The organism is Burkholderia territorii (genome assembly GCF_902833055.1).
Taxonomy (GTDB): domain Bacteria; phylum Pseudomonadota; class Gammaproteobacteria; order Burkholderiales; family Burkholderiaceae; genus Burkholderia; species Burkholderia territorii.
Genome location: NZ_CADFEJ010000015.1, coordinates 1 through 115020 on the forward strand (window position 1 = coordinate 1; position 115020 = coordinate 115020).

Sequence of the window (115020 nt, forward strand, 5' to 3'; positions counted from 1 at the left end):
AGCAGTGCTTGCCGAGATCGACTCCGATCAGCGATACCGTGTCCATGATGGCCCTCCAGAAGGACAAAATCCTCACTCAGCGTAGTCCGCTGAGTGAGGATCGGGCTGACCATCCTATTAAACCCGCCTGAAGGCGGGTTTTTTTGGAACAGGCGCTGGATTAACGCTTGTTGACGGCGTCCTTGAACGCCTTGCCAGCCGTGAACTTGACCGTCTTGGCTGCCGGGATCTTGATGGTTTCGCCCGTCTTCGGGTTGCGGCCCGTACGTGCTGCGCGCTTGCCCGAACCGAAGCTGCCGAAGCCGATCAGCTGAACCGCATCACCCTTCGACACGGCCTTCTTGATGACTTCGAGCAGCGTGTCCAGCGTTTCGCCGGTTTGAGCCTTGCTGGCGCCCGTTTGGGCGGCGACGGCGTCGATCAGTTCCTGTTTGTTCATTAAGGTTCCTTTTTCAGGTTAGGTTTGACACGAACAGCGCGAACGCGCCGATTATACGTGCGCGAACCGTGCCGTCGAGAGTCAGACTCCGACGGCACAGCGCCGAATCCTGGCCCGCGCGACGTGCCGTCCGGCTTGCCGGCGGCCACCCCGCGGTACGGCGTTGCTATGATAGCGCAGCGCAAACCCAATAACGACAAGGGTTTCAAAGATTTTCATCGGTATTTCGCCGAATGAATCGTCGATTGCCCGTTTTTTGACCTGCGCCAACCGGACAGGATACGCAGCCGGGCACGCCGTCGCGCAACGCCGTTGGTTTTTGCCAACGGCCCGCCGGACGCCTCCGCGCAATCCCTTGCCAGGCTTGGCTGCCACGTTTTTTGTTTCGCATGCCCGACCGACTCGTTCCCGCCACGCTCGCCCGCCGCGACGACGGCATTCTCGTCTCGCCCGAGTATGGCGAGCTCCCTCGCGACGCGTCGCGCGCACGCGCACACGCCGGCCGGATGCTCGCCGGCAACGGGCTGCCGGCCCGCTGGCAGGGCCGCCGCACGTTCACGATCATCGAGACGGGTTTCGGCGCAGGCGGCCGGTTTCTCGCGACGTGGGCCGCGTGGCGCGACGACCCCGCACGCTGCGAGCGGCTGCATTTCGTCGCGATCGAACCGCATCCGTTCACACGCGAGGACCTGCGGCGAGCCGTTTCCCATATCGTTGCGGACACAACCATCTCGAAAAATGCCGACGCACTGGTCGATGCGTGGCCGATGCACGTGCCCGGCCTGCACCGTCTCGAATTCGACGAAGGACGCGTGGTGCTCACGCTCGCGTTCGGCGATGCGCTCGGCATGTTGCAACAGCTCGTCGCACGCGCGGATGCGTTCTATCTCGGCAATGGCAATGCAGCGCAGGCCGCGCACGGCGATCTGCTGTCGCCCGACATCACGCGCGCGCTCGCGCGCATCGCAGGCGTTGGCGCGACCTATGCGACGCACGTTCGCGACGACGCGTTGAAACAGGCACTCGAGGAAACGGGCTTCACGAGTCGCGACGTCGACGATTGCGCAGGCGAGCCCGCGTTACGCGTCGGCGAATACGCGCCGCGCTGGCGGATGCGCCGGCACGAACCGCCGCGCGCCTTGCCGGTTGCCGCGCGCGAGGCGATCGTGATCGGCGCCGGTCTGGCCGGCTGCGCGGTCGTCGAACGGCTCGCCGCGCGCGGCTGGAACGTCACGCTGATCGAGCGGCACGCGCGGATCGCCAGCGACGCATCGGGCAATCCGGCCGGCGTATTCCATCCGCTGATGACGCGCGACGACAACGTCGCGAGCCGCCTCACGCGCAGCGGTTTCCTGCATGCGCTCGCACGCTGGCGCGCGCTCGAGCATGCGGGCCACGCGTTCGCGCGCAGCACACGCGGGATGATCCATCTCGCTGAATCGGAGGACGATTTCGTGCGGATGCGCGCTGCGTTCGACGCGCTCGGTGCGCCGTCCGAATACGCGTCGTTGCTCGGCACCGAGGCCGCGCGCGCGCATCTGAATCTGCCGGTCGCGCACGGCGGCCTGCTGTTTCCGCACGGCGGCGCCGTCTGGCCGGCCGGGCTTTGCGCCGCACAAGTCGCGGCCGCCGGTGAGCGCGTGAAGCTGCTGGCCGGCACCGCAGTCGCTCGACTCGAGCGTGATGGCCACACGTGGCGCGCGGTCGATACGGCAGGTGAGACGCTCGCCGAAGCGCCGGTCGCCGTGCTCGCGAACGCGGGCGATGCCGTGCGTCTTGCGGGCCTGCGGCATGTGTCGCTGCAACCGGTGCGCGGCCAGCTCACGCTGCTGCCGCCCGCCAGCACGGCGCCACTGCCGTGCCCGGCGATCGGCGACGGCTACGCGGTGCCGCTCGACGACGGCACGCTGCTGATCGGTGCAACGTTCGAACCCGACGACCTCGATCCGGCGCTGCGCACCGCCGGGCATGTCGAAAACATCGCGCGTGTGCGGCATCTGCTGCCCGGCCTGATCGGCGAGTTGCCGGACGTCGGGACGCTGCGCGGGCGCGTCGCGTTTCGCTGGGTCGTCGCGGACCGCGTGCCGGTGATCGGCCCGCTTGCCGACGAAGCGCAGACCGTCGCGAACGCGCGCGCGCTGAGCGGTGCGAAGGCGCGCGACCTGCCACGCACCGCAGGCCTCTACGGCGCGTTCGGCTACGGTTCGCGCGGCCTCGTATGGGCCGCGCTCGGCGCCGAGCTGATCGCATCGCAACTCGAAGGCGAGCCGCTGCCGCTCGAGCGCGAACTCGCCGATGCCGTCGACCCGGCCCGGTTCCTGATCCGCGCGCTGCGCGGCCGCCAGATCGGCTGATCTCGCTGGCGGAATCCTCACAGTACTTCGATTTTGTCGCGCAAGGTTATCCACTCGATGCTGTGGATAACCGCGCGGAATCCACGCGCAGTTCGTGTGCAATCACAGTGGACGTAAACTGGGCAACTCGGCACAGTCATCGAGCGGCCCGAAAGTTGCTCAACTCAAACCTCTGTGAGCAAACAACCTGTGCAACGGGTTATGGCTGTGCCAACACATTGATCTTGTTGCGTAAACCGAAGTTATCCACAGAACTGTGCGGGTCTTGTTAACTTCTACTACGTATATATACAAGTAAACCATTGAAACCAAAGACCTGTGCCGCCTCACAGGGCCGCGAGTCGATTCGATCGGTTCCGGAGCGAAAAAGCTGTGGCACAATCGGTTTCCTTCGCGTTCGTTCGGCCAGGCGCCGGACATGCTTCAATGGAACGGTCGGCACGATTTCGAATCTGAATCTTCGAGACTGCGCAGTCCGTTCACACACCAGGCCGACAATCCAGATCGGCAGCCTGAACGACAGTTCCGCCGGACGGCGGAAAAAGGCGGATCCCATGTCCCGCCGTCGTCGACCACAACAATCACACTCGGGGCGATACCCAGCCGGCGTGCATCTCATTTCTGACGCTTGACCCCGCGCCGCTGGCGATTGCTTCCAAAGGAGAAGTCACCACGATGAAGTCGGCGTTCTCATTCCTGCCAAACTGGCCGCTCGCGCCGGATGCCGTGTTCTGGGCCGGGCTCGCGTTGTTCGCGGCCGGCCTGTGCGGCGAGCTGTGCTACCGCGCATGGCGGTTGCCGCGCATCACCGGCTATGCGGTGATCGGTCTCATCGCCGGTTCGTTCGGTTTCGGCGTGATCGACGCGAGCACCGACGAAACGTCGCGCCTGCTGATCGACGTCGCGCTCGGCCTGCTGCTGTTCGAACTCGGCAGCCGCCTCGACCTGAAATGGATTCGCCGCAATCCGTGGCTCATTGCGTCGAGCCTCGCCGAGGCGACGCTGACGTTCGTGCTCGTATTGTTCGTGATGCTCGCGCTCGGCGTGTCGGGCATGGTCGCGCTCGTGCTGTCGGCGATCGCGATCGCTACGTCGCCGTCGATGGTCATCCAGCTCAAGACCGAACTGCGCGCGGAAGGGCAGGTGTCGCAGCGCCTCATCACGCTGACCGCGCTGAACAGCGTGTACGCGATCGTGCTCACCAAGCTCGTCACGAGCTGGCTCCACCAGGAGGCATACGGGAACGTTTTCGCGACGATCCTGCAGCCCGTCTACCTGATCGCCGGCTCGTTCATCGTCGCGTATCTGGTCGCGCGTGCCTGCAATTACCTGTTCCGCCACATGACCTCGACGATGCGCGACGAGCATTCGTTCGTCGCGCTGTTCGGGCTCGTGATGCTCGCGATCGCGGTGGCGCAGGCGCTGAAGCTGTCGACGCTGCTCACGCTGCTGCTCGCCGGCATCATCGTGAAGAACCTCGAAGCGCGGCCGCAGTTGTGGCCCGAGCATTTCGGCACGGCCGGCTGGCTGCTGACGGTGGTGCTGTTCGTGCTGACGCTCACGTCGTTCACCTGGGGCGACATCGCACTCGGCGGGCTGCTCGCGATCGTGCTGATCGTCACGCGCCTCGTCGCGAAACTGGCCGGCGTCGTCGCGTTCGCCAAGCCGAGCGGGATCGGGATGAAGCAGGGCATCGCGCTCGGCATCGCGCTCACGCCGATGTCCGCGCTGTCGTATCTGCTCGTCGACGACACCTATCAGCTCTATCCGAATTTCGACCCGCACCTGCGCGCGATCGTGATGTGCACGATCGTGATTTTGCAGCTCGTCAGCCCGTTCGTCGTCTACCGCTGCCTGTCGGCGGTCAGCGAACGCAGCGACGGCAACTGATTTCCGGAACCTGCCATGGCACTCGAGACTTTCGTCAATTCCGAACCGTTCACGTTCGGCGTCGAACTGGAGATCCAGGTCGTCAACACGCACAACTACGACCTGACGAAGGCGGCATCCGACCTGATGCGCCTGATCCAGGGCGAGACCTTCCCCGGCAACATCACGCCCGAAATTACCGAGAGCATGATCGAGCTGTCGACCGGCATCTGCCATTCGCACGAGCAGGCGGTCAGCGAGCTGCATGCGATCCGCGACGTGCTCGTGAAGGCGGCCGACCAGCTCAACGTCGGGCTCGCCGGTGGCGGCACGCACGCGTTCCAGCAATGGAGCGACCGGCAGATCTACGACGCGCCGCGCTTCCAGTACATCTCCGAGCTGTACGGCTATCTCGCGAAGCAGTTCACCGTGTTCGGGCAGCACGTGCACATCGGCTGTCCTGATCCCGACAGCGCGCTGTTCCTGCTGCATTCGATGTCGCGCTTCATTCCGCACTTCATCGCGCTGTCCGCGTCGTCGCCGTTCGTGCAGAACGTCGACACCGGCTTCCATTCGGCGCGCCTGAATTCGGTGTTCGCGTTCCCGCTGTCGGGCCGTGCGCCGTTCGTGCTGACCTGGGACAGCTTCGAGGAGTACTTCACGAAGATGGTCAACACGGGCGTCGTCAATTCGATGAAGGACTTTTACTGGGATATCCGGCCGAAGCCCGGCTACGGGACCATCGAGGTGCGCGTGATGGACACGCCGCTGTCGGTCGACCGCGCGGCCGCGATCGCCTGCTACATCCAGACGCTCGCGCGCTACCTGCTGACCGACCGGCCGCTGAAGCTGTCGGAGGACGACTATCTCGTCTACACGTTCAACCGCTTCGAAGCGTGCCGCTTCGGGCTCGAGGGCACCTGCGTCAATCCTCAGACAGGTGAGCGCCGCACGATCGCGGAAGACATCCTCGACACGCTCGACCGGATCGCGCCGCATGCGGCCGCGCTCGGCTCGCGCGCGGCGCTCGACGAGATCGGCGCGCTCGCGAAGGCGCGCGTGAATGACGCATCATGGTTGAGAACCGTTTTCAAACAGGAAAAATCGCTGAACGAGACGGTTCGCCAGCAGTGCCTGCGCTGGCGTGAATGAAAAAATGTTTTGCAGATTACAGGCTCGACCGCGCGGCGATTCACTGAACGCCATTTGGCGCCGATTCATGCGTCGCGCGTCGCCAGTGGTCCTGAGAATCTGTGGATAACCCGATATTCCGCTGCAAAGTCAACGCTCTGCGGGATGGATAACCCGGTGGATCGGCTCGGTCGGCACTGTGGCCGATTCGAACAGGAAAATGTTTGCGCGTTCCGTCGCGGCGCCGGCGGAGATCGCCGGCACAACGAAAAAAACCGGTTATCCAGTGATTTTCCACAGAATGAAGGGGATAACTTAGCTGTGCGATTTTCCGCTCTCGCTTAGAATGTCGGCTTTGCGGACACCGGAACGACCCGTGTCTCACCGGTCGCCGCGAACGCGACCGCCGCGTGTGCCTCGCGACGGCCGTGTCGACGCTCTTCAACGAGCGTCTGTTTTGAGATAGACATTCGATCTCCACACTACGGCTGCTCGGCGATCCGGGCGGCGGCAAAGCGAAAAGACTATGAGCGAAGGCGTTTACGGGAATCAGGCTTCGGGACGTGTGACCCACAGCTTGCTGCGGTTGAGTACGGCCATGCGAAGCCAGGCATGGGATTGGGCGGAAGGTGCAGGCCTCACGCCGACGCAGGGCGAGATCCTCGTGCTGCTGCTGCAACGCAAGGGCCCGATGCGGCTCGGCGAAATCGCGCGCGAGACGCAGCTCACGGCTGCGACCACCAGCGATGCGGTCAGCACGCTCGAGACGAAGGGGCTCGTCGAGAAGCGTCGCGCACTGGACGACGGCCGTGCGCTCGCCGTGCGCCTGTCGGCCCGCGGCCGTACCGCGGCGAAGAAGGCGCTGCAATGGCCTGAATTCCTGACGAAAGCGGTCGGCAAGCTCGGCGCGGACGAGCAGGGCGTGCTGTACCGCGCGCTGCTGAAGACGCTGCGCGAGCTCCAGGTGGCCGGTGCGACGCCGCAGCAGCGCATGTGCCTCACGTGCACGCATTTCCAGCCGGGCAAGCAGTCGAAGAAGACGGTGCATCACTGCGCGGCGCTCGATCTGTCGATGGCCGACAGCGATCTGCGTCTCGACTGCTCGGTGCATGAAGAAGCCGACGCGGCGACGCAGAAGAAGACCTGGAAGGTGTTCGCCGGCTGACGTCCGTCGATCGACCGGGAGGCCGATGATGAACGCGGAAGTGGTGGCGATCCGCCACGTGCATTTCGAGGACCTCGGCAGCTTCGAGCAGGTGCTCGGCGCGCGTGGGCGTCGGGTGCGTTACGTCGATGTCGGATCGTCGCGCGTCGAGGCGCTCGACGCGCTCAAGCCGGCGCTGCTCGTGATGCTGGGCGGACCGCTCAGCGTGTACGAGGACGCGCAGTATCCGTCGATCGCGCCGCTCGCGGCACTCGTGCGCCAGCGCATCGACGCCGGACTGCCGATCCTCGGCATCTGCCTTGGCGCGCAGTTCATCGCCCGCGCGCTCGGCGCGCGCGTCTACCCGGCTGCGCAGAAGGAACTCGGCTGGGCGCCGCTGACGCTCACCGACGCGGGCCGCGCGTCGCCGCTGCGCCACCTCGACGGCGCGGCGACTTCGATGCTGCACTGGCATGGCGATACGTTCGATCTGCCGGGTGGCGCGATTCATCTCGCATCGACGCCGGCATGCCGCCACCAGGCATTCTCATGGGGGCAGCACGTGCTGGCGCTGCAATGCCATCCTGAAATCCGCACCGACCGCTTCGAACCCTGGCTGATCGGCAACGCCGGTGAAATCGCGTCGACGCCCGGCATCGACGCGCGCCAGTTGCGCGCGGACACCGTTCGGCACGGCCCCGTGCTGGAGGCGGCCGCACGACGCATGTTCGACGAGTGGCTCGACAGCGTCGGGCTTTGATTCCGCGCGAGCGGCATCTCGCGTGACTCGCGAGCGGGCATTGCCGGCCGGTGCACCACCGCGCGCCGCGTGCGCGCTGCCTCGCTGCCGGCTGCACGCCGGCTCTCCCTAACCATCCGCTTACTGCCGAACAGGCTGCCAGCAGGCTTCGAGCCCGCGTGCTACGCTCGTCCGCTCTTTCCCTTTCCTGGCGAGCGGCCTCCATGACAGCGCTGTTTTCTCCGTTCACGCTGCGCGGCGTGACCCTTCCGAACCGGATCGTGATCTCCCCGATGTGCCAGTACTCGGCCGAGCGCGGTGAGGCGACCGACTGGCACATGATTCACCTCGGCCATCTCGCGCTGTCCGGCGCGGGCCTGCTCTGCATCGAGGCCACCGCCGTCGAGCCCGACGGGCGCATCACGGCCGGCGACCTCGGCTTGTGGGACGACGTGACCGAAGCGGCGCTCGAGCCCGTGCTGGCGGCGATCCGCAAGCATTCGCCGATCCGTGTCGCGATGCAGCTCTCGCATGCGGGGCGCAAGGCCTCGAGCGAGGTGCCGTGGAAGGGCGGCCAGCTCGTGTCCGTCGCCGATGGCGGCTGGCTGCCGCATGCGCCGTCGGCGTTGCCGCACAAGGACGGCGAGACGCCGCCGCTCGCGCTCGACGCGGCCGGCCTGAACCGGATCCGCGACGCATTCGCCGCCGCCGCGAAGCGTGCCGCGCGCGTCGGCATCGATGCGATCGAAGTGCACGCGGCGCATGGCTACCTGCTGCATCAGTTCCTGTCGCCGCTTGCGAACCAGCGCACCGACGAATACGGCGGCTCGCGCGAAAACCGGATGCGCTTTCCGCTCGAGATCTTCGAGACGGTGCGCGCGGCGTTTCCGGCGGACCGCCCGGTCGGCGTGCGCGTGTCGGCGACCGACTGGGTCGAGGGCGGCTGGGAACTCGACGATACGATCGCGTTCGCGCACGAATTGAAACAGCGCGGCTGCGACTGGATCGACGTGTCGTCCGGCGGCGTGTCGCCGCTGCAGAAGATTCCGCTGTCGCCCGGTTACCAGGTGCCGTTCGCGCAGGCGGTGAAGCGCGCGGTCGGGATGCCGACGATCGCGGTCGGCCTCATCAACGAGCCCGCGCATGCGAACCGTCTGATCGAGGCGGGCGATGCCGATTTCGTCGCGATGGCGCGCGCGATGCTGTACGACCCGCGCTGGCCGTGGCATGCGGCCGCCGAGCTCGGCGCGCAGGTGTCGGCGCCGCCGCAGTACTGGCGTTCGCAGCCGCGCGAGCACAAGGCGTTGTTCGGCGACATCGCATTCGGCCAGCGTTGAGCGTCATGCGCGCGATATTGCGCGCGATGTTGAACGAAGCAATCTCGAACGTGTAGGATGCGGGTGATTCGCCGCATGCCCCGACGCGGCACCGACCGGTGCCGCGTTTTCGTTTCGCACGGCGCAGGGCCGCGCAACACGCGCATGCGGCCGTCTTCCATTCAAGTCGTCTTCAAAGGATTCGATCGATGAGTTCACGCAGGATCGCGGTACGCCGCTCGGGAATACACGGCAAGGGCGTGTTCGCGGTGGAGCCGATCAAGGCCGGCGAACGCGTAGTGGAATACAAGGGCGAGCGAATTTCGTGGAAGGAAGCGCTGCGCCGTCATCCGCACGACCCGAACGAGCCGAATCATACGTTCTACTTCGCACTGGAAGAGGGCGGCGTGATCGACGGCAAGATCAACGGCAACAGCGCGCGCTGGATCAACCATTCGTGCGCGCCGAACTGCGAGGCCGAGGAGATCAAGGGCCGCGTGTTCATCCACGCGCTGCGCGATATCGAGCCGGAAGAAGAGCTGTTCTACGACTATGGCCTCGTGATCGACGAGAAGCTGACCAAGAAGCTCAAGCGCGAATACGCGTGCCATTGCGGCGCGATCACGTGTCGCGGCACGTTGCTCGCCACGCCGGACGACGACGGCAAGAAGAAAAAGAAGAAGGACAAGAAGGAAGGCAAGTCCGAGTCCGGCGCGAAGGACAAGAAAAAGAAGAAGTGACGACCGGGGCCGCGCATCGCGCGCGGCCGCGTCCCCGGCTCGCTGCGGCGCGCCGGTCCCTCCGTCCCGGCGGGCGCGCGCATGCGATTCAGTGCGTCGGCGTTGCCGCCGGCATCTCGCTTGCCGGCTTCGCGGTGCGCTCGGCGAGCGGCACCCGCACGACGAACCGCGAACCGCCTTCCGGTGCATCCTCGTACGACACCGTACCGCCGTGCATCGCGATGATGTCGTGCACGATCGCCAGCCCGAGCCCGGCACCCGTCTCGACACCGTTGCCGCTTTGCGCATCGCCGCGGAAGAAGCGCTTGAACAGGTCGGCCTGCTGGCTGGCCGGCACGCCCGGCCCGTTGTCCTCGACGACGATCTCGGCGGCCGGCTGGCCGCTCTCGAGCGCGCCGCGCGCGACGTTCACAGTGATGCGCGCGCCCACCGGCCGCGCGAGCGGCACATATTTCAGCGCATTGTCGAGCAGGTTCGCGATCACTTCGCGCAGCAGCACGGGGTTGCCGCGCACGTTCAACGTTTCGTCTTCGCCGGGATCGTCGCTGCGCTGGAAGCCGAGGTCGACATGCGATGCGAGCGCGCGTGGCACCCACTCGGCGCCCGTCTCGAACGCCATCGCGGCCAGGTCGACGTCGACGAAACGCGCGGCCTGTTCGCCCGGCTCCGCGCGCGCGAGCGACAGCAACTGGTTCGACAGCCGCACCGCGCGGTCGGCGGCCGCGCGCAGTTCGCGCACCGCGGCGTAGGTCTGCTGCGGATCGCGCGCGACGGCGGCCTGCTCGGCATGCAGCTTCACGGCCGTGAGCGGCGTGCGCAACTGGTGCGCGGCATCGGCGATGAACTTGCGCTGCGCGTCGAGCGCGGTCTTCAGGCGGCCGAGCAGCGCGTTCATCGCGCTCGTCAGCGGCCGGATCTCGAGCGGCACGTCGGTTTCGTCGACCGGCTCGAGCGACGTGTGGGTCTGCCGGTTCAGCGAATCGGCGAGATGCGTGAGCGGGCCGAGCTGCTGGTTCACGACGCGCCACACGATGCCCCAGCCCGCGAGCAGCAGCAGCAACAGCGGCATCATGATCGCGACGAGGAATTCGGCCGCGATCCGGTAGCGGTGCCGCACCGGCTGCGCGACCTCGACCACCATCGGCTTGCCGCCCTCGACATCGTCGACGCGCACTTGCGCGACGCGCACCGCGCGATTGTCGTACTCGGCCTCGAACACGTACGCATGATGCATGCGGCGCACGTTGATGCCGCGCAGCGGCAGCTTCGGGTCGCCGGCGAGTTCCTGTTCGCCGTCGCTGATCCGGTAGATCAGCGCCTCCGCCGGATCGGAGAACATCGCCTGCGCGAGCGGCGGCACCGTGAACGGCGCGTCGGGGCCGGCGATCTGGATCTGTTTCGAGATGGCGGTGGCGAGATCGGCGAGCGAGCGGTCGATCACGTGTTGCGTGTATTGCCACGCGAGCCAATAGGCAATCAGGCCGCTCATCAGCGCGAGCATCGACAGCGGCGCGGCGAGGCGCCGAAGCAGCGAGCGGCGCAGGCTGGTGGTGACAGCCGGATCAGAAGACATTTCGTCGGGCAAATGGATAAGCGCCGCTCACGGGGAGCGGCGCGGACGTGCGTCGGACGGCGACGCGGGCAGGGCTGCTCGCCGACGGCCCGTGGCCGGCCGGCGGGCGGCGCGCCGCTCAGACGCTCGCGGTCTGGCGGATTTCCTGCAGCAGATAGCCGAAGCCGCGCACCGTGACGATTTCGACGCGGCACTGCTCGAGTTTCTTGCGCACCCGGTGCACGTAGACTTCGATCGCGGTGTCGCCGAGATCGCCGCCGAAGTGCGTGAGGTGATCCTGCAGCTGGGCCTTGCTGACCACGCGGCCGTGGCGCAGCAGCAGCATTTCGAGCACGGCGAATTCGCGCGGCGACAGCTCCAGCGGCTTGTCGTCGTTGAAGATGCGGCGATCGACGCCCGACAGCCGGACGCCGCCGAGCGACACTTCCGGACGCGGCATGTCGCTGTGCGGGCCGCTGCGGCGCATCACCGCGCGGATGCGGGCTTCGAGCTCGGCCGGCTCGAACGGCTTGAGCATGTAATCGTCGGCGCCGGAGTTCAGGCCCTGGATCCGGTCGTTCAGTTCGTCGCGCGCGGTCAGCACGATGACCGGCGTGTGGCGATTGGTCTGGCGGAAACGCGTGAGCAGCGTCATGCCGTCGATGCCCGGCAGGCCGAGGTCGAGGATCACGAGTTCGTGGCGGTTTTGTGCCAGCGCCTGTTCGGCAAAGATGCCGTCATGCACCATGTCGACGGTGAAGCCAGCCTGCTCGAGGCTGCTCTGGATACCGCGTGCGATGGGGCGGTCGTCTTCGATCAGAAGGAGTCGCATGAAGTTCGCTCAAGTACAATGGGTTGGCGGTTCAGGCACGCGGACAGCACGACGCCGTTTCCACAGGGGCGCCGCATCGCCTGACAATCAAGCATGGCGGCCAGCGAACGATTAAATCCAATCATGTCCGATATTTCGATCCACGACCTCGAAGCCGCGATCAATTTCTGGCGCGCCCGCTCGCCGTCGAGCGGCGACGAACTCAAACTCTGCGAAGAGGCCAGCGCGCTTTCCAAGCCGTATGCGCTGCTGATTGTACAGCGCGAAGGCGCGCTGCAACTGGAAGGTTTGGACCCCAAGGCGAGGAAAGCGTACGAGACTTACGTGCGCCTTAAGGATGGCTTGGAAAGCTGAAGGCTTTCGCTGAGTACATCCTAGAAAACGTTCAGCGAAATGAAAAGTTGACGCGCCGCGCGTCGAAAGACGCGCGGCGGTAGAGGATAGGCTCAGGCGGCCGGATCGGTATGTGCGCACACCTGGTCGATGAAGGTCGCGAGCGCGATGTCGCGTTCGGTCAGGCCGTCCGCATCGTGGGTCGACAGCGTCACGTCGACGCGGTTGTACACGTTGAACCATTCCGGATGGTGGTTCATTTCCTGCGCCTTGATCGCGACCCGCGTCATGAAGCCGAATGCCTCGTTGAAATCGGTGAAGCGCAGGCTGCGCTGGATGGCGTCGCGGCCCGGCACGGCCGTCCAGTGCGGCAGGCTTTCGAGCCGGGTCTTGCGTTCTTCTGATGTGAGCTTGTGAATCATGTTGCACCTCGTTCGGTAACGGCGCTGCGCGCGGGCAAAGGCCACGCGACAAAGCCGGTACCGTTCATTGTTTCATAGTTGCGGGACGGGCATCCGGAGGCGGCCGCCCGCTTTCTCATGCGTCGGCGTCGTCCGGCCAGCCTTCGCCCGTGCCGCGATGCAGCACGACATCGCCGTCGACCACCGCGCCAGCGGGGAATTCGGGCAGCGCGGCCAGCCGGTCGGCCAGCGCACGGCCGTCGACGTCGGCCAGCGCGAACAACTGCGCGAAGTCGTCGATCACGAAGTAGGTCTTCTGGAACGTGTCGATCCGGTAGCGCGTGCGCATCACGCGCTCGAGGTCGAAACCGAGCCGGTTCGGCGCCGCGCTTTCCAGGCTGTACAGGCTCTCGCCCTTGCTCGACACGATGCCGGCGCCGTAGATCGACAGCCCGTTCGTGCCGTTCGGGTCGCGGATCAGGCCGAACTCCACCGTATACCAATAGAGACGCGCCAGTCGCGCGAGCGCGGCTTCGTCGTCCGCGACCGCGAGCGCGGTGCGGCCGTAGGCCTGCATGTAGTCGGCGAACACCGGCTCGATCAGCAGCGGCACATGACCGAACAGGTCGTGGAAGCAGTCGGGTTCCTGCAGGTAGTCGAGCTGATCGGGGCGGCGCATCCACCAGGTGACCGGAAACCGCCGGTTCGCGAGGTGCTCGAAGAACACGCGATCGGGCACGAGGCCCGGCACCGCGACGATCTCCCAGCCGGTGGCCGGCTTCAGCTGGCGGTTCACGTCGGCGAACGACGGCACGCGATCGGCCGGCAGCTCGATCTTCCCGAGCCCCGCGACGAACGCGTCGCACGCGCGCCCGCGCAGCAGCGCCGACTGTCGCGCATAGAGCTGCTGCCACACCGCGTGGTCGACCTGGCCGTAGCGTTCCAGCGGCTGGTCGATGGTGAAATCGGCGCGGGTTTCGAGGCCCGCGTCGAACTGCTCCTGCAGTTTCGCGGTGACGACGGTGGACATGGTGCGGCTCTGAATGCAGTGGTTGGGAACCATGCAAGTGTAGAGCGGGCGACGTGCGGAATGGGCGCAAAGATGGCGTTGATTTGCCTTTCGATGCGATAATCGCGCATCCAAACACGAATCAATGCGGAGAATGTTCATGCTGGAACTCGATCACTTCGATCTCGCGCTTCTCGACGTGCTGCAGCGCTTCGGGCGCGCGACGCACCAGCAGCTCGGGGAGGAGGTGCCGTTGTCGCCGTCGCAGATCGGGCGGCGGCTGCAACGGCTCGAGGCGGCCGGCGTGATCGAAGGCTACCGCGTGATGCTGCGGCCCGAAAAGCTCGGGCTCGGCGTCACCGCGTTCACGAGCCTGAAGCTCAAGCACCACGGCGATTCGATCATTGAGCAGTTCCAGCAGCAGATCGACGTGCTGCCCGAGGTGCTCGAATGCCACGCGGTGGTCGGCGACGCCGACTATCTGTTGCGCATCGTCGCGCCGGATCTCAACGCGCTGTCGCAGTTCGTGATGAAGAAGTTGATGCGCGTGCCGGGCGTCGACAGCGTGCGCTCGAACATCGTGCTGACGACCTTCAAGCGCAACGGCGCGCTGCCGCTCGCGCATCTGGCGCCCGGCGCCGCCTGACGCGGGGAGCCGGGCCGGCGGCGGGGCGCCACGCGCAACGCGTCGCCGCGAGCAGCGCGGGATCAGGCGGCTTCGGATTGCGCGTCGGCGTTCAGCAGGTCGACGTATGCGACCGCGACGAGGTCCTCCTGTGCGACGCCGAGCTTCGCGAACACGTCGTGCGCTTCGGCTTCGCCGCCGGCTTCGTCGTCATCGGGGCCGAGCACGACTTCCAGTTCGATGAAGTCGCCGAGGCCGTCGACGCGGTCGAGGTGGATCCGCGTGCGGCCGACGAGGTACACGTGCCGTTCCTTCGTCACGATTCCGCGCGTGGTCAGCGCGGTCGCGAGCAGCGAGTGCATCGCGTCCGGGTTCGTGACCGGGCTGCGCGTGTAGTACGACGCCTTCGGGCCGTCACGGTCGTCGCGCTGGTAGAAGATCAGCTCGGCCGGCGTGCCGTCCTCGAAGCGGCGCAGCTTCAGCCGGCCGCGCGGCACGTCGTAGAAGAAATCCTGCTGGCGGTAGAAGAGCGGCGCTTCGGTGGCCAGTGCGGCCGCCTGTTCGCGCAGCCGCTCGAAGTCGCGGGCGCGGGCTTTGATCTCGATGTTGCGGGCCATGCGGGTCTCCTTCAATCAGGGGTCTCGCGGTGTGCGAACGCACAATCTAGCAAAAAGCCTGCGATGGTGGCGTGACGGCAAGGCGGGACGCGGCGATGCGCCGCGGAGAGGCGATTCGAGCCCGTGCGCGATAACGTGCGTCACCTGCGAGCGCCGATCGGGCAGCTGCCGCGCGCCGCATGCTGAAACTCCAGGCGCGACCGGCCGCGCCGGCATCAGCCGCACTCATATCGCCCATTGGGTCTCGATCAGCCGCAGTGCCGCCGCGATCGCCGGTTCGGCGCGCCGCTCGGCAAGTGTCACGAAAGTCAGCTCGGTCGGCACCGTCACGCGTTCGACGATCGTCAGCGCATGCGCGTGCGCTTCGGCCAGCGCCGTCGAGTCGCGGGCGAGCGTCAGCCCGATTCCCGATTTCACCAGATCGAGCATCGATTGCTCCTGGTCGACTTCGGCGACCTTTACCGGCTGCGCGCCGGCCGCCGCGAACAGCCGCGACAGCAGCCGGTGATGGGCGGACGCCGGTGGCGTCCAGATCCACGGCAGCGCGGCGAGCGTGCGCCAGTCGTGCGCCCGCTGTACGCGCTCCTTCCAGCCGGCCGGCGCGAGCACGCGGTACTCGAAACGCGTGAGCGTGACCGTGTGGAACAGCGCGTCGTCGCGCGGATCGTCCTCGCCGGGCCGGCCGATGTAGTAGCCCACGTCGAGCGCCTGCGCGCGCACCTGTTCGAGCACCCAGCCGGACATGCCGTGCCGCAGCGCGGTTTCGATCTGCGGATGGGTTTCGACCAGCGCGCGCAGGAAGCCGCCGAGCCGCAGGAAGCCGGGATCGAGGATCGTGCCGATCCGCAGCCGGCCGCGCACCTCGTGGCGCAGCGCGGCGGCGGCGCGCTGCACGTCCGCGGCCGCGGCCAGCGCGCGCTCCGCATGCGGCAGCAGCGTCTGGCCGTCGCGCGTGAGCGCCAGCCCGCGCGACGTGCGCGTGAACAGCGTGACGCCGAGCGTTTCCTGCAGATGCTTGATCTGCAGGCTGACGGCCGGCTGCGTCAGGTGCAACTGCACGGCGGCGCGCGTCAGGTTGCCTTCGCGGGCGACCGTCGCGAACGCGCGGAGCAGGGTGAGATCCATCGTCGTGATATGAGCGCGGCTTATAACGCGGTTCAGCATAACTCATTGGATCGGCGGCGGGCGGCCGGAGTACGCTTCATCGACTGCGTCGCGCGCGACGCACTATGCTGAAAACGACGCGCGGCATCGCACGCGCGCGGCACAACAATGGATGGAGACACGCCGTGAGTACTCAACGCACGCTCGAGGGCGAATTCGATTACGTGATCGTCGGCGCGGGCACCGCGGGCTGCGTGCTCGCGAACCGCCTGACCGAGGATCCCGAGATCCGCGTGCTGCTGCTCGAAGCGGGCGGCAAGGACGACTATCACTGGATCCACATCCCGGTCGGCTATCTGTACTGCATCGGCAATCCGCGCACCGACTGGCTGTACAAGACGCAGCCCGAGGCGGCGCTCAACGGCCGCGCGCTGTCGTATCCGCGCGGCCGCGTGCTCGGCGGCTGCTCGTCGATCAACGGGATGATCTACATGCGCGGCCAGCGCGAGGATTACGACGGCTGGGCGCGGGAAACCGGCGACGCCGGCTGGTCGTGGGACAGCGTGCTGCCGATCTTCAAGCGCAGCGAGGACCACCACGCGGGCGCGAGCGATGCGCACGGCGCCGGCGGTTACTGGCGCGTCGAGAAGCAGCGGCTGCGCTGGGAGATCCTCGAATCGTTCGCGCAGGCCGCGCAGCAGACGGGCATCCCGGCGACCGACGATTTCAACCGTGGCGACAACACCGGCGTCGGCTATTTCGAGGTGAACCAGAAGCGCGGCGTGCGCTGGAATACGTCGAAGGCGTTCCTGCGGCCCGCGATGACGCGCCCGAACCTGACCGTGATCACCGGTGCGCATGCGCAGCGCGTGATCTTCGACGGGCGCCGCGCGGTCGGCGTCGAGTATCGCGGCGGCGGCACCGACTACGTCGCGCGCGCGCGTGCCGAAGTGCTGCTGACTTCCGGCGCGGTGAATTCGCCGCAGTTGCTCGAACTGTCGGGCGTCGGCGCGGGCGCGCGGCTGCAGGCGCTCGGCATCGACGTCGTGCAGGACCTGCCGGGCGTCGGCGAGAACCTGCAGGATCACCTGCAGTTGCGGATGGCGTTTCGCGTCGAAGGCGTGCGCACGTTGAACACGCTGTCCGCACGCTGGTGGGGCAAGCTGATGATCGGCGCCGAATATGCGCTGCTGCAGCGCGGGCCGATGTCGATGGCGCCGTCGCAGCTCGGCGCGTTCGCGAAGTCCGATCCGGACGATCCCGCGCTCACGCGCCCCGATCTCGAATATCACGTACAGCCGCTGTCGCTCGAGCGCTTCGGCGAACCGCTGCACCGCTTCAACGCGTTCACGGCGTCGGTCTGCCATCTGCGGCCGAGCTCGCGCGGCAGCGTGCATATCGCGAGCCCCGATGCGGGCGCGGCGCCGTCGATCGCACCGAACTACCTGTCGACCGACCACGATCGTCACGTCGCGGCGAATGCGCTGCGCCTCACACGGCGGATCGCGTCCGCGCCCGCGCTGGCGCGCTACCGTCCCGAGGAGATCCTGCCGGGCACGCGCTACCAGACCGAAGCCGAACTGATCGAAGCGGCGGGCGCGGTCGGCACGACGATCTTCCATCCGGTCGGCACATGCCGGATGGGACGCGCGGACGACGAGCGTGCCGTCGTCGACAGCAGGCTGCGCGTGCGCGGCATCGCCGGGCTGCGGATCGTCGACGCATCGGTGATGCCGTTCATTACGTCGGGAAACACGAATTCGCCGACGCTGATGATCGCCGAGCGCGCGAGCGACATGATCCGCGCCGATCGACGCGCCGCGCGCGACGCGACGCAGCTGCGAACGGAAGCCGCGATGACGGCTGCATGACGCGATACTGTCACGCGCGACAGCGGGCCGTCATCCGCGTGCCCGCTGCTTCGCGATGCGAAACAAGCGGACGCGCACGGGTCGCGATGGATCGATGGCACGCACGGCCGTTGCGTCGCGGGCCGCGCATTGCTCGCACCCTTCCGGTTGCGCGACGACCCGACGCGCAGTGTTACGCGCCCGCATTCGCGCAGGCATGCGTCGTGCGATGGATCGACCGCCGACGATGCGCGCGTCAAAAAAAACGCGTCGAAATACGCGCTCAGCCGCGTCCTATATGGCGGGCAGCCCTATAAGTGCAAATCCCGATGATTGCACTGCACCAACGGCGCGACAATGTTGCGCAGTGTGCATACGCGTCGGCGCGGGAGACCACCCTCGAGGCGTAATACGGTGCCCCGGGGGGCAGCCCGCTGATCCGCGGACCTGTTCGCGTCGCTTGCGCGAATCTTCCCGATGCTTCGCCTGACTTCGTACGGAAGGGAACATGATTCTCGGCGACACGATTCTCGAAACACGCGGATTGACGAAGGAATTCCGGGGCTTCACCGCCGTGAACGGCGTCAACCTGCGTGTGCGCCGCGGTGCGATCCATGCGTTGATCGGACCGAACGGCGCGGGCAAGACCACCTGCTTCAACCTCCTCACCAAGTTCCTGACACCGACGTCCGGCCAGATCGTCTTCAACGGCATCGACATCACCGACGAGCGGCCCGCGCAGGTCGCGCGTCGCGGCATCATCCGTTCGTTCCAGATCTCGGCGGTGTTCCCGCACCTGACCGCGCTGCAGAACGTGCGCATCGGCCTGCAGCGCACGCTCGGCACCGAATTCCACTTCTGGCGCAGCGAGCGCACGTTGCGGCGCCTCGACGATCGCGCGATGGACCTGCTCACGCAGGTCGGCCTCACCGATTTCGCGCACGTGCCGACGGTCGAGCTCGCGTACGGCCGCAAGCGCGCGCTCGAGATCGCTACGACGCTCGCGATGGAACCCGAACTGATGCTGCTCGACGAGCCCACGCAAGGGATGGGCCACGAGGACGTCGACCGCGTGACCGCGCTGATCAAGAAGGTTGCGAGCGGCCGCACGATCCTGATGGTCGAGCACAACATGAACGTGATCGCCGGCATCTCCGACACGATCACCGTTCTGCAGCGCGGCGAGGTGCTGGCCGAAGGGTCGTATGCGGAAGTGTCGAAGAATCCGCTCGTGATCGAGGCTTACATGGGCAGCGCCGATGCGGCACTCGCGGGGGCGCACGCATGAAGCACAGCGAACGGGAGGAACGCGAATTGAGCGGCGTCGAAAGCGGCACGCCCGCGCTGGAGATCACGGGCCTCGAGGCTTGGTACGGGGAATCCCACATATTGCACGGTGTCGACCTGAGCGTTCATCGCGGCGAGGTCGTCACGCTGCTCGGCCGCAACGGCGCGGGCCGCACCACGACGCTGCGCGCGATCATGGGCCTCACCGGCCGGCGCAGCGGCTCGATCAAGGTCGCGGGCAACGAGACGATCGGCCTCGCGACGCATCGCATCGCGCATTTCGGCGTCGGCTATTGCCCGGAGGAGCGCGGGATCTTCTCGAGCCTGTCGTGCGAGGAGAACCTGATGCTGCCGCCGCCGATCGGGCCGCGCGAGCATGCGATGTCGCTCGACGAGATCTACGCGATGTTCCCGAACCTCGCGTCGCGCCGGCAGAGCCAGGGCACGCGGCTGTCCGGCGGCGAGCAGCAGATGCTCGCGGTGGCGCGGATCCTGCGCACCGGCGCCAACCTGCTGCTGCTCGACGAGATTTCCGAAGGCCTCGCGCCGGTGATCGTGCAGGCGCTCGCGCGCATGATCGTCGCGCTGAAGGCGCGCGGCTACACGGTCGTGATGGTCGAACAGAATTTCCGCTTCGCCGCGCCGCTCGCCGATCGCTTCTACGTGATGGAACATGGCCGCATCGTCGAGCATTTCCGCTCATCCGAACTGGAAGGCAAGATGCCGATCCTTCACGACCTGCTCGGGGTGTGACGCCGCCCCGTTTCCCTTGCCGCTAGCCGTGGCGGCCTCGAACAACCACAACGCATCAGAACAACAGGAGACGTCAATGAAAATGAAGACCCTCGCACACGCGTGTCTCGCGGTCGCGACCGCAGCGTTCACCGCGGGCGCCGCACACGCCGCGGACAGCGTGAAGATCGGCTTCATCACCGACATGTCGGGGCTGTACGCGGACATCGACGGGCAGGGCGGCCTCGAGGCGATCCGGATGGCGGTCGCCGACTTCGGCGGCAAGGTGCTCGGCAAGCCGATCGAGGTCGTCTATGCCGACCACCAGAACAAGGCGGACATCGCCGCGTCGAAGGCGCGCGAATGGATGGACCGCGGCGGGCTCGACCTGCTGGTCGGCGGCACGAACTCCGCGACCGCGCTGTCGATGAACCAGGTCGCGGCCGAGAAGAAGAAGGTCTACATCAACATCGGCGCGGGCGCCGACACGCTGACCAACGAGCAGTGCACGCCGTACACCGTGCACTACGCGTACGACACGATGGCGCTCGCGAAGGGCACCGGCTCCGCGGTGGTGAAGCAGGGCGGCAAGAGCTGGTTCTTCCTGACCGCCGACTACGCGTTCGGCAAGGCGCTCGAGAAGAACACGTCCGACGTCGTGAAGGCGAACGGCGGCCAGGTGCTGGGCACGGTGCGGCACCCGTTGTCGGCGTCGGATTTCTCGTCGTTCCTGCTGCAGGCGCAGTCGTCGAAGGCGCAGATCCTGGGCCTCGCGAACGCGGGCGGCGACACGATCAACTCGATCAAGGCCGCGAAGGAGTTCGGCATCACGAAGACGATGAAGATCGCCGCGCTGCTGATGTTCATCGACGACGTGCACAGCCTCGGCCTCGAGACGACGCAGGGCCTCGTGCTGACCGACAGCTGGTACTGGAACCGCGACGCGGCCTCGCGCCAGTGGGCGCAACGCTACTTCGGCAAGATGAAGAAGATGCCGTCGAGCCTGCAGGCGGCCGACTACTCGTCGGTGACGACCTACCTGAAGGCCGTGCAGGCGGCCGGCACGACCGACTCCGACAAGGTGATGGCCGAGCTGAAGAAGATGAAGATCAACGACTTCTACGCGAAGGGCTTCATCCGCCAGGACGGCAGCATGATTCACGACATGTACCTGATGGAAGTAAAGAAGCCGTCGGAATCGAAGGAGCCGTGGGACTACTACAAGGTGCTCGCGACGATTCCGGGCGACCAGGCATTCGGTACCAAGCAGGAGTCGCGCTGCGCGATGTGGAAGTAAGCGCGACATGGCGGCGCGCGGCGGGCCGCGGCGACGTGCCCGCTGCGCCGCCCGTGCGCGCGACGGCTAGAACGTTGCGCGCGCAACGAAACTCATACTGACGGCTAAGTCGATGGAAATCTTTGGCATTCCGTTGCCGGCGATGCTGAGCCAGTTGCTGCTCGGGCTCGTCAACGGCTCGTTCTACGCGATCCTGAGCCTCGGGCTGGCGGTGATCTTCGGGCTGCTCAACGTGATCAACTTCGCGCACGGCGCGCTGTTCATGCTGGGCGCGATGCTCGCGTGGATGGGTCTGTCGTACTTCGCGTTGCCGTACTGGGCGATGCTCGTGCTCGCGCCGCTGATCGTCGGTGCGTTCGGAATCCTGATCGAGCGCTCGATGCTGCGCTGGCTGTACAAGCTCGATCACCTGTACGGGCTGCTGCTCACGTTCGGTCTCACGCTCGTCGTCGAAGGCGTGTTCCGGTCGATCTACGGGTCGTCCGGCCAGCCGTACGACGTGCCGTCGCAGCTCGCGGGCGCGACCAATCTCGGCTTCATGTTCCTGCCGAACTACCGCGCGTGGGTGGTCGTCGCGTCGCTCGCGGTGTGTCTCGCGACGTGGTTCGTGATCGAGAAGACGCGCCTGGGCGCCTATCTGCGCGCCGGCACCGAGAACCCGAAGCTCGTCGAAGCGTTCGGCGTGAACGTGCCGATGATGATCACGCTCACCTACGGCTTCGGCGTCGCGCTCGCCGCGTTCGCGGGCGTGCTCGCGGCGCCGGTAATCCAGGTGTCGCCGCTGATGGGGCAGCCGATGATCATCACCGTGTTCGCGGTGGTCGTGATCGGCGGGATGGGCTCGATCCTCGGCTCGATCATCACCGGGCTGCTGCTCGGCGTGATCGAGGGCTTCACGCGCGTGTTCTATCCGGAAGCATCGGCCACGGTCGTGTTCGTGATCATGGCGATCGTGCTGCTGATCCGCCCGGCGGGCCTGTTCGGCAAGGAAAAATGATGCAGAGAAAAGTGCTCTACGGCGCGCTGCTCGCCGCACTGCTCGTCGCGCCGTTCATCGGCGCGTATCCGGTGTTCGTGATGAAGGTGCTCACGTTCGCGTTGTTCGCGGCCGCGTTCAACCTGCTGATCGGCTATACGGGGCTGCTGTCGTTCGGCCATGCGATGTTCCTCGCGACGGCCGGCTACACGACCGGCTATGCGATCCAGACGCTCGGCTTCACGCCGGAGCTCGGCGTGCTCGCGGGCACGTTCGCCGCGACGCTGCTCGGGCTGGTCGTGGGCCTGTTCGCCATTCGCCGGCAGGGCATCTACTTCGCGATGATCACGCTCGCGTTCGCGCAGATGGTCTACTTCATCTATCTGCAGGCGCCGTTCACGCACGGCGAGGATGGCCTGCAGGGCGTGCCGCGCGGGCACCTGTTCGGGCTCGTCGACTTGTCGAACGACGTCGCGCTCTACTACGTCGTGCTCGCGGTGATCGTCGCGGCTTGCGCATTCATCGTGCGGATCGTGCATTCGCCGTTCGGCCAGGTGCTCGTCGCGATCAAGGAGAACGAGGCGCGCGCGATATCGCTCGGCTACGACACCGACCGCTTCAAGCTGCTCGCGTTCATCCTGTCGGCCGGGCTCGCGGGCCTGGCCGGTTCGTTGAAGGTGCTGGTGCTCGGTTTCGAGACGCTGTCCGACGCGTACTGGACGATGTCGGGCCTCGTTGTGCTGATGACGCTCGTCGGCGGGATGGGCACGCTGTTCGGCCCGTTGCTCGGCGCGGCGCTGATCGTCGCGCTGGAGGACCGGCTCGGCGACATCGGCGAATGGCTCGCATCGGCGACCGGCATCGGCTGGTTCCACTCGCTCGGCGAGTCGGCGACGATCGTCACGGGGCTCATCTTCATCGCATGCGTGCTTGCGTTCCGGCGCGGGATCGTCGGCGAGATGGTCGCGCGGGTCAAGACGCTCAGGCCGTCCTGATCGCATGGCGGCGGCCGTTGCGGCGGGTTGATGCGAAGCACCATCCGCCGCGGCCCGGAATGGCGTTTCCATGGCCTCAGGCCGGTGCCGCGCGGCAACACTGGTGCCCCATTTTCGTGCGGCGATGCACCATAGGGGTAAATGCTAAGTTGTCGCAGGGTGAAAGGTCCTTTAATCTTCGTCTCAGTTCTGATGCACCGCGAAACGAATTTGCAGGTGGAGAACGAGGAGACAATCGAGGCACAAAGTGCCCGGACCCCAAAGCGCTGTTGGACGGAATCCAACAGCGCTTTTTCATTTGGTGCGCGAATTTCCGTTGCTGGTGCAACGAGTGAGTGCCGTCAGCATTCTGCGCCGCCTCAACCGCGCTTATCCCGTCTTCACCGTTTTCATCCTTTCCGCTGGTCGATTGCCGCTGGCGCGCACGCGCGTGCATTGCCGTCCGGGCTTACCCGGTTGGCGTGCGTAAAAAGCGTCCGTTACACTCAGCTTTCGCCGACCGTGCGGTCGGGAAAACGGTCGGCAGTTCTCCTACAAGCAAAATGCAGAAGAGGGAGTGCGGTTGGATGAGAAGCGCGGGACGGTGGATCGCGGTGCGAGAGGCGGCTGGCGCCGCTCGTGCGGAGTCGGGGATGCACGCGTATGCGTCGGCGCTCACGAGCCGTCCTGCGGCCGGCATGCGCGTTCCGGTGCGGTTTGCCGGCACGACGGCGCCCGCGGTCGTTGCGTCGGCATCCGGTCTCTCGTTCGCGTTCGCATGAACGGCCGATTTTTCGATCCCGCATTGCCCGCTTGCGGAGCCGAGCCCGGCCGGGCCGGCCGACCTGCCGGCGATCGTTGCGTCCGCATCGATCGCGTGTCGCGCAACGCCGCATTTCTCCGTTTCATTCATCCTGACGACATTGCCGCCGCGCATCGTGGCGGGCGTACGGCCGTTTCGGCATGCGCCGCGACGCGCACGCGCGGTATCGCCGGGGCTGGATGGCGGCGCGGCGTTTCACGGGAAAACGAGTGTAGGCGCGGTACGGCGAGATAGTTAAATTATTAACTTGTTTGAGGACCGGGAGCCGCCCGAGCGACCCGCGGATTTTTCGAGCAGCGTTTGGAGACAACGTAAATGAAGATGAATCGATGGATGGAGGGTCTGCTTGCCGCGGGCCTCGTGTGCGCGGCGGCGACGGCGTCGGCCCAGGTGAAGATCGGTGTGACGCTGTCGGCCACCGGGCCGGCCGCCTCGCTCGGGATTCCGGAAAAGAACACGATCGCGCTGCTGCCGAAGGAAATCGCGGGCAAGAGCGTCCAGTACATCGTGCTCGACGATGCGTCCGACACGAGCCGCGCGGTGCAGAACGTGCGCAAGCTGATCGACGAGGATCACGTGGACGCGATCATCGGTTCGTCCGTCACGCCGAACTCGCTCGCGATGCTCGACCCGGTGTCGCAGGGCAAGACGCCGACGATCTCGCTCGCGGCGAGCGCGCAGATCATCTCGCCGATGGACGCGAAGCGCGCGTGGATGTTCAAGGTGCCGCAGAACGACCAGCTGATGGCCGATGCGATCGCCGGCTACATGGCCAAGCACGGCGTGAAGACGGTCGGCTTCATCGGCTTTGCCGATGCGTATGGCGACAGCTGGTACAAGACGTTCAGCGCGGCGGCGGAGAAGAACGGGCTGAAGCTCGTGTCGAACGAACGCTATAACCGCACCGACGCGTCGGTGATGGGGCAGGTGCTCAAGCTGATGGGCGCGAATCCCGATGCGGTGCTGATCGCCGGGTCCGGCACGCCGGCCGCGCTGCCTGCCAAGACGCTGAAGGAGCGCGGCTACAAGGGCAAGGTGTATCAGACGCACGGCGTCGCGAACAACGACTTCCTGCGCGTGTGCGGCAAGGATTGCGAAGGCGAGATCCTGCCGGCCGGCCCGGTGCTCGTGACCGACCAGTTGCCAGATTCGAACCCGGTGAAGAAGCCGGCGCTCGGCTACAAGGCCGCGTACGAGAAGGCGTACGGCGCGGGCTCGCTGTCGACCTTCGGCGGCCACGCATGGGATGCGGGGCTGTTGCTGCAGCGTGCGATTCCCGAGGCGCTGAAGAAGGGCCAGCCGGGCACCGAGGCGTTCCGCGAGGCGCTGCGCGCGTCGCTCGAGAGCGTGAAGGACCTGCCCGTGTCGCACGGCGTGATCAACACGACGCCGACCGATCACAACGGCTTCGACACGCGTGCGCGCGTGATGGTGCAGATCGTCGACGGCAAGTGGAAGCTGCAGGCCGAGTAAGCACCACATGAAACCGGCGGGTGCGGCGCGAACGGCGCCGTGCCCGCCGTGGGCAGCGGCGCGGGCCTGCCGGGCCGTTCCGCTGCCGCATCGAATCACCGGGGCCCGCCGCGTCGCGCCCGACGCGCCGATCTTGCCGCGCGTGCGCCGCGGTCATTCCCGTCTTTCGTTTCTCCGCAGCATTCTCGACACACGAAACGTATGGATCTCTCGATTGCGGCGATCCTCGCGCAAGACGGCATCACGACCGGCGCCATTTATGCATTGCTGTCGCTGGCGCTCGTGCTGGTGTTTTCCGTCACGCGGGTGATCTTCATTCCCCAGGGCGAATTCGTCGCCTATGGTGCGCTCACGCTTGCGGCGTTGCAGGCGCAGAAATTCCCCGCCACCTGCTGGCTGCTGTTCGTGATGGGCGTCGCGTGCTTCCTGCTGGAAATCGGCGGGTTGATCCGCCATCGCGAACGCCGTCATCAGCTCGGCCGCACGCTCGCCACGCTCGGCAGCCGCTACGTATTGCTGCCGCTCGCGGTGTTCGCGATCACGCGCAGCGTTGCCGCGCAGCCGATGCCGATGCTCGCACAGATTGCGCTGACGCTCGCGATCGTCGTGCCGATGGGGCCGTTCGTCTACCGGCTCGTCTATCAGCCGATCGCCGAAGGCACGACGCTGCTGCTGCTGATCGTGTCCGTCGCCGTCCATTTCGCGATGGTCGGCCTCGGGCTGGTGATGTTCGGCGCCGAAGGCTCGCGCACCACCGGCTTCGCGGACACGTCGCTGTCGGTCGGCAGCATGACCGTGTCGGTACAGAGCATTCTGGTGGTCGTGACCGCGCTGGTGCTGATCGCTGCGCTGTACGTGTACTTCGGCCGCACGATCGCCGGCAAGGCGCTGCGCGCGACGTCGGTGAACCGGCTCGGCGCGCGGCTCGTCGGCATCGGCACGACCGAAGCGGGGCGCCTGGCGTTCACGCTGGCGGCCGGCCTCGGCGTGCTGTCCGGGATCCTCGTCGGTCCGCTGACGACGATCTATTACGACTCCGGCTTCCTGATCGGCCTGAAGGGTTTCGTCGGCGCGATCATCGGCGGGCTGGTCAGCTATCCGCTCGCGGCCGCCGGCTCGCTGCTGGTGGGCGTGCTCGAATCGTATTCGTCGTTCTGGGCGAGCGCGTACAAGGAAGTGATCGTGTTCACGCTGATCATCCCGGTGCTGCTGTGGCGCAGTTTCGCGACGCCGCACGCGGAAGAGGAAGAGGAGTAAAGCGATGAAGACGATCGTACGCAACAAGACCTTCTGGGTGTTTCTCGTGGTGCTGTTCGCGCTGCCGGTGCTGCCCGGCGCGCTGCAGGTGCCCGAATACTGGATCACGCTGCTGAACTACATCGGCCTCTACGCGATCGTCGCGATCGGGCTCGTGCTGCTGACGGGCGTCGGCGGGATGACGAGCTTCGGACAGGCTGCGTTCGTCGGCATCGGCGCGTATGCGACCGCATTCCTGACGACGCGCTACGGTGTGTCGCCATGGCTCGCGCTGATCGTCGGTGTCGTGCTGACGGCGCTGGTCGCGCTCGTGCTCGGCGCGGTCACGATGCGCCTGTCCGGGCACTTCCTGCCGCTCGGCACGATCGCATGGGGCCTCGCGTTGTTCTACCTGTTCGGCAATCTCGAAGTGCTCGGCAAGTACGACGGGATCAACGGGATTCCGGCACTGAACCTGTTCGGCATCGAGCTCGGAAGCGGCCGCAGCCTGTACTTCCTGATCTGGGCCGTCGTGCTGGCCGCGATCGTGTCGGTGCAGAACCTGCTCAACAGCCGGCCGGGCCGCGCGATCCGCGCATTGCGCGGCGGCGGCGTGATGGCCGAGGCGATGGGCGTCAACACCGCGTGGATGCGAGTCGTGATCTTCGTTTACGCCGCCGTTCTGGCTGCGGTGTCGGGCTTTCTGTACGCGCATCTGCAGCGCGCGGTGAACCCGACCCCGTTCGGCTTGAACCACGGCATCGAATTCCTGTTCATGGCCGTGGTCGGCGGCGTATCGCATGTGTGGGGCGCGGTGCTCGGGGCGGCGATCCTGACCGTGCTGCAAGACTATCTGCAGACGCTGTTGCCGAAGCTGCTCGGCTCGGAGGGCAACTTCGAGATCATCGTGTTCGGCGTGCTGATGGTGTTGCTGCTGCAGTACGCGCGCCAGGGCGTGTGGCCGTTCGTCGCGAAGCTGTTCCCGCGCGGGCCGCGCGCCCATGCGCCCGACCATGCCGACCCGCTGCCGCAGCGCGCGAAGCCGGTGGCGGGCGAGCCGCTGCTCGTCGTCGACAACGCGCGCAAGCAGTTCGGCGGGCTGGTGGCCGTCAACGACGTCAGCTTCGACGTGAAAGCGGGGCAGATCATCGGGCTGATTGGCCCGAACGGTGCCGGCAAGTCGACCACGTTCAACCTCGTGACCGGCGTGCTGCAGCCGACCGGTGGCACGATCACGTTCCGCGGCGAGCGAATTAACGGGCTCACGTCGCGCCAGATCGTCCGGCGCGGAATCGGCCGGACGTTCCAGCACGTGAAGCTGTTGCCGACGATGACGGTGCTCGAGAACGTCGCGATCGGCGCGCACCTGCGCGGCCATACGGGCGTGTGGCGCAGCATCGCGCGGCTCAACGCGCATGAGGAAGCGCAACTGCTGGCCGAGGCGGCACGGCAGATTCGCCGCGTCGGGCTGGAGACGCACATGTACGACGAAGCGGGCAGCCTCGCGCTCGGTCAGCAGCGGATTCTCGAGATCGCGCGCGCGCTGTGCTGCGATCCGACGCTGCTGCTGCTCGATGAACCGGCCGCCGGGCTGCGCTACCAGGAGAAGCAGCAGCTCGCGCAGCTGCTACGGCGTCTGAAAGCGGAAGGTATGAGCGTGTTGCTCGTGGAACATGACATGGATTTCGTGATGAATCTCACCGACCGGCTGGTGGTGATGGAATTCGGCACGCGGATCGCGGAAGGGCTGCCGCAGGACGTGCAGCAGGATCCTGCGGTGCTCGAAGCGTATCTGGGCGGGGTGGAATGATGGCGGAGACGACGATGCCGATTCTCGACGTGCGCGGCCTGGCGGTGCGATACGGGAAGGTAGAGGCGCTGCACGGAGCGGCGATCAAGGTCGGCGCCGGGCAGATCGTCAGCGTGATCGGCCCGAACGGGGCCGGCAAATCGACGCTGCTGAACGCAATCATGGGCGCATTGCCGGTGACCGGGCATGCGTCGGGGGCCGTCGTATACCGCGGCAACGACGTGGGCGCGCTGCCGGTCGAACAGCGTGTCGCGCGCGGGATGTGCCTCGTACCGGAAAAGCGCGAGCTCTTCGGCACGATGACGGTCGAGGATAACCTCGTGCTGGGCGCGTATCGCCGCAAGCTGGCAGGCGAGTCGAATTTCCTCGACCAGCTCGACCACGTGTTTGAGCTGTTTCCGCGGCTCAAGGAGCGCCGCAAGCAGGCGGCCGGGACGCTGTCGGGAGGAGAGCGGCAAATGCTGGCGGTGGGCCGCGCGCTGATGGGCAAACCGGATCTGCTGATGCTCGACGAGCCCAGCCTCGGGCTGGCACCGCTGATCGTGAAGGAGATTTTTCATATCATCAGCGCGTTACGCGGCACAGGCGTCGCGACGCTGTTGATCGAGCAGAACGCTCGCGCGGCGCTGCAGATCTCGGACTACGGCTATGTGTTGGAGACGGGGGAGTTCGCGCTGGAAGGGCCGGCGGCCGAACTGGCACAGAACCCGCGCGTGATCGAAACATACCTGGGGTTGGCGAAGAAAACGGCTTGATGGTTCGGGCGGTCGGCAGGAAGCGGGCGGCGTGTTTCACGTGAAACACGCCGTTTTTGTTTTCCGAAAGAGCGCGATGCGCCCGTGGATCAGGCGTGGGGATAAGTGCCGGGGCAACAAGCGGAAGCCCTGTGACGAGAGCGGCTGGTAGGTGACAGTGCTCGATCGATACGACCCCACCGGCACAGGGGATAAGCGCAGGAAGCTCGATCGAAAATGCTGTGATGGCGCAAGCGATGGCTGCGCTGGCAAACCGCTATCGGCTGCGCGATTGCGCACAGCCTGGCAATGTGCGCCGAGGTCGCGGCGGCGCCACCGAAGCACGTGTCACCGCACAGCTCGGCCGGTCGGCCGAAAAAATTGACCAAATGAACCGGCCCTACCATTCGGACGGTCTTCGGGTGAAAAGCGAACCCGCTATAATTCGGCCCATACATTTCTCAGATAGGTTCGTGCGCAGTCCTGCGCGCGGAATCCACCATGCTTTTTCCCACAGAATTTGACGTCATCGTCGTCGGTGGCGGGCACGCCGGCACGGAAGCCGCGTTGGCATCGGCCCGTATGGGTGCGAAGACGCTGCTGTTGACCCATAACATCGAAACGCTCGGCCAGATGAGCTGCAATCCGTCGATCGGCGGCATTGGCAAGGGCCATCTGGTCAAGGAAGTCGATGCGCTCGGCGGCGCGATGGCCGCCGCGACGGACGAGAGCGGTATTCAGTTCCGGATCCTCAACTCGTCGAAAGGCCCGGCCGTGCGTGCGACGCGTGCGCAGGCCGACCGCATCCTGTACAAGGCCGCGATCCGTCGCCGGCTCGAGAACCAGCCGAACCTGTGGTTGTTTCAGCAGGCCGTCGACGACCTGATGGTCGAAGGCGACCGCGTGGTCGGCGCCGTCACGCAGATCGGCATCCGCTTCCGCGCGCGGGCGGTCGTGCTGACGGCCGGTACGTTCCTCGACGGCAAGATCCATGTCGGCTTGAACAATTACACGGGCGGTCGCGCGGGCGATCCGGCCGCCGTGTCGCTGTCGGCTCGCCTGAAGGAGCTGAAGCTGCCGCAGGGCCGCCTGAAGACCGGTACGCCGCCGCGCATCGATGGCCGCTCGATCGACTTTTCGAAGCTGGACGAGCAGCCGGGTGACCTCGATCCGATCCCCGTGTTCTCGTTCCTGGGCCGTGCGGAGCAGCATCCGCAGCAGCTGCCGTGCTGGGTTACACACACGAACGAGCGCACGCACGACATCATTCGCGGCGGTCTCGACCGTTCGCCGATGTATACAGGCGTGATCGAAGGCGTCGGCCCGCGTTATTGCCCGTCGATCGAGGACAAGATCCACCGGTTCGCATCGAAGGAGTCGCACCAGATCTTCCTCGAGCCGGAAGGGCTGACGACCAACGAGTTCTACCCGAACGGGATTTCGACGAGCCTGCCGTTCGACGTGCAGCTCGAACTCGTGCACTCGATGCGCGGCCTCGAGAACGCGCACATCCTGCGTCCGGGCTACGCGATCGAATACGACTATTTCGACCCGCGCGCGCTGAAGGCGTCGCTCGAAACGAAGGCGATCAACGGGCTGTTCTTTGCGGGCCAGATCAACGGCACGACCGGCTACGAAGAAGCAGCCGCACAAGGGCTGCTGGCTGGTCTGAATGCAGGCCGCTACGTGCAGGAAAAGGATGCGTGGTGCCCGCGCCGCGACCAGGCCTACCTTGGCGTGTTGGTCGACGACCTCGTCACGCGTGGCGTGGCGGAGCCGTACCGGATGTTCACCAGCCGTGCCGAGTACCGTCTGAGCCTGCGTGAAGACAATGCGGATATGCGCCTGACCGAAATCGGGCGCGAACTGGGCCTCGTCGACGACGTGCGGTGGGACGCGTTCAGCCGGAAGCGCGACGCTGTTTCACGTGAAACCGAACGGCTGAAGTCGACATGGGTCACGCCGAAGACGCTGCCGCCCGAAGAGGCGACCGCATTGCTCGGCAAGCCGATCGATCACGAGTACAGCCTCGCCGAGCTGCTGCGCCGCCCGGGGATCAGCTACGACGGTGTGTGCGGGCTGAAGGGCGGCGAATGCGCGCCGGCAGAGGCGCTGGCCGACGATCCGGTGGTGCTCGAACAGATCAAGGAACAGGTCGAGATCGGCATCAAATATCAGGGCTATATCGAGCGTCAGGCCAGCGAAATCGAGCGCAACGATGCGAACGAGAACACGCGCCTGCCGGACGGTATCGACTATCGCGAGGTGCGCGGCCTGTCCTTCGAAGTGAGTCAGAAGCTCAACGAGTTCCGCCCGGAAACGATCGGGCAGGCATCGCGTATCTCGGGCGTCACGCCGGCTGCGATCTCGCTGCTGATGGTGCACCTGAAGCGGCGCGGCCTTGGTCGTCGTAACGGCACCGCAGCAGAGGTGGCGGAACAGGGGGGCGGCACCGTCCCGACGCAACAATGACGGCGCGTCGCGCGCCGGCGGTTAATCGGGACGTACTGGAACAGATGCTCGTCGATGGCGCAGCCGCGCTCGACATCGCATTGACGGATACACAACGCAACCAGCTGCTCGACTATGTCGCGCTGCTCGGCAAGTGGAACGCGGTCTACAACCTGACCGCGATCCGCGACCCGAAGCAGATGCTGATCCAGCACATTCTCGATTCGCTCTCCATCGTTCCGCATCTGCGCGGCCGTGCATCGGCGCGCGTGCTCGACGTGGGTTCGGGCGGCGGGCTGCCCGGGATCGTGCTGGCGATCGTCCAGCCGGACTGGCAGGTCACGCTGAACGACATCGTGCAGAAGAAGTCTGCGTTCCAGACGCAGATGCGCGCTGAGCTGAAGCTCGCGAACCTGTCTGTCGTCACCGGGCGTGTCGAATCGCTGCAGCCGGGTGTCGAAGTGCCGGAAAAGTTCGACATGATCGTATCCCGCGCTTTCGCGGATCTATCCGACTTCGTTAAACTTGCTCGACATCTCGTCGCGCCCGGCGGGTCGATCTGGGCAATGAAGGGTGTCCACCCGGACGACGAAATTGCACGCCTGCCGGAGGGCAGTCGCGTAAAGCAGACGATGCGGCTGGCTGTGCCGATGCTCGATGCCGAACGGCATCTGATCGAGGTCGCCGTCGACGAGGCGAATTGAAGGCGTGCGGTAGCGCGCCGTTTGTTTGAAGGTAAAGGGAACACACCAACGATGGCAAAGATCTTCTGCGTTGCGAACCAGAAGGGGGGCGTCGGCAAGACGACGACATCGGTCAATCTCGCCGCAAGCCTTGCAGCGCAGGAGCAACGTGTCCTGCTGATCGATCTCGACCCGCAGGGCAACGCGACGATGGGCAGCGGGATCGACAAGGCTGCCTGCGAGTCGACCGTGTACGAAGTGCTGGTCGACGGCGTGTCGGTCACGGAGGCGCGCGTGCGTCCGGAAGGCGTCACGTACGACGTGCTGCCGGCCAACCGTGAACTGTCCGGTGCCGAGATCGAGCTGATCAGCATCGATAACCGCGAGCGACGGTTGAAGGCTGCGCTCGAACGCGTGGCCGACGACTACGACTTCGTCTTGATCGATTGCCCGCCGACACTGTCGCTGCTGACGCTGAACGGGCTGTGTGCGGCGCATGGCGTCGTGATCCCGATGCAATGCGAATACTTCGCGCTGGAAGGATTGTCCGATCTCGTCAATACGATCAAGCAGGTTCACGCGAACATGAATCGCGACCTGAAGATCATCGGCTTGCTGCGCGTGATGTTCGATCCGCGCATCACGTTGCAGCAGCAAGTCTCCGATCAACTGAAAGCGCACTTCGGCGACAAGGTGTTCGACGCGGTGATTCCGCGCAACGTGCGCTTGGCGGAAGCGCCGAGTTACGGGTTGCCGGGCGTCGTATTCGACCGTAACTCGCGCGGTGCGCAGGCGTATCTCCAGTTCGGTGCCGAGATGATCGATCGCGTGCGCGCGTTCGAGGTGTCGTGATCCGGACATGAGCGAAGCGAGGAAGAAAGACATGAACGCGGTACCAAAGAAGAAGGGCTTGGGACGTGGCCTCGAGGCGCTGCTCGGCGGCAGTGCTGACATCACCGAAGCGGTGAAGATCGAAGGCGCACCGAACACGCTCGCGCTCGGCAAGCTGCAGGCCGGCAAGTACCAGCCGCGCACGCGGATGGACGAAGGCAGTCTGCAGGAGCTGGCGGCCAGCATTCGCGCACAAGGCGTGATGCAGCCGATCCTGGTACGACCTATTTCGTCTGACAAATACGAAATCATCGCGGGTGAGCGGCGTTTCCGCGCGGCGCGACTGGCCGGCCTCGAAGAAGTGCCGGTGCTTGTGAAGGACGTGTCCGACCAGGCCGCCGCCGCGATGGCGCTGATCGAGAACATTCAGCGCGAGGATCTGAATCCGCTGGAAGAGGCGCACGGTATCCAGCGCCTGCTCGACGAGTTCGGTTTCACGCACGAGCAGGCAGCCGAATCGGTCGGCCGCTCGCGCAGTGCGGTATCGAACCTGCTGCGTTTGCTGAACCTCGCAGCGCCGGTGCAGACGATGCTGCTGGCCGGCGATCTCGACATGGGGCATGCGCGCGCGCTGCTTGCGGTCGATGCCGCGACGCAGATCACGCTCGCGCACCAGGTCGTCAACAAGCGCATGTCGGTGCGCGAGACCGAGAAGCTGGTTGCGCATACGACGAAGGAAGCGCCGGCGGTGAAGGCGCGCGCGAAGGACGACGGCGGCCGCGACACGCGCCGTCTCGAGGAAGAGCTGTCCGACCTGCTCGCATCGAATGTGAAGATCAAGCTCGGCCGCCGTGGGCGAGGGCAGGTGATGATCGACTTCGGCAACCTCGATGCGCTCGAGGGCATTCTTGCGCGCTTGCGCGGCAACGTCGCGACCGAAGAATAACGAGGCGCGACCGATGGAAAACACGGGCGCGCCGGCGCCGCGCCGGTGGCTTGGCTGGCTTTTGCAGGAGCCCGTACTGACGGTGCTGGCGCTTGCGCTGATTGTTCTGCAATGGTTGCGTCCACAACCAATTGCCGCGCTGACGGCTCTCGTCGACTGGCAGACCGTCGCGACGCTCGCCGGACTGCTGATGCTGACCAAGGCACTCGAACTGTCCGGATGCCTGATGTGGCTCGCGCATCGCATCGTGCATCACGTGCATTCCGAGCGCGGGCTTGCGATGCTGCTCGTCGTGTTCGCGGCGGCACTCGCGATGTGGCTCACCAACGATGTCGCGCTGTTCGTCGTCGTGCCGCTGATGGTATCGCTGCGCACGTTGACGCCGTTGCCGTTCCGGCGGCTCGTGATCGTCGTCGCGCTGGCCGTCAATGCGGGCTCCGTCGCGACGCCGCTCGGCAATCCCCAGAACCTGTTCCTGTGGCAATTGAGCGGCGTGTCGTTCGGCCGCTTCGTCGTCACGCTCGGGCCGCTCGCACTGGCGTTGATGGCGCTGCTTCTCGTGCTGACGGCGTGCGCATTTCGCGCGAAGCCGCTGGATCTGTCGGGAGACGTCGAGACCGTTCCCGTACAGCGTCTGCATGCGCTGCTCGCGGCGGTGTTGTTCGGTGCGTTCGTGCTGCTCGCCGACGCACATAATCCCTTGCCGGGCCTGGTGGGCGTGGTGATCGCGCTGCTGGTGGCGAGGCGTGACGCAGTCCTGAAGATCGACTGGCTGCTGCTGCTGATTTTCGTGCTGATGTTCGTCGTGCTGCGCAGCGCGGCCGCGCTGCCGGTCGTCCACGATGCGATCGCGGGAACCCATCTCGATTCACCGCTGCGCGTGTTCGCGGCGGGCGCGATTGTGTCGCAGGGAATCAGCAACGTGCCGGCGGCGATTCTGCTGTCGGAATTCACGCACGACTGGCGGGCGCTCGCGTTCGGCGTATCGGTGGGCGGCTTCGGCTTCGCGATCGGTTCGCTCGCGAACCTGATCGCGGTGCGACTCGCGAAGGAGCCGCGCATGTGGCTGCCGTTTCACCTCGTGTCGATTCCGTTCGCGCTGGTGAGCGCGGCGCTGGGTGCGTGGTTGCTCATTCACGGCTGAGCGATGCGTACCGCAAGCCTCGCGACGAGCGCGCACAGCGTTCCCGGTCGTTGTGAGTTCGAGCCTGTTGATAAGTGTTGCGCCACCACAGTCGCTCGACTGTGGTGGCGCAACAACTGATTGCACGCATCGGCGCGCTCGGTTCGAGCGTATTTCCCGTATCGCGCGAGCCGCGATGGTCACAGCATTTCCCTTGGTCATGCATTGCGGCGCCAGGGCATTTCGCATGATCGCGTCACAGCAGAATTCCTGTCGCGATCGCGCCGCGCCGGTGGCACCCGCACCAGACGTCGCGCTCATGTCGCTGGGTCGGCACCGCACGTTTTCGGGCAGGAAATACCGGTGCAAAAAACCGACCTTACAACTGTCATCGTACGTCGTCGCTGCGCGCGTTTTTCACATGATGAGGCGTCGTTTTACGCAGGTTTTTGTCGCGTCTAAAGCCTTGAATCACCTGCAACTATCGCTTACAATCGCCCGGATTTGTTAGCTAGGCACCCCTGAAAGCTTTCAGAAAGCTTGGGGCCGGGTTCAAGGATTTTGCGGAAGATTGCGATGGCGGGTCAGGCGCCGAACGACAGGCACGATGGTCCCCGAGCGCAACGCACCGCTTCAGCGGCCGGCGAACGGCGCGAGTCCGATGAAGACTGGGATGCCGAGCAGCAAGATAACAACATCGTTCCGCTCACGCGGACGGAAGCCGAGAGGCTGTTCGGTCCGAACGTGAGCAAGCCGTCGCGCGTGACCCCCTACAAGGTGGTGATCGCGCAGGTGGTCTTGTCCCTGGTTGCAACGCTGGCGTGGTGGCTGTTTTCGAAGTCGCCGGGCGCCGCTGCGCAATCCGCGTTTCTGGGCGGGGCGATCGGCTGGGTGCCAAGCGCGTTGTTCGTGGCACGACTGAAGGCAGGTGGTTCGGCCACCGTGATGAGCTGGGTGATGGGCGAAGCCCTGAAGCTCGGCGTGACGATCGGGATGTTCGCCGCGGTGGCGTACGGCTATGCCGGCGTGCACTGGCCGGCACTCCTCGTCACCTACCTCGTCGTGCTGAAGACGTACTGGATCGCGCTGGCCTGGCGGTAAGCAACAAGCAGCGTGCGGTTTCGACAACGAACCGCACCGGCCCGTTCCCGCAATAGCGTATTGCGGAACGGGGCAAAACGATTTTCGACAATTTGGGTGGCATTAACGATATGGCAGCTAGCGAAGGCACGCGCAGTCCGGATCCGTCCGAGTACATTGCGCACCACTTGCAGAATTTCTCCACCTCGCATCAGACGTCGATTTTCGATATCCACGTCTGGAACCTCGACACGCTGTTCTGGTCGATCGTGTGCGGCATCGTGACGATCGTCCTGCTGCGTCTGGCCGCCCGCAAGGCGACGTCGGGCGTGCCGGGCCGTTTCCAGTGCGCGATCGAGATGCTCGTCGAAATGGTCGAAGATCAATCGAAGGCCATCGTCCACGGCAACCGCGCGTTCATCGCTCCGCTCGCCCTCACGGTCTTCGTGTGGGTTGCGCTGATGAACTCCCTCGACTTCCTCCCCGTCGACCTGCCGGGCCGCGTCATCGGCCTGCTCGGTCTGTCGGACGTGATTTCCCACCATCGCATCGTCCCGACGGCCGACCTGAACGGCACGCTCGGCATCGCGCTCGGCGTGTTCGTCCTGATGATCTACTACAGCATCAAGATCAAGGGCGCGGGCGGCTTTGTGCACGAGCTGCTGTCGGCTCCGTTCGGCGCACACCCGCTGCTGTGGATCCCGAACCTCGCGTTGAACATCGTCGAATATCTCGCAAAGACCGTTTCGCTCGGCATGCGGCTGTTCGGCAACATGTACGCGGGTGAGCTGTTGTTCCTGTTGATCGCCCTGCTCGGCAGCATGTGGAGCTTCGGTGGCGACGCAACGTTCCTCGGCTTCGTTGGTCACGTGATCGCGGGTAGCGTCTGGGCAATCTTCCACATCCTGATTGTTCTGTTGCAGGCATTCATTTTCATGATGCTGACGCTGGTGTATCTCGGCCAGGCGCACGACAAGCACTAAGCGCGGCGTGCAAAAAAGAGTTTCCGTTTTAGTTTTTTAAATCTCAGTTCCAAGTCTTTTCACAAAGGAGTGATCATGCAAGCTTACATCGCCAACATCCAGGGTCTGACCGCCATCGGTATCGGCATCATCATCGGCCTGGGTGCAATCGGCGCCTGTATCGGTATCGCGCTGATGGGTGGCAAGTACATCGAAGCCTGCGCACGTCAGCCGGAACTCATCAACCCGCTGCAAACGAAGATGTTCCTGCTGGCCGGCCTGATCGACGCTGCATTCCTGATCGGCGTTGGTGTCGCAATGCTGTTCGCGTTCGCGAACCCGCTCCTGTCGAAGCTCGCAGGCTAAGGTTCCTCGGAAATATGCGCCCGGCGCAAGCCGGCGCAGGGCGGAACGGAGACTTGGGGCGCTGATCGAATGCAACTCGATGAGCGCCTTACCGTTTCATTTTTCCGGAATAGCAGATAAGGAAACACCGTGAATCTCAACGCAACTCTGTTTGCGCAAATGGTCGTGTTCCTGGTCCTCGCGTGGTTCACGATGAAATTCGTGTGGCCGCCGTTGATCAACGCCCTCGACGAACGTTCGAAGAAGATCGCCGACGGCCTCGCCGCCGCGGAGAAGGGCAAGGCGGAACTCGACGCAGCGCACAAGCGCGTGGACCAGGAACTCGCGCAGGCCCGCAACGACGGCCAGCAGCGCATCGCCGACGCCGAAAAGCGTGCACAGGCGGTCGCCGAGGAAATCAAGGCCAACGCCCAGGCTGAAGCCGCCCGCATCGTCGCCCAGGCGAAAGCGGAAGCAGAACAGCAAATCGTGAAGGCGCGCGAAGCGCTGCGTGGCGAAGTCGCCGCGCTGGCCGTGAAGGGCGCCGAGCAGATCCTGAAGCGCGAAGTCGATCAAACGGCCCACGCCCAACTGCTGAATCAACTGAAAGCCGAGCTCTGATCATGGCCGAACTTGCAACCATCGCCCGCCCTTACGCAGAAGCGCTGTTCCGCGTGGCCGAGGGAGGTGACATCGCCGCCTGGTCCACGCTCGTGCAAGAGCTGGCCCAGGTTGCGCGTCTGCCGGAAGTGCTGTCGGTCGCGTCGAGCCCGAAGGTGACGCGCACGCAAGTGGCCGAGCTGCTGCTTGCTGCGGTGAAGTCGCCGCTCGCGGCCGGCGCTGAAGCGAAGAACTTCGTGCAGATGCTGGTCGACAATCATCGCATCGCGCTGCTGCCGGAAATCGCCGAGCAGTTCGAGGCGCTCAAGAACGAACGTGAAGGTGCAGCCGACGCCGAGATCGTGAGCGCGTTCCCGCTGAACGGCGCGGATCTCGAAAGTCTCGTCGCTGGCCTCGAACGCAAGTTCAAGCGCAAGCTGAAGCCGACGGTCGAAGTCGATTCGTCGCTGATCGGCGGCGTGCGCGTGACGGTCGGCGACGAAGTGCTCGACACCTCGGTTCGCGCGCGCCTCGCATCGATGCAGGCTGCCTTGACCGCCTGAGCGCCACGCCGGCACGCAACAGAATTGACTATCAGGAGCGAATAATGCAACTCAATCCCTCTGAGATCAGCGAGCTGATCAAGAGCCGGATCCAGGGCCTTGAAGCGAGCGCAGACGTTCGCAACCAGGGCACCGTGATCTCCGTGACCGACGGTATCGTGCGCATCCACGGCCTGTCGGACGTGATGCAGGGCGAAATGCTCGAGTTTCCGGGCAACACGTTCGGCCTCGCGCTGAACCTCGAGCGCGACTCGGTCGGCGCGGTGATTCTCGGCGAATACGAACACATCTCGGAAGGCGACGTCGTCAAGACGACGGGCCGCATTCTGGAAGTCCCGGTTGGTCCGGAACTCGTCGGCCGCGTGGTCGACGCGCTCGGCAACCCGATCGACGGCAAGGGCCCGGTCAACGCGAAGCTGACCGACGCGATCGAAAAGATCGCCCCGGGCGTGATCTGGCGCAAGTCGGTGTCGCAGCCGGTGCAGACGGGCATCAAGTCGATCGACGCGATGGTGCCGATCGGCCGTGGCCAGCGTGAGCTGATCATCGGCGACCGTCAGTGCGGCAAGACCGCGGTGGCGCTCGACGCGATCATCAACCAGAAGGGCAAGGACCTGATCTGTATCTACGTCGCGATCGGCCAGAAGGCTTCGTCGATCATGAACGTGGTGCGCAAGCTCGAAGAAACGGGCGCGCTCGAATACACGATCGTCGTCGCCGCTTCGGCTTCGGACTCGGCTGCGATGCAGTACCTCGCACCGTACGCCGGCTGCACGATGGGCGAATACTTCCGCGATCGCGGCCAGGACGCGCTGATCATCTATGACGACTTGACCAAGCAAGCCTGGGCATACCGTCAGATCTCGCTGCTGCTGCGCCGTCCGCCGGGCCGTGAAGCATATCCGGGCGACGTGTTCTATCTGCACTCGCGTCTGCTCGAGCGCGCGGCTCGCGTGTCGGAAGAGTACGTCGAGAAGTTCACGAACGGCGAAGTGAAGGGCAAGAGCGGCTCGCTGACGGCACTGCCGGTCATCGAAACGCAGGCTGGCGACGTGACCGCGTTCGTTCCGACGAACGTGATCTCGATTACCGACGGCCAGATCTTCCTGGAAACCGACCTGTTCAACGCAGGCATCCGCCCGGCAATCAACGCCGGCGTGTCGGTGTCGCGAGTCGGTGGCGCCGCTCAGACGAAGGTCGTGAAGAAGCTGTCGGGCGGTATCCGTACCGACCTCGCGCAGTACCGTGAACTGGCGGCATTCGCGCAGTTCGCATCGGACCTCGACGAAGCGACCCGCAAGCAGCTCGAGCGCGGCCGCCGCGTGACGGAACTGCTGAAGCAGCCGCAGTACCAGCCGCTGCAGGTGTGGGAACTGGCCGTGTCGCTGTACGCCGCGAACAACGGCTACCTCGACGACCTCGACGTGAAGCAAGTGCTGTCGTTCGAGAAGGGCCTGCGCGACAACCTGAAGACCAGCCACGCTGACCTCATCAAGCGCATCGAAGACACCAAGGATCTCTCGAAGGACGACGAAGGCGCGCTGCGCGCGGCGATCGAATCCTTCAAGAAGTCGGGTGCCTATTGATCCGCGAGTGACACACTGAGGCCGCGCGGGTGCTGATGCGCCCGCGCCGCTTCGGTCAAGGAGCAAGCTATGGCTGGAATGAAGGAAATTCGCGGCAAGATCAAGAGCGTGCAGAACACGCGCAAGATCACGAAGGCGATGGAGATGGTGGCCGCATCGAAGATGCGCCGCGCGCAGGAACGCATGCGCGCCGCTCGTCCGTACGCGGACAAGGTCCGTGCCATCGCCGCGCACATGAGCCGCGCGAACCCGGAGTACCGCCACCCGTTCATGGTGGCAAACGACGGCGCGAAGACGGCCGGCATCATCCTCGTCACGACGGACAAGGGTCTTTGCGGCGGTCTGAACACCAACGTGCTGCGTGCGACGGTGCAGAAGTTCAAGGAGCTGGAAGAGAAGGGCCAGAAGGTCGAAGCCACCGCGATCGGCGGCAAGGGCCTCGGGTTCCTGAACCGCTTCGGCGCGAAGGTGATGTCGCAGGTCGTGCACCTCGGCGACACCCCGCATCTGGACAAGCTGATCGGCGCCGTGAAGACGCAGCTCGATCTGTACTCGGAAGGCAAGCTGTCGGCGGTCTATATCGCTTACACGCGCTTCGTCAACACGATGAAGCAGGAAGCCGTGATCGAGCAGCTGCTGCCGCTGTCGTCGGACCACTTCGATGCCGATGACGGTACGCCGGCCACGTCGTGGGACTACATCTACGAGCCGGACGCGCAGGCAGTCGTCGACGAACTGCTCGTGCGTTACGTCGAGGCGCTGGTGTACCAGGCCGTCGCGGAGAACATGGCGTCCGAGCAATCGGCGCGGATGGTCGCGATGAAGGCCGCGTCCGACAACGCGAAGACGGTGATCAGCGAACTGCAGCTCGTATACAACAAGAGCCGCCAGGCCGCGATTACGAAAGAACTGTCGGAGATCGTCGGCGGCGCAGCCGCTGTTTAAGCGCGCGCCCGGGACGACAACTGCGCCTTTGCGCGAGTAAAGAATCAGGTATTTAAAGGAAAAGCGATGAGTACTGCTGCTTTGGTAGAAGGCAAGATCGTACAGTGCATCGGCGCCGTTATCGACGTGGAATTCCCGCGCGACAGCATGCCGAAGATCTACGACGCGCTCATTCTCGATGGCTCGGAACTGACGCTCGAAGTTCAGCAGCAGCTGGGCGACGGCGTGGTCCGTACCATTTGTCTGGGTGCATCCGACGGCCTGCGCCGCGGCCTGACCGTGAAGAACACGGCGAAGCCGATTTCGGTGCCGGTCGGCAAGCCGACCCTCGGTCGTATCATGGACGTGCTCGGCCGTCCGATCGACGAAGCCGGTCCGATCGAAAGCGAACATACGCGTTCGATCCACCAGAAGGCTCCGGCGTTCGACGAACTGTCGCCGTCGACCGAACTGCTCGAAACGGGTATCAAGGTCATCGACCTGATCTGCCCGTTCGCGAAGGGCGGCAAGGTCGGCCTGTTCGGCGGTGCTGGCGTGGGCAAGACCGTCAACATGATGGAGCTCATCAACAACATCGCGAAGGAACACGGCGGTTACTCCGTGTTCGCGGGCGTGGGCGAGCGTACCCGTGAAGGGAACGACTTCTACCACGAAATGAAGGACTCGAACGTTCTCGACAAGGTCGCGCTGGTGTACGGCCAGATGAACGAGCCGCCGGGCAACCGTCTGCGCGTCGCGCTGACCGGCCTGACGATGGCCGAGCACTTCCGTGACGAAGGCCTCGACGTGCTGTTCTTCGTCGACAACATCTACCGTTTCACGCTGGCCGGTACCGAAGTGTCGGCACTGCTCGGCCGTATGCCGTCGGCAGTGGGCTATCAGCCGACGCTGGCTGAAGAAATGGGCAAGCTGCAGGAACGCATCACGTCGACCAAGAAGGGCTCGATTACGTCGGTTCAGGCCGTGTACGTCCCTGCGGACGACTTGACCGACCCGTCGCCGGCAACCACCTTCGGCCACCTGGACGCAACCGTCGTTCTGTCGCGTGACATCGCTTCGCTGGGTATCTACCCGGCGGTCGATCCGCTCGACTCGACGTCGCGCCAGATCGACCCGAACGTGATCGGTGAAGAGCACTACACGATCACCCGTCGCGTTCAGCAGACGCTGCAGCGCTACAAGGAACTGCGCGACATCATCGCGATTCTGGGCATGGACGAACTGTCGCCGGAAGACAAGCTGTCGGTCGCACGTGCGCGCAAGATCCAGCGTTTCCTGTCGCAGCCGTTCCACGTCGCTGAAGTGTTCACGGGCTCGCCGGGCAAGTACGTGCCGCTGAAGGAAACGATCCGTGGCTTCAAGATGATCGTCGACGGCGAGTGCGACCACCTGCCGGAACAGGCGTTCTACATGGTCGGCACGATCGACGAAGCCTTCGAAAAGGCCAAGAAGATCCAGTAAGGCTTGAGTGAGTCGCAAGCCGGCGTGCGCCGGCCGGAGCTGCAGTCAGCGATGACTTCATTCCGGCCGCCCGCGCCGGCCGCAATACGCTCAACCCGTGGATGAGATTGGAGTCGATATGGCAACCATCAAAGTAGACGTCGTCAGCGCGGAAGAGCAGATCTTCTCGGGCGAGGCGAAATTCGTCGCGCTGCCGGGCGAAACGGGTGAGCTGGGCATTCTGCCGGGCCACACGCCGCTCATCACCCGGATTCGTCCGGGTGCGGTGCGCATCGAAGTCGAGGGCGGCAACGACGAATTCGTGTTCGTCGCAGGCGGCATTCTCGAAGTGCAGCCGGGCGCCGTGACGGTGCTCGCCGATACCGCGATCCGCGGCAAGGACCTCGACGCGGCGAAAGCCGAGGAAGCGCGCAAGCGTGCCGAGGAAACGCTGCAGAACGCGAAGTCGGACCTCGACCTCGCAAAGGCGCAATCCGAGCTCGCGACCGCGATGGCGCAGCTCGAGGCGATCCAGCGTCTGGCGAAGATTCGCAGCCGGCACTGAGCCGCGCGCGCGTATCCCGCGAAAGAAAGCAGCCTTCGGGCTGCTTTTTTTCGTCCGTCGTATTCGTCTGTTTCTTGCGGCCACGAATCCGTATCGTCCGGTCGTGCAATTTCATCCGCCCGCCGCGATTTGATGTCAGAGTGGCGTCAGCAGCACGCGGCATCATCGGCGAACAGGCAGTCCGCCGCGATCGTGGCGGAGCCGGCGCGCGTCGGCCGCGTGCCAGGCCGATCAGACAAAAACGGACGGAGACATCGATGGCAGCAGACCTTGGCAAGGGGGCGCTGATCGCGCCCGAAAACGGACTGTCGTACGTGCGCGGCGCGACCGACGTGCCGTTATCCGACGCGACGATCAGCCGGTTCCTGCTCGACACGGCGGCCCGCTTTCCCGAGCGTCCGGCTGTCGTGTTCCGCGAGCAGGGCATTCGCTGGGACTGGCGCACGTTCGCGCACGAGATCGACGTGCTCGCCGCGGGCCTCGCCGCGCTCGGGATCGTGAAGGGCGACTGCGTCGGCATCTGGTCGCCGAACCGCAGCGAATGGCTGCTCACGCAGTTCGCGACCGCGCGCATCGGCGCCATCCTCGTCAACATCAACCCGGCCTACCGGCTCGCGGAGCTCGAATACGCGCTGAACAAGGTCGGCTGCAAGGCCGTGATCGCGGCCGAGCGCTTCAAGACGTCCGCGTACGTCGAGATGCTGCAGGCCATCGCGCCGGAGCTCGCGAGCGCGACACCGGGCGACCTGCACGCGGCGCGCGTGCCGAGCCTGCGCACGGTCGTGTCGATGGGCGACGTCGCGCCGGCCGGCATGTTCCGCTTCGCGGACGTGATGGCGCGCGGCCGCGACACGCTCGATGTCGCGCGGCTCGACGCGATCGGCGCGACGCTCGCGGCCAGCGATCCGATCAATATCCAGTTCACCAGCGGCACGACCGGCAGCCCGAAGGGCGCGACGCTCACGCACCGCAACGTCGTCAACAACGCGCGCTCGATCGCGATGGCGATGCGGTTCAGCGAGCAGGATTCGCTTTGCATCCCGGTGCCGCTGTATCACTGCTTCGGGATGGTGCTCGCCGTGCTCGCATGCGTGTCGAAGGGTGCGGCGATGGTCTTCCCCGGCGAGGCGTTCGATCCGGTCGCGACGCTCGCGGCCGTCGCCGAGGAACGCTGCACCGCGTTGCACGGCGTGCCGACGATGTTCATCGCGGAACTCGATCATCCGGACTTCGCGAAATTCGACCTGTCGACGCTGCGCACCGGGATCATGGCAGGCTCGCCGTGCCCGATCGAGACGATGAAGCGCGTCGTGTCGCAGATGCATTTGTCCGAGATCACGATCGCGTACGGGATGACGGAGACGAGCCCCGTGTCGTTCCAGAGCTCGACCGACGACCCGCTCGAGAAGCGCACGACGACGGTCGGCCGCATCCAGCCGCACCTGGAGGTGAAGATCGTCGACCCGAACGGCGAGATCGTGCCGGTCGGCGCGACGGGCGAGCTGTGCACGAAGGGTTATTCGGTGATGCTCGGCTACTGGGACGACGATGCGAAGACGCGCGAGGTGCTGGTCGACGGGTGGATGCATACGGGCGACCTCGCGACGCTCGACGCCGACGGCTACTGCAACATCGTCGGCCGGCTGAAGGACATGGTGATTCGCGGCGGCGAGAACGTGTATCCGCGCGAGATCGAGGAATTCCTGTTCAGGCATCCGAAGATTCAGAGTGCGCAGGTGTTCGGCGTGCCCGATGCGAAATACGGCGAGGAGCTGTGCGCGTGGATCGTGCTGCGCGCGGGCGAGCAGATGACGGAGGACGACGTGCGCGCGTTCTGCAACGGCCAGATCGCGCACTACAAGATTCCGCGCTACATTCGCTTCGTCGACGAGTTGCCGATGACCGTGACCGGCAAGGTGCAGAAGTTCGTGATGCGCGAACGGATGATCGAGGAACTGAAGCTCGCCGTGCAGAAGACCGCGTGAGCGGTGCGGCGGCGGGACAAACGCGGTGGCCTGCGGGCCGCTGCGTTTTCGATGGACGAAAAAAAGCGGGCTTATTAGCCCGCTAAAAACCACACGCTACGGGGTTAGCGCGAGGAGACCAAAGATGAAACCGAGTCCGGCGGGGGCCGGAAACGACTCCAACAGGGATGCCCCTCGGAAGGGCTTCGGTACGTGACCGACTGGCTCGCAGCGCTTCGCGTCCGCTCACACTTGGCACACGAGACCGCATCCGTGTTGAAACCGTTGAGGCCATTGTGGGCGAATTAATCACCCGTCGCGGTAACAAAGTGTTTCAGGTTGTAACGCCCGCCAGATAAGGCTTTCCGGGATTTTTTGCTGTTTTCGGGGTCCTGAAAAAGGTCATATTTACCCATCTGTTCCGCAGAGTTTTCATCGGGTGCGCATAACGCGTTTTTCATGCGTATCGACGCCGATGAATTGCCGATTTGCACGCCGGAATGTGCATCGTTCGGCAGATGGCGCGTATGGCGATTCATTCGTCGGAAAGATTTTGAAACGTGATGGGCACCCGCGATAGTCGGCCATTCGGCCGGTTTTCGCGATTTCACGCCGGCCGGACGCATCGCCAAGGTGTAACGGCGGGGCGCCGGCTCGCGTCGGCAACCGGGGCCATGTCGTTATCGGCCGCCGGTTGCGCGTTCGCTCGTGCTTACTTCAGCCACTTGTCGGAGATCGCCTGGTATTCGCCGGACGATAGCGCCAGGTGCAGCCATTGTTCGACGTATTGCTGGAAAACGACGTCGCCGCGCGGCACCATGTACGCCTTTTCGCCGAACTGGAACGGCTTGTCGGGATGCACCGAGCACAGGCCCGGATTCAGCTTTTGCTGCAGCAGCGTCTCGGATGCATCCGTCACCATCACGTCGGCCTTGCCCGCGAGGATCTGCTTGAAGATCGTCACGTTGTCCGGATAGACGCTCACGTTCGCATGCGTGAAGAACTGCTTCGCGAAGCGCTCGTTGGTGCCGCCGGGGTTGACGATCACGCGCGTCTCGGGCCGGTCGATCTGCGCGACGGTCTGATATTTGTCGGCGTCCGCGCAGCGCACGATCGGCGTCTTGCCGTCGACCACGTACGGCTGCGTGAAGAACACGCGCTTCTGGCGCTCGAGCGTCGTCGACACGCCGCCCACCGCGACATCGCACTTCGCGACGAAGTCGTTGGTGAGGTTCGACCAGCTCGTCTTCACGAACTCGGCCTTCACGCCGAGCGATTTCGCGAGCGATTCGGCCATGTCGATGTCGATGCCCTCGAAGCGGCCGTCCGTCCGGTAGTACGAATACGGCTTGTAGTCGCCCGTCGTGCACAGGCGCAGCGTGCCGCGCGCGACCACGTCGTCGAGCCGCGAGCCGGCCGCCGCGGTCGGGGCAGCCGTCGTGGGCGTACCCTGCGCTTGCGCGGCGGCGCAGCAGAGCATGGCTGCGGTGAGCGTGGCCAGCGTGGCGAATGTCTTCATCGGTCTCCTCCTTCGTTCGGTTCGATATCAGCGTCCGATCATAACGGAGCCATCGCGCGCGTCATATGGCCGCCATCGCATCGGCATACGCAGCCGCGCGGCCGCGCTCCGGTAAAATGCCGCTTTGCCTTCGCATCGTCGCTCCTACCGTGGCCCATACCCTGCTCAACGACACCTTCCTGCGTGCGCTTCTGCGCGAGCCGACCGACTACACGCCGATCTGGCTGATGCGCCAGGCCGGCCGCTATCTGCCCGAGTACAACGCGACGCGCGCGCGCGCCGGCAGCTTCCTCGGTCTCGCGAAGAATCCCGACTACGCGACGGAAGTGACGCTGCAGCCGCTCGAGCGCTTCCCGCTCGATGCCGCGATCCTTTTCTCGGACATCCTGACGATTCCCGACGCGATGGGTCTTGGCCTCGACTTCCAGGTCGGCGAAGGGCCGAAGTTCGCGCATCCGGTGCGCACGGAAGCCGACGTCGCGAAGCTCGCGGTGCCGGACATCGAGGAAACGCTCGGCTACGTGACGGGCGCCGTGCGCGAAATCCGTCGCGCGCTGACCGACGGCCAGGGCCGCCAGCGCGTGCCGCTGATTGGCTTCTCGGGCAGCCCGTGGACGCTCGCGTGCTACATGGTCGAAGGCGGCGGGTCGGACGATTTCCGCACGGTGAAGTCGATGGCGTATTCGCGCCCCGACTTGATGCACCGGATCCTCGACGTGAACGCGCAGGCCGTGGCCGCGTACCTGAACGCGCAGATCGAAGCCGGCGCGCAAGCCGTGATGATCTTCGATACGTGGGGCGGCGCGCTGGCCGACGGCGCGTACCAGCGCTTCTCGCTCGACTACATTCGTCGCGTGGTCGCGCAGCTGAAGCGCGAGCACGACGGCGAGCGCGTGCCGGTGATCACGTTCACGAAGGGCGGCGGCCTGTGGCTCGAGGAAATCGCGGCGACCGGCGTCGACGCGGTCGGCCTCGACTGGACGGTCAATCTCGGCGCCGCGCGCGAACGCGTGGCCGGGCAAGTCGCGCTGCAGGGCAACCTCGATCCGACGATCCTGTTTGCACCGCCGGCCGCGGTGCGCGAACAGGCGCGCGCGGTGCTCGACAGCTACGGCAATCATCCGGGGCACGTATTCAACCTCGGCCACGGCATTTCGCAGTTCACGTCGCCGGACCACGTTGCCGAACTCGTCGACGAAGTGCACACCCACAGCCGCAGGATCCGTAGCGGAGCGGCGGGCTGAGCGCAAGTGCCGTCATGCTGCACTGCGGGGTGGCCGCGTTTCGCTGCCGATACTAAACAGGACGCAACCCCGCACCGGATGCCGATTCAAGGCTTGTCAAGACTTGACTTATACACATTTTCCACGTTGCAGCGCGGTAGAGCCCCGTATCGGTCGAATTGTCTCGCTATGGTTCCGTAATTTGAATAGCAGCCTTATGGAATAAGGCTTCGCGGGGCGCGGCCGACGGCGCCCGAAAACGGCGGAAAGCACGGCCCCGCGCGCTTCGCGGCTGTTGAGCGCCGAGTTCTCAACAAAGTTATCCACAGGCTGGTCAGGGTATACGGCGATTCCTAATGCGAATCCAAAACTTAGCGCCGAATCTGAAGTTTTACTTTAAGTTCGCCACCGTGGCGCGGGCCCGGGTGCAAGCCGCCGGTGCGCCTCGCGCTGTCGCCGGAGCGCGGTGATGGACGGCACCTACCTGCGGGTCGCCCTCGACCATCCGCTCGCCACCCTGTTCGACTATCGCTGCGACGTCCAGCCGGCGCCCGAGCCCGGCACGTTGGTGCAGGTGCCGTTCGGCAAGCGCCAGGTCGTCGGCCTCGTCTGCGAAGTAACGACTCACACCGATGTGCCGCCGTCCCGGTTGCGGGCGGTCGATGCGATCTGCACCGAGCTGCCGCCGCTCGCGCCGGATTGGCTCGCGCTCGTGTCGTTCGCGGCCGACTATTACCAGCGCGGCCGTGGCGAAGTCGCGCTGCCGGCGCTGCCGCAAGCGCTGCGCGATGCGCAGCGCTGGGGCCGGCTGCTGGCGCCCGAGCTGCGCTATCGGCTGACCGAAACCGGCCGCGCGGCGCTGCCCGACGCGTTGCCCGCGCGCGGGGCCGCACTGCGGCGGCTCGCGCAGGCGCTCGCCGACACCGATTCGCTGACGTTGCCCGATGCGCGCGTCTTGCATCCGAAGGCAGCGGCCACGCTCGACGACTGGGCGGCGCGCGGCTGGGTCGCCATCGAGGAAATCGGCTGGACCGACGCGCCTGTGCCCAAAGCTGTGGATAACCTGTCGACAACCAGTGGACGAACTGTGCCGCCGGCGCTCACCGACCAGCAGGCGGAGGCGCTCGACGCGATCCGTGCCGCACGCGGTTTCGCGCCGTTCCTGCTGCATGGCGTGACCGGCAGCGGCAAGACCGAGGTTTATCTGCATGCGCTCGCCGCGCTGCTCGATGCGCGGCCCGATGCGCAGGCGCTGGTGCTCGTCCCCGAAATCAACCTGACGCCGCAGTTCGAAGCTGCATTCCGCGCCCGTTTCGCGGGCACGCTCGCCGACGACGCGATCGTCACGCTGCACAGCGGGCTCGCCGAGGGCGAGCGGGCGCGCAACTGGCTCGCCGCGCACACGGGCCGTGCGCGGATCGTGCTCGGCACGCGGCTCGCGGTGCTCGCGTCGCTGCCGACGCTCGCGCTGATCGTCGTCGACGAGGAGCACGAGCCGGCGTACAAGCAGCAGGAAGGGTTGCGCTATTCGGCGCGCGATCTTGCCGTGTGGCGCGCCAAGCATCTCGGCATTCCGGTCGTGCTCGGCTCGGCGACGCCGTCGCTCGAGAGCTGGTGGCAGGCCGAGCAGGGCCGTTACACGCGGCTCACGCTGTCGCGCCGCGCGGTGGCCGACGCGACGCTGCCGACCGTTCGGCTGATCGATCTCGAAGAGGAGCGGCGCCGCGGGCGCGCGTCGATGGGCGGGCTGTCGGGGCCGCTCGTCGCGGCGTTGAAGGCGCGGCTGGAGCGCGGCGAACAGAGCCTCGTGTTCCTGAACCGGCGCGGCTACGCGCCGCAACTCGCGTGCGACGCGTGCGGCTGGGTCGCCGGTTGCCCGCGCTGCAGCGCCTATGTCGTGCTGCACAAGCCCGAGCATGCACTGCGCTGCCATCACTGCGGCTGGGAAGCGCGCATCCCGCGCTCGTGCCCCGAATGCGGGAACGTCGACATCGCGCCGCTCGGGCGCGGCACGCAACGCATCGAGGAGGCGCTCGCCGAGGCCGTGCCGGGCGCGCGCATCCTGCGGATCGATGCGGACAGCACGCGGCGCAAGGGCAGTGCGCAGGCGCTGTTCTCGGACGTGCATGCCGGCGAGGTCGACATCCTGGTCGGCACGCAGATGATCGCAAAGGGGCACGACTTCCAGCGCGTGTCGCTCGTCGGCGTCCTCAATGCCGACACCGCGCTGTTCTCGCACGACTTCCGCGCGAGCGAGCGGCTGTTCGCGCAGCTGATGCAGGTGAGCGGCCGTGCGGGGCGCGCCGGACTGCCGGGCGAGGTGCTCGTGCAGACGCGCTATCCGCGTCACGCGCTGTATCACGCGCTCGGCCGGCAGGATTACGTCGGTTTCGCGAATTCGACGCTCGGCGAGCGCCGCGACGCGCACCTGCCGCCGTTCGTCTACCAGGCGCTGCTGCGCGCCGAGGGACGCACGCTCGATGCGGCGCTCGCGTTCCTGTTGCAGGCCGCGGCCGCGTTGCCGGGGCTGCCGGGCGCCGATCGCGTGACCGTCTACGACGCGGTGCCGATGACGATCGTGAAGGTGGCCAACGTCCACCGCGCGCAGTTGCTGCTCGAAAGCGCGTCGCGGGCGGCGCTGCAGCATGCGCTGCGCGCATGGCAGCCGGCGCTGCGTGCGCTGAAGGGTGTGCTGCGGTGGAGCGTCGAGGTCGACCCGCTCGATATCTGAGCGCGGCGTGCGCGGCCGCCGTGCCGCACGCCGATGACCCAGAGCCACCCCGGAGCCACCCGGATCCGCCGACCACCTGCGCGATCCTTCCTGTCGATCGGTTCGACACCGCCCGCACGACCTTCCGCTACGCACAGTGCAACCCGCTTTTCCCCTCGGTGGTGCACGCCGAGGGCTACCCACGCGCGTCAACTTGCCCCGCTCAGGGAAAACACCGATCAGCGGACCACGGGCAACCCCTAGGTTGCAACCTCATAAGTAGCTGATTATATTGAATAACTTGAGGGTGCAACCAATCCGTCAATTTGGTTGCACCTTTTTATTGCGTGCCGTAGGATTTCGCGCATCCTCTCACACCACATTGGCCGGGCTCGCACCGGCGCACGAACCCACCATGGCAAGCACGACTCTAGGCGTCAAAGTCGACGACCTCCTCCGCTCGCGCCTGAAAGACGCGGCAGCGCGTCTCGAGCGCACTCCCCACTGGCTGATCAAGCAGGCGATCTTCGCGTATCTCGAGCGGATCGAGCACGGCCAGCTGCCGCCCGAGCTGTCGGGCAACAGCGGCGTGACGGAGCTCGCCGACGGGCAGGCGACGGACGGCGACGACGACAACTCGCCGCATCCGTTCCTCGAGTTCGCGCAGAACGTGCAGCCGCAATCGGTGCTGCGCGCGGCCATCACGGCCGCGTATCGCCGCCCCGAGCCGGAATGCGTGCCGTTCCTGCTGGGCCAGGCGCGCCTGCCGGCGAACCTGCAGGCCGACGTGCAGGCGCTCGCGACGCAGCTCGTCGAGGCGCTGCGCGAGAAGAGCTCGGGCGGCGGCGTCGAAGGGCTCATCCACGAGTTCTCGCTGTCGAGCCAGGAAGGCGTCGCGCTGATGTGTCTGGCCGAAGCGCTGCTGCGCATTCCCGATCGCGCGACGCGCGATGCGCTGATCCGCGACAAGATCAGCAAGGGCGACTGGCGTTCGCACGTCGGCCACGCGCCGTCGCTGTTCGTGAACGCGGCGACCTGGGGGCTGATGATCACCGGCAAGCTCGTGACGACCAACAGCGAAGCGGGCCTGTCGTCGGCGCTCACGCGCCTGATCGGCCGCGGCGGCGAGCCGCTGATCCGCAAGGGCGTCGACATGGCGATGCGCCTGATGGGCGAGCAGTTCGTCACCGGCGAGACGATTTCCGAAGCACTGGCGAACAGCCGCAAGTACGAAGCGCGCGGCTTCCGCTACTCGTACGACATGCTCGGCGAAGCGGCGACGACCGAAGAGGACGCGCAGCGCTACTACGCATCGTACGAACAGGCGATCCACGCGATCGGCAAGGCCGCCGGCGGGCGCGGCATCTACGAAGGCCCGGGCATCTCGATCAAGCTGTCGGCGCTGCACGCGCGCTACTCGCGCTCGCAGCAGGACCGCACGATGAGCGAACTGCTGCCGCGCGTGCGTGCGCTGGCGCTGCTCGCGCGCCGCTACGACATCGGCCTGAACATCGACGCTGAAGAAGCGGACCGTCTCGAACTGTCGCTCGACCTGCTCGAGGCGCTGTGCTTCGATCCGGAACTCGCGGGCTGGAACGGCATCGGCTTCGTCGTGCAGGGCTACCAGAAGCGCTGCCCGTTCGTGATCGACTACCTGATCGACCTCGCGCGCCGCAGCCGTCACCGCCTGATGATCCGCCTCGTCAAGGGCGCGTACTGGGATACCGAAATCAAGCGCGCGCAAGTCGACGGCCTCGAAGGCTATCCGGTGTACACGCGCAAGATCTACACGGACGTCTCGTACCTCGCGTGCGCGAAGAAGCTGCTCGCGGCGCCGGACGCCGTCTATCCGCAGTTCGCGACGCACAACGCGTACACGCTGGCCGCGATCTATCACCTGGCCGGCCAGAACTACTACCCGGGCCAGTACGAATTCCAGTGCCTGCACGGGATGGGCGAGCCGCTGTACGAGGAAGTCACGGGCCGCGACAAGCTGAACCGGCCGTGCCGCGTGTACGCGCCGGTCGGCACGCACGAAACGCTGCTCGCCTACCTGGTGCGCCGCCTGCTGGAAAACGGCGCGAACACGTCGTTCGTGAACCGCATCGCCGACAAGACGGTGTCGGTGAAGGAGCTGGTCGCCGATCCGGTCGACGAAGCGTCGAAGGTCGTGCCGCTCGGCGCGCCGCACGCGAAGATTCCGCTGCCGCGCAACCTGTACGGCGACGAGCGTCCGAATTCGATGGGTCTCGACCTGTCGAACGAACACCGTCTCGCGTCGCTGTCGTCCGCGCTGCTCGCGAGCGCGCACCATCCGTGGCGCGCGGCACCGATGCTCGCCGACGACGCGCTCGCCGACGCTCCGGCGCGCGACGTGCGCAACCCGGCCGACCTGCGCGACCTGGTCGGCACGGTCAGCGAAGCGACGGCCGAACACGTGAGCGCGGCGCTCGCGCACGCGGTGGCTGCCGCGCCGATCTGGCAGGCGACGCCGGTCGATGCGCGCGCCGACTGCCTGGTGCGCGCGGCCGACCTGCTCGAAGCGCAGATGCACACGCTGATGGGCCTGATCGTGCGCGAAGCCGGCAAGTCGCTGCCGAACGCGATCGCCGAAATCCGCGAAGCCGTCGACTTCCTGCGCTACTACGCGGCGCAGATCCGCGGCGAATTCTCGAACGACACGCACCGCCCGCTCGGCCCGGTGGTCTGTATCAGCCCGTGGAACTTCCCGCTCGCGATCTTCATGGGCCAGGTGGCCGCCGCGCTCGCGGCCGGCAACACGGTGCTCGCGAAGCCGGCCGAGCAGACGCCGCTGATCGCCGCGCAGGCCGTGCGCCTGCTGCGCGAGGCCGGCGTGCCGGCCGGCGCGGTGCAACTGCTGCCGGGCACCGGCGAGACCGTCGGCGCGGCGCTGGTTGCCGATCCGCGCACGCGCGCGGTGATGTTCACCGGCTCGACCGAAGTTGCGCGCCTGATCAACAAGACGCTGTCCGCGCGCCTCGATCCGGACGGCAAGCCGATTCCGCTGATCGCGGAGACGGGCGGCCAGAACGCGATGATCGTCGACTCGTCGGCGCTCGCGGAGCAGGTTGTCGCGGACGTGCTGCAGTCGTCGTTCGACTCGGCCGGTCAACGGTGCTCGGCGCTGCGCGTTCTGTGTCTGCAGGACGACGTCGCGGACCGCACGCTGACGATGCTCAAGGGCGCGATGCACGAGCTGTCGCTCGGCAACCCGGACCGGCTGTCGACCGACGTCGGCCCGGTGATCGACGCGGAAGCGAAGCAGACGATCGACGCGCACGTCGCGGCGATGAAGGAGAAGGGCCATGCCGTCACGCAGCTGCCGTCGCCGGAAGCTTGCGCGCACGGCACGTTCGTGCCGCCGACGCTGATCGAGATCGGCAGCATCGACGAGTTGAAGCGCGAAGTGTTCGGCCCGGTGCTGCACGTCGTGCGTTATCGCCGCAACCAGCTCGACAAGCTGCTCGAGCAGATCCGCGCGACGGGCTACGGCCTGACGCTCGGCATCCACACTCGGATCGACGAGACGATCGCGCACGTGATCTCGAACGCGCACGTCGGCAACATCTACGTGAACCGCAACGTGATCGGCGCGGTGGTCGGCGTGCAGCCGTTCGGCGGCGAAGGATTGTCGGGCACGGGCCCGAAGGCTGGTGGCGCGCTGTACCTGCAGCGCCTGCTCGCGACGCGTCCGTCGGGCCTGCCGCGTTCGCTTGCGCAGTCGCTGGTCGCGGACGGCGCGGCCGACGGCGACGCGCGCGGCAACCCGGCGGCGGCGCTCACCGCGCTGCGCGACTGGCTGATCGAGCAACGCGAGCCGGCGCTGGCCGCACGCTGCGACGGCTATCTCGCGCAGGTGCCGGCCGGTGCGACCGCCGTGCTGACCGGCCCGACGGGCGAGCGAAACACGTATACACTCGGCCCGCGCGGCACGGTGCTGTGTGTCGCGGCCACGCCGGGCGGCGCGCGCGCGCAGTTCGCGGCGGTGCTGGCGACGGGCAACCGCGCGCTGTTCGCCGGCACGGCGGGCGAGGCGCTGGTGGCCGCGCTGCCGGCCGCGCTGAAGGCGCATGCGGCCGTGCGCAAGCAGGCCGACGCGCCGTTCGACGCGGTGCTGTTCGAAGGCGACAGCGACGAACTGCAGACGCTCGTGAAGGACGTCGCGCAGCGGCCGGGCCCGATCGTGTCGGTGCAGGGCGTATCGGCGGGCGCGTTCGAGAACGGCGATGCGGAAGACTACGCGCTCGAGCGCCTGCTGACCGAGCGCTCGGTGAGCGTGAACACGGCCGCGGCAGGCGGCAATGCGAATTTGATGACGATCGGCTGACCATCCTTGCCGTTCGGATCAAACAAAGGAAGCGGCCAGGCGATCCCGAAGCCGCTCCATTTACCCTGGTACCAAGGAGATGCTATGCAACACACGATGAAAAAGCTGGCAGGCGCGACGTTCGTCGCCGTCATGTCGCTTGCGGGGACGGCCCATGCTGACGACGTGAAGATCGGTTACGCAGGGCCGATGACGGGCGCCCAGGCGCACTACGGCAAGGATATGCAGAACGGGATCGTGCTCGCGCTGGAAGACTTCAACGCGACGAACCCGAAGATCGGCGGCAAGCCGGTGAAGTTCGTGCTGAGCACGCAGGACGACCAGGCTGACCCGCGCACCGGCACGACGGTTGCGCAGAAGCTCGTCGACGACGGCATCAAGGGCATGCTCGGCCACTTCAACTCGGGCACGACGATTCCGGCCTCGCGCATCTACGCGAACGCCGGCATTCCGGAAATCGCGATGGCGACCGCGCCGGAATACACGCAGCAAGGCTACAAGACGACCTTCCGCATGATGACGTCCGACACGCAGCAGGGCTCGGTGGCGGGCACGTTCGCGTCGAAGGATCTCGGCATGAAGAAGATCGCGATCGTCGACGACCGCACGGCCTACGGCCAGGGTCTCGCCGACCAGTTCGAGAAGGCCGCGAAGGCCGGCGGCGCGACGATCGTCGACCGCGAGTTCACGAACGACAAGGCTGTCGACTTCAAGGCGATCCTGACCAAGCTGAAGTCCGCGAAGCCGGACCTCATCTACTACGGCGGCGCGGATTCGCAGGCCGCGCCGATGGTCAAGCAGATGAAGGCGCTCGGCATCACCGCGCCGCTGATGAGCGGCGAGATGGTGAAGACGCCGACGTTCCTGAAGATCGCGGGCAACGCGGCCGACGGCACGATCGCATCGCTGGCAGGCCTGCCGCTGGAAGAAATGCCGGGCGGCAAGGCTTACGCCGACAAGTACAAGAAGCGCTTCGGCGAAGACGTGCAGACGTACTCGCCGTACGCGTACGACGGCGCGATGGCGATGCTCAACGCGATGAAGAAGGCCGATTCGACCGATCCGGCGAAGTACCTGCCGGTGCTCGCGAAGACCGACATGGCCGGTGTCACGTCGACGCACGTCGCGTATGACGCGAAGGGCGACCTGAAGAACGGCGGCATCACGATGTACAAGGTCGAGAAGGGCGAGTGGAAGCCGCTGAAGAGCATCGGCGGCAAGTAAGCATCGCGCGTGTCGCGGGCGGCGGCAACGCTGCGTCGCCCGGCATGCGTGCGCAGGCCACCGGACCATTCGGTCCGGTGGCCTTTTTGTCGGGCCGCTAGTCGGGCCGGTTGCGCAGCAGGAACTTCTGCAGCTTGCCGGTCGGCGTGCGCGGCAGCGCCTGCGCGAACCTGAACTCGCGCGGGACCTTGTACGCGGCGAGCCGCTCGCCGCAGAACGCGCGCAGCGCATCCGCGCCGGGTGCCGCGTTCGCGCGCATCACGACATGCGCGACGACCGTCTCGCCCCACTCGGGATGCGGGACGCCGACGACCGCCGCCTCGGCGATGTCCGGGTGCGTGCCCAGCACGTCTTCCACTTCCTTCGAATAGACGTTTTCGCCGCCGGTCACGATCATGTCCTTCAGCCGGTCGACGATGAACAGATAGCCATCCTGATCGATTCGCGCAATGTCGCCGCTGCGGTACCAGCCGTCGGGCGAGAACGCGGCGCGCGTGGCGGCCGCGTCATCGAGATAGCCGAGCATCATGCTGTCGGTCTTCAGCCAGATCTCGCCGGTTTCGCCGGGCTGCGCGTCGGCGCCGTCGATCCGCACCACGCGCAGGTCGACACCCGGGCCGCCGTGCCGGCCGATCGAACCGGCTTTCGCGATCTGCTCGTCCGGGTACAGCGTCGTGCCGGCCGGGCCCGTCTCCGTCATCCCATACACCTGGAAGAACGCTTTGCTGCGGTACGCGCGCGCGAGCCGTTCGGCCTGCGCGGCGCCGATTGGGCCGCCGCCATACAGCCATGCGCGCACGCTCGACAGGTCGAATGCGGCGAAGCCGTCGATCTTGTCGAGCGGCAGCGTGTACGACACCGGCGCACCGAAATACAGCGTGATGCGCTCGCGCTCGATCGTCTGCAGGAAGCGCAGCGGATGATATTCGCGCAGCAGCACGACGGTGCCGCCCGCGACCAGCGTGCCGCCGAACCAGTTGTTCAGCGGCGACGAATGCCAGATCGGCATCGCCATCAGCGTGCGCTCGTTGCGGCCGATGCCGATCGGGAGCGCCGCCGACATCGCCGCGAACGTCACCGTGCGATGGCTGTGCACGCAGCCCTTCGGGCGGCCGGTCGTGCCCGACGTGTAGAGAATCTGCGCGACGTCGCCGTCGGCGGGCTCGATGCCCGCGAGTCCGTCCATTGCCGCGCACATCGTGTCGAAGCACGGCACGCCGTCGAGTTCGCCTTCCGTCACGAGCTGCCGCGCCGGGTGCACGATGCGTTCGATCACCGGCGCGAGCGTCACGTCGAACAGCAGCACCTTGCTGCGGCTGTGTTCGAGCAGGTAGTCGACTTCCGGCGCCTGCAGCTTGTGGTTGATCGGCACGAACGCCGCGCCGAGCCGCCACGCGCCGAACATCAGGTCGACGAAGGCCGGTGTGTTGAAGCACATCGCGGCCACGCGATCGCCGGCAGTCACGCCGAGCGCGCTCAGTACCGCGGCCGCGCGATGCGAGCGCTCGCGCGCGGCGCCATAGGTGATCGTCTCGGATTCGCTGATGAGGAACGGCTTGTCGGGCGTCGCACGGGCGGCGCGATCGAGGGCGGCGACGAGGTTCATCGGGGCTCCTGAGCAATGGCGTACGGCGTCAGGCCGGGTAGGCGCGCTGCAGCAGCGCGGCGACGTCGAGCGCATGCGGATCGAAGCCGCCCGCGATGCGGCCCCAGTCGGGCGCGGCCAGCCGCGTCGCGATGAACGCGTCGGCGACGGCCGCGGGCGCGTCGCGGCTCAGCAGGCATGCCTGCGCGATGAGCGCGAGCCGTTGCGCGAACACGCGGGCCGACGCCTCGAGCGTATCGGCCGGTGCCGCGAGCATCGCGCGCAGCGCATCGAGCGCCGCGCGGATGCGCGGTTCGCCCGCGCCGAGCTCGGTCAGTTCGGCGAACAGCGCCGCGGCCGCGTCGGGCTCCCGCGACACCGCGCGCAACACGTCAACACACATCACGTTGCCGGAGCCTTCCCAGATCGAGTTCACCGGCGCCTCGCGGAACAGCCGCGCGATCGGGCCGTCGTCGACGTAGCCGTTGCCGCCGAACACTTCCATCACCTCGCCGGTCAGCTCGACCGCGCGCTTGCAGACCCAGAATTTCGCGGCGGGCGTGACGATCCGCTTCCACGCGCGTTCGCGCGGCGAGTCGTCGCGCTCGAACGCGTCGGCGAGACGCATCGCGAGCGCGAGCGCGGCCTCGCTTTCGAGCGCGAGATCGGCGAGCACGGTGCGCATCAGCGGCTGCTCGGCGAGCGCGCGGCCGAACGCATGGCGCTGGCGCGTGTACGCGATCGCCTGCACGACGCCCTGGCGCAGCATCGCCGCGCTGCCGAGCACGCAGTTCAGGCGGGTGTACGTGGCCATCTCGATGATGGTCGGAATGCCGCGGCCTTCGTCGCCGAGCATGATGCCCCATGCGTCGTTCAACTCGATCTCGCTGCTCGAGTTGCTGCGGTTGCCGACCTTGTTCTTCAATCGCTGGATCTCGACCGCGTTCTTCGTTCCGTCGGGCCGCCAGCGCGGCACGTAGAAGCACGACGGGCTGCCGGCTTCGGTGCGCGCGACGACCAGGTGCGCGTCGCACATTGGCGCAGAGAAAAACCACTTGTGGCCGCGCAGCAGGTATTCGCCGCCGCGTCCGCCCGCGCCGACGGCGCTCGCCAGCGTCGTGTTCGCGCGCACGTCTGAGCCGCCCTGCTTCTCGGTCATGCCCATGCCGAACCAGATCGAGCGCTTGCCGGCGAGCGGCACGTCGCGCGGATCGTAGTCGTCGCTGTACAGCTTGTCGCGCAGCAGCTCCCACAGCGCGGGTTCCTTCTGCAGCACCGGAATCGCGGCTTGCGTCATCGTCGCCGGGCACAGCGTGCCGGCCTCGATCTGGCCGTGCAGATAGAAGGCGGCGGCGGTCGCGGCCCAGCGGCCGGGGCGCGGATCGCGGAACGCGAGCGACACGAAGCCTTCGTTGCGGTACATGCCGAGCAGCGTGTGCCACGCCGGATGGAAGTCGACGCGGTCGATGCGCCGGCCGCGCCGGTCGAATGCGTTCAGTTCCGGCGTGTGACGGTTGGCTTCGTCGGCGAGCCGCGCGGTGTCGGCGCTGCCGAGCCGCGCGCCGTACGCGTCGAGCTGCGGCATGGCCCAGCCGGCACCCGCGCGCACCAGCGCGTCGCGCAGCGCGACGTCGGTGGCGAAGAGGTTATAGTCGACCAGTTCGTCGAACTGGTTCGTGACGGCATGGGTCGATTCGGTCATCGGGCTGTCTCCGGTCTCGTGCTTCGCGGTCTGCCGTTCAAACACGTTTCCGCTGAATTTCAGAGTAGCAAATATGCCGCCGCGACATGTTCAGGTTCCGGCGCCGCCCGGCCAGCCGGCGGCGCAACCCGCGCCCGCATTGCGCCGCCGGCCGCGCCAGTCGCGCGCGCAGGCCACGTCCGATGCGCTCCAGCAGGCATTCGTTCAGCTTTTGCTCGAGCGCGGCTACGCGAAGGCGACGATCCGCGAGATCGCGGCCGTCGCGGGCGTGAGCGTGGGCACCTTCTACGAATACTTCGGCGACAAGCAGAGCCTCGCCGCGCTGTGCATCCACCGGCGCGTGCTCGCGCTGGCCGACCGGCTGCGCGACGCGGCGCAGCGGCTGCGCGGCGTGCCGCGTGCCGAGCTCGCGGCCGCGCTCGTCGACCTGCAGGTCGATGCGATCGCCGCCGACGCCGCGGCGTGGAGCGCGTTCTTCGCGCTGGAGCGGCAGGTGTCGCCGCTCGGCGCGTACCGCCGCCATTACGACGCGTATGTCGCGTTGTGGCGCGACGCGCTTGCACGGTGCAGCGATCCGCCGCCGGCCGCGCGGCTCGACGGTGTCGCGCGGATGGCGCATGCGGTGTGCTACGGCGGCGTGTCGCAGGCGCTGCTCACGCTCGGGCCCGCGCTCGACTTCGCCGCGCTGCGCGGCGAGCTGCAGGCCGTGCTGCGCGCCTACCTGGGTAGCGCGGGCGCGTGACGCGCGGCGTGGCCGTGCGTCCGGGCGGCCGGTGCAAGCCGGGCCCGCGTGTGAAGCGGCCCCGGCGGAAATTCCTGAAGCGCATGCATGGCCGGCCAGATGGCCGCGACATCGAGCCTCGCGCATGACTCCCCATGAGAAAAATGCATGGCCGCCATGACGAACTTTCGGTTGTCCGCCCTTATTGGCTCGGGCTAAATCATGCGTCATGAGCCGGGCCGCACGCGTCACGCGGGCCGGCGCGAAAGACATATGAAGGAGGAGTCATGCGAAGCGCCACCACGCCCCGTTCGAAACTGCCGGACGTCGGGACGACGATCTTCACGGTGATCGGCCAGCTCGCCGCGCAGCACGATGCACTGAACCTGTCGCAGGGCGCGCCGAATTTCGCGCCCGATCCGGCGCTCGTCGACGGCGTCGCGCGCGCGATGCGCGACGGCCACAACCAGTACGCGCCGATGGCCGGTGTCGCGTCGCTGCGCGAACGTCTCGCGGAGAAGACGGAGGCGCTGTACGGCACGCGCTACGACCCGGGCACCGAGATCACGGTGATCGCGAGCGCGAGCGAGGGCCTTTACGCGAGCATCAGCGCGCTCGTGCATCCGGGCGACGAAGTGATCTATTTCGAGCCGTCGTTCGACAGCTATGCGCCGATCGTGCGGCTGCAGGGCGCGACGCCGGTCGCGATCAAGCTGTCGCCCGAGCATTTCCGCGTGAACTGGGACGAGGTGGCCGCGGCGATCACACCGCGCACGCGGATGATCATCGTCAACACGCCGCACAACCCGACCGCGACGGTGTTCTCCGCCGACGATCTCGAACGGCTCGCGCAGCTCACGCGCAATACCGGCATCGTCGTCCTGTCGGACGAGGTCTACGAGCATGTCGTGTTCGACGGCGCGCAGCATCAGAGCGTCGCGCGTCACCGCGAGCTCGCCGCGCGCAGCGTGATCGTGTCGTCGTTCGGCAAGTCGTTCCACGTGACGGGCTGGCGGGTCGGCCATTGCATCGCGCCGGCCGAACTGATGGACGAGATCCGCAAGGTGCACCAGTTCATGGTCTTCTCGGCCGATACGCCGATGCAGTTCGCGTTCGCGGAAATCCTCGCGCGGCCGGAAAGCTATCTCGGCCTGTCGGCGTTCTACCAGGCCAAGCGCGACCTGCTCGTGCGCGAGCTGGCCGGATCGCGCTTCGAGCTGCTGCCGAGCGAAGGCTCGTTCTTCATGCTCGCGCGGTTCCGGCACTTCTCGGACGAGCGCGACAGCGACTTCGTGCTGCGCCTGATCCGCGATGCGCGCGTCGCGACGATCCCGCTGTCGGCGTTCTACACCGACGGCACCGACGCGGGCGTGATCCGGCTCAGTTTCTCGAAGGACGACGCGACGCTGATCGAAGGCGCGCGGCGGTTGCGTTCGCTGTAACCGCGGGCGCGGCCCGCACCCCAAGCACGCGACGTGTACGTCGCACGGAAAGTCAACGACGGAACCGGAGCACGTGCGAACGCGCGGCGCCGGCCGACAAGCCAGGAGATCACGATGAAGCATGCACATACCCTCAAGCTCGCGTTCGCATTCGCGTGCGCGCTCGGTTCCGGCGCGGCGCTCGCCGACGGGCAGACGCTGCGTTTCGGCCTCGAGGCGCAATACCCGCCGTTCGAGTCGAAGGCGCCGAACGGCGATTTGCAGGGCTTCGACATCGACGTCGGCAACGCCGTCTGCCAGACCGCGAAGCTGTCGTGCAAGTGGGTCGAGACGTCGTTCGACGGGCTGATTCCCGCACTGAAGGGCCGCAAGTTCGACGCGATCAACTCGGCGATGAACGCAACCGAGCAGCGGCGCCAGGCGATCGACTTCACGACGATCATCTATCGCGTGCCGACGCAGCTGATCGCGCGCACCGGCAGCGGCCTGCTGCCGACGCCGGAATCGCTGAAAGGCAAGCGTGTCGGCGTGCTGCAGGCATCGATCCAGGAAACCTACGCGAAGGCGCACTGGGAGCCGGCCGGCGTGTCGGTCGTCGCGTACCAGGATCAGAACCAGGCGTATGCGGACCTCGTGGCGGGCCGCCTCGACGCAACGCTGGTGCTCGCGCCGGCTGGCCAGCGCGGTTTCCTGTCGCGCCCGGACGGCAAGGGTTTCGCATTCGCCGGCCAGCCCGTGCGCGACGACCGCATTCTCGGCAGCGGGATCGCGTTCGGCCTGCGCAAGGGCGACGACGCGTTGAAGGCGAAACTCGATGCCGCCATCGACAAGCTGAAGGCGGACGGCACGGTGAAGTCGCTCGGCCAGAAGTACTTCGGCGATATCGACATCTCCGCGAAGTAAGCGGACACGCACGATGCAGAGCCAGGCTATGAGCGCACAGGCCGCCGCAGAGACGGGCGGCCACGCTGCGGCGCTGCCGGCGGACGACGCGCTCGAGGCGGCGCTCGTCGCCGGCCTGGGCGACGCGCTGGTCACGCGGGCGGCCGAGATCGATCCGCGCTACTTCACCGCGTACAACGAGCCGGCCGGTGTGCGGCCGCGCGCGCTGGTGCGCCCGCGCAGCGTCGACGATGTATCGCGCACGCTCGCGCTGTGCACGCGGCTCGGGCAGCCGGTCGTGCCGCAGGGCGGCCTCACCGGGCTCGCGCGCGGCGCGGTCGCACTGGGCGGCGAGGTCGTGCTGTCGATGGAGCGTTTCGCAGGTGTCGAGGCGATCGATGCGGCGGCGGGCACGATGACGGTGCGCGCCGGGACGCCGCTCCAGACGGTGCAGGAAGCCGCGGACGCGGCGGGTTTCACGTTCGGCGTCGATCTCGGCGCTCGCGGTTCGTGCCAGATCGGCGGCATGCTGGCGACCAACGCGGGCGGCACGCGCGCGATCCGCTACGGAATGATGCGCGAGCAGGTGCTCGGCCTCGAGGCCGTGCTCGCCGACGGCACCGTCGTATCGTCGATGAACCGGATGCTGAAGAACAACGCGGGCTACGACCTGAAGCACCTGTTCATCGGCAGCGAAGGCACGCTCGGCATCGTCACGCGTGCCGTGCTGCGGCTGCATCCGAAGCTGGCCGCGCCCGCCACCGCGCTCTGCCGCGTGCATGGCTACGACGCCGTCGTCGGGTTGTGGAACCGCCTGCGCGCGCTGCCCGAAATCGTCAGTTTCGAAGCGATGTGGCCGGCCTTCTACGATTACGTCGCGGGCCACACGCCCGGCGTCGTCGCGCCGTTCGCGGGCGACGGCGGCTTCGCGGTGCTGATCGAGTGCGCGACGAGCGCACCGGGCGGCGATGCGCGCCACGCGCTGGAAACCGGCCTCGAGGCGGCGATCGACGCGGGGCTCGTCGACGATGCGGCGCTCGCGACGTCCGAGCGGCAGGCGCGCGATCTCTGGACGCTGCGCGAAGGCCTCGCGATCGATGCGCTGCCGCATCTGGTGAACTTCGACGTGAGCCTGCCGACGGGCGAGCTCGGCCTGTTCGCCGAGCGTTGCGAGGCGGCGTTGCGTGCGGCCTGGCCCGATATCGTTTGCCTGTTCTTCGGTCACGTGGGCGACGGCAACGTGCATATCGGCGTATCGCTCGCCGCCATGCGCGACGCGGACGCCGACGCGATCGATCGCTGCGTGTACGCGGTCGTGCGGGACATGGGCGGCTCGGTGTCGGCGGAGCACGGCATCGGCATGCTCAAGCGCGCGTATCTCGCGCATACGCGCAGCGAAGCGGAAATCGGCTTGATGCGGCGCCTGAAGGCGGCGCTCGATCCCGCCGGCGTGCTCAATCCCGGCAAGGTGCTTTGATCGGCGCGAGCCGCTGGCGGGCGCGTCAGCCGTCGACCCAGCGCAGTGCGCCGATCTTCAGGTGTTCGACGATGCTGCGCGCCCAGTCGAGCTCCGCATTGAGCAGCACGAGCGCATGCTCGTTCTGCAACAGGAACAGGCGCGGCACCTGGTCGTTCTGCGCGGCGTTGCGCAGCAACTCCAGACGCTCGCGTTCGGCCTCGAGCGCGGCGATGCGGCGCTCGAGTTGCTGGCGGGCATCGTCGGCGTCGAGCAGCGGCAGGAATGCGAGGCCGGCGCCGAACGCCGGAAACTCGCGCGCGGGCTCGGCGAGCAGTGCATGCAGCCACGCCTGCCCGGCCGTGTGCCCGGCTTCGGTCAGCGTGTACAGCGTGCGTTCGGGAAACGCGCCGTCGCGCTCGGTGTCGTGCACGGCGATCAGCCCGTCGCGCAGCAGCCGGTCGATCGTCTGGTAGAGGCTCGTGCGCTGCCGGACGTTGACGACTTCGTCATAGCCGCGCGCCTTCAACTGCTGGAGCATCCCGTACGGATGCATGGGCGTTTCGGTGAGCGTCGCGAGGACCGCGAGCGCGAGCGGAGACGGGCGGCTTGTTGCCATGAATAGTTCGGTTATGTCTAGTCAGAATATAACTAGTATCAACTAGACCATCATATTCCACAAGGGTTTCAGCCGAGGTGCGAGCGCTTCGCGGCCGGCGCGACGGTCTCCATCGTCGTCAGACCGTGGACGATGCCGCAGTCCTCGACCGAGTGTTCGCCGACGCACTGGCGCCGCAATTCGGTGAGCTGGTCGCGCAGGTGCGTCAGTTCGGCGAGGCGCGCGTCGACGTGGCCGATGTGCTCGTCGAGCAGCGCGTTGACCGAATCGCACGGGTCGGCCGGCGTGTCCGTGAGCTGCAGCAGCGTGCGGATTTCGTCGTGCGCCATGTCGAGCGCGCGGCAGTTGCGGATGAAGCGCAGCCGCTCGACGTGCACGTCGGTGTAGTTGCGGTAGTTCGAATCGGTGCGCTCCGCGTCCGGCATCAGCCCTTCCTTCTCGTAGAAGCGGATCGTTTCGGGCGTGCAGCGGGCCGCCTTGGCCAGTTCGCCGATCTTCATGGCTTTCTCCTTTGCAAGGGTTGACCTTGTAGTGGCTTCAGGGTGTTAACTCTACACCGTCAAGCCATAGAGGAGGTTGTCATGACCGACGCCCAGCGTACCCCCGACCCACGACACCGCGATGCCGGCGGCGCCGATGCGTGCTGCGCCGACACGTGCGACACGCAGGCGGCGACCGTTGCCGACGCGGCACCGGCGGTCGGCGAGCACGCGCATGGCGAAGCGGCGGCGCATCGCGCGCAGCCGCAGGCATGCGGTCACGATCATGACCATGATCACGCATCGGCGCGCGCCACGCGCGACGATCACGGCGACCATGCCGGCCACGCGCACGACGGCGCACATGCGCACGGCGCGGCATGCTCGCGCGACCACGCGCCGCATGACCATGCCGGTCACGACCACGACCACGACCACGACCACGCGGCCGGCGCCTGCTGCGCGCCGGCCGCGCTGACGCTCGCGCCGTTGCCGGCCTCGCGCTCGACCGCATCGGGTCACGTGCGCTCGGCGTTCCGGATCATGCAGATGGACTGCCCGACCGAGGAAACGCTGATCCGCAAGAAGCTCGGCGCGATGCAGCAGGTGTCCGCGCTCGAATTCAACTTGATGCAGCGGATGCTGAGCGTCGAACACGTGCCCGGCGCGCAGCCGGCGATCGAAGACGCGATCCGCACGCTCGGGATGACGCCGGAGGCCGCGTCGGCCGACGCACCGGCCGCGCCCGTCGCGCCGCCGCCCGCGAAGCCGTGGTGGCCGCTCGCGCTGGCCGGCGTCGCCGCGATCGCGTCCGAGGCCGTCAGCTGGGCCGGCCTGCCGGTGTGGCTGTCGGCGGCGCTGGCGCTCGCGGCGGTACTCGCATGCGGGCTGACCACCTACAGGAAGGGCTGGATCGCGATCCGCAACGGCAACCTGAACATCAACGCGCTGATGAGCATCGCGGTGACGGGCGCGATGGCCATCGGCCAGTGGCCGGAAGCCGCGATGGTGATGGTGCTGTTCACGATCGCCGAGCTGATCGAGGCGAAGTCGCTCGATCGCGCGCGCAACGCGATCCAGGGCCTGATGCAACTCGCGCCGGACACCGCGACGGTGCAGGACGCCGACGGCACGTGGCGCACGATCGAGGCCGCGCGGGTCGCGCTTGGCGCGATCGTGCGCGTGAAGCCGGGCGAGCGGATCGGGCTGGACGGCGAGGTCGTCGCGGGCCGCTCGACGGTGAACCAGGCGCCGATCACCGGCGAGAGCCTGCCGGTCGACAAGACGGCCGGCGACGCGGTGTACGCGGGCACGATCAACGAAGCGGGCTCGTTCGACTATCGCGTGACGGCGGTCGCCGCCAACTCGACGCTCGCGCGGATCATCCACGCGGTCGAGCAGGCGCAGGGCGCGAAGGCGCCGACGCAGCGCTTCGTCGACCAGTTCGCGCGCGTGTACACGCCGATCGTGTTCGCGGTCGCGCTGCTGGTCGCGGTGGCGCCGCCGCTCGTGACGGGCGGCGCGTGGCACGACTGGATCTATCGCGCGCTGGTGCTGCTCGTGATCGCGTGCCCGTGCGCGCTGGTGATCTCGACGCCGGTGACGATCGTGTCGGGGCTCGCGGCCGCGGCGCGGCGCGGGATTCTCGTGAAGGGCGGCGTATATCTGGAGGAAGGCCGCAAGCTCGCGTGGCTCGCGCTCGACAAGACCGGCACGATCACGCACGGCAAGCCGGTGCAGACCGACTTCGACGTGCATGCGACGGACGTCGACGCGGCGCGCGTGCGTCACCTCGGCGCGAGCCTCGCGGCGCGCTCGGATCACCCGGTGTCGCAGGCGATCGCCGCCGCGGCGCGCGATGCGAAGACGGCAGCATTCGCCGATGTAGAGGACTTCGAAGCACTCGTCGGGCGCGGCGTGCGCGGCACGATCGACGGTGCGCGCTACTGGCTCGGCAACCATCGGCTCGTCGAGGAGCTCGAACGCTGCTCGCCGGCGCTGGAGGCGAAGCTCGACGCGCTCGAGCGGCAGGGCAAGAGCGTCGTGATGCTGATCGACGACACGCGCGTGCTCGGCATCTTCGCGGTGGCCGACACGATCAAGGACACCAGCCGCGCGGCGATCGCCGATCTGCACGCGCTCGGCATCCGCACCGCGATGCTGACCGGCGACAACCCGCACACCGCGCAGGCGATCGCGCGGCAGGCCGGCATCGACGATGCGCGCGGCAACCAGTTGCCCGAGGACAAGCTGGCGGCGGTCGAGGAACTGTCGGCGGGCGGCGCGGGCGCGATCGGGATGGTCGGCGACGGCATCAACGACGCACCGGCGCTCGCGCGCGCCGACATCGGCTTCGCGATGGGCGCGATGGGCACCGACACGGCGATCGAGACGGCCGACGTCGCGCTGATGGACGACGACCTGCGCAAGATCCCGGCGTTCGTGCGGCTGTCGCGCGCGACGCACCGCGTGCTGGTGCAGAACATCGGGTTCGCGCTCGGCGTGAAGATCGTGTTCCTCGGCCTCACGGTCGCGGGGCTCGGCACGATGTGGATGGCCGTGTTCGCCGATGCCGGCGCGAGCCTGATCGTCGTCGGCAACGGCTTGCGGCTGTTGTCGAAGACGGGCGTGTTCGACGGCGCGGCGGCGAAGCGATGAGGAGCGGGCGATGGGCTTTCTGAAACGGATTCTGGGCGGCCACGGAGGCAGTCACGGCAGCGGCCATGGGAAAGGCAGCCATCACGGCGGGCAGCAACGCGACGGCCACGGCGGCCACGATGCGCGCGGCCACGACCGTTATGGCTGGGGCTGGCCGCCATCGGCCGACGGGCAGAGCAGCCCCAACGGCAACATGCCGCTGCGCCAGCTCGCGTGCGCGGGGTGCGGCGCGATCAACGCGGCGGATGCGCGATTCTGCGCGCAGTGTGGCGTATCGCAGCGCGGCAAGGCGTGCAGCCGGTGCCACGCAGCGCTGGCCACCGACGCACGCTTTTGTCCCGGCTGCGGGACGCAGGCCGCGTAACGCTTGGTCGCCGGCCGCGTTGCCGGCGTAACGATCGTTCCACCACGGTACGACACGGCGCCTGCAACAGGCGTCGCAAGCCACGACGCGCGGGCGCGCAGCCCGCGCGCCGAAAAACACCGCTCAACGCAGCGGCAAATGGATCTCGGTGCGCAGGTCGGCGGGCGCCGCATCCATCGGCGTATTCAGATACAGCTCGAACGGCGGCGCATCGGCGGCTTCGCGGCCCGAGTGCCGCAGCCAGTCGCCGTACAGCCACTGATAGGCCGTCTTCAGGTCCGCATAGGGGCCGGTATGCAGCAACACCGCGTACTCGCCACCGGCGAGCGTCATGCGTTCCACGGGCGGCGCCGGCTCGACGTCCGGCGCGCTATCGGCCGGCACGATGCACGCTTTAGCGCGCAATTGCGCGTCGGGCGTCGTATCGGGATCGTCGTAAAAGATCCCGATCATCCTCGCGCCGGGGCCGATCAGCCCGTGCCGCCCGGCCCATGCGCCGATCTGCGCGAATGCGTCGCCGACCTTCAGGTACGCGCCGATATGCGGCACCGCATAGCCGCGCAGTTCCGGCAGCCGCCGGATCTCGACTTCATGCTTGAACATGTCTTCCTCTCCTCGCTGTAACGGATAGATCGGCCGGTGAACGCCGGCGCGCCGGTGCTGCGCGGGCGGCACGCCGTAAGCATCGCGAAATGCGCGGGCGAACGCGTGCGTCGAGCCGTAGCCGGCGCGCCGCGCGATCGCGTCGAGCGGCAGCGTCGTGCACGCGAGATCCTCGGATGCGCGCACGATCCGCATCCGCCGCACCGTCAGCACGATCGACTCGCCATACAGCGCGCGATAGACGCGCTGCCAGTGATACGGCGACAGGCACGCGATTTCGGCGAGCCGGTTCAGGTCGAGCGTGTCGTCGAGGTGCGTGAGGATGTAGTCGTGCACGCGGGCGATGCGTGCCGCATAGCGGGCCCACGCGGGCGTTTCGATTCTGGTGTCGACGGTCATGCGTGCGTCCCGGGCAAGAGTCGACGTCACGGTAGCACGCCGCCGATTGATAAATCTTGCGGAGATGCGTAGCGCGCAAACTTCCGGCCCTTTTTATTTCGACGAAATTGGGTCTCGTTCCCGTCGATCTGTGTCTAAAGTTAAAGACGGTGAAATCGGGTGATCGCGTCATTTTTCTCGGGTAAGTTGCTCGGACGGCAACGCACGCTTTTCGAAGTACGCAGGTAGTTCGTCGATGTTCAATCGCAACGCCACGTTTTCGGGAGAAGAAGAAATGGATGCTTCCAGCTTCATCACGTCGCTGCAGACCACGCTAGGCGGATACCTGCCGAAGATCGCCGGGGCGATCGGTATCCTGGTGATCGGCTGGCTGATCGCCGTGGCGGTGCGGGCCGGCGCGCTCCGGTTGCTCAGCGCGCTGAAGGTCGATCAGCGCATCAACGAAAGCACCGGCCAGGGCGCGTGCGTCGAACGGATCATCGCCGGCGGCCTGTTCTGGCTCGTGCTGCTCGTGACCGCCGTGGGCATCTTCAACGTGCTCAACCTGTACGCGGTGTCCAATCCGTTCTCGCTGCTCGTCACCCACATCGTCAACTACCTGCCGAACCTGATCGGCGGCGCGGCGCTGACGCTGATCGCGTGGCTGATCGCATCGCTGTTGCGCAGCCTCGCGAACCGCGCGCTGAAGGCGAGCAAGGTCGATGACAAGCTGTCCGAAAGCGCGGGCATGCAGCCGATGAGCGGCTATCTCGGCGACGTGCTGTTCTGGCTCGTGATCCTGATGTTCCTGCCGGCGATTCTCGCGTCGTTCGCGCTGTCCGGCCTGCTGTCGCCGGTGCAGGGCATGGTCGACAAGCTGCTCGCGATCGTGCCGAACCTGTTCGCGGCCGCCGTGATCGGCTTCGTCGGCTGGATCGTCGCGCGCGTGCTGCGCGGCCTCGTGACGAACCTGCTCGTCGCCGCCGGCGCCGATCGCCTCACGCAAGGCCTCGACAGCCCGACGCCGGTGCGCGTGTCGAGCCTGGTCGGCACGATCGTCTACGTGTTCGTGTTCGTGCCGACGCTGATCTCGGCGCTCGACGCGCTGAAGATCGACGCGATCTCGATTCCCGCGACCAACATGCTGAACCAGTTCCTCGGCGCGGTGCCGGACATCGTCGCGGCGATCGTGATCGTGCTCGTCACGTTCTACTTCGCGCGCTTCGTCGCGTCGCTCGCGCAGAAGCTGCTGGAGGCCGCCGGTGTCGACGGACTGCCGGCCGTGCTCGGCGTCGAGCGCGTGTTCTCGGGAATCCTTCAGCCGTCGGTGCTGGTCGCGCGGCTGATCGTGTTCTTCGCGATGCTGTTCGCGTCGGTGGAAGCCGCGAACCGGCTCGGCTTCACGCAGGTGCGCGACGTCGTCACGCTGTTCATCGAATTCGGCGGCCACGTGCTGATGGGCGGCGTGATCCTCGTGATCGGCGTGTGGCTCGCGGGCCTCGCGCGCCGCGTGATCGAGCAGGCCGACCGCGAGCACAGCGTGCTGTTCGCGCGCATCGCGCAATTCGCGATCCTCGGCCTGGTATTCGCGATGGGCCTGCGTGCGATGGGCATCGCCAACGAGATCGTGCAGCTCGCGTTCGGCCTCGTGCTCGGCGCGATCGCGGTGGCGGTTGCGCTGTCGTTCGGCCTCGGCGGCCGCGAAGCGGCCGGCAAGCTGCTCGACCGCTGGTTCAACCAGCGCGGCGGCGGCCAGTCGGGCCAGTAACGCGTCGGTCGTCCGGCCGCGTCGGGCGGCCGGGCGGCGCGCGCGGGAAAAGCGTGGCGCGCGGCCGGCGTTGCCGTCAGCGAAACGTCAGCCGCCATCTTTGCCGAATTTCGATAACACGTCGTTTAATGACTCTCTAGCATCGATTCTCAGTCGCGCGGGCCCGGCAGGCCGGCGCCTTTCAGGAGAATCCGATGAAAGCAGAGTCGAATGGCCGGCCCGCCGCCGGCGCCAAGTCGTCCGGCCAGCCCGCGCTGCAGCAGACGCTCGGGACCTGGCAACTGTGGGGCATCGCGGTCGGCCTCGTGATTTCAGGCGAATACTTCGGGTGGAGCTACGGCTGGGCGAGTGCCGGCACGCTGGGTTTCGTCGTCACCGCGCTGTTCGTCGCGGCGATGTACACCACCTTCATCTTCAGCTTCACCGAGCTGACGACGTCGATCCCGCACGCGGGCGGCCCGTTCGCGTATGCGCGCCGCGCGTTCGGCCCGGCGGGCGGCTATCTCGCCGGCGCGGCGACCCTCGTCGAATTCGTGTTCGCGCCGCCCGCGATCGCGCTTGCGATCGGCGCATACCTGCACGTGCAGTTTCCGGGGCTCGAACCGAAACACGCGGCAATGGGCGCGTATCTCGTGTTCATGGCGCTGAACATCGTCGGCGTGCAGATCGCCGCGACGTTCGAGCTGGTCGTCACGCTGTTCGCGATCTTCGAGCTGCTGGTGTTCATGGGCGTCGTGTCGCCGGGCTTCGCGTGGAGCAATTTCATGAAGAGCGGCTGGTCGGGCGCCGATCATTTCAGCGTCGGCGCATTCCACGGGATGTTCGCGGCGATCCCGTTCGCGATCTGGTTCTTCCTCGCGATCGAGGGCGTCGCGATGGCCGCCGAGGAGGCGAAGAACCCGAAGCGCTCGATCCCGATCGCCTACGTGGCCGGCATCCTGACGCTCGTCGCGCTGGCCGTCGGCGTGATGGTGTTCGCCGGCGGCGCGGGCGACTGGACCAAGCTCGCGAACATCAACGACCCGCTGCCGCAGGCGATGAAATACATCGTCGGCGCGAACAGCGGCTGGATGCACATGCTCGTGTGGCTCGGGTTGTTCGGCCTCGTCGCATCGTTCCACGGGATCATCCTCGGCTATTCGCGCCAGATCTTCGCGCTGGCCCGCGAAGGCTACCTGCCGGAGTGGCTCGGCAAGGTGCATCCGCGCTTCAAGACGCCGCATCGCGCGATTCTCGCGGGCGGCGTGGTCGGGATCGCGGCGATCTACAGCGACGAGCTGATCCAGTTCGGCGGCCAGACGCTCACCGCGAACATCGTGACGATGTCGGTGTTCGGCGCGATCGTGATGTATATCGTAAGCATGGCGGCGCTGTTCAAGCTGCGCCGTTCGCAGCCGAACATGGCGCGGCCGTTCCGCGCGCCGCTGTATCCGTTCTTCCCGGCATTCGCGATCGTCGCGGCGCTGATTTGCCTCGGGACGATGGTGTACTTCAACGGGCTGGTGGCGATGGTGTTCATCGCGTTCCTCGCGCTCGGCTACGCGTATTTCCTCGCGACCCGTGCGCAGCGCGCGAGCGCACCGGCCGACGTGCTGCTGGAGGAATGACGATGGCTCACCCGAACGGCCGCTGGTGACGGCATCCGGCGCGCCCCGTGAAACGGGCGCGCCGTCGGCGTTTCGCAAGGCAAGGACTGGCAAGGAGATTCGAACGATGTCCTACACGGAGACGATCGGCCCGCGAACGTACCGCTTCGCGGACCTGAAGACGCTGCTCGCGAAGGCGAGCCCGCTGCGCTCCGGCGACCAGCTCGCCGGCGTCGCGGCGGCGAGCGAGGAGGAGCGCGTCGCCGCGAAGATCGCGCTCGCGGGCGTGCCGCTGAAGGCGTTCCTGAACGAAGCGGTGATTCCGTACGAGCACGACGAGGTCACGCGCCTGATTCTCGACGATCACGATGCGGCCGCGTTCGCGGAAATCTCGCATCTCACCGTCGGCGACTTCCGCAACTGGCTGCTGTCGCCCGCGGCCGACGGCGCCGCGCTCGAGCGGATCGCGCCGGGCCTCACGCCCGAGATGGTGGCGGCCGTGTCGAAGCTGATGCGCAACCAGGACCTGATCGCGGCGGCGAGGAAGCGCCGCGTCGTCACGCGCTTTCGCAACACGGTCGGGCTGCCCGGCCGGATGTCGGTGCGCCTGCAGCCGAACCACCCGACCGACGACGTGAAGGGCATCGCCGCGTCGATGCTCGACGGGCTGATGTACGGCTGCGGCGATGCGATGATCGGGATCAACCCGGCGACCGACAGCCTCGCGGCGATCGTGAAGCTGCTCGCGATGATCGACGGGTTCCGCGAGCGCTACGGCGTGCCGACGCAGTCGTGCGTGCTCACGCACGTGACCAACACGATCGCGGCGATCGAGAAGGGCGCGCCGGTCGACCTGGTGTTCCAGTCGATCGCCGGCACGGAGAAGGCGAACGCGAGCTTCGGGATCTCGCTCGCGCTGCTCGGCGAGGCGCGCGAGGCCGCGTTGTCGCTCGGGCGCGGCACCGTCGGCAACAACCTGATGTACTTCGAGACGGGGCAGGGCAGCGCGCTGTCGGCGAACGCGCATTTCGGCGTCGACCAGCAGACCTGCGAGGTGCGCGCGTATGCGGTCGCGCGCAAGTTCGATCCGTTCCTCGTGAACACGGTGGTCGGCTTCATCGGGCCGGAATACCTGTACGACGGCAAGCAGATCATTCGCGCGGGGCTCGAGGATCATTTCTGCGGCAAGCTGCTCGGCGTGCCGATGGGCTGCGACATCTGCTACACGAATCACGCGGAAGCCGACCAGGACGACATGGACACGCTGCTGACGCTGCTGGGCGCTGCCGGCATCAACTTCATCATGGGCATTCCGGGCGCCGACGACGTGATGCTCAACTACCAGAGCACGTCGTTTCACGATCAGCTCTACGTGCGCGAGGTGCTCGGCCTGCGCCGCGCGCCCGAGTTCGAGGAGTGGCTGGAAACGATGGAAATCGCCGACGCGCACGGCGCGCTGCGCGCCGCGAACGCGCGCGTGCCGCTGCTCGCGGGCGCGAACGACTGGATGGGGATTTCGGCATGAGCGACGCCGTCGAGAAGAATCCGTGGGCGCAGCTGAAGTCGTTCACGAACGCGCGGATCGCGCTCGGCCGCGCGGGCAGCAGCCTGCCGACCGCGCCGCTGCTCGCGTTCAACCTGTCGCACGCGCAGGCGCGCGATGCGGTTCATCAGCCGCTCGACGCCGATGCGCTGCGCCGCGAGATCGACGCGGCCGGCTTCGCGACGCTCGGCGTGCAGAGCGCGGCGCCCGACCGCCAGCATTACCTGCGCCGGCCCGACCTGGGCCGCAAGCTGTCCGATGACGGACGCGCGCTGCTGGCCGGCTACGGCGCGGCGCTCGACGACGCGCCGGACGTCGTGTTCGTGGTCGGCGACGGGCTCTCGGCGTTCGCGGCCGCGAAGCAGGCGCTGCCGTTGCTGCAGGCGATGCGGCCGCGCCTGGACGCGGACGGCTGGCGAGTCGGCCCGGTGGTGGTCGCGACCCAGGCGCGCGTCGCGCTCGGCGACGAGATCGGCGAGCTGCTGCGCGCGCAGGTCGTCGCGATGCTGATCGGCGAACGGCCGGGGCTCAGCTCGCCGGACAGCCTCGGCGTGTACCTGACCTGGGCGCCGAAGGTCGGCTGCCACGACGCGTTGCGCAACTGCATCTCGAACGTGCGGCCCGAAGGGCTGCCGCATGCCGCCGCCGCGCACAAGCTGCATTACCTGATGACGCACGCGCGCAGGCTCAAGCTGACGGGTGTCGGCCTGAAGGACGACAGCGACGCGCTGCTGCCCGACGCGCAAGCGGAGCGGATCGGCGCCGCGTGACGGGGCGCCCGTCTACTTGAACAGCCGCTCGCACAGGAAGTCGACGAACACGCGCAGCTTCGGCGACAACTGCCGGCTCGACGGCCACACGATCGAGAACTGGCCCGGCGCGATCCGGTAGTCGTCGAGCACGGTGACGAGCGCGCCGCTCTCGAGCGCGTCGCGCGCGAGGAAGTCGGGCATGTAGCCGATGCCGAGCCCCGCCATCACCGCGCCGCGCAGCGCTTCCATGTTGTTGCAGGTCATCGCGGTGCGCAGCTTCAGCGGCGTGCCGTCGTCGGCGGCGAGCGCCCAGTCCTGCAGCTTGCCGGTGGTCGGGAAACAGTAGCGCACGCAATCGTGCGTTTCGAGATCGTGCGGCGCCCGCGGCGTGCCGGCCTGCGCGAGATACGCGGGCGTCGCGCACAGCACGAACGCGAACGGGCCGAGCCGCCGCGACATCAGGCTCGAATCCGACAGCGGGCCGCTGCGGATCACCGCGTCGAAGCCGCCTTCGACGACATCGACCATCCGGTCGTTGAAATCCAGGTCGAGCTCGACGTCCGGATAGCGCTGCCTGAATTCGGGCAGCACCGGCAGCAGGAACCGGTAGCCGATCACCGGCAGGCTCACGCGCAGCTTGCCGCGCGGGCGCTGCGCGGAGGCCGTCACCGTCGCCTCCGCATCACGAAAATCCTCGAGGATCCGCTGGCACCGTTCGTAGAAATGGCGCCCTTCGTCGGTGAGCGTGACGCGCCGCGTCGTGCGGTTGAACAGACGCACGCCGAGCGATTGCTCGAGCCGCGCGATCGTCTTGCCGACCGCGGAGGCCGAGATGCCGAGCGCGCGGCCGGCGGCGACGAAGCTCAGCGCTTCGGCGGTGCGGACGAAGGCGGCGATGCCGTTCAGGTTTTCCATCGACGTAGGCGAGCGAGCGGGTGGGTGGGAAGCAGGAGATTGAAGAATTTTAGTCCGCTATATGCGGAACTTTACATCGTTTTTCGATCATTGAATCGAAATTATCCTTGATCGCTCGTGAGGCGCATCCGCGCCGGCTTTTCGAGGAGCGATGATGGATCACCCGTTTTCAGCCGCTTCAGCCACGTCGGCGCGCCGGCGCGCGTGGGTGCTGGCCGCCGTCTGCATGGCCGCCGTCGCGCTGCCGCTGTCGTTTTCGGGCGGCGCGGTCGCGACGCCCGCGATCGGCCGCGACCTGCACGGCGGCCCGGTCGCGATGAACTGGATCACCAATGCGTTCATGCTCGCGTTCGGCAGTTTCCTGATGGCGGCCGGCGCGCTGGCCGACCAGTTCGGTCGCAAGCGCGTGTTCGCGATCGGTGTCGGCGGCTTCACGCTGATGTCGGTGGCGCTCGCATTCGCGCCGTCGATGCTCGCGGTCGACCTGCTGCGCGCCGCGCAGGGGCTCGCGGCGGCCGCGGCGCTGGCGGGCGGCACGGCCGCGCTCGCGCAGGAGTTCGACGGCGCGGCGCGCACGCGCGCGTTCAGCCTGCTCGGCACGACGTTCGGGATCGGGCTCGCGTTCGGGCCCGTGCTGGCCGGCGCGCTGATCGCGCACTACGGCTGGCGCGCGATCTTCGTCACGGGCGCGGCGGCCGGTGCGTTGTCGCTCGCGTTCGGGCTGCCGCGCATGCACGAGTCGCGCGATCCGCACGCGACCGGGCTCGACTGGCCGGGCACGGCCGCCTTCACCGTCGCGCTGACGCTGTTCACGTTCGGCGTGATCGAGGCGCCCGCGCGCGGCTGGACGCATCCGCTCGTCGTCGCGCTGCTCGCGGGCGCGGCGTTCGGTGCGTGCGCGTTCGTCGCGATCGAGACGCGCGTCGCGCGCCCGATGCTCGATCTGTCGCTGTTCCGGATTGCGCGCTTCGTCGGCGTGCAGGTGCTGCCGGTGTCGACCTGCTGCTGCTATATCGTGCTGCTCGTCGTGCTGCCGCTGCGCTTCATCGGCATCGATGGTTTCAGCGAAATCGACGCAGGATGGCTGATGCTCGCGATTTCCGCGCCGATGCTCGTCGTGCCGCTCGTCGCGGCGACGCTCACGCGCTGGCTGTCGGCCGGCGTGATCTCGGGGCTCGGGCTGCTGCTCGCGGCGGCGGGCCTCGTGTGGCTGGACGTCGCGCTGCGCGGCGGCGCCGGGCCGCAGGCGATCGTGCCGATGCTCGCGATCGGCGTCGGCGCCGGCATGCCGTGGGGGCTGATGGACGGACTGTCGGTCAGCGTCGTGCCGAAGGAGCGCGCGGGGATGGCGACGGGCATCTTCAGCACGACTCGCGTGGCAGGCGAAGGGATCGCGCTTGCGATCGTGGGCGCGGTGCTGGCCACGCTCGTGCACGCCGATTTGCGGCACGCGGCGGCGGGCGCGTCCGACGCGGCGTTGCGCGCGGCCGCGCGGCTCGCCACGGGCGATCTCGCCGGCGCGGCCGCCGTGTTGCCGGGTGTCGAGCGCACGGCGCTGCTCGCGAGCTATGCGCACGCGTTCGATCGGCTGCTGATCGGGCTTGCCGTCGTCACGGTGCTGTGCGCGGCGGTGGTGTTCGCGTTTCTCGGTGCGAGGCCGGTCGTGCCGGAAGCGGGTGGCGGCGACAGTGAATGTGCGCCTCCCGACGCGCCTGCGCACCGCCGGTCCGAACCGGCTTGCGCGGAGGCAGGCGGGCGGTGAGTGGCGCGGTGCGTTGCCGGGCACGCGTGCCTCGCGCATGGCGCCGGCGTGCTCGAGTTGCGCCGACCCGGTCGACGCATCACGCGGGCACAAGCGCTTGCAGTGCGTCACCGGCCGATGTGCGCCCGCGTGGCCGCGACACCGGCATCGTATGGAGCACGCGCATCACGCCAGCATGAGCGCCGGCAACCCCGCATCGGTCCGCGCATGCGCACTTTCCACATGGAGTACGCCTGCATCGTGCGGCGCAGGCGCATCACGCCAGCACGAGCGGCGGCAACCCCGCATCGGTCCGCGCATGCGCGCTTTCCACATCGACGACCACATAGCGCAGCGCATCGGGCCACAGGTGTGCGCGACTGCCGGCATCTTCATCGATCGACGCGCGCCCTTGCACGAGCCACGTCGTCTGCCGCACGAAATCGACGAACAGCAGCGCGATCGCCGGATTCACGAGCAGGTTGCCGATCGTGTTGAACAGGTTGTTGCCCGCGAAGTCGGGCAGCACGAGCGTGCGGCGATCGGGCAGGTCGACGAGCGGCTCGTACGAACCGTCCGCGCGCGGCTGCCGGCCGCGATACGAGCAGTCGCTGTCGCCCGCGGCGTTCGCGGTCGCGACGATCAGGAATGCCTGTTCATGGATGAACGCGACGGCATCGTCGCCGAGTGGGCGCGGGTCGTTCATGGTTCGGTCGGCACATGGCCGGTGCGTGCGGTTCCGCGTACCGCACGCAAGCGACATGCCATGCGGCGGGCGCGGCGCGCGGCGACGCGCGCGGGCACGCTGTGGAAAATCAGAACACCCGCCGCCGCGCCTGTGCCGTCGCGGTGTTCAGAATCGGCACACTCGTTTTGCATGCGCCGGCGCCGCCCGCGGCGGGCGGCCGGACGCACCGCTCCCGTTCCGTCATCGGCCGGTTTGGCACGCATGTTGCGTAAACCGTGCAGCGCGATCCAACCGGCGCTGTATTCACACAAGCACGATGAACAGGAGACATGTATGAACCCGTTTGACCTGAAACAACTGGGCCTCGACGTCGAATATCCGTACCGTCAGCAGTACGACAATTACATCGGCGGCAAGTGGGTTGCGCCGGTGAAGGGCGAATATTTCGAGAACGTGTCGCCGATCAACGGCAAGCCGTTTTGCCGCGTGCCGCGTTCGGGCGCCGACGACATCGAGGCCGCGCTCGACGCCGCGCATGCCGCGCGCCGCAAGTGGGGCAAGACGTCGGTCGCCGAGCGCGCGAACCTGCTGCTCGCCGCCGCCGACCGGATGGAAAAGAACCTGAAGCTGCTCGCGGTGGCCGAGACGATCGACAACGGCAAGCCGCTGCGCGAAACGATGGCGGCCGACCTGCCGCTCGCGATCGACCACTTCCGCTATTTCGCCGGCTGCATCCGCGCGCAGGAAGGCGGCATCTCCGAGATCGACGACAACACCGTCGCGTATCACTTCCACGAGCCGCTCGGCGTCGTCGGCCAGATCATTCCGTGGAACTTCCCGCTGCTGATGGCCGCATGGAAGCTCGCGCCGGCGCTCGCGGCCGGCTGCTGCGTCGTGATGAAGCCGGCCGAGCAGACGCCCGCGTCGGTGCTGGTGTTGATGGAGCTGATCGGCGACCTGTTCCCGGCCGGCACGATCAACATCGTCAACGGCTTCGGCAAGGAAGCGGGCGAGGCGCTCGCGACCAGCAAGCGCATCGCGAAGATCGCGTTCACCGGCTCGACGCCGGTCGGCAAGCACATCCTGCGCAACGCGGCCGAGAGCCTGATCCCGTCGACGGTCGAACTGGGCGGCAAGAGCCCGAACATCTTCTTCGCCGACGTGCTCGACCAGGACGATGCGTTCCTCGACAAGGCGCTCGAAGGCCTCGCGATGTTCGCGCTGAACCAGGGCGAGGTGTGCACGTGCCCGTCGCGGATCCTGATCCAGGAATCGATCTACGAACGCTTCATCGAGAAGGCCGTCGCGCGCGTCGAGCGCATCAAGGCCGGCCACCCGCTCGACCTGCAGACGATGATCGGCGCGCAGGCGTCGCAGCAGCAGCTCGACAAGATCCTGTCGTACATCGACATCGGCCGCGACGAAGGCGCGCAATGCCTGACGGGCGGCGAGCGCACGGCGCCGGCGGCCGAACTCGGCACGGGCTACTACGTGAAGCCGACGATGCTGCTCGGCAACAACAAGATGCGCGTGTTCCAGGAGGAGATTTTCGGGCCGGTCGCGTCGGTGATGACGTTCAAGGACGAGCAGGAAGCGATCGAACTCGCGAACGACACGTTCTACGGGCTCGGCGCGGGCGTGTGGACGCGCAACGGCACGCGCGCGTATCGGATGGGCCGCGAGATCGAGGCCGGCCGCGTGTGGACCAACTGCTATCACCTGTATCCGGCGCATGCGGCGTTCGGCGGCTACAAGCAGTCGGGCATCGGTCGCGAGACGCACAAGATGGCGCTGTCGAACTATCAGCAGACGAAGTGCCTGCTGGTCAGCTACCAGGCCGAGGCGCTCGGATTCTTCTGATCGCCGGTGCGGAGGCGACGTGCCGGCACCGGCCGGGCGGCAGTGCAACGCCGCCCGGTTTGGTGGCCGGTGCCGGACGGCGGCGCGTCCTTGGCCGGATTGCGCGTGCAACGTTCGACGGCCGGGCAATGGTTGCCGTGCCGTCGGGCGATGTTCGCGGCCCGGCCGCGCGCCTGCCGCCGGCGCGCGCGGCACGTCGCCAATTGCGTCTTTCGTCATTCGATAACGCGACGTCGGCCGCGCGTCGCCGGCGGCCCGCCTCGATGGCGGCACCGGCCGTCGCGCGTTCGCACCGCCTCGCGCGTCGATGATCCCGACGGAAACCAGCATGGCAGATCCGCCCCGTTCCTATCCGCGTCACCCGGTGTTCCACGCGGGCGAGCTCGACGCGCAACACCGGTTCGGCGTCGCCGACGAAGCCGAGCGCATGAGCGACGTCGTCACGACGCGGCTGAGCATCGACGTGCGCCAGTTCGTCGAATCTCAGCCGTTCATGTTCGTCGGCACGACGCACGGCGGCCCGGCGCGCGTGACGTGCGACATCGTGCAGGGCATGCGCGACGCGAACGGCGATCTGTGGCCGGTCGTGCGCGTGATCGACACGAAGACGCTGCGCTTCGCGCTGCCCGCGCACGGCGATGGCAACCGGATCGATCCGTTCGCCTGCGACGGCAGCGGCGTCGGGCTGTTGTTCATCGATTTCGTGCGCGGCATCCGCTATCGGATCAACGGCCGCGCGACGTTGCGCGCCGATCTGCCGACGGCGGATGCTGCGCCGTGGCCGTCCGGCAGCCCGATCGTCGAACTGGCGGTTGCGCAGGCGTACGGCAACTGCGGCACGCGGGTCGTGCGGTTGCGGCCGGGCGCGTAGCGCGTCGCGGGGCCCCCCGCGCCGCGCATGCCGCACCCGCGCGGTGCGTGGCATGCCGCCTCCGGGTGCGCCCTCATGGCGCGCGGCGGCCGCACGGCGTGCAATGACGGGCTTGTCGCCGGACCGCGCGGTTCGGCACGGGACTTGCGTGTGGGACGCAGTTCCGGGCAGGTGAGGAGAACACGATGGGTCAACGAGTGGAGAACAAGGCCGAGCCGACGGCCGAGGACACGCGGTGCAGCGCGCAGGGCGACGACGCGCTCGCCGGCCAGGCCGTGGTCAGCGTCGCGCACGACGCCGACGAGCAGGCGCGCAACCTGATCGGCTGGCGACAGACCTACGACCAGCTCGCGGCCGGCCGCTTCGTCGGCACGCTGACCGAGCTGCCGCTCGACACGATGAAGCTGTTTCGCGAATCGACCAGCCACCTGCTGCGCCAGGCATGCGAGGTGCGCGGCGACGCGTACTGGTTCGGCATCCCGCTCGCCGGCGACGGCACCGCGCGCGTCGATGCGTGCCGCATCGGGCCCGGTGCGCTCGCATTCCGGCCCGGCAACGTCGAATTCGAACTGCTGACGCCCGCGCAGTTCTCGATCTACGGCGTCGTCGTGCGCGGCGACGTGCTGCGCCGCTACGCGGAGGAAGTCGAACGCCGCGCGCTCGACGAGCGGCTGTTCACGCAGCGCGTGATCCAGGCCGGCGATACGCGGCTCGCGCGCCTGTGCGCGCTGCTTGGCCGCCGGCTCGACGGCGCGGCGGCGGTGGGCGGCCCGTTGCCCGACGCGCAGCGCGACGAGCTGCAGGCCGAGGTGCTGGCCGCGCTGTTCGATGCATGCGCGCAACGGGCCGACGATGGCGCCGGCGGCGCACCGTCGACCCGGCGCTGGATCGTCGAGCAGGCGCGCGACTACGTGCTCGCGCACCGCACGCGCCCGGTCGGCGTGCCCGAGCTGTGCGAACAACTGCACGTGAGCCGGCGCACGCTGCAGTACTGCTTCCAGGACGTGCTCGGCATGGCCCCCGCGACCTACCTGCGTACGCTGCGGCTGAACGGCGCGCGGCGCGACCTGTGCGGCCGGGCGGCCGGCTCGGTGCAGGACGTTGCGGAGGCGTGGGGCTTCTGGCACCTGAGCCAGTTCGCGACCGACTACCGGCGGTTGTTCGGCAAGCGGCCGTCGGAGACGCTGCGCGAGCGCGCGGTGACGGTGGCGGCCGGGTGAGCCGTGCTGCGGCGCGTGGGCGCCGCTGCGCGCGCGATCTTTCGGCGATCGTCGTTTTCTATCCGGACGCAGCTGCCGCGTCGCGCGGCGCAGGCCACGGCACGGCGTCCCAGTCGATCGCCCGGTAGGCGGCTTCGACCGCCGCGAGATCGCCCGGTCGCTCGCTGCGGTGCAGTCCGTGCAATTCAGCCGGCACGTCGAGCACGACCGGCACGCAGTGCGGATAGTCGCGCACGCGCAGCGCCGGCCCGATCGTCGTGAAACAGCCGAGCGTCGGCACGTCGAAGCCGTCGGCGAGATGCAGCGCCGACGTATCGGGCGCGAACAGCACGCTCGCCCCCTTGACCCAGGCAATGAAGCGGGCCGTATCGGCCGCGTCGCGGCTCACTTCGACGTAGGCCGGATGCGCGACCGGGCCGAAGCCGACGACCGGCAGCCCGTAACGCCGAGCGAGCTGCTCGACGAACGTCGCGAGGAGCGCCGGCGGCACGCTGCGCACCGCGGTGCTCGCGTTCGGGCAGAACAGCACGTACGGCCGCCGCCATTCGGCCGGCAGCGCCGGCAGCGGCAGCCGCGCGAGCCAGCGGTTGCGCTTCGCGGCGGCCGGCACCGTGGCCGGATCGGCGCCGAGCGCGTCGAGGAAGAAGTCGATCATCGGCTGCCGCGCGAATGCGGGCCAGTACAGATGATTGCCGAGATCGATGCATGGCGCGTGCGCCGGCAATGCATCGGCTGCGCACGGCAACGCACGCGACGGCGCGACGACGTCGGCGGCGAGCGCATACAGCGCGTCGACGTAGCGCGGTGCGCGCGCCGGCCGGTACAGCGTGAAGTGCACGGCGGGATGCATCGCGCGCAGCGCGGCGAGCGCGGTCAGCCCGATCACCGAGTCGCCGAGCGTGACGCCCATTCCGTTGATCACGTGCACGTCCGTCACGCGGTCGTAGTCGAGCCGGAACGGTCGGTGGACGCCGTGCAGCAGCCCGAGCGCGGGCGCGGCCGCCACATGACCGTCAGCCGGGCCGCCGCCGTGCTCGAGGTCGTACGGCGCGACGAGCGTGCCGTCGGGCGCGAGCAGCGTGCCGGGATGGGCGAGCACGTCGTCGCGCGACAGCGCGAAGCCGGCCACGGCGGTGCGCAGCTCCACGGTCATGCGCCGCGCGCGCGACGGCCCTGCTCGCGGATCTGCTCGAGCGTCGCGGCCGGCGTGCTGGCGTCTTGCGGGATCCGGATCTCGATCAGCGCCGGCAGCCCGCAGGTCAGTGCGCGCTCGAGTGCCGGCGCGAACTCGGCGGTGCGCTCGACCGTCTCGCCATGCGCGCCGAATGCACGCGCATACGCGGCGAAATCGGGATTCGTGAGCCCGGTGCCGTGCACGCGGCCCGGATAGTTGCGCTCCTGATGCATGCGGATCGTGCCGAAATGCCCGTTGTTGACGACGATCGCGATGATGTTCAGCCCATACTGCATTGCGGTCGCGAGCTCGTTGCCGGCCATCATGAAGCAGCCGTCGCCGGCGAGCGCGACCACCGCTCGCGACGGATACAGCGACTTCGCGGCGAGCGCGGCGGGCAGCCCGTAGCCCATCGCGCCGCTGGTCGGCGCAAGCTGCGAGCGGAAGTGCCGGTACGCGAAGTGACGATGCAGCCAGATCGCATAGTTGCCGGCGCCGTTGGTCAGGATTGCGTCGTGCGGCAGGCGCTCTCGCAACTGCACCATCACGTCGCCGAGCTGGACGTCGCCGGGCATCGGCAGCGGCGCATGCCATTCGAGGTAGGCGCGATGCGCGTCGGCGGCCGTGCCGGCCCATGCGGGATGCGCCGGCGGATCGAGCGCGGCGAGCGGCGCCGCGATCTCCGGCATCCCCGACACGATCGGCAGGTCGGCCGCGTACACGCGGCCGAGTTCGTCCGCGCCCTGGTGCACGTGGATCAGCGTCTGGCGCGTCTTCGGGATGTCGAGCAGCGTGTAGCCGCCGGTCGTCGCTTCGCCCAGGCGCGGGCCGAGCACGAGCAGCAGGTCCGCGTCGCGGATCCGCTTGCCGAGCGCGGGATTGATCCCGAGACCGACATCGCCCGCATAGTTCGGGTGCGCGTTGTCGAAGGTGTCCTGGTAGCGGAAAGCACACGCGACCGGCAACTGCCAGCGCTCGGCGAAGGTGCGCAGGTTCGCGCATGCCTCGGGCGTCCAGCCGCTGCCGCCGACGATCGCGAACGGCCGTTCGGCGCGTGCGAGCCGTTCGCGCAGCTCGTCGACCTGCGCGGCCGACGGCGACGCCGCGACGCGCTTCGCGGCCGGCACGACCGGTTGCGGCGCGCACGCGTCCGACAGCACGTCCTCCGGCAGCGCGAGCACGACCGGGCCGGGCCGGCCGGACATCGCGACGTGGAATGCATGACTCAGGTATTCGGGAATGCGGCGCGGGTCGTCGATCTGCGCGACCCATTTCGCCATCTGGCCGAACATCCGGCGGTAGTCGATTTCCTGGAAGGCTTCGCGGTCGAGATGCTCGCGCGCGCACTGGCCGACGAAGAGGATCATCGGCGTCGAATCCTGGAACGCGGTGTGCACGCCGATCGACGCGTGGGTCGCGCCGGGGCCGCGCGTGACGAACGCGATGCCGGGGCGGCCGGTCAGCTTGCCGACCGCCTCAGCCATGTTCGCGGCGGCCGCCTCGTGGCGGCAGACGACCGTCTGGATGCGCGCGGTGTCGTCCGCCAGCGCATCGAGTACGGCGAGAAAGCTCTCGCCCGGCACGCAGAACACGCGTTCGACGTGATTGGCGAGCAACGCATCGACGAGCAGTCGCGCGCCGGTGGTGGCGCGCGGCTCGAGATCCTTGGAATGCGACATGGGCTGCCGTCTCCCTGGGTAGCGGGACGTACAGCTTACGCCTGTCGGCGGGGTGCCGGTACGCCGGCCCGTGAAAAGTGCCGGAACGCGGCGAATCCAGGCAGCGCGACCGGCTTCCCGTTGGCCGAATGGCCAGCTTGTTCGGGTGCCCCCGGCGACGGAAAGTAAGCGCTACGAATATCGAACCCGCGTTCCTGCTTCGACGCGGAAGCAGCGATCGCGCGGGACGTCACCGGGAGGCGGTTATGTACACACAGGGATTTACATCGCAGATCGAATCGTATAACGTACATCCAATGTACATCCGGACGGAGATCGATATGCATACCACGAGGGTATTTCGGAACGGCAACTCGCAGGCGGTGCGAATTCCTGCCGACCTTGCCTATGAGCGCACCGATATCGACCTGGAAATCGAGCGGGTCGGCGACGAGATCCGTATCCGTCCGGCCCGGCGGCCGTTGACTCACGTACTCGAAAAGTTCGCGCAATTCGGGCCGGAGTTCATGGCAGAAGGGCGTGGCGATCAGGAACAGGCCGAACGCGAGGGATTGTGATGCCGCGCTACATGCTGGACACCAACATGTGCATTTATCTGATGAGGAATCAGCCCGAGCAGGTCGCGAAGCGATTTGCGCAGTGCTACACGGGGGACGTCGTGATGTCGGCGATCACGTACGCCGAGCTCGAGTACGGCGTTGCCGCATGCGCGAGCCCTGCGCGGGCGCGGCGCAATCTTGCCGCGCTGGTCGACGATATCCCTGTCGCTGCGTTCGACGCGGCGGCCGCGCAAGCGTACGGTCCGGTTCGCGAGGTAACCCGCGAGCGGAAGAAGGACCACCTCGACAAACTGATTGCCGCACATGCGGTGTCGCTCGATGTTGTCCTCGTGACCAACAACGAGCGCGATTTCGTCGGCTATCCCGGGCTGCGGCTGGAGAACTGGCTGAACGATTGATGGCGGCGGTTGTGTCCGGCGGTCATGCGGGATATCGATTCGCCCGCATTCCCGCCGGATCCGGCATCAGCACTCGACGATATTCACCGCGAGCCCGCCGCGCGACGTTTCCTTGTACTTCGTCTTCATGTCGGCGCCCGTCTCGCGCATCGTCTTGATCACCGAGTCGAGCGACACATAATGCGAGCCGTCGCCGCGCAGCGCCATGCGCGCCGCGTTGACGGCCTTCACCGACGCCATCGCGTTGCGCTCGATGCACGGAATCTGCACCATCCCGCCGACCGGGTCGCAGGTGAGGCCGAGGTTGTGCTCCATCCCGATCTCGGCCGCGTTCTCGACCTGGCGCGGCGTGCCGCCGAGCACGGCCGCGAGCGCGCCGGCCGCCATCGAGCATGCGACGCCCACTTCGCCCTGGCAACCCACTTCCGCACCCGAAATCGACGCGTTGAGCTTGTACAGGATGCCGATCGCGGCGGCCGTGAGCAGGAAGTCGATCACGCCCTGTTCGTTCGCGCCCGGCGTGAAGCGCGTGTAGTAATGCAGCACGGCGGGAATGATGCCGGCCGCGCCGTTGGTCGGCGCGGTGACGACGCGGCCGCCGGCCGCGTTTTCCTCGTTGACCGCGATCGCATACAGGTTGATCCAGTCGACCATCGACAGCGGATCCTGCAGCGCGCGCTCCGGGTGGCCGGTCAGGGCGCGATACAGCTGCGGTGCGCGGCGCTTCACCTGGAACGGGCCGGGCAGGTTGCCGTCGGCGTCCGGGTTGCCGATCCCGCAGCCGCGCGACACGCACGACTGCATCACGGCCCAGATCTTCAGCAGGCCGTCGCGCGTCTCTTCCTCGGTGTGCCACGCGCGTTCGTTTTCCCACATCAGCTGCGCGATCGACTTGCCGGTCGACTCGGTCAGCGCGAGCAGCTCCGCGCCGGTGCGGAACGGATGCGTCATCTGCTCGGCCGCGCTCAGCACCTTCGTGTTCGGCGCGCCGGCCGTCACGACGAAACCGCCGCCGACCGACAGGTAAGTGCGCTCGACCAGCACGTTGCCGCTCGCGTCGGACGCGCGCAGCTTCATCCCGTTCGGGTGCTCGGGCAGCGCCTGCCGGTAGAACGCGATGTTCTCCTTCAGCACGAACGGCACCGGGTGCGTGCCGAGCAGCGCGAGCTGCTTCGTCTTGCGGACATCTTCCAGTCGCGCGTCGATCGTGTCGGGATCTACGGTGTCGGGCGCGTCGCCGAGCAGGCCGAGCATCACGCCGCGGTCGGTGCCGTGGCCCTTGCCGGTGGCGCCGAGCGAGCCGTACAACTCGACCTTCACGTTGGCCGTCGCGTCGAGCAAGCCGTCGCGCTCGAGGCCCTGGACGAACATCAGCGCCGCGCGCATCGGTCCGACCGTGTGCGAGCTGGACGGGCCGATGCCGATCTTGAAGAGGTCAAACACGCTGACTGCCATTTCGATTCCTGCCTTGCTTTGAGAATAGTGCTATCGCGCCTGCAATGGCAGGCACGCGGCCAGCCATGCGGGCGGCATGGGGGAGAGCTGCCGCGCGACGCGGGCATAGCGCCCGTCGAGCCGCGCGGCCAGATGAAAGAGTTCGGTGGCGTTTTTCGGGTCCCACTGCCCCGTGTAGCCGGGCAAGCCCGCTTCGCGGCGTTTCGCGTCGAACGGCACCGGCGAATTCACGAATTCCTCGTGCGTTTTTTCGCCGAGCGCGTACGGCACGAGCCAGTCGAGCGCGGCCGCGAGCGTCGCGCCGTTCGCGCCGCGTTCGCGCAGCCAGTTGCGGTTGAAGCGGCGCGCGGCGAGCGCGGCCGTCACGAGCGGCTGCAGGTCGTACACCGCGTAGTGCAGCGCGTCGCGTTCCTCGAAATCCCAGGTCTTGCCGTCCGGGCCGATGTTGTCGGCGAGATGCTCGACGAACAGCCGCTGCGCGGCATTCATCATCTTGCGATCGCCGAGCGTGAACGCGGACAGCGCGATCAGCTTGATCCGGTGGCTCTGCCAGTTGTTGCGCCACGTGCCGGCGAGCGGCCGCTTCTGCGCGTCGATCTGCGCGACGTAACCGGCGCCGAGCTTCGCGATGAACGCCGCCGTCGCGTTGCGGGTCTTGACCGGCAGCGCGCTCGCCGTCATGTCGTACGCGACGATCAGGCTGTCGAAGCGCGTCTCGTCGATCGGATTGAAGCTCGGCTGATAGGTGGAGACCCACGCGGACAGGAAACGGTCGACGAGCTGCAGATAGCGCGGCGCGTTCGTCACGCGCCACGCCAGCGCGGCGTCGCGCATCAGTTCCATGTCCTTCAGCGCTTCGGCGCTCTGGTCGTAGATGCCTTCGTGCGGCAGCGTGCCCTCGGTGTGCACGCGCGCCATCGCCTTCGGCTGCTCGCCGATGCGCGCGTCGACGCTGCGGATCAGCGCCTGCACGCCGGGCTCGGCCTGCGTCGTCTCGCTCGCCTGCAGCGCGGGTGCCGCGCAGAAATTCATCGCCGCACGCGCGCAGCCGGCCGTGCCGAGACCGGCTGCGGCAAGCGACAGCGACGCGACGAGCAGCGGCACGAAGCGGCGCGTGCGCGGCTGCGCGTGCGTTGCACCATGGCCCGGAAACATCGGACGCACCATGCGGAACTCCTTGATTGGCTTGATCGCGTGTGATGTTAGCCGGATTGGCGGGCAAACGTGAATCGATCGGACGGGCGGCGCACGCAAAAACCGCACGCAACCGGCGGTTGCGTGCGGTGTGGTCATGGCCGGACTCCGATGCGTGGCGCGCGTTATGCGTATTCCGACACCGGCACGCACGAGCAGAACAGGTTGCGGTCGCCGTACGCGTTGTCCGCACGGCCGACCGGCGGCCAGTACTTGTTCGTGCCGAGCGACGCGACCGGGTACGCGGCCTGCTCGCGCGAGTACGCGTGCGGCCATTCGTTCGCGGTGACGACGGCCGCGGTGTGCGGCGCATGGCGCAGCGGGTTGTCCTCGCGATCGGCGCGGCCTTCCTCGACCGCGCGGATTTCCTCGCGGATCGCGATCATCGCGGCGATGAAGCGGTCGAGTTCTTCCTGCGATTCCGATTCGGTCGGCTCGACCATCAGCGTGCCCGGCACCGGGAAGCTCATCGTCGGCGCGTGGAAGCCGTAGTCCATCAGGCGCTTCGCGACGTCGTCGACGCTGATGCCGCTGGTTTCCTTGAGCGGACGCAGGTCGAGAATGCACTCGTGCGCGACCAGCCCGCCCGGGCCCGAATACAGCACCGGGTAGTGCGGCGCGAGACGCTTCGCGATGTAGTTCGCGTTGAGGATCGCGGTTTCGGTGGCAGCCGTCAGGTTCTTCGCGCCCATCATCGCGATGTACATCCACGAGATCGGCAGGATCGACGCCGAGCCGTACGGCGCGGCCGACACCGCGCCGATGCCGTCTTCGCCGCGTGCATAACCGGTCGAACGCTGGTTCGGCAGGAACTTCGCGAGGTGCGCGCCAACCGCGACCGGGCCGACGCCCGGGCCGCCGCCGCCGTGCGGGATGCAGAACGTCTTGTGCAGGTTCAGGTGCGACACGTCGCCGCCGAACTGGCCCGGCGCGGTCAGGCCGACCATCGCGTTCATGTTCGCGCCGTCGACGTACACCTGGCCGCCGTGCGCGTGCACGATCTCGCAGATTTCGCGCACGTTCTGCTCGAACACGCCGTGCGTCGACGGATACGTGATCATGATCGCCGCGAGGTCGTTCGCGTGCTGCTCGGCCTTCGCCTTCAGGTCGGCGATGTCGACGTTGCCCTGCGCGTCGCACGCGACGACCACGACCTTCATGCCGGCCATGTGCGCGGATGCCGGGTTCGTGCCGTGCGCGGATGCCGGGATCAGGCACACGTCGCGATGCGCTTCGCCGCGCGACGCGTGATACGCGTGGATGATCAGCAGGCCCGCGTATTCGCCTTGCGAGCCGGCGTTCGGCTGCAGCGACACGGCCGCGTAGCCGGTAGCCGCGACGAGCATCTGCTCGAGCTGGTCGATCATCTCGCGGTAGCCGACGGTCTGCTCGGCCGGCGCGAACGGATGGATGCGGCCGAATTCTGGCCACGTGACCGGCAGCATTTCCGACGTCGCGTTCAGCTTCATCGTGCACGAGCCGAGCGGGATCATCGAGCGGTCGAGCGCGAGATCCTTGTCCGACAGGCTGCGCAGGTAGCGCAGCATTTCCGTTTCGGAATGGTGGCGGTTGAACACGTGGTGCGTGAGGTACGCGCTCGTGCGTTCGAGGCCGGCCGGCAGCGCCGCGGCGCCGCCGAGGCCCGCGTCCAGCGCGTCGACGGACGGCGCCGTGCCGCCCGCAGCCTGCGCGAACACGGCGAGCAGGTCGGCGAGATCGTCGCGGGTCGTCGTTTCGTCGACCGACACGCCGACTTGCGTGTCGCTCACGCGGCGCAGGTTGATGCGCTTGCTCTTCGCGAACTCGTGGACTTGCGCGGTGCGCGCGCCGGTTTCGATCGTCAGCGTGTCGAAGAACGTGTCGTTGACGGTCGCGAAGCCGAGCTGTTTCACGCCGGCGGCGAGCAACGCCGCGATGCGGTTCACGCGCAGCGCGATCGTCTTCAGGCCCTGCGGGCCGTGATAGACCGCGTACATGCTGGCCATGATCGCGAGCAGCGCCTGCGCGGTACACACGTTCGACGTCGCCTTCTCGCGGCGAATGTGCTGTTCGCGGGTTTGCAGCGCGAGACGCAGCGCGGGCTTGCCCTGCGCGTCGACGGTCACGCCGACGAGGCGGCCCGGCATCTGGCGCTTGAATTCGTCACGCACGGCCATGTACGCGGCGTGCGGGCCGCCGAAACCCATCGGCACGCCGAAGCGCTGCGTGTTGCCGACCGCGACGTCCGCGCCCCATTCGCCGGGCGGCGTCAGCACGGTCAGCGCCAGCAGGTCGGCCGCGACGACGACATGGCCGCCGGCCGCGTGGATTGCTTCGGTGAGCGCGCGGTAGTCGCGCACGTCGCCGTTCACGCCCGGGTACTGGAGCAGCACGCCGAACGCGTTGGCCTGCGCGGCGTCGGCCGCCGGGCCCGTCTTGACTTCGATGCCGATCGGCAGCGCGCGCGTGCGGACCACTTCGAGGGTTTGCGGCAGCACGTCGTCGGCGACGTAGAACACGTTCGACGCCGGCTTGCCGGTGCGCTGCAGCAGCGTCATCGCTTCGGCCGCGGCCGTTGCTTCGTCGAGCAGCGACGCGTTCGAGATCGCGAGGCCCGTCAGGTCGGCGACCATCTGCTGGAAGTTCAGGAGCGCCTCGAGGCGACCCTGGGAAATTTCGGGCTGGTACGGCGTGTAGGCCGTGTACCACGCCGGGTTTTCGAGCACGTTGCGCAGGATCACGGCCGGCGTGTGCGAGTCGTAATAGCCCTGGCCGATATACGAGCGGAACACCTGGTTCTTGTCCGCGAGCGCGCGCAGCGCGGCGAGGGCTTCGGCCTCGCTCTTCGGTTGCGCGAACGGGCCGAGCGGCAGCGGTTCGGCGCGGCGGATCGAGGCCGGGATCACGGCGTCGATCAGGGCGGCGCGCGACGCGAAGCCGAGCGTATCGAGCATGGCCTGCTGGCTGGCGGCATCGGGGCCGATGTGGCGTTCTGCGAACGCGTCGTGCGTTTCGAGCGCGGCGAGCGAGAGGGGCGTGCGGTTCATCAGGCGGTCCGGGTGTTCGAGCTTCATGGCGTGACTCTGGTCCCGCGCGGGCCGGCTGGGCGGCCGCGCGCGGTTCGGGTAGGGAAAATTAGTCGATCAGCTTGCTGTACGCGTCGGCGTCGATCAGCTTGTCGGTCGATGCGCCGGCCGCGAGCTTGATCTTGAAGAGCCACGTGCCGTATGCGTCGCTGTTGACTGCTTCCGGCGAGTCGGCGGCTTCTTCGTTGATGGCGATGACTTCGCCGGACACCGGCGAGTAGATGTCGGATGCCGCCTTCACCGATTCGACGACGCCGACGGCGTCGCCCGCGTTCACCGACTTGCCGACTTGCGGCAGCTCGAGGAAGACGATGTCGCCGAGCGTGCTCTGCGCGTGATCGGTGATGCCGACCGTCAGCGTGCCGTCTGCTTCGGTGCGGATCCACTCGTGTTCGTCGGTGTACTTCAGATCGGCCGGGACGTTGCTCATCGGATGCTCCTGGATAAAAGGGTGTGTTCGTTATGCTTGGCGCGCCGCCGGGGCGCGCCGGGTGTGGTTGCGCCGGGCGCCATTTCCCGGCTTCCCGGGAAGCGGCCTCCCGGTCGCCTCCCGATCGTTACGCAGCGAGGACCTTGCCGTTGCGCACGAACGGCAGTTTTACCACGCGCGCGGGAAGTTGCTTGTCTCGAATCTGCACATGAACGATGTCGCCGATCTGGACCGCCGTCGGCACGCGCGCGAACGCGATCGATTCCTGCATCGACGGCGAGAACGTGCCGCTCGTGATCTCGCCTTCGCCGTGCGGCGTGACGACTTTTTGATGGGCGCGCAGCACGCCGCCCGCCTTGCCGTTTTCCTTCTGAAGAATCAGGCCGACGAACGCGGCGCGCGAGCCGTCGCGCTCGAGCGCGGCGCGGCCGACGAACTCGCGCGGCGCGGACAGGTCGACCGTCCACGCGAGGCCCGCGTCGAGCGGGGATACCGTGTCGTCCATGTCCTGGCCGTACAGGTTCATGCCGGCCTCGAGACGCAGCGTGTCGCGCGCGCCGAGCCCGCACGGGCGCACGCCGTTTTGCTGCAGCGCGTTCCACAGCGCCTCGACGTGCACGGCCGGGACGATCACTTCGAAGCCGTCCTCGCCGGTGTAGCCGGTGCGCGCGACGGTGAGATCGCCGAACGGCGTGCCGGCGACCTGCGCGGCATTGAACGGCTTCAGTTCGCTGGTCGCGGCACGTGCGGCGGGCACCGTCTTCCAGACCTTCTCACGGGCGTTCGGGCCCTGCACGGCGACGATCGCGAAATCGCGGCGCGGCGCGATGGTCAGGCCGTAGCCGCCTTGTTCGTTGAGCTGGTTGAACCACGCGATGTCCTTCTCGGCCGTGCCGGCGTTGACGACGACGCGGAAGAATTCTTCGGTGAAGTAGTAGACGATCAGGTCGTCGACGACGCCGCCCTGCGGATTGAGCAGGCACGAGTAGAGCGCCTTGCCGGGCGTCTTGAGCTTGCCGACGTTGTTGGCGATCGCGTGTTCGAAGAACGCGCGCACGCGGCTGCCGGTGAAGTCGACCACGCACATGTGCGACACGTCGAACATGCCGGCGTCGGTGCGCACGGCTTCGTGTTCTTCGATCTGCGAGCCGTAGTTGACGGGCATGTCCCAGCCGCCGAAGTCGACCATGCGGGCATTGAGCGCGCGGTGCGCGGCGTTGAGCGGGGTTTGATTCAGTGCAGTCATCGAGGCCTCAGGCAAGGCGCTTGCGCGCGGGTCAGAACGGCCATGTGCCGACCGTCGCGGCCATGGGCCTGCGAGCGATGCGATACATGCCCCTCTGTCCTCGATACCTGAGAGATTGCGCCGCGGCCACGAGCCGGCGAACGCGCGCCCCTTCGGTGGGCAGCCTGCCCGCGCTGCATCTGCGCAACGGGCTACTGCCGCTCTCCAGAGTGCGGGGAGTGCGGCCCGCGCGATGCGCGGACGGGAATCCCCGACGCGGTCGGTCCTTTTGCCTGAGAGTTTGCGGGTGTGCCCCTTCGGCGGCGCAACCGGCGTTGCTGATAGCGAACTACGCGGTCACACGCTCTCCCGACGCGTGCGGGCGACTGTACGCGAGCGGGTGGGCATTGTCAATTTGCGCAAAAGAATGTCGCTTCGCGACAAGCGGCGGCGCGGGATCGCCGCCGCTTCCGCCGGCGCCGGCAGGCGCCGGCATGGCCGGTATTACTCGCCGATCGCGCGCGCGGCCGTGTCGAGTTCCTGGTTCAGCACGCGCTGCTCGTCGCCGGACAGGCCGCCGTTGTGCTGCGCCGACATGTCGTTCGCTTCCTGGCGGATCACGTCGAGCCGGTGGTGCAGCTGCGCGCCGTACGGCGGCGGGTAGTAGCCGCCGTTGACGCGAGCGTCGATCCGGCGGTGCAGGTTGTCGATCCGGCCCTGGACCTCCTGCAGACGGTCGTTCGCGACGACCTGCGGATTCGGCCGCGGGGGCGGGGGTGCCTGTCGGGCCGGCCGCTGCGGCTGCACGATACAGGCCGCGAGCGAGGAAACCAGGACGCAGCATGCCGCTGCGCGAATCAACCGTTGCATCACATTCTCCTGACGGTTTGGTGTCGGATCGACTTTTTGAGAAACGCATCAGACCGGGTGAGCGCTGACTTTCGTTCCCGCACCATTTGTAACGGAATGTTCGGGATCGCCGGCCGCGGCGGCTGACGCGTGCCGCTGCCGGGCGCTGGCGGCCGCTGGCGCGGCGCGCGGCGCGGCCGAGGCCGGGGCGGCACCGACCCGGCCGGCGGCCGTCAGACGGTGCGGCGCACGAATGGTACCCGGCGGCCATCGTGCTCGCTTTGCGCGGCGAGCTCGATGATCGTCATCACGTCGACGGCATCCTGCGGCGTGACCGGGAACGCCGCGCCGTCATGGACCGACGCGGCGAGCGCGCGATAGAACTCCGCGTACTGGCCATCGAGCGTCGGCACCGGCCGCTCGACCTCGACTTCGCCGTCGAGCACGCGCAGCACGCCGGGTGGGTTGCCGCCGCCGAACTCGACGTGGTCCGGCGTGAGGCCGGCCTTCAACTGGTCTTCCTGCGTGTCGAGCCCGAACTTCTGATAGCTGCCGCGCGTGCCGTGCAGCGTGAAGCGCGCGGGCTCGATCGCCGACAGCGCGCTCGCGTGCAGCGCGACGTCCTTGTCCGGATAGCCGAGCAGCAGATGCACGAAATCGGGCGCCGTGCCGTTGTCGCGGCGCGTCTTGACCGTGGCGCTGACCGTTTCCGGCAGCCCGAACAGCGCGAGCGCCTGGTCGATCAGGTGCGGGCCGAGGTCGAGCAGCAGGCCGCCGCCGCGAGCGGGCTCCTCGCGCCAGCGCGTGCGCGGGGTCGGCCGGAAGCGGTCGAAGTGCGACGCGAAATACGTGAGCCGGCCGAGTTCGCCGGATTCGACGATGCGCCGCACGGTGAGGAAGTCGCCGTCCCAGCGGCGATTGTGGAACGGCGCGAACAGGCGGCTGCGCGCGTTCGCGAGCCGCGCGAGCGCCAGTGCTTCGTCGGCCGTGAGCGTGACGGGCTTGTCGACGACGACGTGGCGGCCGGCTTCGAGCACCTGGCGCGCGAGCGTGAAGTGCGTGTCGTTCGGCGTGGCGATCACCACGCAGTCGATGTCGTCGAGGCCGAGCAGCGTGTCGAGATCGGGGACGATGCGTGCGCCCGGATAGGCGGCGCGCGCGCGATCGGGCTGCCCCGTCGCGATCGCGGCGATCTCGGTGCGACCGCTCGCGGCTATCACGGGCGCGTGGAACGTCGCACCGGCGAAACCGAAACCCATCAAACCAATCCTGAGCAATGACGACATGGCAATCCTTGGCTGCGTACGAAGGGAGCAAAGCGCTGCGGCCACCGGCCGCGCGGACGGCTATTGTGGCACGGCGGCACGCGCGCGAGCGGGCGTTGGCCGAACGGTCAGGGAACCGGTGCGCGGACCCCGGCCGAATGGCCGGCCATGTGCCGACCGGCGCGCGAATCCGACACAATGGGAGCCGTTTCGACGCGTGTCGCGCGTCGCCTGCTTGCCTCGTTACCGGATCGAAACCATGGGATATCCGCTTGCCACCGCCGCGCTGGGCCCGTTGCTGCTGTTGCAGGGGCGACGCGTGCGCCGCGTCACGCCACGGCTTGCCGAGGCGGCGGGCCCGCGCAACGGCACGGCCGGCGACGGGCCGCCGCTGCGCGTGCTGGTGCTGGGGGATTCGGCTGCCGCGGGCGTCGGTATCGCGTCGCAGCGCGACGCGCTGTCGGGGCAGCTCGCCCGCGCGCTTGCGGCATCGCACCGCGTGAGCTGGACATTGCTGGCGCGCACCGGGCTGACCGCCGAGGAACTGGTCGACTGGCTTGCCGCCGAGCCGGCGCGGCCGTTCGATGCGGCGGTCACGTCGCTCGGCGTGAACGACGTGACGGGCGGCGTGTCGCCGGCGCGCTGGCGCGCCGCGCAGGCGGCGCTCGTCGAGCTGCTCGCCGCGCGGTTCGGGGTTGCGCACGTGATCCTGTCGGCGGTGCCGCCGATCGAGCGCTTTCCGGCGCTGCCGCAGCCTCTTGCCTGGTATCTCGGCCTGCGCGCGAGGCGGCTTAACGCGACGCTCGCCGAGTGGGCCGCGACGCAGCCGCGCTGTACGTTCCTGCGCGTTGCGCTGCCGCTCGAGCCGCACCTGATGGCGGCGGACGGCTTTCATCCCGGCGCGGCCGCGTGCGCCGTCTGGGCCGCACAGGCCGCCGACGCGCTCAGGCAGCGCCTTGGCGCGTGACGGCGCGCCGGGCGCGAATCGTCAGCGGGTGCGGTTCATCCGGATCACGCCGTCGGTGCCCGTCTCGAAGCTCACCTGCCGCGCGAACGACGGATGCTGCGCGACGAGTTCGTCGCCCATCGCGAACCAGGTGTAGCCGAGCGTCTTCAGGTAGTCGAGCAGCGCGGCGCGCTTTTCCGAGAACCATTCGAGGTTCCAGGCCTCGAGCAGCAGCGGCGGGAAGCCGTGCCGTTCGAGAAACGCCGTGCCGCCCTTGAGCACGTCGAGCTCGAGCCCTTCGACGTCGATCTTGATCAGCGCGGGCGACTTCGGGAAGTTCAGCGTGTCGAGGCGGGCGATCGGCACGTCGCTCGGCTGCTGGCTCGCGACGGTCTCGACCGAATTGCGGCGCATGTTGAACTGCTCGTCGAGCGAGAAGCCGCCGATGTTGATCGAGCGCGAATAGTCGATCGCGGGCAGCGGGATGATGCCGTCCTGGTTGCCGATCGCGACGTTGAACGCGTGCACGTTCTCGAGCCGGTTCAGGAACACGTTGCCGCACAGCTGGTAATAAACGATGCGCTGCGGCTCGAACGCGTAGACCATGCCGCCCTGCGCGGCGATGCTCTTGGCGACCGGCACCGCGTACGCGCCGAGATTCGCGCCGATGTCGAGGACCAGCGGCGCTTCCTCGTTCGCGTAGAACATCTGGCTGATGGTCAGCAGCGACGCGTCCCAGGAGCCGTTGTAATAGAGATTCGCCGAAATCGCGTCCCGGGTCGCGAACAGCAGGTAATCGGCGTGGTCGGTCTTGACGAGGTTGACTCTGGGTAGCATGGCGCGTGATGTCAGGGTTGTCGGGCGAAGAAGACGAAGGGGACGAAGAGGGCGGCGTGCGTGCATCGCGCGGCGACGCGCGGACGCTCGCCGCCGCCCCCGCGTGTCAGGCCAGGTAGTTCGACCACTTCTGGTGTTCGCGGTAGTACTGCTCCTCCGCGTCCGTCAGGCCGGTCTCCTTGTACCAGGGGATGTGCTTGCAGGTGTAGCGGCCCGCGAACCGCACGCCGCAGAGATGCGAGTCGCGGCGGAAGTAGCGCTTGTTGTAGACGGCGAACGTCGTATCGATCGGCGCGTTGTAGATCGGGTCGCCGCCCGCCGTGCTGCCGATCTGGTGGCGCCAGAAATTCGCCTCCCATTCGAGCGTCGTGTATTGGCGGTCGCCGCAGAAGAGCGTCGTTTCCTTCATCAGCTCCGGTTGCGAGATGTCGAGCGCGAAGCCGGCCTTGCCGGTCTGGAATGCTTCGGTTGCGTCGATCAGCTCGAACAGGAATTCGGGCGGCAGCGCGTCGTTCAGTTCGAGGTCCGGATCGGTCACGCAGAAGGTGTCCGGCAGGCGCGCGTAGTTCGCGTCCGACAGAAACACGTCGCGCGGGCCCGCGTTGCGATCGAGGCGCACGACGGTCGCGTCGTCCTGCACGCTTTCCAGGAACGCGAGCATGTCGGGCGCGCTCGACGCGTTATCGACGATCACGATGTTGCGCAGGCCGCGCGCCTTCAGCTGGGCGACCATCCGGCGCGTATAGGTCGGATTGTTGAACGTCGGGATCAGCACCGGCACCGTGGCGACCAGCCCGCCCGCGAAATGGCGGAACTGGCGGCTGCCCGGCAGCGTCGTGCAGAGCGTCGCGTTCGGCACCAGCGGCATCGCGACCGGCTGCGGCGCGGGCGCGGATTGCATCACGTGCGCCTCGAGCTCCGCGAGATCCTGGCGCGTGTCGGCGTCGTCGGGCATCAGCGCGGCGGCCTTGCGCATCGGCGCGAGGGCTTGCGCGTGGCGCTCCTGCTGAACCAGCGTGACGGCCAGCGCCCGCCAGCCGAGGCCGACGTCCGGCATCCATTCGGTCAGCTGGGTCGCGATGCCTTCGGCCTGCGCGAATTGCCGCTTGTCGAGCAGCGCCGCGAGCGTGTTCATGAATTCGGAGAGAACGGCCGCCAGCTCGTCGGCGGAGGCCGACGGCGCATCGGCCGCCGCGAGTTCGAGCGACAGCGCGTCGATGCCGTGCGTGCGCGCCTGTGCGACCAATGCGCGCGCCGCATCCATCTGGTTGTCGCGCGTCAACGCGTCGATGCACGCGATCCAGTAGCGCCGCTGCGACGGCTCGGTCGCCACCGCGGCCCGGAAATGCCGCAACGCGGCGTCGCGCCGGTCGAGCTGTTCGAGCACCGTCGCGAGGCGGAGGTGCGAATCGGCGTGTTCGGGGTGGGCTTGCAGGATCTGGCGGTAGGCCTGCTCCGCGTCCAGCAGCGAGCCGGCGGCGTGAAGCGCGGCGGCGCGGGCCAGCTCGGCCTCGGAGACGGGAGCGGCGATGACGGTGTCATTCATGGCGGCGGAAGTCGATGACGGCGAATGAAGGGCGTCGGCGCGTACTCGCCGACGTTTCGCGTATGTTGCCGCCGGGGGCCGCGCGGCCATGGACCAAACAGAGGGGAGATTTGCTGCCTGTTCGAATGTTCGGCGGGCGTCCGGCGGCATGGGCCGCGCGCCGGGAAAGGAGGCGGGGAGCGAAGCAGGAAAGCGCTCGGAAAAAGGGGCGCGAAGCCTGCCCGCGCCGCGGGTCTCCGCCCGGCGGCATCGTCGGCCGCCGGCCGCCGCCGACGTGTTAACATGCGCGTCCTGCCCCGCGTGTCCGCCTGCAATCCAGGCCTGCCGCGCGCGGCATCCTCCCGGCGTTCCGCCGTCAACCGCAACATCATCCGTCATCATGTCCGCAGGCCTCAACCCCGCTCAGAACGAAGCGGTGCGCTACCTCGACGGTCCCTGCCTCGTGCTCGCCGGCGCGGGCAGCGGCAAGACCCGCGTGATCACGCAGAAGATCGCGCACCTGATCGAAGCGAAAGGTTTCGAGCCGCGCCACATCGCGGCCGTCACGTTCACGAACAAGGCCGCCGCCGAAATGCGCGAGCGCGTGTCGAAGCTGCTGGAGGGCAAGACGCTCACCACGCCCGGCAAGGAAGGCCGCAAGGTGCCGGTCAACCAGCTCACCGTGTGCACGTTCCACTCGCTCGGCGTGCAGATCCTGCGTCAGGAGGCCGAGCACGTCGGCCTGAAGCCGCAGTTCTCGATCATGGATTCGGACGACTGCTTCGGGATGATCCAGGAGCAGATCGGCACCACGGACAAGGGCCTGATCCGCAAGATCCAGAGCACGATCTCGCTGTGGAAGAACGGCCTGATCATGCCCGAGGAGGCGATGACGATCGCGGCCAACGAGGACGAGCACCAGGCGGCGCTGGTTTACCGCAATTACGTCGCGACGCTGCACGCGTACCAGGCGGTCGACTTCGACGACCTGATCCGGCTGCCGGCCGAGCTGTTCGCGAAGAACGAGCAGGTGCGCGACCGCTGGCAGAACAAGCTGCGCTACCTGCTGATCGACGAATACCAGGACACCAACGCGTGCCAGTACGAGCTGCTGAAGCTGCTCGCCGGCCCGCGCGCCGCGTTCACCGCGGTGGGCGACGACGATCAGGCGATCTACGGCTGGCGCGGCGCGACGCTCGAGAACCTCGCGCAGCTCGGCAAGGATTTCCCGAAGCTGCACGTGATCAAGCTCGAGCAGAACTACCGCTCGACGGTGCGAATCCTCACCGCCGCGAACAACGTGATCGCGAACAACCCGAAGCTGTTCGAGAAGAAGCTGTGGTCCGAGCACGGGATGGGCGATTCGATCACCGTCACGGCGTGCAACGACGAAGAGCACGAAGCCGAATCGGTCGTGTTCCGGCTGTCCGCGCACAAGTTCGAGCGGCGCACGCAGTTCCGCGATTACGCGATCCTGTATCGCGGCAACTTCCAGGCGCGGATCTTCGAGCAGGTGCTGCGGCGCGAGCGGATTCCGTACGTGCTGTCGGGCGGCCAGTCGTTCTTCGACAAGGCCGAGATCAAGGACCTGTGCGCGTACCTGCGCCTGATCGCGAACGCCGACGACGATCCCGCGTTCATCCGCGCCGTCACGACGCCGCGCCGCGGGATCGGCAACACGACGCTGGAAGCGCTCGGCTCGTTCGCGGGCCAGGCGAAGGTGTCGCTGTTCGAGGCCGTGTACATGGGCGGGATCGAGGCGCGGCTGTCGGCGCGGCAGATCGAGCCGCTGCGGATGTTCTGCGACTTCATCCAGCGCCTGACCGATCGCGCGGACAAGGAGCCCGCGACCGTCGTGCTCGACGACATGATGGAGGCCATTCACTACGAGGCCTACCTGTACGACGCGTTCGACGAGCGGCAGGCGCAGTCGAAGTGGCAGAACGTGCTCGAATTCCTCGAATGGCTGAAGCGCAAGGGCACCAAGCCCGAGGCGGAAGCCGTCGACGGCGAGGCCGACGGTTTCCACAACGCGGACGGCCTGGCTGACACCGGCAAGAACCTGCTCGGCCTGATCCAGACGGTCGCGCTGATGTCGATGCTCGAAGGCAAGGACGAGGATCCGGACGCGGTGCGGTTGTCGACCGTCCATGCGTCGAAGGGGCTCGAGTATCCGCACGTGTTCCTGGTGGGCGTCGAGGAAGGGATCATGCCGCATCGCGGCAGCAGCGAGGACGACGGCCCGATCGACAACGAGCGGATCGAGGAGGAGCGCCGGCTGATGTACGTCGCGATCACGCGTGCGCAGCGCAGCCTGCATCTGAACTGGTGCAAGAAGCGCAAGCGGGCGCGCGAGACGGTCGTGTGCGAACCGTCGCGCTTCATCCCCGAGATGGGTCTCGACGACGCGCCGCCGCCGACGCCGGAGGAAGCGCCGATGACGCCGAAGGACCGGCTCGCGAGCCTGAAGGCGCTGTTGCAGAAGTGACGTGCGCGGCGGCCGGCCTGGCCGTCCCGGCAACGAAAAACCCCCGCGATGCGCGTGCGCTGCGGGGGTTTTTTCTGGACGGCAGGCGTTACTTCGAGGCGTTGACCATGTAGTCGACGGCCGCCTTCACGTCGGCGTCCGACGCGTTCGACCCGCCCTTCGGCGGCATCGCGCCCTTGCCGTGCAGCGCGTAGTTGTAGACGGTATCCATCGAATCCTTCAGGCGCGGCGCCCAATCCTCCTTGCTGCCGAACTTGGGCGCGCCGAGCACGCCGGCCGCGTGACACGCCTGGCAGACCTGCGTGTACAGCGCCTTGCCGGCCGATGCGGCGTCGGCGCTGGTCGGCGCGGCCGCGGGCTTTTCGCCGGCCTTCGGAATCGCGGCGATCGCGGCCATCGCGGCGGCGGCCTGCGCGTTCGATGCGTCGGTGCCCGATGCGCCTGCCGCACCCGCCGCGCCGCTCGCCGCCGTTGCCGCATTGGCGGCCGGGGCAGCCGGTTCGGGGAAGTTCGCACCGTCGTTGTTCGCCATGTAGACGATCGCGCGCGCGATTTCATAGTCGCTGACGTCGTCGGGACTCGTGCCGCCGCGCGGCGGCATCGCGCCCTTGCCGGACAGCGCCGTCTTCAGCAGCGTGTCGAAGCCCTGCGAGATGCGCGGTGCCCAGTCGTCCTTGTTGCCGAACTTCGGCGCGCCGGCGGCGCCCGTGCCGTGACAGGTCACGCACACGGCCTTGTAGACTTCCTCGCCGGTCTTGTACGTGCGGGGCGCGTTGGCGTCCTTCACCTCGACCTTCGCGATCGGGGCAATCCGCGCGGCGACCTGCTCGTCCGACAGCGCGTCCGTGCCTGCGCCCGAACGGAACGCATGGTTGGCGTAGGTGGCAAACAGGACGATCAGGGCGATCGGAATCGCGAATGATGCGATGACGACGGCAATCAGCTGCCCGGGGGTTTTGACGGGAGATTCGTGGGGTGCTTCGCTCATGCTTGCCTCGTCTCCATGAATAGGAATTGTGAGCGCGGTGCAACGGCAAAATGGCAGTCCAATGAAGCACGGACGATTATAGACGGAACGTTTACATCACGGCGAGCGGCGCGAAGGCGCGTGTTTACCCGCACGAATTGGGGGACTGACGGGGATTCTGCGGGCAAGGTGGACGCTTCATGGGAAACCGGGTATCCTTGCCGTCTTGCCAATGGTGGGCGGCCGGTTTATTGGGGTCGTTTCACTGTCACACGCGCCCGTAGCTCAATGGATAGAGTACTGCCCTCCGAAGGCAGGGGTTGCTGGTTCGATCCCAGCCGGGCGCGCCAAAATGCCTGATTCCAGGCGCTGAATTTCTTCATGTGGAGTTAATCAATTAATGTCGTTTTCGACACGAATTGGTTGTTTTTCCATAGATATCAGTCCATAGCTGGACGGTTTTCCTGTCGTCGTCTGCGACGGCCTCCGCTCTTACGGCCGCCCGCTCCGCTGCTTGCATCGACACCTGCAGGGCAACGCACTCGCTCAAGGAAGATGCCGGCTTGCTTGTACCGGAAGCTCAAACCGGTCCTTTCGAAAACGTCCTGCTGTATTCGCCGTCTTACGGGCTTTTCCTGCTTCGCGACAATAGCGTCGAACGATTTCCGAAACTCGTCGAACTTTAAATCTTCCAATTCCCTTGCGGTGCGGCGCACACGCTCCTGCCCGGCTTCCACAAGCCGCTGGTTCAGCGCGGGCGAGAGCGAACGCAGAAATTTGGTCGAGACGTCCAATAGGTCTGCGGCCTCTCGCGCGGAAGACGCTCGCCCCGATTCGACTATCTGCTCAAACTCCTGCTGAAGCTCATTCCGCGGCCGGCGAGCCCCTTTCCGTTTGCGGACGCAAAGCCGACTCGGCCGAGCCGGAGCCGGGCGTTTGAACAGCATCACCTTGTTCCCGAGAATCACGTCCGAGATAGCGGCGCCACAGCAGAAAGCAATGAGTGCCAGACGCGGGAGGCTCGGGCGCGTTTTTCCCGATGTCCACCCGTGAAGCGCTCCTTTGCTTACGCCGAGATGCTGGGCGAAATGGGAGAGGTTGCCAGCGAAGAGCACCTCGGTTGCATAACGGAGGAAGTTCGTCGGCGCACCGACGTCGTGAAATTCATGTGGGTGATGATGCAGGTCGTCGACTAAATCGGCGACGAGCCGTGCGAACTGAACGTCCTCCTCCTTCGCTGGCTTTCCAACGTCGCTCGCTAGACTGCGTCCGTTGACTGTTGAGATTCCAGGCAGCCAGAAACTACTCGCATTGGCGCGCTTTCCTTGTCTGTGGAGCCAGAAGGGGTTGTCGTTGTTGCGATTCGATTTATCAACTGCTTGAAGCTGGACGCAGTGCAGCGGACAAGCGGCGACGCAATCAATCGCCCATAGCAGACGGTTATATTTTGGCCGCTCTGAACTCTCATCCTGCGCGTAGCAAATCGGACAGAACCGTTCGATTGGCGACAACAGCTTGGTCGGCGGGACAACCGCCTTCAAAGGAACGAGAGTGTGGAGTTGGAGGTCGTTGCGGCCCGTCGCGTGGTTGAGCGCTTTGGCCCAACTGTCGGCCAACTCTGTCACTCCAGACGTCGCCAGCCCGTAGCAGTAGCATGCCATCTTCGCGCGCCATCCTGGTGACCCTGACCCAATTAACGGCACGACTGAGCGAAAGGCTAGCGTCCACGGAAGCATGCGATGGTCCTCGCTCAGACGACGGAAGTAGCTGGCGAGGTCTTCCAGGTCGTCACCGCTGTGACCCTCAGGGTTCAGCGAAAACAATGCCGACCGGGGCGGCGCATCTTCCGGCCAGCCGCCGGGTCTGCATGCAGGACTCGTCAACGCTGTCATCCGTGCACCCTCCCATTGATTTTGCGTCGCGACTGTTCTTCTAGCAGCAGTACGTTTCGAATATCTTGCTCGGTGGCGTAGTCGTGTTCGCGTTCCATCTGAAGGAACGGTTGGACCTCGGCCTCGCCCACCATCGTGTCTCGAGCAATCTTCCGCTGAGCTTCTTTCGACGGCATGCTCTTCAAGAGGAACGCATCGTTCCATACCTTTCGTGCACTTTCCCAGCATCGTCCGGCGGCGCCCATCAGCACATCGACTGTAGCGCCAGGCAAGCCGAACGTCCCGGCGAAGAGATACTCAAGCCGGTTCTCGATGTCGATTTCGAACGCATACGGTAGGTGCGCGAGCAACGACTTCACGAACGTGCAGTATTCCGTGAAATCTTCGTCGGTCTGGAAATATCTGGGGTAGTGAACGACGCCGATACGCCGTGCCAACTGCGCGGACGCGAGCACGAGCTGCTCGCATCCGTATGCGCCGAGTAGAAGGAGGTTGAATCCAGCCCGATTCGACAATGACTTCAGCAAATTCCCGTACTGGAGTGGGTCAGTCAGGGAGTTGGTGAAATGCACCGCCTCGTCGAGTATCAGGTGCTTCACCTCGCGGCGTCTAAGCGCTCGTTCGAACATCAGTCGGCTGTTCCGAATAGGGTCAGTGGGCTCACCGACATTCTCGAGTAACACGGGTCCGTCCAAAGAGCTGGGCGCCATCAGGTCTGCACAGAGGCGGTTGTAGAGAAGGTTGAAGTTGAATTCACCTCTGTCAGCGGCATCGACTTCGCTCATCACGGCGGGAATAATGTGACGTTTCTCCTGCATCTGTATCGGATACCGAGATAAGAGGCTCTGCAACTGCTTGCGTCCAAAGGTAGTCTTCCCCACTCCCGGCGGCCCCACGACCAGCGTGATGGATAGCCCTGCACCCGCAGTCATGCGGCTGCGAACTTCATGCATCACCGCATCGAGATTTCGATGCGGAACACAGGTTGCCTTCATGTACGCCGCCTTGTCCTCCGGCGCGCCGACGACGGCCTGTTCGCGCGTAATCATGGTCGACCTCCATGTTGATTAAATGGGATTCCTAACTGGTAAACGGGAATAGTCGATTTTGAAGCGGCCGGCAGTAGGGGATGTGTTCGAAGGCGCCGCGTCGTTAGTCCGACGCGGAAAGCTCGTCGATGGAGCATCATCGGCACGCCCCTCATCATGTGAGGCAGATAAGTTGTATTCCGCCGGAGCGTCGGCGCCGTCAGTTGCGGAAAATTCAGGTATTCCCTCGGAGCTTTCGACTTCTGTCAGATGCGGCTTGCCGTAGATGAGCCGCGTAGCACCGGTCACATCGGCAGCCACAGGGATGTTGTGCTCGGCGAGCACGCCGCGCAGAACACTCTCAAAGCTACTCTCGGGCGCAGCGCGCAGGCGTAGACGCACTTCGTACAATGCGTACCGAAGTTCAATTTGGGTCAATTGCCGGTACTGCATAAGTAACCTCGAGACGCATTTGACCCAGTGGCCGTCGATGCATGCATACGCGACGCATACGTTCCACATGTCTATGCGTACTTCGACCTTCTTCTTGTTACGACGGCCAGCAAACTCATCGGCCCAGTACCAGATGCGCCCGACCTTGATGCCCATCTGATTGTCGATTTCCCGAACACCTCCGCGGCTGACGGGTATCAACGTCTGCAGCATGAAGCGCTCGTCATAGGGCCTCAAACGTGTCAGCCGACGCCCGGTCACCACGAAGCGGTTATTCATGTACTCATCCGGCGTGTGGTCATGGGCTGGGTGCCGCCGCTCGCGGTTGTACTCGACGAAGAAAAAATAGTCGAGAAGCCCGTGCAGTTCGACAAACGTGAGATGGTCCGCTCGCATAGGGTCAACAGACTGTGTCAACGTTCTGACATGCTGCATGGCCTTCGTGGTTCCTACCAGGTCGTGAATCAGTAGCTGATTGGTCACACCGAAGAGGCGCTCTATGACGCTGCCGAAACGAGACTCGTGTGCCGGGCGAAATTCGAGCGTAATGTCATTCAGGTCACAAAAATTATCGAAGGCGTTCGAGTGAAACTCCTTCCCGTTGTCGCAGACCAGGAAGTCGGGAACGCGCTTGTGCATGGCAACCATGGCTCGCATCGCCATCATGCAACTGACGGTGCTCGGCGGATGAGCCGAAAGGTAGAAAGCCAGGACCGCGCGCGTTTCGGCGTCAATCACGATGGTGAGCCACGGCCTCAGTCTGTAAATTCTGCCGCCATGGCCGCGGACCTTGATGATGATGTCGAGCTTTGTATGGTCGATATGGACTCTATGGAACGGACGGCCTCCATGTATCTTGTCACCGCGGTGTAGATACCATACGGCAGGCTCCTTGTTGTATGCCCAGCGGTCGCCTTCGCGTGAGCGAACGTCACGGAAAACTCCTGAGCGCTGATAGAAAGTATTGGGCGAGCATGGCTTGGCGCCTCGCTCGCGACAGAGGCGAACGAAGGCATCGTATGAGTGCCTTCCGGACGGATTCGTTGGGTTGTTCGCGCTGAGCGCAACCTCACGAATTAGCGCCAGCACCTCGTCAAGGATTTGTGGCCCCCTTCCGCCTGGGCGTCGCGGGATGAGCGCTAGCATTTGAAGCGGCCGAGATTCGCCGGCGCTACGAATTTTTTGTTGCCACCGCTGAATTGTGCGGGCGCTGTAGGGATGCGGTATGTCGGTGTGTTCCAGCTGTTTGACCAGCTGAAAACGTCGCCGGGCAGTTTGTATCTGCTTGTCGGTGATGAAGGCGCATTGAGCAAGCAGTTCTTCGGTCGACTTCGGTGTCGACAGCAGGTGGATATCGTCCTGAAGCAACTGCTGGAACCGCATTTCAGGCATCTCTTCGAACACGCGGGATTCGGAGTCTCGATAGAGGACCTTGCCGGCCGGCATTGCCGTTACGGTGTAAACGTCCGGCTTTCCGCGAAACATAAACTCGGTGCCGACGTCGACTGTCATCACGAAGTGTGTAGATACCGTATGAGGTGGAGGTCGACGCCATTTCACAGCGTCGAGCTGCTCCAAGCTTGAACAAATGACGACGGACGATGGGTCCGAAAGGTCGTCGTAGTCCAGGTCGACGAACAGACGCTTATCTGCGATGGCTTGTAGGACATCATCGACGCGAAATTTGCCCGGCGGTGTCGGCAGCACAAGCGGCTCGTTCCACGGCGTTCGGTCGGTAAATGCAAGGGCGAAAAGGGCGGCCATGCTCATTGCTCCGCGCTTTCTGACGATGCGGTCGATTGCTGACCAGGCATCCTCCGTCAACACCGACATCTCGTTGTCGAGATACGTGCGAAGATGACTGAGATTCTCAATGAACCGTGGATTATGCTCGGCAGAGGAGCGCAGACAAAACGTGATTCCGAGCGCCTTGAAATATTCTTCTCGCTCTGGACAGTGCCACGTTGCGTCGTCTTCCGATTTAAAAAAACGAAACGGATACTTCTTCGCAAGCGCAACCAGCTTCTCCTCGTTTTTCCACTCTTCGACGAAGGGGCCGTCTGGTGTCAAGCGAAAGATGTCCGGCGTATACGGCACCGTATGCGTGTATTCGGTGACCTTGCCGCGCCGAGACGTTCGCCGGATTTTTGTTGGGATGCCTACTTGCGGTGGCTGGCTGTAATGTTCGCGTGTTGTCCCATCCAGGTCGTAGCGGAATACCGCTGGAAACTCGACATTCTTGCTTTCGGTCGCAACACGGTTGTGTAATTTGAGCGATGTGTAGCGTGTGACGACGTTGCGTGCGCGCCCTCCAACACGTCGTGAAGGCGATTCCCTTCGCGCTCGGATGATGTATTTCCGTCCCTCCTCCGGAGTGCCCCATTCATCCATAACGGCGAGGAGTTCTTCATCGGAGAACGGTTTTGCTAAGCCGCCCGGGCGCTTTTCGAGCCAGAGCGCCTCGGTCCGTTGCCACGTCGAGAGCGGCGGAAGTCTGACCGGAAGCTCGATGGTCATTTCGCGCTTCCCGTCGAGGCCGACCAATTGCGAATGTGTGACAGTCGACGACGCCCACCGTCGGTCTTGAAGATGCGAATCGTCAGGCAAACCCGTTCCCACTGGTCGTGCGAGGTGTAGAGGTTTGTCAGCACACCGACATCGTCAGGTGGCCCCGGCTGCCGTTTCTTCATAGAGGCTGAAGCCAGCCACCTGTTGGCCGCGAGCGTTATCCTGTCCTGAGGGCCGTCGTTGAGGTATGTTCGCCATGCCACGACCGTGGAGCGGCTCGAAGCAACACGGAAGGTTCCGCTCTCGGTGAACATCGTAACTACTACAGACATGAAATTCGGCGCACGGACCGTCGCCTCGTGCAAGCTACTTGGGGGCGATAACGTCACTTCGACAATCTTGTCGAAGCCATGGGACTTCACAAGAACCAATGGGGCAATCGGGGTTTCATGCGAATCCTTGACCAGCCGCACTGTTTTAGAAGGACGGTCCAATACATCCGGATGTTCCGATGGCGTCAGGGCCGAGGTTCGGCACAATCGCGCAATGCTGCAGGGACATTGCGGGTCTTGCCGATTCTTCCTTTCGTCCGGACTTGGCCCGGGCGCTGGCATACGAGGCATGCCTGGTGTGCGTGACGTGCGTGATGTGCGCTCGATAGCAATCCGAGATTGCGACGCAAGCGCGCTGAAGGATGCCAGCCGACAGGCGAAATCGTTAAGCTGGTTGGTGAACGATGACCGGCACGTTTTAGTGTGCATGTTGTTCTCCGCGAATGAACGTCGAGTCGACTCGCATCCGCCTCGCTGCACAGTTAACTGTGTGCCGGCGAAACACGGACGAGATGACACTCTCGCCGCTCGCTGACGGCGAAAATGCCTTAACGGCGACAGTTGTCTCCGGCCCGGGTCTACGACAATCCGGTCGCGAGCCTCGCTGCCCAGAGCCGGCCGCTGTGGTTGGCTTTGCCGGGAGCGATGAGAGGAGAAGGTGGGGTCCCGAGCGGGCCGAATGGCGGGGGCGGAGAGGCGAGGAAACCGGGGGAACTGATGGCGAGAAAACAGGGTCGAGTTTTTATTTTGATATTCCGCTCGAGTTGGGGCGACCAACGCGGGTCAACATGCTGAGAAACGCGAGACGGTGGGGGATTTTCACTGAAACTTTGGCGCATTTGAGAAAGGCTCCGCGCTCGTTTAGGGCGAGCAAAGTCTTTGACGCCTGATAGCTCCCGTGAGAAAATTTGACTGCCAGTCGTGGTTTTCTCTTTTGGGGAGCCACCAGGGTCGCGGTTCAAGTTCGCTTGGGCTTAGCGACCCTTTCTCGTTTCTGGGGACGAAAAAGCACGGTCGCTAAGCCCAAGTTGGCCGGTTCGGTGGGGTAGGTTTAAGCAGCTTCCGGTGACGAGCCTCCTGGGGGCGAAGAGATGCTAAATTCTAAAACTGCAACTTCTCCTTGTATACCGGTTTGGCACGACAATATCATTCGAAAATGGTCTGTCACTTTAGTCGACAATTGCGATTTTCTGAATATATATCGACAATTTCACTCTTCTCGATGGTCGGCTGATGGGCTCTCCGTCAATTGACGAACAGCGATTTCCCGCCCATTTTGTATTGATGGAATCGGCACGGGCTGCCGGTCTATTTTGTCAAATGCGGCTCGTCTCCATTGGGAGTGCAAGCGTTTCTTGAGCGCTCTCATTGCCGAGGGGCACGATAAGCCCGTTTCCTCATTGACCAGCAGCAGTTGAGGGAGCAGGCTCTCACCGTATCGGGCGGAGCTGTTGTCGAGGACTAAAAGCTCGTTTGTCGGCACACCGATGTGTCTTTCCGCTTCGCGTACCCGATTGGGCAGTGGTTCTTCACGAATTCCACCCACGAGTGTGGTGCCTACTACCCGTGACCGAATGGGTGCAGGTAAGAGTTCGAGACAAGTGTCCACGGTGAGATAGTAGGTCCACCATGTGTTGAGCACGATGGTGGCCTCTGGACAGCCTTCAAATGCATTCTCCAGCGCTGGCGCATACTCGAAGGCCCTATGGCTGGACCAAAGCAACTCGGGGGTGCGGCGATATCGATACTGGAGATGGTTGGGATGAAGAACACCATCGAAGTTCAGGTAGACGAGCATACATGCCTCTATGCAAGAAAATCGGAATCCTCATCGATAGCGGCAACGCTGGCATCCAGCAACTGCACGATGCGGTCGACAATCTCGCCTATCTCTCGGGTGCCCATCGCTTTCGTCACGTGCACCGCTTGAGCCAGGTACTCGTACGGAATTGCATACGGTGACGCGTCAACTATTGCGAGGCGAGCCGGGCATCGTCGCCGTATGTCGGCGCGCAGGATGTCGATGCGAGACGCAGTGGTGCTGCGCCTGTGCGAGCGATTGCCAGGCATCGTCGCGCCGATGGTCGTGCATGCAATTTCGTCGGGGAGCAGACTGACGAGGTTTCGATAGCCAACGTCGCAGACCCATCGTGAGTTGATAACGACAGATACGTTTGGTAGGCCAGCGAGTAGACGCGAAATTGCAGGCAGTAGGGGGAGCGGGGTGACGCGCGGCGGTTGATGCTGGCAGCGCCGCGGTCTGATGTCGGCGGGACGGTGCGCAAACAGGACGCCCTCAATGCCGAGGTACATGACTTGAGCCATGGTCGCGTGGTTCCGGTAGCCGCCGGGGTTGGACATATCCTAGAGAAGCGGTCCAAACTCGTGGAGGCGGGCGATAATGACGAGACTCTTTGGGGGCGATTCTTTTACTTTTCTTGAAAGAGTCGTGTGTGCTTCCTCACACAGAAAATAGTGCATGTCAGTGCAATTTCAAGTCAAACTTGCCTCCGGCGCGGAAAACGGTTGGGCCAAGCTCGCGTCTCGCGCAGCCCGGGTGGTGCTCGCGCGACAAGATATGAGCTACACGGAACTAGCCGGCGAACTCGCGAAGCTTGGCGTCACGGAGTCAGCACACGCTATCGAGGCGAAGGTTTCGAGGGGGACGTTCCGGTTCGCCTTCTTTTTGCAGCTCATCGCCGGCTCGCGCACGGACTGCCCATATTTGTGGGCGGATGCTCTGTCCTCAACCGAGACATGGCAGGCCCGGTCATCCACAGTATTCGCTGCAGAGATGACGGGGCAACCTTGGCTCAACTGGCAGATGTTATCGAATCGCCTGCAGGAAATCGGCGTTAGCCTTCCGTCCGAATCGCTGCAAGCCCAAATCGAGAGCGGCTCGTTCGCGACAACATTGTTTCTTCAATGCGCGACTGTGTGCCGCTTTGAGAGCATCTACCGCTTTCTGGACACTTCCGAGCTTCATCGCGTCGCATTGGCGAACTCACCACAATCGTAACGGTGGGCTTGGAAGCTATCTTTTCTTGCATATTCCGGCCTGTGACCTAGACTGAGTGTTGTGTGAGGAAACTCACGCCGTTGCGCCCGCATAAGAAAAAATACGGAGCGGTGCCGGGAGCAGTCACATCGACGGCACCGCCGGGACGCAGCCCACGTTCGTTGGATTGAGAGCACGTTTTGTCGCCACGCCCCCGAGATGCGACTTTCGTGTTCGACGCAGCATGCTCGTCTGCAAGGCCTAGGAAGCTCTCTGGCTTGGGGCCGGTCGCAAACTGGAAATCCATGTGCTTGCACCAGCTGTGCACACGGCTGCTCGGACTTCAGATGAAGGAGGCCGCTATGGCCTTGTGGAACATCGCGTCAGTAATGTCCCAGCCCGAGGTTTCTATCGCTAGGTGGCGAGTTCTGGAAATCGATGCCGGGACCAGGCACTTCGTCGGAGCGGACGAGCGAGATTTTAGTGGCCGCGTCAGTTCTGCAATCGTGGCATTCGACTACAAAATGTTGCGGGGCCGCACGCGGTCAGGCCGGGTCTATCAGCTGGTAGGCCTTCCAGGACACTCGACCAACGCCGACTATGTTTGGCAGCATTGGTGTGCTATTAACGATGTAAAGTCGTTCTCGGATGTGACGAAGCAACTGCTTGCAGGCAAAGCTGATGACGACCGCATATGAGCGAACAAAATCGGTCATCGAGACGCGCGAATTCTTGCAGCTGCTTGCATCTTCCGATGACGATGTCACCCACGCCCGTATTCGGTTGGTTGCGGCACGGTTGCTTCGGCATTACCCGCTCGACATTGACCTCAAAGTTTCGGCGGCGGTATTACCTGGGATTTGGGCCGTCCCGTAACGCTAACGACGTGACAGAATAGCGGTTGCGAGGGTGCACTGACCGAGCGAGTGTGATGGAATCGACTAGCGTATCGTAAGGATGTCGCCATGAGGCAGCACCTACGGTCTTTTTTAAGGTCGCGCTTTTAGCATTCAAACTCTTTTCACACCCGCCAAACTCCTCGAAGTATTGCCGAAACAGAAACGCAGGTGAATCACACGTTGAAATAAGATGTGAACTCGGCCAATCCATTGTTTGACGTGAACGTATAGTAGACTTCCATACGCGAGACGGGGACCGCCACGACTGCCGAGTGGGGAATCGCAGCAAGCTAGGCCCAGTGGGTAACACTGGCCGGAGCTTCTGCCGGCGGGGTCATACTGACATTGATGCGCAGGCGACATGCGATGAGCTTGTGGTCAAGGCGCCCGAGTCCGCTCTGAAAGCCATTAAAGACCTAGACCGATGCAGCGAGCAGACTCGATAGCCACCTGCCAATGACGCCAACCACAAAGTCCCAGTTCCTCCGCCTCGTCCGCGCTCTTCGGGCTGTCATGCAAGGGGCGCAACTCGGAACAGATGAGGTCATAGGTAGCGCATTAATGCGCTGGTGCAAGGAGTCGTTCCCGGGGTTACCGCGTTCCGGCCTGCCTGCGAATGCGCAATTACGGAATGCCCCGGCCGTCGCTGCATTCGTCGACTTCGTGAAGAAAAAGGACCTTCTTGAGGCGATTTACTGGCTCTCCTCGGCCTATGCTCAGCTCGCTGGCGAAGAGCGCCGTAAGCAACTGGCGATGTTCTTTACGCCGCCATCATTGACCAAACGTCTGCTGGATGACTTGTCCGCGAGTGGCGTGGATTTTTCGGTCCGGAAGTTCTGTGACCCCGCGTGTGGGGGTGCCGCGTTCCTAGCGCCAATTGCGATGCGCATGCGCGATGCATTGCGCGAGCGAGGAACATCCGCGACGCAAATTCTTGACCACATACAGCGCCACCTCCTCGGATTCGATAAGGATGCTGCTCTGTGCGAGATGTCAAAGCACTTCCTGCTGATGGTTCTGCATGACGAAGTTGTCGCGACTGGTGCGCGACCGAAGTTCCAGGTTCACCAAGGCGATTCGCTGATACGAGCTCAGTCACTGCTCGGGGCTCTCGACGTTGTGGTTTGCAACCCACCGTTCCGGAAGATGCCGTCCGCCGAGGTCACGCATTACCTAGAGCACTTCGCGGACATCATCGAAGCGCAGCCGAATTTGTACGCACTTTTCATGGCCTTATGCGTCAAATTGCTGGCGCCGGGGGGAACCTGCGCGCTTGTAACGCCGACAAGCTTTCTGTCCGGCCAATACTTTTCGAAGCTGCGCACGTTCTTGTTGACCCAAGCCAACGTGTTGAGTATCGGCATGGTTAGTGACCGGCTCGGCGTATTCATCGACGTAGAGCAGGAAACAGCACTGACGCTGGCGCGGCGAGAACAGACTGGTCATGGGCCCGCTACCGACGCTTACGTGTCGGTTGTTGCCCGCGACGGCAACTACGTCAACGTGGGTCGTTGCGTCCTTCCTAACTCGGGCGCTGCGTGGCCAGTTCCGCGCACGGAGAGCGACGTTGTATTGCTCAAGACGGCCGCAAAATCACGTGCAACCCTTGCCGACTATGGATACACCCCCCGTATTGGCGCATTCGTGTGGAACCGGGACACGCGCACGACGTACCCATCAGCGAAGAGTGCGGCACGTGCGCATGGAGGAACCGCTGTCCCGCTGCTGTGGTCAAGCGATATTGCTCCAGACGGTTCTCTGCGTTTCTCCGGAGCACCGAAAGCGAACAGGGAACACTGCTTCGTGAATCTCGGGGCGAAAGACCACCGCTCGGTTGTCCGTCGGCCCAGCGTCTTGCTGCAGCGTGTTACCTCTAACGACCAGCCTCGACGCCTAGTTGCTGCAGCCGTACCGCTAGCACTAATAGAAACCTATGGTGGTTTCGTCGGCGAGAACCACACTGTCATCCTCGAACAGGTGCATCCTGAGCCCGCGCTCGCCCCCGAGGAGCTGGCGCAATTACTCGCCACGCCCACGGTGGACCGCTATTTTCGTTGTATCTCTGGGGCGACAAACGTATCCATCTTCGAGCTCGGCCAGCTTCGACTGCCCGACCCGGGACGGCTCAGAAATCTCCTCGCGCGGGGATGCGACATGCCGAGTGCAGCGCGCAAAGCGCTTCAAGAGCACTAGTCCGTTTTTGCCCATACGCCGGGAATCGCGACAAACATAAGACTCATGGCTTCGAGAAAACATCTCAACGACCTGCTAGAGGCGCAGAAGAAGCGGCGCGAAGAACTTGCGAGACTTGCCACCCGTAAACCAGCCGCACGGCCAAGGGCCGTGACGAAACCTGAGAACCCGCCTCAACAGTTAGAGCCATTTTTCCCTCCGCAGGCCGTCGAGCCTCCGCCCGTGTTGCCGCGCACTCGCGAGGCGCTCATCGCGCTGTACCAGGACGACAGCGCTGAGCCGAGCGAGCCATCGTCGGCACTGATTTCCCTTGCTGACTTGT

The 115020-nt window shown here is 66.3% G+C and carries 94 protein-coding genes, 1 tRNA gene and 2 riboswitches (1 of these 97 only partly in view); of the genes, 61 read left to right on the top strand and 34 right to left on the bottom strand.

The window, feature by feature from the left end:
- Positions 1-160: 160 nt before the first annotated feature.
- A complete protein-coding gene (locus tag HW466_RS22415; RefSeq protein WP_006401505.1) occupies positions 161-439 on the bottom strand; it encodes an HU family DNA-binding protein in 279 nt (92 codons plus the stop codon).
- Positions 440-828: 389 nt separating this feature from the next.
- Between HW466_RS22415 and mnmC the strand changes: the two genes are divergently transcribed.
- The 7 genes from mnmC (at position 829) to HW466_RS22450 (ending at position 9732) form a co-directional block, all read left to right on the top strand.
- Complete coding sequence (gene mnmC, locus HW466_RS22420; RefSeq protein ID WP_174905908.1) at positions 829-2793, top strand: bifunctional tRNA (5-methylaminomethyl-2-thiouridine)(34)-methyltransferase MnmC2/FAD-dependent 5-carboxymethylaminomethyl-2-thiouridine(34) oxidoreductase MnmC1; 1965 nt, start codon at positions 829-831, stop codon at positions 2791-2793.
- A gap of 675 nt (positions 2794-3468) precedes the next feature.
- Positions 3469-4683 carry a cation:proton antiporter gene (locus HW466_RS22425; protein WP_059452547.1) on the top strand — a complete coding sequence of 405 codons (1215 nt, stop codon included), beginning with the start codon at positions 3469-3471 and terminating at the stop codon, positions 4681-4683.
- Positions 4684-4698: 15 nt separating this feature from the next.
- Positions 4699-5814 (top strand): YbdK family carboxylate-amine ligase, encoded by a 1116-nt coding sequence (locus HW466_RS22430; protein WP_006490006.1) that lies wholly within the window; start codon positions 4699-4701, stop codon positions 5812-5814.
- Positions 5815-6319: 505 nt separating this feature from the next.
- On the top strand, positions 6320-6958 hold the full coding sequence (locus tag HW466_RS22435) for a MarR family winged helix-turn-helix transcriptional regulator (protein ID WP_151005511.1): 639 nt from the start codon (positions 6320-6322) through the stop codon (positions 6956-6958).
- Between the two features lie 28 nt (positions 6959-6986).
- The gene (locus HW466_RS22440; RefSeq protein WP_059452690.1) at positions 6987-7697 is read left to right on the top strand and encodes a glutamine amidotransferase; all 711 of its coding nucleotides are present in this window, start codon (positions 6987-6989) and stop codon (positions 7695-7697) included.
- A 203-nt stretch (positions 7698-7900) separates the two neighbouring features.
- Positions 7901-9013, top strand: coding sequence for an NADH:flavin oxidoreductase/NADH oxidase (locus HW466_RS22445; protein ID WP_059452549.1), 1113 nt, complete (start codon positions 7901-7903; stop codon positions 9011-9013).
- 188 nt (positions 9014-9201) lie between these two features.
- Positions 9202-9732 (top strand): SET domain-containing protein, encoded by a 531-nt coding sequence (locus HW466_RS22450; RefSeq protein ID WP_059505609.1) that lies wholly within the window; start codon positions 9202-9204, stop codon positions 9730-9732.
- A gap of 88 nt (positions 9733-9820) precedes the next feature.
- Here HW466_RS22450 and HW466_RS22455 read toward each other — a convergent pair whose 3' ends face one another.
- Complete coding sequence (locus HW466_RS22455; RefSeq protein WP_060345971.1) at positions 9821-11305, bottom strand: sensor histidine kinase; 1485 nt, start codon at positions 11303-11305, stop codon at positions 9821-9823.
- A 118-nt stretch (positions 11306-11423) separates the two neighbouring features.
- The gene (locus HW466_RS22460) at positions 11424-12116 is read right to left on the bottom strand and encodes a response regulator (RefSeq protein ID WP_006401494.1); all 693 of its coding nucleotides are present in this window, start codon (positions 12114-12116) and stop codon (positions 11424-11426) included.
- Between the two features lie 123 nt (positions 12117-12239).
- On the opposite strand from HW466_RS22460, the gene HW466_RS22465 reads away from it, so the two are divergent.
- Positions 12240-12470, top strand: a complete 231-nt coding sequence (locus HW466_RS22465; protein WP_006756491.1) for a DUF3717 domain-containing protein — start codon at positions 12240-12242, stop codon at positions 12468-12470.
- 92 nt (positions 12471-12562) lie between these two features.
- On the opposite strand, the gene HW466_RS22470 is transcribed toward HW466_RS22465, so the two are convergent.
- Both HW466_RS22470 and phhA read right to left on the bottom strand, forming a co-directional pair.
- Positions 12563-12871: a 4a-hydroxytetrahydrobiopterin dehydratase gene (locus HW466_RS22470; protein ID WP_151006279.1), complete on the bottom strand. Its 309-nt coding sequence runs from the start codon at positions 12869-12871 to the stop codon at positions 12563-12565.
- Positions 12872-12986: 115 nt separating this feature from the next.
- On the bottom strand, positions 12987-13913 hold the full coding sequence (phhA, locus tag HW466_RS22475; RefSeq protein ID WP_174905907.1) for a phenylalanine 4-monooxygenase: 927 nt from the start codon (positions 13911-13913) through the stop codon (positions 12987-12989).
- Positions 13914-14019: 106 nt separating this feature from the next.
- Between phhA and HW466_RS22480 the strand changes: the two genes are divergently transcribed.
- Positions 14020-14505 (top strand): Lrp/AsnC family transcriptional regulator, encoded by a 486-nt coding sequence (locus HW466_RS22480; protein ID WP_006408082.1) that lies wholly within the window; start codon positions 14020-14022, stop codon positions 14503-14505.
- Positions 14506-14567: 62 nt separating this feature from the next.
- Here the strand turns inward: HW466_RS22480 and HW466_RS22485 are convergent, their stop codons facing one another.
- Positions 14568-15101, bottom strand: coding sequence for a class IV adenylate cyclase (locus HW466_RS22485; protein ID WP_059452553.1), 534 nt, complete (start codon positions 15099-15101; stop codon positions 14568-14570).
- Between the two features lie 225 nt (positions 15102-15326).
- Positions 15327-16226 (bottom strand): LysR family transcriptional regulator, encoded by a 900-nt coding sequence (locus tag HW466_RS22490; RefSeq protein WP_059452554.1) that lies wholly within the window; start codon positions 16224-16226, stop codon positions 15327-15329.
- A gap of 164 nt (positions 16227-16390) precedes the next feature.
- Here HW466_RS22490 and HW466_RS22495 point away from each other — a divergent pair, with 164 nt between their 5' ends.
- From HW466_RS22495 to HW466_RS22615, 25 genes are all read left to right on the top strand, one after another.
- Positions 16391-18076 (top strand): GMC family oxidoreductase, encoded by a 1686-nt coding sequence (locus HW466_RS22495; protein WP_059772119.1) that lies wholly within the window; start codon positions 16391-16393, stop codon positions 18074-18076.
- 487 nt (positions 18077-18563) lie between these two features.
- A complete protein-coding gene (locus HW466_RS22500) occupies positions 18564-19343 on the top strand; it encodes an ABC transporter ATP-binding protein (protein ID WP_059505601.1) in 780 nt (259 codons plus the stop codon).
- The gene (locus HW466_RS22505; RefSeq protein WP_059465973.1) at positions 19340-20095 is read left to right on the top strand and encodes an ABC transporter ATP-binding protein; all 756 of its coding nucleotides are present in this window, start codon (positions 19340-19342) and stop codon (positions 20093-20095) included. The genes HW466_RS22500 and HW466_RS22505 overlap by 4 nt, the downstream gene beginning before the upstream one ends.
- A gap of 76 nt (positions 20096-20171) precedes the next feature.
- On the top strand, positions 20172-21371 hold the full coding sequence (locus HW466_RS22510) for an ABC transporter substrate-binding protein (protein WP_059452556.1): 1200 nt from the start codon (positions 20172-20174) through the stop codon (positions 21369-21371).
- A gap of 112 nt (positions 21372-21483) precedes the next feature.
- Entirely contained in the window at positions 21484-22368 is an 885-nt protein-coding gene (locus tag HW466_RS22515; RefSeq protein ID WP_059465975.1) for a branched-chain amino acid ABC transporter permease, read from the top strand.
- Positions 22368-23342: a branched-chain amino acid ABC transporter permease gene (locus HW466_RS22520; protein WP_059505637.1), complete on the top strand. Its 975-nt coding sequence runs from the start codon at positions 22368-22370 to the stop codon at positions 23340-23342. Before HW466_RS22515 ends, HW466_RS22520 begins: the two co-directional genes overlap by 1 nt.
- Positions 23343-24459: 1117 nt before the next feature.
- Positions 24460-25617, top strand: coding sequence for an ABC transporter substrate-binding protein (locus HW466_RS22525; protein ID WP_059452559.1), 1158 nt, complete (start codon positions 24460-24462; stop codon positions 25615-25617).
- 201 nt (positions 25618-25818) lie between these two features.
- Positions 25819-26874 carry a branched-chain amino acid ABC transporter permease gene (locus HW466_RS22530; RefSeq protein WP_151003500.1) on the top strand — a complete coding sequence of 352 codons (1056 nt, stop codon included), beginning with the start codon at positions 25819-25821 and terminating at the stop codon, positions 26872-26874.
- A gap of 4 nt (positions 26875-26878) precedes the next feature.
- Positions 26879-28663, top strand: a complete 1785-nt coding sequence (locus tag HW466_RS22535) for a branched-chain amino acid ABC transporter ATP-binding protein/permease (protein WP_059452561.1) — start codon at positions 26879-26881, stop codon at positions 28661-28663.
- The gene (locus HW466_RS22540; protein ID WP_151003501.1) at positions 28663-29418 is read left to right on the top strand and encodes an ABC transporter ATP-binding protein; all 756 of its coding nucleotides are present in this window, start codon (positions 28663-28665) and stop codon (positions 29416-29418) included. The genes HW466_RS22535 and HW466_RS22540 overlap by 1 nt, the downstream gene beginning before the upstream one ends.
- A gap of 480 nt (positions 29419-29898) precedes the next feature.
- Positions 29899-31869, top strand: coding sequence for a tRNA uridine-5-carboxymethylaminomethyl(34) synthesis enzyme MnmG (gene mnmG, locus HW466_RS22545; protein ID WP_151003503.1), 1971 nt, complete (start codon positions 29899-29901; stop codon positions 31867-31869).
- A complete protein-coding gene (gene rsmG / locus HW466_RS22550) occupies positions 31866-32552 on the top strand; it encodes a 16S rRNA (guanine(527)-N(7))-methyltransferase RsmG (protein ID WP_059505589.1) in 687 nt (228 codons plus the stop codon). The genes mnmG and rsmG overlap by 4 nt, the downstream gene beginning before the upstream one ends.
- Positions 32553-32603: 51 nt before the next feature.
- The gene (locus HW466_RS22555) at positions 32604-33383 is read left to right on the top strand and encodes a ParA family protein (RefSeq protein ID WP_059505587.1); all 780 of its coding nucleotides are present in this window, start codon (positions 32604-32606) and stop codon (positions 33381-33383) included.
- 31 nt (positions 33384-33414) lie between these two features.
- On the top strand, positions 33415-34308 hold the full coding sequence (locus HW466_RS22560; protein WP_059452566.1) for a ParB/RepB/Spo0J family partition protein: 894 nt from the start codon (positions 33415-33417) through the stop codon (positions 34306-34308).
- Between the two features lie 13 nt (positions 34309-34321).
- Positions 34322-35452 carry an SLC13 family permease gene (locus tag HW466_RS22565; RefSeq protein WP_151003505.1) on the top strand — a complete coding sequence of 377 codons (1131 nt, stop codon included), beginning with the start codon at positions 34322-34324 and terminating at the stop codon, positions 35450-35452.
- Between the two features lie 555 nt (positions 35453-36007).
- Positions 36008-36532, top strand: coding sequence for an ATP synthase subunit I (locus tag HW466_RS22570; RefSeq protein WP_059505635.1), 525 nt, complete (start codon positions 36008-36010; stop codon positions 36530-36532).
- 110 nt (positions 36533-36642) lie between these two features.
- Entirely contained in the window at positions 36643-37494 is an 852-nt protein-coding gene (gene atpB / locus HW466_RS22575; RefSeq protein ID WP_059772075.1) for a F0F1 ATP synthase subunit A, read from the top strand.
- Positions 37495-37569: 75 nt separating this feature from the next.
- Positions 37570-37839 carry a F0F1 ATP synthase subunit C gene (gene atpE, locus HW466_RS22580; protein ID WP_006482730.1) on the top strand — a complete coding sequence of 90 codons (270 nt, stop codon included), beginning with the start codon at positions 37570-37572 and terminating at the stop codon, positions 37837-37839.
- A gap of 129 nt (positions 37840-37968) precedes the next feature.
- Positions 37969-38439 (top strand): F0F1 ATP synthase subunit B, encoded by a 471-nt coding sequence (locus tag HW466_RS22585; RefSeq protein WP_006477283.1) that lies wholly within the window; start codon positions 37969-37971, stop codon positions 38437-38439.
- A gap of 2 nt (positions 38440-38441) precedes the next feature.
- Positions 38442-38981, top strand: a complete 540-nt coding sequence (locus HW466_RS22590) for a F0F1 ATP synthase subunit delta (protein ID WP_059505582.1) — start codon at positions 38442-38444, stop codon at positions 38979-38981.
- 44 nt (positions 38982-39025) lie between these two features.
- Complete coding sequence (atpA, locus tag HW466_RS22595; RefSeq protein WP_059452571.1) at positions 39026-40567, top strand: F0F1 ATP synthase subunit alpha; 1542 nt, start codon at positions 39026-39028, stop codon at positions 40565-40567.
- A gap of 69 nt (positions 40568-40636) precedes the next feature.
- Positions 40637-41512: a F0F1 ATP synthase subunit gamma gene (gene atpG / locus HW466_RS22600; protein ID WP_059452572.1), complete on the top strand. Its 876-nt coding sequence runs from the start codon at positions 40637-40639 to the stop codon at positions 41510-41512.
- 66 nt (positions 41513-41578) lie between these two features.
- The gene (atpD, locus tag HW466_RS22605) at positions 41579-42973 is read left to right on the top strand and encodes a F0F1 ATP synthase subunit beta (RefSeq protein ID WP_011882816.1); all 1395 of its coding nucleotides are present in this window, start codon (positions 41579-41581) and stop codon (positions 42971-42973) included.
- A 118-nt stretch (positions 42974-43091) separates the two neighbouring features.
- A complete protein-coding gene (locus tag HW466_RS22610) occupies positions 43092-43517 on the top strand; it encodes a F0F1 ATP synthase subunit epsilon (RefSeq protein WP_006477288.1) in 426 nt (141 codons plus the stop codon).
- 257 nt (positions 43518-43774) lie between these two features.
- The gene (locus HW466_RS22615; RefSeq protein WP_151003507.1) at positions 43775-45502 is read left to right on the top strand and encodes an AMP-binding protein; all 1728 of its coding nucleotides are present in this window, start codon (positions 43775-43777) and stop codon (positions 45500-45502) included.
- A 284-nt stretch (positions 45503-45786) separates the two neighbouring features.
- Here HW466_RS22615 and HW466_RS22620 read toward each other — a convergent pair whose 3' ends face one another.
- Entirely contained in the window at positions 45787-46113 is a 327-nt protein-coding gene (locus HW466_RS22620) for a hypothetical protein (protein ID WP_174905901.1), read from the bottom strand.
- Positions 46114-46193: 80 nt separating this feature from the next.
- The gene (locus tag HW466_RS22625) at positions 46194-47000 is read right to left on the bottom strand and encodes a transporter substrate-binding domain-containing protein (protein WP_174905906.1); all 807 of its coding nucleotides are present in this window, start codon (positions 46998-47000) and stop codon (positions 46194-46196) included.
- A gap of 149 nt (positions 47001-47149) precedes the next feature.
- On the opposite strand from HW466_RS22625, the gene hemE reads away from it, so the two are divergent.
- The 4 genes from hemE (at position 47150) to HW466_RS22645 (ending at position 56505) form a co-directional block, all read left to right on the top strand.
- On the top strand, positions 47150-48244 hold the full coding sequence (hemE, locus tag HW466_RS22630) for a uroporphyrinogen decarboxylase (RefSeq protein ID WP_059772067.1): 1095 nt from the start codon (positions 47150-47152) through the stop codon (positions 48242-48244).
- 448 nt (positions 48245-48692) lie between these two features.
- Positions 48693-50954, top strand: coding sequence for a primosomal protein N' (locus HW466_RS22635; RefSeq protein ID WP_174905905.1), 2262 nt, complete (start codon positions 48693-48695; stop codon positions 50952-50954).
- Positions 50955-51348: 394 nt separating this feature from the next.
- A complete protein-coding gene (gene putA / locus HW466_RS22640) occupies positions 51349-55281 on the top strand; it encodes a trifunctional transcriptional regulator/proline dehydrogenase/L-glutamate gamma-semialdehyde dehydrogenase (RefSeq protein WP_059452577.1) in 3933 nt (1310 codons plus the stop codon).
- 84 nt (positions 55282-55365) lie between these two features.
- Positions 55366-56505, top strand: a complete 1140-nt coding sequence (locus HW466_RS22645; RefSeq protein WP_059452578.1) for a branched-chain amino acid ABC transporter substrate-binding protein — start codon at positions 55366-55368, stop codon at positions 56503-56505.
- Between the two features lie 97 nt (positions 56506-56602).
- On the opposite strand, the gene HW466_RS22650 is transcribed toward HW466_RS22645, so the two are convergent.
- The gene (locus HW466_RS22650) at positions 56603-58111 is read right to left on the bottom strand and encodes an AMP-binding protein (RefSeq protein WP_151006550.1); all 1509 of its coding nucleotides are present in this window, start codon (positions 58109-58111) and stop codon (positions 56603-56605) included.
- Positions 58112-58139: 28 nt separating this feature from the next.
- Positions 58140-59792: an acyl-CoA dehydrogenase family protein gene (locus tag HW466_RS22655; protein WP_174905904.1), complete on the bottom strand. Its 1653-nt coding sequence runs from the start codon at positions 59790-59792 to the stop codon at positions 58140-58142.
- Positions 59793-59865: 73 nt separating this feature from the next.
- Between HW466_RS22655 and HW466_RS22660 the strand changes: the two genes are divergently transcribed.
- From HW466_RS22660 to HW466_RS22675, 4 genes are all read left to right on the top strand, one after another.
- Entirely contained in the window at positions 59866-60534 is a 669-nt protein-coding gene (locus HW466_RS22660; protein WP_059505574.1) for a TetR/AcrR family transcriptional regulator, read from the top strand.
- A 266-nt stretch (positions 60535-60800) separates the two neighbouring features.
- Positions 60801-61955 (top strand): pyridoxal phosphate-dependent aminotransferase, encoded by a 1155-nt coding sequence (locus tag HW466_RS22665; RefSeq protein WP_060297075.1) that lies wholly within the window; start codon positions 60801-60803, stop codon positions 61953-61955.
- A gap of 114 nt (positions 61956-62069) precedes the next feature.
- Positions 62070-62858 (top strand): ABC transporter substrate-binding protein, encoded by a 789-nt coding sequence (locus HW466_RS22670; protein WP_059452582.1) that lies wholly within the window; start codon positions 62070-62072, stop codon positions 62856-62858.
- A gap of 28 nt (positions 62859-62886) precedes the next feature.
- Positions 62887-64314, top strand: coding sequence for an FAD-binding oxidoreductase (locus HW466_RS22675; RefSeq protein ID WP_174905909.1), 1428 nt, complete (start codon positions 62887-62889; stop codon positions 64312-64314).
- A 25-nt stretch (positions 64315-64339) separates the two neighbouring features.
- Here HW466_RS22675 and HW466_RS22680 read toward each other — a convergent pair whose 3' ends face one another.
- Together HW466_RS22680 and cadR are read right to left on the bottom strand one after the other, a co-directional pair.
- Positions 64340-64912 carry a PadR family transcriptional regulator gene (locus HW466_RS22680; protein ID WP_060119717.1) on the bottom strand — a complete coding sequence of 191 codons (573 nt, stop codon included), beginning with the start codon at positions 64910-64912 and terminating at the stop codon, positions 64340-64342.
- Positions 64913-64980: 68 nt separating this feature from the next.
- Positions 64981-65412, bottom strand: coding sequence for a Cd(II)/Pb(II)-responsive transcriptional regulator (cadR, locus tag HW466_RS22685; protein ID WP_059505566.1), 432 nt, complete (start codon positions 65410-65412; stop codon positions 64981-64983).
- An 81-nt stretch (positions 65413-65493) separates the two neighbouring features.
- Here cadR and HW466_RS22690 point away from each other — a divergent pair, with 81 nt between their 5' ends.
- Entirely contained in the window at positions 65494-68049 is a 2556-nt protein-coding gene (locus HW466_RS22690; protein ID WP_174905903.1) for a heavy metal translocating P-type ATPase, read from the top strand.
- Between the two features lie 10 nt (positions 68050-68059).
- Entirely contained in the window at positions 68060-68413 is a 354-nt protein-coding gene (locus HW466_RS22695; RefSeq protein WP_151006237.1) for a zinc ribbon domain-containing protein, read from the top strand.
- Between the two features lie 123 nt (positions 68414-68536).
- On the opposite strand, the gene HW466_RS22700 is transcribed toward HW466_RS22695, so the two are convergent.
- On the bottom strand, positions 68537-69415 hold the full coding sequence (locus HW466_RS22700) for an AraC family transcriptional regulator (RefSeq protein ID WP_059505560.1): 879 nt from the start codon (positions 69413-69415) through the stop codon (positions 68537-68539).
- Positions 69416-69689: 274 nt separating this feature from the next.
- Here HW466_RS22700 and HW466_RS22705 point away from each other — a divergent pair, with 274 nt between their 5' ends.
- From HW466_RS22705 to eutC, 4 genes are all read left to right on the top strand, one after another.
- Positions 69690-71162 (top strand): mechanosensitive ion channel, encoded by a 1473-nt coding sequence (locus HW466_RS22705; RefSeq protein ID WP_059452694.1) that lies wholly within the window; start codon positions 69690-69692, stop codon positions 71160-71162.
- A gap of 194 nt (positions 71163-71356) precedes the next feature.
- Entirely contained in the window at positions 71357-72769 is a 1413-nt protein-coding gene (eat, locus tag HW466_RS22710; RefSeq protein ID WP_151006547.1) for an ethanolamine permease, read from the top strand.
- A 106-nt stretch (positions 72770-72875) separates the two neighbouring features.
- Positions 72876-74273, top strand: a complete 1398-nt coding sequence (locus HW466_RS22715; protein WP_059452590.1) for an ethanolamine ammonia-lyase subunit EutB — start codon at positions 72876-72878, stop codon at positions 74271-74273.
- Positions 74270-75061, top strand: coding sequence for an ethanolamine ammonia-lyase subunit EutC (gene eutC, locus HW466_RS22720; protein ID WP_059452591.1), 792 nt, complete (start codon positions 74270-74272; stop codon positions 75059-75061). Before HW466_RS22715 ends, eutC begins: the two co-directional genes overlap by 4 nt.
- A gap of 12 nt (positions 75062-75073) precedes the next feature.
- Here the strand turns inward: eutC and HW466_RS22725 are convergent, their stop codons facing one another.
- A complete protein-coding gene (locus tag HW466_RS22725) occupies positions 75074-75958 on the bottom strand; it encodes a LysR family transcriptional regulator (protein WP_059452592.1) in 885 nt (294 codons plus the stop codon).
- 154 nt (positions 75959-76112) lie between these two features.
- Between HW466_RS22725 and HW466_RS22730 the strand changes: the two genes are divergently transcribed.
- Positions 76113-77720, top strand: a complete 1608-nt coding sequence (locus HW466_RS22730) for an MFS transporter (protein ID WP_176316100.1) — start codon at positions 76113-76115, stop codon at positions 77718-77720.
- A 256-nt stretch (positions 77721-77976) separates the two neighbouring features.
- Here HW466_RS22730 and HW466_RS22735 read toward each other — a convergent pair whose 3' ends face one another.
- Positions 77977-78405, bottom strand: a complete 429-nt coding sequence (locus HW466_RS22735; protein ID WP_060347773.1) for a pyridoxamine 5'-phosphate oxidase family protein — start codon at positions 78403-78405, stop codon at positions 77977-77979.
- A gap of 315 nt (positions 78406-78720) precedes the next feature.
- On the opposite strand from HW466_RS22735, the gene exaC reads away from it, so the two are divergent.
- The 3 genes from exaC to HW466_RS22750 all read left to right on the top strand — a co-directional run bounded on the left by exaC (position 78721) and on the right by HW466_RS22750 (position 82338).
- Complete coding sequence (gene exaC / locus HW466_RS22740; RefSeq protein ID WP_059505548.1) at positions 78721-80247, top strand: acetaldehyde dehydrogenase ExaC; 1527 nt, start codon at positions 78721-78723, stop codon at positions 80245-80247.
- A 328-nt stretch (positions 80248-80575) separates the two neighbouring features.
- Positions 80576-81118, top strand: a complete 543-nt coding sequence (locus HW466_RS22745) for a hypothetical protein (RefSeq protein WP_151007353.1) — start codon at positions 80576-80578, stop codon at positions 81116-81118.
- Between the two features lie 185 nt (positions 81119-81303).
- Positions 81304-82338 (top strand): helix-turn-helix domain-containing protein, encoded by a 1035-nt coding sequence (locus HW466_RS22750; RefSeq protein WP_174906076.1) that lies wholly within the window; start codon positions 81304-81306, stop codon positions 82336-82338.
- A gap of 58 nt (positions 82339-82396) precedes the next feature.
- Here the strand turns inward: HW466_RS22750 and HW466_RS22755 are convergent, their stop codons facing one another.
- Both HW466_RS22755 and HW466_RS22760 read right to left on the bottom strand, forming a co-directional pair.
- The gene (locus HW466_RS22755; protein WP_174906077.1) at positions 82397-83491 is read right to left on the bottom strand and encodes a glycosyltransferase family protein; all 1095 of its coding nucleotides are present in this window, start codon (positions 83489-83491) and stop codon (positions 82397-82399) included.
- Positions 83488-85191, bottom strand: coding sequence for a thiamine pyrophosphate-binding protein (locus HW466_RS22760; RefSeq protein ID WP_174906078.1), 1704 nt, complete (start codon positions 85189-85191; stop codon positions 83488-83490). The genes HW466_RS22755 and HW466_RS22760 overlap by 4 nt, the downstream gene beginning before the upstream one ends.
- 320 nt (positions 85192-85511) lie before the next feature.
- Here HW466_RS22760 and vapB point away from each other — a divergent pair, with 320 nt between their 5' ends.
- Both vapB and HW466_RS22770 read left to right on the top strand, forming a co-directional pair.
- Positions 85512-85748, top strand: coding sequence for a type II toxin-antitoxin system VapB family antitoxin (gene vapB, locus HW466_RS22765; RefSeq protein WP_059546521.1), 237 nt, complete (start codon positions 85512-85514; stop codon positions 85746-85748).
- Positions 85748-86149, top strand: coding sequence for a type II toxin-antitoxin system VapC family toxin (locus HW466_RS22770; RefSeq protein ID WP_151006065.1), 402 nt, complete (start codon positions 85748-85750; stop codon positions 86147-86149). Before vapB ends, HW466_RS22770 begins: the two co-directional genes overlap by 1 nt.
- A 66-nt stretch (positions 86150-86215) precedes the next feature.
- Here the strand turns inward: HW466_RS22770 and HW466_RS22775 are convergent, their stop codons facing one another.
- The 7 genes from HW466_RS22775 to HW466_RS22805 all read right to left on the bottom strand — a co-directional run bounded on the left by HW466_RS22775 (position 86216) and on the right by HW466_RS22805 (position 95653).
- Entirely contained in the window at positions 86216-87604 is a 1389-nt protein-coding gene (locus HW466_RS22775) for an L-serine ammonia-lyase (protein ID WP_059465050.1), read from the bottom strand.
- A 30-nt stretch (positions 87605-87634) separates the two neighbouring features.
- Positions 87635-88771: an alginate lyase family protein gene (locus HW466_RS22780; protein ID WP_059452601.1), complete on the bottom strand. Its 1137-nt coding sequence runs from the start codon at positions 88769-88771 to the stop codon at positions 87635-87637.
- A 152-nt stretch (positions 88772-88923) separates the two neighbouring features.
- Entirely contained in the window at positions 88924-91851 is a 2928-nt protein-coding gene (gene gcvP / locus HW466_RS22785; RefSeq protein WP_059505531.1) for an aminomethyl-transferring glycine dehydrogenase, read from the bottom strand.
- Positions 91852-91912: 61 nt separating this feature from the next.
- The gene (gene gcvH, locus HW466_RS22790) at positions 91913-92293 is read right to left on the bottom strand and encodes a glycine cleavage system protein GcvH (protein WP_059505529.1); all 381 of its coding nucleotides are present in this window, start codon (positions 92291-92293) and stop codon (positions 91913-91915) included.
- Positions 92294-92420: 127 nt separating this feature from the next.
- A complete protein-coding gene (gene gcvT, locus HW466_RS22795) occupies positions 92421-93539 on the bottom strand; it encodes a glycine cleavage system aminomethyltransferase GcvT (RefSeq protein ID WP_059452604.1) in 1119 nt (372 codons plus the stop codon).
- An 84-nt stretch (positions 93540-93623) separates the two neighbouring features.
- A riboswitch (glycine riboswitch) is annotated at positions 93624-93757 on the bottom strand.
- A 32-nt stretch (positions 93758-93789) separates the two neighbouring features.
- A riboswitch (glycine riboswitch) is annotated at positions 93790-93900 on the bottom strand.
- Positions 93901-94022: 122 nt separating this feature from the next.
- Complete coding sequence (locus tag HW466_RS22800; RefSeq protein ID WP_059452605.1) at positions 94023-94388, bottom strand: hypothetical protein; 366 nt, start codon at positions 94386-94388, stop codon at positions 94023-94025.
- A 212-nt stretch (positions 94389-94600) separates the two neighbouring features.
- Complete coding sequence (locus HW466_RS22805) at positions 94601-95653, bottom strand: oxidoreductase (protein ID WP_059505525.1); 1053 nt, start codon at positions 95651-95653, stop codon at positions 94601-94603.
- A gap of 238 nt (positions 95654-95891) precedes the next feature.
- Between HW466_RS22805 and HW466_RS22810 the strand changes: the two genes are divergently transcribed.
- Positions 95892-96599: an SGNH/GDSL hydrolase family protein gene (locus HW466_RS22810; protein ID WP_174905974.1), complete on the top strand. Its 708-nt coding sequence runs from the start codon at positions 95892-95894 to the stop codon at positions 96597-96599.
- Between the two features lie 21 nt (positions 96600-96620).
- Here HW466_RS22810 and HW466_RS22815 read toward each other — a convergent pair whose 3' ends face one another.
- Positions 96621-97415 (bottom strand): FkbM family methyltransferase, encoded by a 795-nt coding sequence (locus HW466_RS22815; protein WP_059452608.1) that lies wholly within the window; start codon positions 97413-97415, stop codon positions 96621-96623.
- Positions 97416-97521: 106 nt separating this feature from the next.
- Complete coding sequence (locus HW466_RS22820; protein WP_170296726.1) at positions 97522-98961, bottom strand: glycosyltransferase family 2 protein; 1440 nt, start codon at positions 98959-98961, stop codon at positions 97522-97524.
- 379 nt (positions 98962-99340) lie between these two features.
- Here HW466_RS22820 and HW466_RS22825 point away from each other — a divergent pair, with 379 nt between their 5' ends.
- On the top strand, positions 99341-101428 hold the full coding sequence (locus tag HW466_RS22825; RefSeq protein ID WP_151006181.1) for a UvrD-helicase domain-containing protein: 2088 nt from the start codon (positions 99341-99343) through the stop codon (positions 101426-101428).
- 88 nt (positions 101429-101516) lie between these two features.
- Here HW466_RS22825 and HW466_RS22830 read toward each other — a convergent pair whose 3' ends face one another.
- Positions 101517-102416: a c-type cytochrome gene (locus HW466_RS22830; protein ID WP_174905975.1), complete on the bottom strand. Its 900-nt coding sequence runs from the start codon at positions 102414-102416 to the stop codon at positions 101517-101519.
- A 253-nt stretch (positions 102417-102669) separates the two neighbouring features.
- On the opposite strand from HW466_RS22830, the gene HW466_RS22835 reads away from it, so the two are divergent.
- A tRNA-Arg gene (locus HW466_RS22835) sits at positions 102670-102745 on the top strand.
- A 90-nt stretch (positions 102746-102835) separates the two neighbouring features.
- On the opposite strand, the gene HW466_RS22840 is transcribed toward HW466_RS22835, so the two are convergent.
- The 6 genes from HW466_RS22840 to HW466_RS22865 form a co-directional block, all read right to left on the bottom strand.
- On the bottom strand, positions 102836-104287 hold the full coding sequence (locus HW466_RS22840; protein WP_239006159.1) for a TniQ family protein: 1452 nt from the start codon (positions 104285-104287) through the stop codon (positions 102836-102838).
- A complete protein-coding gene (locus tag HW466_RS22845; protein WP_151003171.1) occupies positions 104284-105336 on the bottom strand; it encodes an ATP-binding protein in 1053 nt (350 codons plus the stop codon). Before HW466_RS22845 ends, HW466_RS22840 begins: the two co-directional genes overlap by 4 nt.
- An 18-nt stretch (positions 105337-105354) precedes the next feature.
- Complete coding sequence (locus tag HW466_RS22850; RefSeq protein WP_151003169.1) at positions 105355-108285, bottom strand: DDE-type integrase/transposase/recombinase; 2931 nt, start codon at positions 108283-108285, stop codon at positions 105355-105357.
- The gene (locus HW466_RS22855) at positions 108282-109037 is read right to left on the bottom strand and encodes a hypothetical protein (RefSeq protein WP_239006157.1); all 756 of its coding nucleotides are present in this window, start codon (positions 109035-109037) and stop codon (positions 108282-108284) included. Before HW466_RS22855 ends, HW466_RS22850 begins: the two co-directional genes overlap by 4 nt.
- 781 nt (positions 109038-109818) lie before the next feature.
- Entirely contained in the window at positions 109819-110406 is a 588-nt protein-coding gene (locus HW466_RS22860) for an HAD domain-containing protein (RefSeq protein WP_151003165.1), read from the bottom strand.
- An 8-nt stretch (positions 110407-110414) separates the two neighbouring features.
- Positions 110415-110933, bottom strand: a complete 519-nt coding sequence (locus tag HW466_RS22865; RefSeq protein ID WP_239006155.1) for an HAD domain-containing protein — start codon at positions 110931-110933, stop codon at positions 110415-110417.
- A gap of 154 nt (positions 110934-111087) precedes the next feature.
- On the opposite strand from HW466_RS22865, the gene HW466_RS22870 reads away from it, so the two are divergent.
- The 4 genes from HW466_RS22870 to HW466_RS22885 form a co-directional block, all read left to right on the top strand.
- Complete coding sequence (locus HW466_RS22870; protein WP_151003161.1) at positions 111088-111627, top strand: DUF6471 domain-containing protein; 540 nt, start codon at positions 111088-111090, stop codon at positions 111625-111627.
- A gap of 660 nt (positions 111628-112287) precedes the next feature.
- Complete coding sequence (locus HW466_RS22875) at positions 112288-112482, top strand: BPSL0761 family protein (RefSeq protein WP_151003157.1); 195 nt, start codon at positions 112288-112290, stop codon at positions 112480-112482.
- 584 nt (positions 112483-113066) lie between these two features.
- A complete protein-coding gene (locus HW466_RS22880) occupies positions 113067-114698 on the top strand; it encodes an HsdM family class I SAM-dependent methyltransferase (protein ID WP_239006153.1) in 1632 nt (543 codons plus the stop codon).
- Positions 114699-114920: 222 nt separating this feature from the next.
- A protein-coding gene (locus HW466_RS22885; RefSeq protein ID WP_151003154.1) for a hypothetical protein crosses the window boundary here: on the top strand, positions 114921-115020 show its beginning. Its footprint extends 2513 nt past the window's final position; the window shows 100 of its 2613 coding nt (coding positions 1-100); the start codon lies at positions 114921-114923; its stop codon lies off the right edge, out of view.

What these genes read in the sequence shown, in the direction of transcription:
- HW466_RS22645 (WP_059452578.1), top strand. Translation starts at nt 55,366, where the DNA reads ATGCAACACACGATGAAAAAGCTGGCAGGCGCGACGTTCGTCGCCGTC.
- HW466_RS22665 (WP_060297075.1), top strand. Translation starts at nt 60,801, where the DNA reads ATGCGAAGCGCCACCACGCCCCGTTCGAAACTGCCGGACGTCGGGACG.
- vapB (WP_059546521.1), top strand. Translation starts at nt 85,512, where the DNA reads ATGCATACCACGAGGGTATTTCGGAACGGCAACTCGCAGGCGGTGCGA.
- HW466_RS22875 (WP_151003157.1), top strand. Translation starts at nt 112,288, where the DNA reads ATGACGACCGCATATGAGCGAACAAAATCGGTCATCGAGACGCGCGAA.
- HW466_RS22555 (WP_059505587.1), top strand. Translation starts at nt 32,604, where the DNA reads ATGGCAAAGATCTTCTGCGTTGCGAACCAGAAGGGGGGCGTCGGCAAG.
- HW466_RS22460 (WP_006401494.1), bottom strand. Translation starts at nt 12,116, where the DNA reads ATGCGACTCCTTCTGATCGAAGACGACCGCCCCATCGCACGCGGTATC.
- HW466_RS22755 (WP_174906077.1), bottom strand. Translation starts at nt 83,491, where the DNA reads ATGACCGTGGAGCTGCGCACCGCCGTGGCCGGCTTCGCGCTGTCGCGC.
- HW466_RS22480 (WP_006408082.1), top strand. Translation starts at nt 14,020, where the DNA reads ATGCTGGAACTCGATCACTTCGATCTCGCGCTTCTCGACGTGCTGCAG.
- HW466_RS22865 (WP_239006155.1), bottom strand. Translation starts at nt 110,933, where the DNA reads ATGGCTCAAGTCATGTACCTCGGCATTGAGGGCGTCCTGTTTGCGCAC.
- mnmG (WP_151003503.1), top strand. Translation starts at nt 29,899, where the DNA reads ATGCTTTTTCCCACAGAATTTGACGTCATCGTCGTCGGTGGCGGGCAC.
- HW466_RS22855 (WP_239006157.1), bottom strand. Translation starts at nt 109,037, where the DNA reads ATGCACACTAAAACGTGCCGGTCATCGTTCACCAACCAGCTTAACGAT.
- HW466_RS22695 (WP_151006237.1), top strand. Translation starts at nt 68,060, where the DNA reads ATGGGCTTTCTGAAACGGATTCTGGGCGGCCACGGAGGCAGTCACGGC.
- HW466_RS22750 (WP_174906076.1), top strand. Translation starts at nt 81,304, where the DNA reads ATGGGTCAACGAGTGGAGAACAAGGCCGAGCCGACGGCCGAGGACACG.
- HW466_RS22830 (WP_174905975.1), bottom strand. Translation starts at nt 102,416, where the DNA reads ATGAGCGAAGCACCCCACGAATCTCCCGTCAAAACCCCCGGGCAGCTG.
- HW466_RS22660 (WP_059505574.1), top strand. Translation starts at nt 59,866, where the DNA reads ATGCCGCCGCGACATGTTCAGGTTCCGGCGCCGCCCGGCCAGCCGGCG.
- HW466_RS22815 (WP_059452608.1), bottom strand. Translation starts at nt 97,415, where the DNA reads ATGCTACCCAGAGTCAACCTCGTCAAGACCGACCACGCCGATTACCTG.
- HW466_RS22690 (WP_174905903.1), top strand. Translation starts at nt 65,494, where the DNA reads ATGACCGACGCCCAGCGTACCCCCGACCCACGACACCGCGATGCCGGC.
- HW466_RS22455 (WP_060345971.1), bottom strand. Translation starts at nt 11,305, where the DNA reads ATGTCTTCTGATCCGGCTGTCACCACCAGCCTGCGCCGCTCGCTGCTT.
- mnmC (WP_174905908.1), top strand. Translation starts at nt 829, where the DNA reads ATGCCCGACCGACTCGTTCCCGCCACGCTCGCCCGCCGCGACGACGGC.
- HW466_RS22705 (WP_059452694.1), top strand. Translation starts at nt 69,690, where the DNA reads ATGGATGCTTCCAGCTTCATCACGTCGCTGCAGACCACGCTAGGCGGA.
- eat (WP_151006547.1), top strand. Translation starts at nt 71,357, where the DNA reads ATGAAAGCAGAGTCGAATGGCCGGCCCGCCGCCGGCGCCAAGTCGTCC.
- HW466_RS22670 (WP_059452582.1), top strand. Translation starts at nt 62,070, where the DNA reads ATGAAGCATGCACATACCCTCAAGCTCGCGTTCGCATTCGCGTGCGCG.
- HW466_RS22530 (WP_151003500.1), top strand. Translation starts at nt 25,819, where the DNA reads ATGGATCTCTCGATTGCGGCGATCCTCGCGCAAGACGGCATCACGACC.
- HW466_RS22820 (WP_170296726.1), bottom strand. Translation starts at nt 98,961, where the DNA reads ATGAATGACACCGTCATCGCCGCTCCCGTCTCCGAGGCCGAGCTGGCC.
- HW466_RS22845 (WP_151003171.1), bottom strand. Translation starts at nt 105,336, where the DNA reads ATGATTACGCGCGAACAGGCCGTCGTCGGCGCGCCGGAGGACAAGGCG.
- HW466_RS22655 (WP_174905904.1), bottom strand. Translation starts at nt 59,792, where the DNA reads ATGACCGAATCGACCCATGCCGTCACGAACCAGTTCGACGAACTGGTC.
- HW466_RS22825 (WP_151006181.1), top strand. Translation starts at nt 99,341, where the DNA reads ATGTCCGCAGGCCTCAACCCCGCTCAGAACGAAGCGGTGCGCTACCTC.
- exaC (WP_059505548.1), top strand. Translation starts at nt 78,721, where the DNA reads ATGAACCCGTTTGACCTGAAACAACTGGGCCTCGACGTCGAATATCCG.
- HW466_RS22505 (WP_059465973.1), top strand. Translation starts at nt 19,340, where the DNA reads ATGAAGCACAGCGAACGGGAGGAACGCGAATTGAGCGGCGTCGAAAGC.
- HW466_RS22615 (WP_151003507.1), top strand. Translation starts at nt 43,775, where the DNA reads ATGGCAGCAGACCTTGGCAAGGGGGCGCTGATCGCGCCCGAAAACGGA.
- HW466_RS22880 (WP_239006153.1), top strand. Translation starts at nt 113,067, where the DNA reads ATGCGCTGGTGCAAGGAGTCGTTCCCGGGGTTACCGCGTTCCGGCCTG.
- HW466_RS22805 (WP_059505525.1), bottom strand. Translation starts at nt 95,653, where the DNA reads ATGTCGTCATTGCTCAGGATTGGTTTGATGGGTTTCGGTTTCGCCGGT.
- rsmG (WP_059505589.1), top strand. Translation starts at nt 31,866, where the DNA reads ATGACGGCGCGTCGCGCGCCGGCGGTTAATCGGGACGTACTGGAACAG.
- HW466_RS22840 (WP_239006159.1), bottom strand. Translation starts at nt 104,287, where the DNA reads ATGACAGCGTTGACGAGTCCTGCATGCAGACCCGGCGGCTGGCCGGAA.
- HW466_RS22490 (WP_059452554.1), bottom strand. Translation starts at nt 16,226, where the DNA reads ATGGATCTCACCCTGCTCCGCGCGTTCGCGACGGTCGCCCGCGAAGGC.
- HW466_RS22560 (WP_059452566.1), top strand. Translation starts at nt 33,415, where the DNA reads ATGAACGCGGTACCAAAGAAGAAGGGCTTGGGACGTGGCCTCGAGGCG.
- HW466_RS22680 (WP_060119717.1), bottom strand. Translation starts at nt 64,912, where the DNA reads ATGGCAACAAGCCGCCCGTCTCCGCTCGCGCTCGCGGTCCTCGCGACG.
- atpD (WP_011882816.1), top strand. Translation starts at nt 41,579, where the DNA reads ATGAGTACTGCTGCTTTGGTAGAAGGCAAGATCGTACAGTGCATCGGC.
- atpB (WP_059772075.1), top strand. Translation starts at nt 36,643, where the DNA reads ATGGCAGCTAGCGAAGGCACGCGCAGTCCGGATCCGTCCGAGTACATT.
- HW466_RS22590 (WP_059505582.1), top strand. Translation starts at nt 38,442, where the DNA reads ATGGCCGAACTTGCAACCATCGCCCGCCCTTACGCAGAAGCGCTGTTC.
- HW466_RS22675 (WP_174905909.1), top strand. Translation starts at nt 62,887, where the DNA reads ATGAGCGCACAGGCCGCCGCAGAGACGGGCGGCCACGCTGCGGCGCTG.
- HW466_RS22735 (WP_060347773.1), bottom strand. Translation starts at nt 78,405, where the DNA reads ATGAACGACCCGCGCCCACTCGGCGACGATGCCGTCGCGTTCATCCAT.
- HW466_RS22565 (WP_151003505.1), top strand. Translation starts at nt 34,322, where the DNA reads ATGGAAAACACGGGCGCGCCGGCGCCGCGCCGGTGGCTTGGCTGGCTT.
- HW466_RS22430 (WP_006490006.1), top strand. Translation starts at nt 4,699, where the DNA reads ATGGCACTCGAGACTTTCGTCAATTCCGAACCGTTCACGTTCGGCGTC.
- atpE (WP_006482730.1), top strand. Translation starts at nt 37,570, where the DNA reads ATGCAAGCTTACATCGCCAACATCCAGGGTCTGACCGCCATCGGTATC.
- gcvT (WP_059452604.1), bottom strand. Translation starts at nt 93,539, where the DNA reads ATGACTGCACTGAATCAAACCCCGCTCAACGCCGCGCACCGCGCGCTC.
- HW466_RS22760 (WP_174906078.1), bottom strand. Translation starts at nt 85,191, where the DNA reads ATGTCGCATTCCAAGGATCTCGAGCCGCGCGCCACCACCGGCGCGCGA.
- HW466_RS22810 (WP_174905974.1), top strand. Translation starts at nt 95,892, where the DNA reads ATGGGATATCCGCTTGCCACCGCCGCGCTGGGCCCGTTGCTGCTGTTG.
- HW466_RS22635 (WP_174905905.1), top strand. Translation starts at nt 48,693, where the DNA reads ATGGACGGCACCTACCTGCGGGTCGCCCTCGACCATCCGCTCGCCACC.
- HW466_RS22730 (WP_176316100.1), top strand. Translation starts at nt 76,113, where the DNA reads ATGGATCACCCGTTTTCAGCCGCTTCAGCCACGTCGGCGCGCCGGCGC.
- eutC (WP_059452591.1), top strand. Translation starts at nt 74,270, where the DNA reads ATGAGCGACGCCGTCGAGAAGAATCCGTGGGCGCAGCTGAAGTCGTTC.
- HW466_RS22800 (WP_059452605.1), bottom strand. Translation starts at nt 94,388, where the DNA reads ATGCAACGGTTGATTCGCGCAGCGGCATGCTGCGTCCTGGTTTCCTCG.
- HW466_RS22415 (WP_006401505.1), bottom strand. Translation starts at nt 439, where the DNA reads ATGAACAAACAGGAACTGATCGACGCCGTCGCCGCCCAAACGGGCGCC.
- HW466_RS22525 (WP_059452559.1), top strand. Translation starts at nt 24,460, where the DNA reads ATGAAGATGAATCGATGGATGGAGGGTCTGCTTGCCGCGGGCCTCGTG.
- HW466_RS22450 (WP_059505609.1), top strand. Translation starts at nt 9,202, where the DNA reads ATGAGTTCACGCAGGATCGCGGTACGCCGCTCGGGAATACACGGCAAG.
- HW466_RS22850 (WP_151003169.1), bottom strand. Translation starts at nt 108,285, where the DNA reads ATGACCATCGAGCTTCCGGTCAGACTTCCGCCGCTCTCGACGTGGCAA.
- HW466_RS22485 (WP_059452553.1), bottom strand. Translation starts at nt 15,101, where the DNA reads ATGGCCCGCAACATCGAGATCAAAGCCCGCGCCCGCGACTTCGAGCGG.
- HW466_RS22440 (WP_059452690.1), top strand. Translation starts at nt 6,987, where the DNA reads ATGAACGCGGAAGTGGTGGCGATCCGCCACGTGCATTTCGAGGACCTC.
- HW466_RS22700 (WP_059505560.1), bottom strand. Translation starts at nt 69,415, where the DNA reads ATGACCGTCGACACCAGAATCGAAACGCCCGCGTGGGCCCGCTATGCG.
- gcvH (WP_059505529.1), bottom strand. Translation starts at nt 92,293, where the DNA reads ATGAGCAACGTCCCGGCCGATCTGAAGTACACCGACGAACACGAGTGG.
- HW466_RS22625 (WP_174905906.1), bottom strand. Translation starts at nt 47,000, where the DNA reads ATGAAGACATTCGCCACGCTGGCCACGCTCACCGCAGCCATGCTCTGC.
- HW466_RS22435 (WP_151005511.1), top strand. Translation starts at nt 6,320, where the DNA reads ATGAGCGAAGGCGTTTACGGGAATCAGGCTTCGGGACGTGTGACCCAC.
- HW466_RS22445 (WP_059452549.1), top strand. Translation starts at nt 7,901, where the DNA reads ATGACAGCGCTGTTTTCTCCGTTCACGCTGCGCGGCGTGACCCTTCCG.
- HW466_RS22725 (WP_059452592.1), bottom strand. Translation starts at nt 75,958, where the DNA reads ATGGAAAACCTGAACGGCATCGCCGCCTTCGTCCGCACCGCCGAAGCG.
- atpG (WP_059452572.1), top strand. Translation starts at nt 40,637, where the DNA reads ATGGCTGGAATGAAGGAAATTCGCGGCAAGATCAAGAGCGTGCAGAAC.
- HW466_RS22570 (WP_059505635.1), top strand. Translation starts at nt 36,008, where the DNA reads ATGGCGGGTCAGGCGCCGAACGACAGGCACGATGGTCCCCGAGCGCAA.
- HW466_RS22535 (WP_059452561.1), top strand. Translation starts at nt 26,879, where the DNA reads ATGAAGACGATCGTACGCAACAAGACCTTCTGGGTGTTTCTCGTGGTG.
- HW466_RS22500 (WP_059505601.1), top strand. Translation starts at nt 18,564, where the DNA reads ATGATTCTCGGCGACACGATTCTCGAAACACGCGGATTGACGAAGGAA.
- HW466_RS22870 (WP_151003161.1), top strand. Translation starts at nt 111,088, where the DNA reads ATGTCAGTGCAATTTCAAGTCAAACTTGCCTCCGGCGCGGAAAACGGT.
- HW466_RS22715 (WP_059452590.1), top strand. Translation starts at nt 72,876, where the DNA reads ATGTCCTACACGGAGACGATCGGCCCGCGAACGTACCGCTTCGCGGAC.
- HW466_RS22775 (WP_059465050.1), bottom strand. Translation starts at nt 87,604, where the DNA reads ATGGCAGTCAGCGTGTTTGACCTCTTCAAGATCGGCATCGGCCCGTCC.
- HW466_RS22520 (WP_059505637.1), top strand. Translation starts at nt 22,368, where the DNA reads ATGCAGAGAAAAGTGCTCTACGGCGCGCTGCTCGCCGCACTGCTCGTC.
- atpA (WP_059452571.1), top strand. Translation starts at nt 39,026, where the DNA reads ATGCAACTCAATCCCTCTGAGATCAGCGAGCTGATCAAGAGCCGGATC.
- HW466_RS22540 (WP_151003501.1), top strand. Translation starts at nt 28,663, where the DNA reads ATGGCGGAGACGACGATGCCGATTCTCGACGTGCGCGGCCTGGCGGTG.
- cadR (WP_059505566.1), bottom strand. Translation starts at nt 65,412, where the DNA reads ATGAAGATCGGCGAACTGGCCAAGGCGGCCCGCTGCACGCCCGAAACG.
- HW466_RS22780 (WP_059452601.1), bottom strand. Translation starts at nt 88,771, where the DNA reads ATGGTGCGTCCGATGTTTCCGGGCCATGGTGCAACGCACGCGCAGCCG.
- HW466_RS22860 (WP_151003165.1), bottom strand. Translation starts at nt 110,406, where the DNA reads ATGCTCGTCTACCTGAACTTCGATGGTGTTCTTCATCCCAACCATCTC.
- HW466_RS22510 (WP_059452556.1), top strand. Translation starts at nt 20,172, where the DNA reads ATGAAAATGAAGACCCTCGCACACGCGTGTCTCGCGGTCGCGACCGCA.
- gcvP (WP_059505531.1), bottom strand. Translation starts at nt 91,851, where the DNA reads ATGAAGCTCGAACACCCGGACCGCCTGATGAACCGCACGCCCCTCTCG.
- HW466_RS22745 (WP_151007353.1), top strand. Translation starts at nt 80,576, where the DNA reads ATGGCAGATCCGCCCCGTTCCTATCCGCGTCACCCGGTGTTCCACGCG.
- HW466_RS22770 (WP_151006065.1), top strand. Translation starts at nt 85,748, where the DNA reads ATGCCGCGCTACATGCTGGACACCAACATGTGCATTTATCTGATGAGG.
- phhA (WP_174905907.1), bottom strand. Translation starts at nt 13,913, where the DNA reads ATGGTTCCCAACCACTGCATTCAGAGCCGCACCATGTCCACCGTCGTC.
- HW466_RS22515 (WP_059465975.1), top strand. Translation starts at nt 21,484, where the DNA reads ATGGAAATCTTTGGCATTCCGTTGCCGGCGATGCTGAGCCAGTTGCTG.
- putA (WP_059452577.1), top strand. Translation starts at nt 51,349, where the DNA reads ATGGCAAGCACGACTCTAGGCGTCAAAGTCGACGACCTCCTCCGCTCG.
- HW466_RS22610 (WP_006477288.1), top strand. Translation starts at nt 43,092, where the DNA reads ATGGCAACCATCAAAGTAGACGTCGTCAGCGCGGAAGAGCAGATCTTC.
- HW466_RS22465 (WP_006756491.1), top strand. Translation starts at nt 12,240, where the DNA reads ATGTCCGATATTTCGATCCACGACCTCGAAGCCGCGATCAATTTCTGG.
- HW466_RS22425 (WP_059452547.1), top strand. Translation starts at nt 3,469, where the DNA reads ATGAAGTCGGCGTTCTCATTCCTGCCAAACTGGCCGCTCGCGCCGGAT.
- HW466_RS22470 (WP_151006279.1), bottom strand. Translation starts at nt 12,871, where the DNA reads ATGATTCACAAGCTCACATCAGAAGAACGCAAGACCCGGCTCGAAAGC.
- HW466_RS22650 (WP_151006550.1), bottom strand. Translation starts at nt 58,111, where the DNA reads ATGAACCTCGTCGCCGCCCTCGATCGCGCCGCCCGTGCGACGCCCGAC.